A 111,007-nucleotide genomic window follows, 5' to 3' on the forward strand; every position below is an offset into this window, starting at 1 on the left:
GCAGGGCGTCAAGGTGGAGCGCGCCACTGTACGAACGACCTTGACGCCCTGGGCCGCGTCCGCTCGGCTCTGCCTGGGTCGATGGCAGACGGGATGGGAGCTCCCTACGCCCGCCCCATCCGGCCGGCACTCGCAAGCGACGCCCCCGCCATCCCAGAGTCAGAGCGCCCCCGCCGGAGGCATGTCCTTGCCCCGAACCATTGCGGTTGCGGAGCTCGCCGTATCGCCTTCGGCCCCGTCCATGCGTGGGCGGGCGTCGGCGCAGCCGGGGCGGAGCGGGCCGGAGGCAGGAGCGGCGCCCCGAGCGGAGCCGGGAGCCCGCCCGGCGGAGCGGAGCGCAGCCGGGTGCTTGATGAGGTAGAGAAACTTGTAACAGCTCAGGCGTCCAGGGACTGAGGGTTGGGCGTCTCGTCGTTGAGGCCGTGTTCGGTTTCCGAGGTGGCTCGCTGAGCTAGCCAGCCTGAGACGCGTGGGCCGCCGTTGACGGCGTTGCCTTGTAGGACGGTGCGCACATGCTCGAAGCCTTGATCCAAGTAGTAGCGCTGTAGCGGTTCGTTGGTCGTCCATGCGTCGAGACGAATCCACTTGGCGCCTGCGCGGTATCCGCGGGCGCTCGCCCAATCCAGCAGCCGACCGCCCCAGTTTTCGCCTGCGTAGTCGCGTGACACCGTCAGCTTATTGACGAACAACGATGGCTCCGCGAGCTCCTCTTCCGTCCACAACCCCTCTTCCGCTTCGGAAGTCAGGGTGATGGTCCCGGCAGTCTTCGTACCGTCCCTGAGCATGAACACGGTGCCTTGCTCGATGGTCCTCAGCAGCCGGTCAGCGGGATAGGGGCGGCGCCACTGATCGATGCCGAGACGGCTGATCCAGGCGGCGGCCTCTTGCCGGAACGCGAGAAGGTGTGGCAGGTCTTCAGGGGTGGCGCTGGTGATCTTCACTCGGATTCGTTCCCGTCCATGCCAGACAGGTCACCGATCTCGTAGTTCATGCGGTTCAGGTCCCCGCGTAGCGTCGTGACCGTGCATCGAATGGGGCGGTCGTGCGAGTAACCCGTCCGAGTCCAAAGCATCACAGGTACGCCGGCGCCGATCTCCAGAAGTCGCGCCTCTTCAGGTGTGGGCATGCGCGTAGCGATCTCGTCGCGGTAGCCGATCTGCTCGATATCCACGCTCGCGAGGTAGCGCGTCGTGCCCTCGGCGATGTCGCCTGGCTCCGCCAAGCGCGGCGCCTCGGCCAGAAGCCAGTCTGGGTAGTGCGTGGCCTGAGTGGACCAAGGAACGTTGTCCACAAACCGGTGGCAGAAGCGCAGCACCGAGCGGGACCCCGTATCGATCTTCAGACGTGTCGCCACGTACTCAGGAGTGGTGGTCAGCTCGACACGGAAGGTTTGGTGCGGGTTGCGACCCGCATTGGTCACGTCGGTGGAGTACGCATCCCCGTTCTGCGGAAACGTCAGATTCTCGAAGCGCGACGCGTTGAGTTCAAACACTTCATGCTTGCGTACCTCGTAGCCCAGACCTTGGCTGGACGTGATGAGACCTTGGCTGACCAGCATATTTAGCCCTGAGCGCACAGTGTTGCGTGAAGCCTCGAACCTTGCCGCTAGCTCCGCTTCGGAAGGCAGTCGAGAACCAGGTCCGTAGGTGCCGTTATCGATCTCCCGGCGCAGGGTGTCGGCCACCTGCTGGTACTTCGGCTGCTTACTCATGCTCCCATCATGACGCACTCGGTCAACTTGTTGGTACATGTTTGCGTGAAGTGCTTGACGTCTCACCCTCAGTGCCCCACTCTCTAGCTATCAGCTTGTACCAACAAGTTGAGCAAGAGGCCCAAGGGGTCTGAGTCTGAACTTAAGGGGAAAGCTATGCCTTCCTTCAAGATCGACCTTTCGACCGCTGTCGTGTTCGTGGCGACTGCGCCGGAGCCGAAGATGGTCAACAAGAAGACCGGTGAGCGGGCGGTGGATCGGGAGACCGGTGCGGGTCTGTCGACGGTGGGCCTGTTGGTCTCGGACGAGGGGGAGGGCAACCTCTACCAGGTGGCCGTGCCGGAGACGGGCGTCCCGCAGGACCTGGCCCCGGGTACGCCGGTGTCCGTGGTCGGCCTCAAGGCGCGTGACTGGGAGAACGAGTTCAACGGCCAGAAGCGCCACGGGATCTCGTTCCGCGCGGTCGCGATCACACCGGGGGTCTGATCATGACGACCTGGTTACTGCTGGCTGTGGTCGCGGTGGTCCCTGCCAGCCTCGGTTTCGCGAAGGTCCATGCCCCGCGCGTGTACTGGTCGCTGGTGGGTCTGCCGCTGGCCTGGGGTCGGTTCATGCTGACCTTCCGGTCCACGATGGAGGTGTGTGGACTGACGGTGCAGCCTTCGGGCCTGCGGGCGTTCATGACGCGCAATCTGGGTCGCCGGGAGGTTCGGCCGCAGCCTCCGAAGGTCCGCCGGGTGCGGCCCACCTCCACCGGGTTGCGGGTCTCCCTGCGGCTTCCCGCCGGCCTGGAACCGGCAGATGTCGCGGCGGCCTCGGAACGGTTGCGGCACGCCTGGGGGGTGCGTTCGGTGATCGTGCGGGAAACCCGACCGGGCGTCGTCGAACTGCGGATGACCGGCTATGACGTGCTGGCCACGGTCCGCATGCCCCGACGCGGAAGGGTTGATGGGCCGATGGTTGTGCCCGTCGCTCTGCGCGAGGACGGCTCCGTTTTCGCTCGCGAGTATCGCAAGGTGCCGCACGCTTTGACCTTGGGTGCCAATCAGTCGGGCAAGTCGGTGTATCAGCGCAATCTGGTGGCCGGCCTGGCGAAGCTGCCAGTGGGGTTGGTCGGTATCGACTGTAAGCGCGGGGTGGAACAGAGCGCGTACGCGCCCCGTCTGTCGGCCTTGGCGACTACCCCGGCGGAAGCTGCTTCCCTGCTCGATGCACTGGTCACGGAGATGGAAGACCGCTTCGACCTGCTGAACCTGCACGGTGTCTCGGAGCTGTGGGATCTGCCCGAAGCGTCCCGGCCGATGCCGCTGGTGGTGCTGGTGGATGAGGTGGCGGAACTGTTCCTGGTGGCCGCGAAGAGGGATGAGGAACGCCGGGACCGCATGGTCATGCAGATGGTCCGCCTTGCGCAGATGGCCCGCGCCATCGGCATCTATCTGGAGATCTGCGGGCAGCGCTTCGGCTCCGATCTGGGCAGGGGTGCCACCACGTTGCGTGCTCAGCTCACGGGCCGTGTGGTGCACCGGGTCAACGACAAGCAGACCGGTGACATGGGTTTGGGGGACATTGCTCCCGAAGCGGTCCAGGCGGTGACGGCGATCCCCCCGGATCGCCCTGGGGTGGCGGTGGCCGGCGATGCTTCCGGCGGCTGGTCCCGCATCCGCACCCCCGCCATGTCTCCCGCTGAAGCGGCTGCGATCTGCCGCGAGTTTGCCCACCTGACCCCGGATCTGGCTTTCCTGGCCCCGTTCCGGCCGCAGGTCCGCACCGCGTCGACGGTGGCCCCGGCCTCGCCGCTGGTGGCTCCGCGCCCCGTCACCGAGTAACACCCCTTTCCCATCCCGGCCGGCGTGACCGTCTTCGCGCCGCGTCCCTACCCCGCCCTTGTCAAAAAGCCGGAGGGAGATCCGCTCATGGCCGCACGCAAGCCCGCCGCCAAGCCCCGGGCGAAGAAGTGCCCGGAGTGCAAGGGGAAAGGCGAGATCGCCGAAACCGTCCGTGTCGGCGCCCGCAAGGGCCGCGCTACCGCTGATCAGCAGGCCGCTTTGTGTACGGCGTGCTGGGGCTCGGGCGAAGCACTTCAGAACTGAACACCCACCGCCAACAACAAGGAAAGGGGCCCGTGATGGCTCTGTTCGCAAAGTCGCCGCGTACCGCTGAGTCCACCCCCGAGGGCGAGTGCCCACAGTGCTGGCGCCACGCCTACGACCGGAACGCGCACCAGGGGCTCGGCCCGCGCGAGGACTGCCCGCAGTGCGTGGACCACATGATCAACGGCTGCCCCGGCGTCAACCGCCGCTGAACCCGCCCGGGGCCGGGCGGCCGGACACGACTCCCCGCCTCGCCCCCGGCCCAACATCGCAAAGGAGGTGAAGACATGTCCCGCTCGATCCGCCTGGACGCCGTACTCGTGCAAGCCGTGATCGCCGGTGCGCTGTCCTTCGCCCACCTGCACGACTTGGCCGCCGCTGCCGGACAGGACGGCTGGAAAGCCTGGGCCTACCCGATCTCGGTCGACCTGCTGCTGGTCGCCGCCTGGCGCAGGCTGCGCAGTGGTGGAGCGTCCGGGCTGGCCTGGTGCTGGTTCCTGGTCGCTCTGGTCGCCTCGCTCGGTGCCAACGTCGCCACCGCTGGCTTCCTCGACATGCAACACCCCCCGGCCTGGCTGCGATTCGGTGTCGCCGGCTGGCCCGCGCTGGCCTTCCTCGGTGGCACGCTCCTGGCCCACACGCCCACACCTGCCGGGGAACGCACCCCGGCCCCGCCGGCGCCCGCCCCTCCGGCCACCGTGCCCGAAGCGTCCGCCCCTGATCCGATCCCGGAGCGCGAGGAAATCGCCGCGCCCGCCCCGGAGCCGGCCTCGGCACCGGCACTTGTCGAAACCGCGTCGCCCGGGGTTCCGCCGGCGCTGGTGGAGCACGCCCGGAAGGTCGCCACCGAGCACCACGCACGGACCGGAGCGGCCATCGACGCGGCCACCCTGCGCACGCGGCTCGGAGTCCCCGAAGCACTCGCCACGACGCTCGCCGCCCAACTCATCTGACCCGAAAGGAGATCCACCATGGCCCGCCCGAACCGTTTTTTCGACGTGATCCGCATCGGACCCGTCCAGGTCGCCAGTTACAACGACGGACGCGGACGCACCAAGCACACGGCCGCCTGCATGGCTCCGAACTGCGGCTTCTCCACCGATCACCACGGGCGTGCGGCTGCCGAACTCGCCGCCAAAACCCATCGCTGCACGGCCTGACGAGGAGCGTCCTCCCATGCAACTGCCTGATGAGCAGTTCCGCGCCGGACACATCCCCACCGAGCTGTATCGGCAGATCCCGCCCGACGCCGACAAGGCCAAGGTCGTGATCGTGCAGGAAGCCCCTCGCTCCTACAAGGGCCCGATCCTGCTGACCCTGGCCATCACCGCCGGGACCGTGGTCGTCCTGCTGGTGATCGCCTTTGTCGTCCAGATCATCGCCGCATCGATCATCGCGGTTCTCTCGGCGAGCTGCGGACTCAGCTACACGTTCAGCCGCGCCAAGCGGGGCCGCTCTTCCGGCCGTGCGGTCAAGGGACGCACCCGCTCCCCGCGCAAGCGGCCCACGCGCTCCCGACCTGTCCGGTCACGGAGCCGCTACCGCAAGTACTAGGGCCCTCCGGGGCGGCCTCAACCGCCAAGTTTCCGCCGCCCCGGACGGCTTCAACCCCATTCCGATCTTTCGACCCGAAAGGGATGCCCTCATGATGCCCCACCACGCCGCCAACCGGCCCATCTGCTCGAACTGCGACGGCTTCCCGGTCGTGGCGATCACCACCGGAGACCGCCATCACGACGGCTCCCGCGTGATCGTCCGTGCCACCTGCCGCACCTGCAACGGCACCGGGCACATCGCCCCGGCCGCCGCGCTCGTCCGGACCGGGCGGTGACCGCCGTGATGCGGGTACTGGATCTGTTCTCCTGCTCCGGGGGCGCCGGGTGGGGGTACCACCTCGCCGGCTTCCAGGTCGACGGCTGCGACATCGCCGACCGCCCCCGCTACCCCTTCCCGTGCCACCGGGGCAACGCCCTCGAATACCTCGCCCACCTGATCACCACCGGCGAGATCAACCGCTACACGCTCGTTCACGCCTCCCCGCCCTGCCAAGCCGGCTGCGCCCTGACCGTCGGCACGAACGCCTCGCAGGGCTGGGGCGGAACTCATGAAGACCTCGTGGTTGCCACCCGTGACCTGCTGGACGCGACCGGTCTGCCGTACGTGTTGGAACAGCCCAACGGCAAGGCGAAGATCCGCAAAGACGTGTCCCTGTGCGGGGAGGCGTTCGGGCTCGGCGTGCTGCGACACCGCAACTTCGAGCTCGGCCGCTGGTCGACGCCTTCGCCGGCCCACCCCAAGCACCGTGGCTACGTGCGCGGCTATCGCCACGGTGTCCGCCGCGAAGGCCCCTATGTCGCCGCATACGGCAACGGAGGCGGCAAGGCGACGGTCCCCGAGATGCAAGCAGCCATGGGCATCACCTGGACCGACGTCCGAGAAGAACTGACGGAGGCCATCCCCCCGGCCTACACACAGTGGCTCGGCACCGCCTTCCTGACTGCACGTCAGGAGGTGCTGGTGTGAGCGACACCGCCACCATGGCGGGCCTGGACCCGGCCACCCTCACCGACATTCTGCGGGTGGCCGGGGCCCCCGGCTTCGACCGCCTCCAGGACCAGATCCGCCGTACCGGCGGCTGCTCCGACCCGATCCACCTCCAGGGCGCGACCGTCACCCGCGACCGGGCCACCGGCCAGGCACTGTTCTCCTACTCCACCGAGAACGAGCCCGGGGGCCGGCTGCGGATCGCGTGCGGCAACCGCCGTGCCTCGCGCTGCCCCTCCTGCGCCTGGACGTACGCCGGTGACACCTACCACCTGATCCGCGCCGGCCTCACCGGTGACCCGGACAAGGGCACCCCGCCCACCGTGCGCGATCACCCCCGGGTCTTTGCCACCCTCACCGCCCCGTCCTTCGGCCCCGTCCACAACCACCCCGGCAACCGACCCTGCCGCTGCGGCACCCACCACGGCGAGGATGCCCCGGAGCTCGGTACCCCGCTCGACCCGAGCACGTACGACTACGCGGGCGCAGTCCTGTGGAACAACCACGCCTCGGACCTGTGGCGCTACTTCACGATCTACCTCCGCCGTGAGATCGCGCACCGGGCCGGACTCACGCAGAAAGCCGCCCGGGAACAGTCCCGGCTCTCCTTCGGCAAGGTCGCCGAATATCAGAAGCGCGGGGCCGTTCACTTCCACGCCGTGATCCGCTTCGACGGACCCGACGGGCCCGATTCCCCGCCGCCGGCCTGGGCCACCCTCGCCCTGCTCGACGACGCGATCCGGGCCGCCGCTACTCGTGTCGCGGTGGACGTTCCCCCGGCCGGGGACCAGCCGGCCCGCGTCCTGCGGTGGGGGACTCAGCTCGATGTCCAGCCCATCGCTGCTTTCGGCAACGGTGAAGACCTCACCGAACAGGCCGTGGCCTCCTACGTCGCGAAGTACGCCACCAAGGCCGCTGAGGCCACCGGCACCGTGGATCGTCGGATCGGCAACAAGGAAGCCCTCGTCCTGCTCGACGTGCCCGATCACCCCCGGCGGCTCATCGAGGCATGCCTTGATCTGCACGCGGACTACCCGGAAAGGAGGTTGCGGGAGTGGGCTCACATGCTCGGCTTCCGTGGCCACTTCAGCTCCAAGTCCCGCCGCTACTCCACCACCCTCGGGGCCCTGCGTCAGGTCCGCGCCGACTATCGAGCCGCCCAACAACGCGCCGCGCTCGGCCTGCCCGATCCCGACGAGCACGCCGAGAGCACCACGCTCACGCTCGCCCACTGGACCTACGCCGGCCACGGCCACACCCCCGGTGAGTCCTGGCTCGCCGCCAACATCCGCCGCGACATCGAACGAAACCGAGAGCTGACCCGTGATGAGATCGCAGGAGGTGCCTCGAATGCCACAGAGCAGTGAGCGTGGGCAACGGCGTGACACTGCCCGACCCAAAGTCATGTCCCGCGAGGAGTGGATGGAGAAACACCTTCGGCGTTCACCCGCTCGGGATGAAGAGTGGGTTCGCCGGGTGCGCTTGTTGCACGGTCGGCCGTAGAACTACCGCCAGACAGGCTCGATCAGACCGGGGTCGAAGATGCGCCGCCCTCGCCCTGCTGGGTGGATGATCACGGCTGACAGGCTCTGCAATACGATCTCTTGCTGGCGCTCGACGGGGAGATCGAAGAACTCGGTCAACGACAGGTCACCTGCTGCTTCTTGGGCCTCAGCCTGCTTCTGATCTTTGTAAAAGCGCGCCCGCTCCAACTTCAGTTCGTCGCGCTCCTTCTCCTTGCTGGGAAGGAGTTGCAGCAATGTGGAGACGGTGATCTGTTTCGTCCTCTCGGCTTCAAGGAGCTGGGTGATATCGGCCTGGACGGTTTGCAACTCGGCTTCTCTGGGCCACGGTCGCTCGCCTGGCGCCGCTCGTGTCGCGGCCTTCTCGCGTTGCTCCTCAAGTACGAGGTCCGCGATCAGCTTGTCTACGAGGCCCCCAGTGCGTCCGACCTTGCCGCATCCGCCGTTGACCACGGAACACCGATACGAGAACTTCGCCGCCTTTGATCCAGGCTTCCAGCGGGGGTTCGCCTGTCCTCGGATCTTGGTCTTGCACAAGCCGCATCGCGCGATGCCGGAGAGCAGATACTTGCGGGCCAGTGATCGCCCCGGTCGCTGTTGTTTCCGCTCGGCAACGGCCGCACACACGGCTTCCCAGTCGGCGACGGTGTTGATCGGCTCCCATTCGCCCTTGATCGGCTCTCCGTCTTCTCCGGTCAGGATTTCGCCGTGGTAGGTCCGGTAGCCGACGAGCCGGGGGTTGGTCAGGATGTGCTCGACGTGGTGGTGCGCCATCCGCTTCGTGCCGGCGCGTGGGTTGCCCAAACCTTGTTCCTGCCACCTCGTACGGATGGTGCCGATCCGGACTCCAGCCAGGATCTCCTGTTGGGCTTCTCGGATCGCCTGCGCCGCGTCGGGGTCTACCTTCGTCCGGTCGTCCTTGCGCCACCCGTACGGTGCCGGGCCGCCGCTGTCCTTGCCCTGCTGGGCTAGCTCCAGGTGCTTGCGCTTGAGGCGCCGAGAGGTGTCATGCGATGACTTGTTGGCGAACGCGACCATGATGCGGGCCATCGTCCGACCGTCCGGCGTGGCAAGGTTCACGTCGTTGGTGACCGTCGCGAACTCTGCCTTCGGGCGCTCGTCGTAGATCTCGATGAGACGTTCCAGGTCGCGCGGCTGCCGGGCCAACCGGTCCAGGTCATAGGCGACGATGCCGTCCAGGAGCCCTGCGCGAAGGTCCTTCAGTAGAAGCTCGAACTCGTCGCGTACGACGTTCCGCTTGAACGCTGAAACGTCGTTGTCTTCGTAGATCTTTACGGCCTGCCAGGAACGAAGATCGGCTAGGCGCTCGCAGTCTTGCCGCTGCCGGCCCACGCCCAAGGCGTCGCCCTCGTCATCCCGAGAGATTCGAGTGTAGATCCCCACCTTGCGCGCCACGATGACCGTGCCTCCCCTGTGGTCCACAGCACAGCAAGGCTACTACCGTCATTCAAGCAAGTCAGCCTGGAGCGTCGAGCCGCCCGTCGTGAAGCGGGCGGGGCAGGTTCTCGACGCGTGAGAGGGTTGTACGTACGCGGAAGGGCCCGGCGGATCTGGAATCCGCCGGGCCCTTCCGCGCACGCGACCTCGTACTAGAACGTGCCCAGCTTGATGATCGACAGGATCGCCAGCAGCTGGATCGTCGACGCCCCGAGCGCCTTCGGCCACGGCAGGTCGTGGGACTTGGCGACCATCGTCGTCAGCAGGGCGCCCGCCGCGATCCACGTCGCCCAGCCCAGCAGCTGGACGAAGGGCTGGCCGCCGCCGAGGAACATCGCCACGATCACGCGCGGCGCGTCCGTCAGCGACATGATCAGCATCGAGAGGCCGACCGTCGGCTGCCACGCGCCGGCGCCGCCGAGCTGGCGGGCGAGCGTGTGCGTGACCACGCCGAGGATGAAGGCGCTGATGGTGATCGCGACGCCGGTGGTCAGGACGTACGGGATCGCCGACGAGAGCGTGGCGTTGATCGCGTCCTCGCGCGCGTCGTCGAAACCGAAGAGTGCGAGCGCGCCGTAGAGGAACGTGACGACGAGGGCGGGGCCCCACATCGCGTAGTCCCGCATCTGCAGGAAGGTCGGGCCGGGGCGCAGCACGATGCCGCGCAGCAGGTCCTTCCAGTGCAGGCGGGGGCCGACGGGCGGGGCCGTCGTCTGGCCCGCGCGGTAGGTGTCGCCCTGGGTGTAGGGGTCCTCGCCGATGGAGAAGGCCTGGGTGTGCCCGGGGTTGTTGGCCGCGTACGGGTCGTAGCCGCCCTGGGGGCCGTGGCCCTGGCCGTGGTCGTCGGGGCCGCCGAAGTACTCCGGCTCGCCGTGGTTGCCCGAGGGCTGCGGCCACTGCTGGCCGCCACTACCGCCGCCGTACTGGGGGCCGCCGCGCGGGGCGCCTCCGCCGTACTGCGGGGCGCCTCCGCCGTACTGCGGTCCGCCTCCGCCGTACTGCTGCGGGTTCGACGGCGCGGGTGGGTAGCCGTACGGCTGCTGCCGGCCCTGGGGGGCCTGCTGTCCGTACGGCTGCTGCCGCGGTTGTTGTTGCGGTCGCGGGGCGCGGTTGTCCCGGCCGCGTCCGATCCTGAATCCAGCCACGAATCGAACGTACCTGGTCTCAAGGGGCGGGGGCGTCCCTCCTCCGGAGGAGAAGGGCTTTGCGGCCGACCTGTGACAACCCCTAAGGGGATCCCCGAGGGGATCCCCTTAGGGGCAGGCAGGCAGGCAGGCCGTCGCCGTCAGCGCCCGAGCACCGCCCCGTACGCCACCGGGTCCGAAGACGCGGGCAGGTCGATCGAGTTCGGCGTGATCACTGGGCCGCCCGGCGCGGCCGAGGGCAGCTCCCAGACGCCGCCGGACGAGGCGTTCTCGCCGGGCGCGGCGGCCGAGACGTCCGGGCGGCCGTCGCCGTTGTGGTCGGCGGCCAGGAGGTTCGCGCCGAAGGCGTCACCCGTCTCCGCGGTGCCGGGGACGCCCGGGGTGTTCTGCTGGTACGCGACCGCGCCCGCGGCCGAGCCGTCCGCGTTCAGGATGCCGTTCGCGCCGCCCTTGAGGACGGTGAGGTCGCCCGCGCGGGCGGCGCTGCCGATGGCCTCGCCGGGGGCACCCGCGATCAGGTCGTCCCTGCCGTCGCCGTCGATGTCCGCCACGGCGAGCGCGTTGCCGAAGTCGTCACCCTTTTCGGCGACCCCCGGAACACCCGGGGTGTCCTGGTTGAGGGTCTGGCCCTCCCAGACGAGGCCGCTGCCGTCCCCGTAGTGGATGTGGATGCCGCCGCCCTTGGCGGTCTCCTCGGGGCCGCAGGGGTCGTCGATGTTCTCGTCGGCGATCTCGCGGCAGTTGCCGAGGGCGAGGTCGTCGTGGCCGTCGCCGTTGAAGTCGCCGGCGGCCAGCGCGTTGGCGGCGCTGTTGTCGCTGGACCAGGTCAGACCGAAGTCGCCCTCGAACTCGTCGTTCCGGTCGTAGCGGAAGAGCTGGACGTGGGACTGCGTGTAGGGCTGGTTCTGCGTGTAGAAGGCGACGGCGAGCTCGGGGTGGCCGTCGGAGTCGAAGTCGCCGGTCGTCATGACGGGGGCGCGGCCGCCCATGCGGCTGCCCATGAGGGGGCGGGTGTCGGCGGAGAGCGGGTTGAAGTTGGCGACGACCTTGTCCGTGCCGCCGATCGCCAGGTCGACGTCGGTGTCGCCGGTGAAGTCGGCGGCGGTCAGGGCGTTCCCGTACGCGTCGCCGGTCTTCTCGCCGCGGGCGGCCGTGTTGGCGAGGGCGAAACCGTCGCCGGTGCCGTAGAGGACGGTGACGGAGCCCGCGTCCTTCTTGCCGTCGATGTCCTCGCCGGGGGCGCCGATGACGAGGTCGGCGTACTTGTCGTCGTCGATGTACGCGGTGGTGAGCGCGGCCCCGAACCGGTCGCCGGCCTCCGGGGTGCCGGGCACCTCGACGGTGGCCTGCGTGATGCGCCGCACGTCGTGCGGGTTGGGGCCGCCCGCGCTGCCGAAGACGACGCTCACGGCGCCGGCCCTGGCCTTGCCGTCGACGGTGCCGGCGGGCACGCCGACGGCGAGGTCGGAGTATCCGTCGCCGTTGAAGTCGCTCTTCACCTGGGCCGCGGGCGACGGTTCGGCGGCGGCCGCGGTGCCGGCGGTGAGGGGGAGGGCGAGGCCGGTGGCGGCGAGGGCGGTAGCGGCGGCGAGGGCGAGCGGACGTGGTCGCACGGGAGGCTCCGACTTTTGGGTGTGGGACGGGTGGATGGGCGGATGGGCGGTCGTACGGTCGCGTGTACGCGTACGGGGACGCGTAGACGTACGCGTACACGTACGGGGACGGGGCGCGGGCGTGCCGGGCTTCATCTGTGTGACATGCAGGGCGGGGCGAGGGTTGTGCGGCACTTCTCGCGAGCGCGAGCGCGAACGCGCACGCGAGCGTGAGCGCGCACGCGAACGCGCACTCGAACGCGAACCGGCCCGCGCCCAGGGGCCTTGCCGGCCACCGGGCCACGGCGCGTCAGTCGGCGAAATTGGCGCCGAGACGGGGCGCAAGGGCTATACGGGGGTGGTGGGGGTGGTGGGAGGGGCGCGCCGTGTGGGGGCGGCGCGCCCCGATGGGTCACCGGCTCAGGACCAGCCCGTACTCACGCGCCCCCGCGAGGCCGAGCTTGCCCGGGGTCACCGACGTGACCGGCGGGTTCGGGCCGTCCTTCGGGGTCTGCGCGTACCAGACGCCGCCCTTCGACGCGTCCTCGCCGGGCGCGCCCACCGCGACGTCCGGGTAGCCGTCGCCGTTGTAGTCGCCGGCCGCGACGGAACGGCCGAAGCGGTCGTCCGCCTCCGCCGTGCCCGCGACGCCCGCGGAGTTCTGGCTCACGGCGGGGCCGGCCAGCGGCTTGCCGGTGCCGGTGGAGGCGAGGACCCAGTAGGTGCCGGCGTTCCGCGCCGTGCCGACGGCCTCCGTGTCGGCGCCGACGATCAGCTCGTCGATGCCGTCCCGGTCGAGGTTGCCGACCGCGAGGTGCGCGCCGAAGCCGTCGCCATTCTCGGCGGTGCCGCCGACCTCGGGCGAGTCCTGGGTGGTGCAGGAGGAGCCGCCGTCGCCCAGGGCGCCGCCCTGCTTGCCGTAGACGGTGAGGATGGCGCCGCCGAGGCGGTCCGTGCAGCCGGTCTCCTCGGACTCGGGGTTGGGCTGGACGTCGCCGAGGGCGAGGTCGGTGCTGCCGTCGCCGTCGAAGTCGCCGGTGGCCAGGCCGGACCGGGTGCTGTCCGCCGTCTGCCACGTCGTCTTCCACGTCCCGGAGGCCTTGCTCAGGACATCCGTACCGCTGATCTCCATGCCCTTGAACGACACCGCGAGGTCGTCGCCGCCGTCGCCGTCGAAGTCACCCGCGGCGAGCACGGAGGGCCCGGCGAAGTGCCAGCTCTCGACGGTCGAGACGGTGGACGGGGAGCCCGCGGTGAACGGTCCGGGGCGCACGACGACGGAACTGGACTCGTCGAAGTGGGAGTTGAGGGCGATGTCCTGGTGGCCGTCCTTGTCGAAGTCGCCGGTGGCGAGCAGCGCGCCGTAAGAAGCGTCGCCGTACCCGCCGTTGGCCGCGGTGAAGCCGCCCTTGAAGCCGGTGGCGGAGCCCCAGACGACGGCGACGGTGCCGGTGCTCAGGCCCTCGGCCGTGTCCTCGTCGGGCGCGCCGACGACCAGGTCGCTGTAGCCGTCGCCGTTCATGTCGGCGGATTCCACGGTGTGGCCGAACCCGTCGCCCGCCTCCACGGTGCCGGGCACGCCGGCCGTGGCCTGGCTGACGGTGGTCGAGCCGTGCTGCCCGAGGCCTCCGGATCCGCCCCAGACGACGTTGACGTAACCGGCCTTGGCCTTGCCGTCGACGGTCGCGCCCGGCACGCCGACCGCGAGGTCCACGTAGCCGTCGCCGTTGTAGTCGGCGCGGATCTTCGAGGGTGCCGCGGGAGCGGCGGGGGTGGCCGCGGCGGCGGCGCCCGCGCCGGGGCCGGTGACGCCGAGGGCGGTGGCAGCGCAGAGCGCGCCCGCCACGAGCAGCTTGTTGCGCGTGCTGTGCGGCGTGTTCCGCTGTGTGTTCTTCCGCGTGTACGTGGACATGGTGAGGTCTCCAACCGGAGGGGTGAACAGATGAATCGAGGCCGAGGCCGAAGCCGAAGCCGAGGCCAAAGTCGAAGTTGAAGTCGAAGTTGAAGTCGAAGAGGGAGAAGCGAAGTCAGGAGCCGGGGCGCCGGGTCAGCGCAGTACGTCGCCGAAGCCCGCGCCCGCGCCGCCGACCCCGAAGTCCGTGCCGTTGAAGGAGGCCGCGTGGGAGGCGGTGAGGCCGGTCGCGGTGCCGCGCAGGACCCATACGGCGCCGACGTCCGGCGTCGTGCCGATGTCCTCGCCGGCCGCGCCGGTGGCCAGGTCCGCCCTGCCGTTCCGGTTGATGTCCTTCAGGCGGACGGACGTGCCGAAGTGGTCGTCCTGCTCGGCGACGCCGGGGACGCCGGTGGTCTCCTGGTGCCAGGCGCGGCCCGAAGTGAACCTGCCGCCCCGGGAGTCGAGCACCGTCACGCTGCCCGCGCCCGGCACCGCACCGACGGTCTCACCGGGTGCGCCGACGGCGAGGTCCGCGAGCCCGTCGCCGGTCACGTCGCCCGCGGAGACGGCCGCGCCGAAGCCGTCGCCCGCCTCGGCGGCGCCGGGGACGCCCGCGCTGTCCTGGTCGTACGTCACCGGGGCGCCGAACTTGCCGTCGCCGCCGAGCCGCACGGTGATCGAGCCGCCCCTGGAGCCCGCCGTGTCGCGGGAGTTGCCGGTGATCAGGTCGGCGTAGCCGTCGCCGTTGACGTCGCCGGCGGTCGCCGCGTCGCGTGTCGCCGTGGCGGGGGCGTCCGCGCCGATGACCTCGGCCAGGTAGCCGTAGTCGCCGACGCCGCCGTTCATGTGCGCGGTGTAGACACTGCCGTCCGCGCGCTCGCCGTACAGGACGAAGCCGACGCCGTCCTTGTACGTGAAGTTGCCGGAGATCATGCCGTCGAGCCGGACGTCCTCGGGCAGGAAGTCGACCTCGAGGCCGTGGGCGCGGCCGTCCTCGCCCGCGCCGGAGTAGTACCACCAGTTGTCGCCGCTGACCACGGCGAGCTGGGGCGACCCGTCGTGGTCCAGGTCGGTCCAGACGGTGGCCTCGCCGAAGCGGCCGCGGGTGTCGGCGGGCGCGTGCAGGGCCCGGCCGCCGGAGGTGAAGCCGTTCCTGCCGCCCTCGATGACGGTGACGGAACCGGACGGCTTGCCGTCCACCTGCTCGCCCGGGGCGCCGACGACGAGGTCGGCGTAGCCGTCGCCGTTCACGTCGCCGCTGGTCACGTTCTCGCCGAACTCGTCGCCCGGCTCGCTGACCCCGGGTACGCCCGCGGTGTCCTGGGTGACGGTGACAGCGCGGCCCTTCGAGACGCCGTCGGCCGAACCGAACGTCACGGTCACGGAGTTGGAGCGGGGCGAGCCGATCGCGAGGTCGCGGTAGCCGTCCCCGTTGTAGTCGTCCTTCAGGGCGGAGGCCGCGCTCGCAGGACCGGCCAGGGGCAGCGTCAGCCCCGTGGCCGCGAGGGCCGCGACGGTGGCGGTGACGGCCAGGTTTCTTGCGCGCACGGTGACTCCTGGGAGGGGTGGGGCAGGGCGTCCGCGGGCTCTGGGTGAGCCGTTGGGGGAGAGGCGTGAGCCTTTGGGGAGGGCTTGGCTTCCGGGGGTGTGACGCGTGGGGCGTACGAAGGGTTGTGCCACCGCCCCTCAGGGACGGCCGAGTCCGTTGCCCCGGACCGTCCACGTCATCGGCGGCCCCGTCGCGCGGACCCTCGCGGGTGGCCATGGCGCCGAGGCCGGGCGGCACGGCGGCGGCCGTCAGCCGTCGCCCAGGGCCAGGAACTCCTCGGTGGAGAAGGTCAGTCGGGGCTCGCGCGCGACGAGGTCGCCCTTGAGGCCCGGGTAGACGCCGACGGTGTCCGCGCTGTCCCCCCGGTACGTGCGCAGCACCAGGTCGGCCCGCTTGTCGCCGTCGAAGTCCGCGACCTGCAGCACCTGCGTGGTGCCCTTCGCGGACGGCGTCACGGTCGCCGTCGCGTTGGCGGCGAACCCCGCCGTACGTCCCCGCAGGACCCGCACCTCGCCCGCGCCGCCGCCGTTCCCGCCGGGCCCACCGCTCAGGACCAGCTCGCTGAGCCCGTCCCCGTCCAGGTCGCCCGCGTCGAGCGCCACGCCCCGGGCCTCCAGGGAGCCGCGCAGGGTGCCCGGCACCTCGTAACGCAGCGCCACCCCCTTCGGCGAGGCGACGGCCGCGTCCATGCCCCTGCCCCTGCCGAAACGGCCGAAGGCGATGTCCTGGCCCGCCGGGAAGAGGACGCCCGTCTCGCGGGGTCCGCGCGGGCCGCCGAGGACGAGGGCGCCGACGGAGGCGCCGGACGCGTTCGCGGCCTTGCGGACGAGGACGTCGTCGTAACCGTCGCCGTCCACGTCCGTGGCGCGGCCCGGCACGAGGTTGTTGCCGGGCCCCGGCACCGGCTTGCCCGCGGCGCGCGGGGCGCCGGTCCGCTCGAACGGGCCGCGCAGGAAGGAGAGTCGGGCCCCGCTCGCGTGCAGCACGAGATCGCTCGCGCCGTCCCCGTCGAAGTCCCCGCAGACCGGCTGGTCGGGCCAGTCGTTGCCGAAACGTGCCTGCGCGGGGACGCGCAGCTTCACGGCCTTGCCGGTCAGCCCCTTGGGCGAGCCGAAGAGGATCTGCAGCGGTACGGGAGGCCGGCCCTGCCCGTCGTACGGCGGGTCGGTAGAGACCAGCAGATCGGTGAAGCCGTCCCCGTCCAGGTCGCAGGAGGCCTCGGATTCGAAGGCGGCGGGCAACTCGCCCTTCGTACGGGCGCCGTTGGCGTGCGCGCTCAGCAACTGCCGGGCGCCGGGGACCAGCCCGTCCGCGCTGCCGTAGACGATGCCGATGCCCGCGTCGTCGCCGTGGTCGCGGTGGACGAGGTCGTCGAGCACGAGGTCGCGGGCGCCGTCACCGTTGAAGTCGTCGTCGGCCTCGCTGCCCTTGCCGGGCGGCACGGGCCGCTGCGCGGGGCTCTTGCCGCGCCCCGCCATGCTGACGGGCCGCTCGCCGTCACCCTTTCCGCCGCCGCTGTCGTCGTCGCTGCCGCCGCAGCCCGCGATGAGCAGCGCACAGCTGACGGCGGCCGCCGCGCCCGCGACCGCGCGGCGCCGTATGCCGCGTCTCGCGCCCCGTATCCCGGCACTCCGCATGCCTCTCACCCACCCCGAACGCCTCGGCTCACAACAACCAGCCCATGATGCTCTCCTCACCCGCGCGGGATAAGGACGGCGGGGTCCCGTTTCCATCACACCGACGGGCCGGAGCGGGGGTATCGGCCGGTTTCAGTACGTCCGGACGTCCGGTGCGCCCGCACTGCTGCCGCCCCGGCAGAGGGGAACCGGGGCGGGGCGGAGGGGGAACCCTTGGCGCGGCGTTGTACGTGGTGACGCGGACCTCGGTGCCCGCCTGGGGGCGGGCGGGCGTGGGGCGGGGTCCTGTGCCGCGCGCCGCCCGGGGCCGCAGGTGGCCAGGGTGAACAGCGCGGAGACCAGCACCGGCAGCAGGGTCCGCGCCCAGGGCCGTATTCGCGCCGACGCCGAGGCCGACGCCGACGTCGGCTAGCGGTCACGGGCGCGGGGGCTCCTCGCTCGGTTCGGCTGGGGTCGTCCCGGTCTGTTCGTCCGGCTCGGGCTGCCCGGCCGGGCTCGGTGCCGGGCTCGTGGAGAGGATGTCGCGTGCCTGCTCCGCGGCCCGGACGATGCTCTCGGAGACGAAGTCGACGAAACGGGCGACGTTTTCGAGGCGCGCCGCGGCCGGGGTGTCGGGGCCGAGCACGCCGACGCCCTGGCGGGCCGTCTCGACCAGCTCGGCGTGGGCGCGGGCGCTGGCGATCATCGACTGGTACCAGACGTCGTTGTCCACGACATAGCGCTCGCGGCGGCGTTCGTCGCGCTCCCGCCGCAGGAGGCCCTGCGCGTCGAGGAACGCGACCGCCTTGGAGACGGACGCCGGGCTGATGCCGAGGTGCTGGACCAGTTCGGCGGCGGTGAGGCTGCCGGCGTCCGTGGTGAAGAGGGCGACCAGCACCCGGGCGGTCATCCTGGGCAGGCCCGACCGCATGAAGACGCCGGCCAGCGTCTCCTCGTACGCGCGCACCGCCTCGTCGTCGCGGCCGCCGGGCCGCCGGGCCGCCCGGTCCCCCCGGGGCGCGGTCTGCCTGCGCCGGTGAGCGCGGTGTTCCGTGGCGCGGTGGGCCAGGTCGGCGCGGTAGGCGCCGGGGCCGCCGTTGCGCATGACCTCGCGGGTGACGGTCGAGGTGGGGCGGTCGAGGCGCCGGGCGATCTCCGCGTACGCGAGGTCGTCGGCCAGGCCCAGCGCGATCTTCTGGCGTTCCTGCTGGGTGAGCCTGCCTCCCGGCATCGCGGTCTCCTCACGTTCCTCAAGCGGTCCCAGGGCGCCAGCATAGCGTTCATCTTCAACTCATTGCAACGCGCCGGGTGGCCTACGTTGCGTTAGAACCCCAACCGTTGCAACGAATTGACTGGGTTGACCTGCGCATACGCGCTCCTGGCGCAACGAACTCATTGCCGACTCAAGAAACGCAACGTAGCTTTTCCGTCATCGGAAAGCAGCGATCCCAAGGAGAACGTCATGCAGAAGTTCGACACCCCCGCCCCCGTCTCCGCCGTCCTCGACATCCCCGCGGGACGCATCCAGCTCATCGCCGCCGACCGGACCGACACCAAGGTCGAGGTCCGGCCCGCCGACGCCTCGAACGGCAAGGACGTCAAGGCGGCCGAGCGCATCGGGGTCGAGTACGCCGACGGTGTCCTGCGCGTCGTGGCCGCACCCCCGAAGAACCGGGTCCTCGGCAGCAGCTCCGGTTCGGTCGAGATAACCGTCCAGCTGCCCGCCGGCTCCCGGGTCGAGGCGAAGGCGGCCGCCGGTGAACTCCGGGGCGTGGGACGGCTCGGCGACGTCGCCTTCGAGGGCGCGCAGGGCTCGGTCAAGCTCGACGAGGCCGCGGCCGTCCGCCTCACCCTCCTCGCCGGTGACGTCGAGGTCGGCCGGCTGGGCGGCCCCGCGGAGGTCGGCGTCCAGAAGGGCGACATCCGCGTCGCCGAGGCCCGTGGCGGCGCCGTCGACCTGCGTACCGAGGCCGGCGACATCTCGGTCGGCGCCGCCCGCGGGGTCTCCGCCGTCCTGGACGCGGGCACCGCCTACGGCCGTATCCACAACGCGCTGAAGAACACCGAGGGCGCCGACGCGGGCCTGACCATCCGCGCGACCACCTTGTACGGCGACATCACCGCCCGCAGCCTCTGAGCCCTACCTCTGAGCCCAACCTCTGACCCCAGCCGTTGGCCCAGAACACCACAGGCCGGTCCCGCCCGAAGGCGGAACCGGCCTGAACGGCGTGCGGCGGTACGAATCCGCCGCGGTACGGGGACTACTTGGCGGGCTCGGGCTCCGGCTCGTCCACGGACTCGGCCTCACCGGCCGGGTCGACCGGCGTCTTCACGGAGTCGAGCAGCAGCTGCGCGACGTCCACGACCTGGAGGGACTCCTTGGCCTGGCCGTCGTTCTTCTTGCCGTTGACGGAGTCGGTGAGCATCACCAGGCAGAACGGGCAGGCGGTCGACACGATGTCGGGGTTGAGGCCGAGCGCCTCGTCGACCCGCTCCGTGTTGATGCGCTTGCCGATGCGCTCCTCCATCCACATGCGCGCGCCACCGGCGCCGCAGCAGAAGCCGCGCTCCTTGTGGCGGTGCATCTCCTGCTGGCGCAGGCCCGGCACCTTGTCCATGATCTCGCGCGGGGGCGTGTAGATCTTGTTGTGGCGGCCCAGGTAGCAGGGGTCGTGGTAGGTGATCAGACCCTCGACCGGCGTCACCGGGATCAGCTTGCCCTCGTCGATGAGGTGCTGGAGCAGCTGGGTGTGGTGGATGACCTCGTAGTCGCCGCCGAGCTGCGGGTACTCGTTGCCGAGCGTGTTGAGGCAGTGCGGGCAGGTCGCGACGATCTTCTTCGCGGTCTTGGGCTTCCGCGACTCGGGCGTGACCTTGCCGTCGTCGTCGAGCTCCTCGCCGAACGCCATGTTCAGCGCCATCACGTTCTCCTGGCCGAGCTGCTGGAAGAGCGGCTCGTTGCCCAGGCGGCGGGCGGAGTCACCGGTGCACTTCTCGTCGCCGCCCATGATCGCGAACTTGACGCCCGCCATGTGGAGCAGCTCGGCGAAGGCCTTGGTGGTCTTCTTCGCCCGGTCCTCCAGGGCGCCGGCGCAGCCGACCCAGTACAGGTACTCGACCTCGGTGAGGTCCTCGATGTCCTTGCCGACGACCGGCACCTCGAAGTCGAGCTCCTTGAGCCACTCCAGGCGCTGCTTCTTCGCCAGGCCCCAGGGGTTGCCCTTCTTCTCCAGGTTCTTGAGCATCGTGCCCGCCTCGGACGGGAACGCGCTCTCGATCATCACCTGGTAGCGGCGCATGTCGACGATGTGGTCGATGTGCTCGATGTCGACCGGGCACTGCTCGACGCAGGCGCCGCAGGTGGTGCAGGACCACAGGACGTCGGGGTCGATGACGCCGTTCTCCTCGTGCGTGCCGATGAGCGGGCGCTCGGCCTCCGCGAGGGCGGCCGCGGGCACGTCCTTCAGCTGCTCCTCGGTGGCCTTCTCCTCGCCCTCCATCGTCTTGCCGCCGCCCGCGAGCAGGTACGGGGCCTTGGCGTGCGCGTGGTCGCGCAGCGACATGATGAGGAGCTTGGGGGAGAGCGGCTTGCCGGTGTTCCAGGCGGGGCACTGCGACTGGCAGCGGCCGCACTCGGTGCAGGTGGAGAAGTCGAGGATGCCCTTCCAGCTGAACTGCTCGACCTGGGAGACGCCGAAGACGGCGTCCTCGGCCGGGTCCTCCCAGTCGATCGGCTTGCCGCCGGAGGTCATCGGCTGCAGCTCGCCCAGCGTGGTCCCGCCGTCCGCCTCGCGCTTGAACCAGATGTTCGGGAAGGCGAGGAAGCGGTGCCAGGCGACACCCATGTTGGTGTTGAGGGCGACGACGATCATCCAGATGAACGAGGTCGCGATCTTCAGCCCGGCGAAGAAGTACGTGAGGTTCTGCAGGGTGGAGAGGTCCATCCCCTCGAACCAGGAGACCACCGGGTACGAGATGAAGAACGAGGCCTCGTAGCCGTCGACGTGGTGCTGGGCACCCTCCAGGGCGTGCAGCGTGAAGATGCAGACGCCGACGATGAGGATGACGGTCTCGACGAAGTACGCCTGGCCGGTCTTGGAGCCCGCGAAGCGGGACTTGCGCCCCGGCTTGCCGGGCTTGCTCAGCTGCCGGATGACGATCAGCGCGAGGATGCCGACGACGGTCATCGTGCCGATGAACTCGACGAAGACGTTGTACGGCGCCCAGTCGCCGATGACCGGCAGGATCCAGTCGGCCTTGAAGAGCTGGCCGAAGGCGTTCACGATCGTCAGCAGCAGCGTGTAGAAGCCCACCGCCACGAACCAGTGCGCGAAGCCGACGACACCCCACTTGTTCATGCGCGTGTGGCCGAGGAACTCCTTGACCACGGTGACGGTGCGCTGGAAGGGGTTGTCGGTCCTGAGTCCGGCGGGCACGGGCTGGCCGAGGCGCACGAACTTGTAGATCTGCACGATGGCACGGCCGAACAGCGCGACGCCGACCGCGATTAGGACCAGCGACACGATGATCGCGGCGAGTTGCATTTGGGGGCTCCTCGGGCCTGCGAGGCGAACTATTACTAAGCGGTAACTTATGCAGTCCGTCTGAGACTACCCACTTACTCAGCCGCACTGTAGCCAGCACGGCGGTGATCTGCGTCGCTCAGGCAACCCTTCACGCGTACAGGTGCCGGGGGCTCATGGGGGCGCGGGGAACTGCGCGACCAGCCACGACGCGCCCGCAGCCGCACCGTCACCCCCGGGAGGGGTCCCGACCTGCGCGTAAGTGCCGGATAAGAGTTGAGTCCCCCCGACTCACATCTGTTGACGCCAGCGCAGCGCTCATGCATCCTTGAGTCAGTTCCACTCAAGAAGTCACTGGAGGCATCGAAATGGCACGTGCGGTCGGCATCGACCTGGGCACGACTAACTCCGTCGTCAGCGTTCTCGAAGGCGGCGAGCCCACCGTCATCACCAACGCCGAGGGTGCCAGGACCACGCCGTCCGTCGTCGCCTTCGCGAAGAACGGTGAAGTGCTGGTCGGCGAGGTGGCCAAGCGCCAGGCGGTCACCAACGTCGACAGGACCATCCGGTCGGTCAAGCGCCACATGGGCACCGACTGGAAGGTGGACATCGACGACAAGGGATTCAACCCCCAGCAGATCTCGGCGTTCATCCTGCAGAAGCTGAAGCGCGACGCCGAGGCGTACCTGGGCGAGAAGGTGGCCGACGCGGTCATCACCGTCCCGGCGTACTTCAATGACTCGGAGCGCCAGGCCACCAAGGAGGCCGGCGAGATCGCGGGCCTGAACGTCCTGCGCATCGTCAACGAGCCCACCGCCGCCGCCCTCGCCTACGGCCTGGACAAGGACGACCAGACCATTCTGGTCTTCGACCTCGGTGGCGGCACCTTCGACGTCTCGCTCCTCGAGATCGGCGACGGCGTCGTCGAGGTGAAGGCGACGAACGGCGACAACCACCTCGGTGGTGACGACTGGGACCAGCGCGTCGTCGACTACCTGGTCAAGCAGTTCAACAACGGCCACGGCGTGGACCTCTCCAAGGACAAGATGGCGCTCCAGCGCCTGCGCGAGGCGGCCGAGAAGGCCAAGATCGAGCTGTCCTCCTCCACGGAGACCACGATCAACCTGCCCTACATCACGGCGTCCGCCGAGGGCCCGCTGCACCTGGACGAGAAGCTCACGCGCGCCCAGTTCCAGCAGCTCACGTCCGACCTCCTGGAGCGCTGCAAGACGCCGTTCCACAACGTCATCAAGGACGCGGGCATCCAGCTCTCCGAGATCGACCACGTCGTTCTCGTCGGTGGCTCCACCCGCATGCCCGCCGTCGCCGAGCTCGTCAAGGAGCTCACCGGCGGCAAGGACGCCAACAAGGGCGTGAACCCGGACGAGGTCGTCGCCATCGGCGCCTCGCTCCAGGCCGGTGTCCTCAAGGGTGAGGTCAAGGACGTCCTGCTCCTCGACGTGACCCCGCTGTCCCTCGGCATCGAGACCAAGGGCGGCATCATGACCAAGCTCATCGAGCGGAACACCACGATTCCGACGAAGCGCTCCGAGATCTTCACGACGGCCGAGGACAACCAGCCTTCGGTCCAGATCCAGGTCTACCAGGGCGAGCGCGAGATCGCGGCGTACAACAAGAAGCTCGGCATGTTCGAGCTCACGGGCCTGCCCCCGGCCCCGCGCGGCGTCCCGCAGATCGAGGTCTCCTTCGACATCGACGCCAACGGCATCATGCACGTGACCGCGAAGGACCTGGGCACGGGCAAGGAGCAGAAGATGACCGTCACCGGTGGCTCCTCGCTGCCGAAGGACGAGGTCGACCGCATGCGCCAGGAGGCCGAGAAGTACGCGGACGAGGACCACGCCCGCCGCGAGGCCGCCGAGTCCCGCAACCAGGGCGAGCAGCTCGTCTACCAGACGGAGAAGTTCCTCAAGGACAACGAGGACAAGGTTCCGGCCGACGTGAAGACCGAGGTCGAGACCGCCGTCGGCGAGCTGAAGGAGAAGCTCAAGGGCGACGACACGGCCGAGATCCGTACGGCCACGGAGAAGGTCGCCGCCGTCTCGCAGAAGCTGGGCCAGGCCATGTACGCCGACGCCCAGGCCGCCGGCGCGGGTGCCGAGGGCGCTGCCCCCGGCCCGGACGCCGACGCCAAGGCCGACGACGACGTCGTCGACGCCGAGATCGTGGACGACGAGAAGCCCGGTGACGCGAAGGGTGGCGCTGCCTGATGACCGAGGAGACCCCGGGTTTCGGCGAGAACGCCGAGAACACCGACGTCCCCTCTGGCGCCACCCCTGATGACGCGGCGCCGAAGGCCGCCGAGCCCTCCACCGAGGAGGGCCCGGCGGCCCCGGCCGGGGACGCGGAAAGCAAGACGTCCGCCCAGGACTCGAACGTGACGGGCCTGACCGCCCAGCTGGACCAGGTGCGCACCGCGCTCGACGAGCGCACCGCGGACCTCCAGCGGCTGCAGGCCGAGTACCAGAACTACCGCCGTCGGGTGGAGCGGGACAAGGTGACGGTGAAGGAGATCGCCTCGGCGAACCTCCTCTCCGAGCTCCTCCCCACCCTCGACGACATCGGCCGCGCCCGTGACCACGGTGAGCTGGTGGGCGGCTTCAAGTCGGTGGCCGAGTCCCTCGAGACGGTCGTCGCCAAGCTGGGCCTCCAGCAGTTCGGCAAGGAGGGCGAGCCCTTCGACCCGACGATCCACGAGGCCCTGATGCACAGCTACGCACCGGACGTCACCGAGACGACGTGCGTCGCGATCCTGCAGCCGGGGTATCGCATCGGCGAGCGCACCATCCGCCCCGCGCGGGTGGCCGTCGCCGAGCCGCAGCCCGGCGCGCAGACGGTCAAGGGCGAGACGGCAGAGGCGGACGCCGGGCCGGCCGAGCCGACGGACAAGGACAGCGGTGGCCCGGACGAGGGCTGACGTTGCACTGACGAGCGACTACCGGAAGGGGGTGCGTCGGGGATGAGCACCAAGGACTTCATCGAGAAGGACTACTACAAGGTCCTCGGCGTCCCCAAGGACGCCACCGAAGCCGAGATCAAGAAGGCGTACCGGAAGCTCGCCCGCGAGAACCACCCGGACGCCAACAAGGGCAACACCAAGGCGGAGGAGCGCTTCAAGGAGATCTCCGAGGCGAACGACGTCCTCGGCGACCCCAAGAAGCGCAAGGAGTACGACGAAGCGCGTGCTCTCTTCGGCAACGGAGGATTCCGGCAAGGCCCCGGAGGCGGCGGCGGCTCGTTCAACTTCGACCTGGGCGACCTCTTCGGAGGCGGCGCCCCGGGTGGCGGTGGAGCGGCCGGCGGCGGCTTCGGGGGCGGTCTCGGTGACGTCTTCGGGGGCCTGTTCAACCGCGGCGGCGCGGGTGCCGGTTCCGGCACGCGTACGCAGCCGAGGCGCGGCCAGGACATCGAGTCCGAGGTCACGCTGAGTTTCACGGAGGCGGTGGACGGTGCCACGGTGCCGCTGCGCATGTCCTCCCAGGCCGCCTGCAAGGCGTGTTCCGGCACCGGCGACAAGAACGGCACACCGCGCGTGTGCCCGACCTGCGTCGGCACCGGGCAGGTCTCGCGGGGCGGCGGCGGAGGGTTCTCCCTCACCGACCCGTGCATGGACTGCAAGGGCCGCGGGCTGATCGCCCAGGACCCCTGCGAGGTCTGCGGCGGCAGCGGCCGCGCCAAGTCGTCCCGGACGATGCAGGTGCGGATCCCGGCCGGCGTCTCGGACGGGCAGCGCATCCGCCTGCGCGGCAAGGGCGCTCCCGGCGAGCGCGGCGGCCCGGCCGGCGACCTGTACGTGGTCGTGCACGTCGACGCCCACCCGGTCTTCGGCCGCAAGGGCGACAACCTCACGGTCACGGTGCCCGTCACGTATCCCGAGGCGGCGCTCGGCGGCGAGGTGAAGGTGCCCACCCTGGGCGGCCCTCCGGTCACCCTGAAGCTCCCCGCCGGCACCCCCAACGGCCGTACGATGCGGGCCCGCGGAAAGGGCGCGGTCCGCAAGGACGGCACCCGGGGCGACCTCCTCGTGACGGTCGAGGTCGCGGTTCCGACGTCGCTCAGCGACGGGGCGAAGGAAGCGCTGGAGTCCTACCGCAAGGCGACCGCGGACGATGACCCGCGGGCAGATCTGTTCCAGGCCGCGAAGGGAGCATGAGATGGACGGCCGTCGTCGACAGTCCGGTTTCAGTAGGGCGTACCAACTCACCGACGAGACGCCGGTGTACGTCATCTCGGTCGCCGCACAGCTGAGCGGCCTGCACCCCCAGACCCTGCGGCAGTACGACCGCCTGGGCCTGGTCTCCCCGGACCGCACCGCCGGCCGCGGCCGCCGTTACTCCGCCCGCGACATCGAACTGCTGCGCACCGTGCAGCAGTTGTCGCAGGAGGAGGGCATCAACCTCGCCGGCATCAAGCGCATCATCGAGCTGGAGAACCAGGTCGCCGCGCTCCAGTCCCGCGTCGCGGAACTCTCCGCGGCCGTGGAGGGTGCCGCCGCCGCCATGCAGCAGCGTGAGGCGGCGGTGCACGCCTCGTACCGCCGTGACCTCGTCCCCTACCAGGACGTGCAGCAGGCGAGCGCGCTGGTGGTGTGGCGTCCCAAGCGGGCGACGGAGCAGTAGTTTCCGCGGTCCGAGCGGGCTGAGTACGCTGAAGCGGGGCCGGGAGGTGGCAACCTCCCGGCCCCGCTCTGATGTGGACCGACCGCTCAAACGGGGAAGTTGATCTGACCATGGCCATGGTGGGGCTGTTCTGGATCGCCGAGGGCGATGTATACGTGGGCGCGAAACCCAGCGGGCTCGCCCCAGGGGTGCGCCTGACGCAGGAGGGCGTGGTGGCCCTCGGCGACAAACAGTCCGGCATGTGGCCGTGGGAGGACGTACGGGCGCTGACCGTCGACGACGTCCCGGTGAAGTCCCTGAAACGGCACGTGGGCGTCGCGTTCGACCTGGTCCTCACGGTCGGACTCGGCGGCGGCGACGAGGCACCGACGATGACGGTCCGCCTCACGGGCCCCGAGGACGCCGACGGCGCCGACACGGAACTGACGGCATACACGGCCGCGGCGGTCGGCTACTCCCGCACGGAGTACGACCTCTCCCGCGAACTCCTCTCCCGCCTCACACAGGGCGCGGGCACACTCCTCACCACGCTCTCCGCGATGGCGGAATGGGGCCGCCGCCACGAGGGCGGCTCCCCACGGGCGGCGGAACGGGAGGCTTTGTTGCGGGAGTGGTTGGAGGGCTGAGCCCGCCCCCTGAGAGCGCCCCGGGCACGGCTACGGGGGAGCAGCCGGCCCGGGACGCTCAGGGGAAGCGAGGGCCCGCATGGTGTCGACAGGCGGGACCGCTCGCAGACGGCGGGGAGTGCACTCGGCACGCCCATCCGTCGCCCTCCACTCTGCGCCGGGGCGGGCGGGGGCGGAAGCGTCATCTTGTTGCGGTGCAGTGAGCTGAGGAGGGCGCGGAACGGGGCGAATGCGGATGTTATGACCTATCGGGGTGGGTCATCCGGTTCGGTCGAGGATGCCGGACCGGCCGATCAGATACCCGAGTTGGGCGCGGCTGTGGCTGCCGAGGGTGGCGGCGAGTTTGGCGATGTGGACGCGGGCGGTGCGGATGTTCATGCCGAGCCGGTCGGCGATCTCGGCGTCGGTCAGCCCTTCGACGAGGAGGCCGGCGATGGCGTGTTGGCGGCTGGTGACGCCGTTCTCGGAGGGTTCGGGTGCGGCTTGCGGCCACATGGGGGTGGCGAGCCCCCACAGCCGCCAGAAGGTGGTGGCGAAGTACTCGACGAGGGCCGGATGGCGCAGTTCGAGGGCGACGCTGCGGTCCTTGCTCGCGGGGATGAAGGCGACGGTCCTGTCGAAGACGAAGAGCCGGTCGGTGACCTCGTCGAGGGTGCGGGCCTCGGTGTCTCCGTCGAGCTGCTCGAAGTAGGCGAGCACGGGCAGAGAATGGCGCGATGTGTGCTGGTAGAGGGTGCGCATACGGCATCCCCGGGTGAGGATCGCCTGGTCCCGGGGGAAGACTTCGGCCAAGGTCTCCGGCGGCCGCGTCCCACCGGGCTGTACGGCGAGGAACTCCTCCGTGACCTCGCTCATGGCCCGGTCGATCGCCGAGTTGATGCGGTCGAGGCCGTCCAGGACGGTGAGGGCGGGGCTGCCGGTGCCGGGTCCGGACGAAGCGTAGAGCGGTATCAACGCGTCGAGGACGGCACTGATCCGCAGCTCCCGCAGCCCCTGGTCGGCGACGTGCTCCTCGATGGTGCGGATCAGGCGGGGCAGGGCGACGGCGGGCGCCGTGGGACGCACCCACTGCAGGTCGTCGCGGACGAGCCGGAGCAGGCCCAGGTCCAGGAGGCAGGGCGCGGGTTCGGCCTCACTGTGATGGATCAGGCCGGCACGCAGGGCGCGGGCGTAGACGGAGAGCCCCGCCTCACAGAGCTCGTCGACGGCGTGCGGCAAGTGTTCCGTGGCCATGCGGGCCCCTCCTGCCTGGTTGAAGCGACGCGATTGTATGCAGGCGGGTGAATCGGAGGCCGGACGCGATGGTTGAACTGGCTGCTTCCGGACGTCGGTTCCAGGCCGGACGTTCCCGCTCCCCGGCCCGGCCCCGGCCCAGGGCCCCGCACTCCTCGTACCGGCGCCCTCACTGCTCCTGATCGAGGATGCCGGACTGCCCGATGAGGTAGCCGAGTTGAGCGCGGCTGTGGCTGCCGAGGGTGGCGGCGAGTCGGGCGATGTGGACGCGGGCGGTACGGATGTTCATGCCGAGCCGGGTGGCGATCTCGGCGTCGGTGAGGCCTTCCACGAGGAGTTCGGCGATGGCGTGCTGACGGGTGGTGACACCCTTCTCGGCGGGCTGCGGGGCGGTGCGGGGGTACAGGGGGGTGGCCAGGCGCCACAGGCGCCAGAAGGTGGTGGCGAGGTATTCGACGAGGGCGGGAACGCGGAGCTCCAGAGCGATGCTGCGGTCCTTGCTCGCGGGGATGAAGGCCACGGTCCGGTCGAAGACGAAGAGGCGCTCGGTGACCTCGCTCAGGGTGCGGGCCTCGATGTCGCCGTGGAGCTGCTCGTAGTGGGCGAGCACGGGCAGGGCGTGCCGCGACGTGTGCTGGTAGAGGGTGCGCATGCGGACCCCTCGGGACAGGAATTCCTGCTCACGGGCGCGGGTGCGCAGGAGGGAGTCGGGGGGCCGGGTCCCTCCGGGCTGAATGAGGAGGACTTCGCGGCAGGCGTCGTTGCCGGCCTGTTCCACCGCAGCGTCGATGCGGGGCAGGCCTTGGAGGACGCTGATGGCAGAGGTCGTGAGGTCGAGCGATTCCGCCGTGGAGGCGTCGTGGCTGAGGAACCCCTCGAAGATTTCGGTCAGTCTCTCCTCCCGGCGGCGGTGCCGGGCCACCTGGTCCTCGATGGTGCGCAGGAGCCGGGGGAGCACGATGGCCGGGGCGGTGGGACGCAGCCAGCCCATGTCGTCGACGTCGGGATGGAGAAGGCCGAAGTCGATGAGGCAGGGAGCCGGCCGGGCATCCGTGTGGGGGATCCGCCCTTCGCGCAGGGCCCGGGTGTAGACGGACAGGCCCGTCTCGCACAACTCGTCGACGGAGTGCGGCGGATGCTCCGAAGCCATGAGTGATACCTCCCTGCCCCGTTGAAGCGTCGCGATTCTAGACAGGGCGCCTCGGCACGGGGGTGGGGTGCCGGTTCACCTGTCTGCTTTCGTGCGTCTCACCGGGGGGGAACGGAGTCGAGGTCGCGTCGGCCGGCCGCAGGATGCCGGACCGCCCGATGAGGTAGCCGAGTTGGGCGCGGCTGTGGCTGCCGAGGGTGGCGGCGAGTTTGGCGATGTGGACGCGGGCGGTACGGACGTTCATGCCGAGGCGTTCGGCGATCTCGGCGTCCGTGAGGCCTTCGACGAGGAGGTCGGCGATCGCACGCTGGCGAGCGCTGATTCCCTTGCTCGCCGGAAGCGGTTGTGGCTTCGGGTACATGGGGGCGGCCAGGCCCCAGAGCCGCTCGAAGCCGGAGACCAGCTGCCGGACGATGTCCGGATGCCGTACTTCCAGGGCCGTGCCGCCGTCGGTGTCCGACGGGATGTAGACGAGCGCGCGGTCGATGGCGAAGAGGCGTGGGGGCAGTTCGTCGAGCGTACGGACTTCCGTGTCGCCTTCGAGCCGTTCGTAGTAGCCGAGGGTCGGGAGCGAGTGGCGCGTGGTGTGCTGATAGAGCGTGCGCATCCGGACACCGCGGGACAGGATCTGCTGCGTCCTCGGCAGCGCTTCGTCCAGGAGGTCGGCGGGCCGGGCGCCTCCCGGCTGAATGATCAGCAACTCCCGGCGCGCCTGGTCCAAGGCCTGGTTGAGGACTTCACGGATGCGGGTCTTGCCCACCAGTTCCTTGACAGGACGGGGCTCTTGGCCGGGTTCCCGCTCCGGGCGGAGCGCCCAGAGGGGCTGAAGGCGGGACGCCAGACCGGCGCCTGCGCGTCTTGCGTCGGCGATGTCGTCCTCGATACGGCTGAGGAGCCGGGGCAGGACCGCGGTGGGCGGAGCCGGCAGCAGCCATCGCGGGTCGCCGGGTGCCGCGTACAGAAGTCCGTGCTCGATCAGGCACGGCGCCTGGTCGGCGTCCTCGCACGGTATGCCGCTCTCCCGCAGGGCCCGGGTGTACAACGCCGTGCCGGCGTCGCAGAAGTCGTCCGGGTCGTGGGAGTGGGGCAGGGGGCTGGAGAAGGGGCGCCGAGCGATGGTCACTTCGGGCGGTCCTGGTCGAGGATCCCCGACTGGGCGATGAGATAGCCGAGCTGGGCCCGGCTGCCGCTGCCGAGGGCGGCGGCGATCTTGGCTATGTGGGCGCGGCAGGTGCGGACGTTCATGCCGAGGCGGCGGGCGATGGCTTCGTCGACGTGGCCCTCGATGAGCAGTTTGGCTATGGAGCGCTGGACGCCGGTGATGCCGTCGGTCGATGGTGCGTAGGGCGCCTCGTCGAGCAGTGGTGCCGCTCTCTGCCAGAGCTGTTCGAAGACATTCGCCAGGTACTGGACGAGTCCTGGATGACGGAGTTCCAGGGCCGTTTGACGGTCTTCGCGGGCCGGGATGAACGCGACGGTCCGATCGAAGATCATCAGCCGTTCGATGAGCTCTTCGAGGGTGCGTACTTCCACCTTGCCTTGCCGCATGTGCTCGGCGTAGGCGATGGTGGTCTGGCTGTGGCGTGCGGTGTGCTGATAGAGCGTCCGCATCCTGATGCCCCGGTCCAGGATGCTCTGGCTCTGTTTCACGGCCTCGGTGACGATTGCCTCGCTGCGGCCGCCCCCCGGCTGGACGGTGATGACCTCCGACTGGCATTCGGCTATGGCGACTTGTATGGCCGCGTTGATACGGCCCCCGCCTTCCAGAACGGTGATCGAATGGGCTGTCGGCCGGTCCTGGGCGCTGATGGCCATAAATGGCTCGAAAGTTTCGGCCAGCTCGTTGGCGAGGGTCCTCCGTTCCTGAATCTCGCGCTCGATGGGACGGAGTCGTTGAGCGAGCGCCGAAGTGGGTGGAACTGGGCGGAGCCAGTCCGCGTCGTCCGGGTCGGGCACCAAGAGGGCGAAATCCATGAGACACGGCGCGGCTTCCGCTTCCGCGCGCCGCAGGCGTCCGGTGCGCAGCGCATTGGCGTAGAGCCGCTGACCTTCATCACATAGTTCAGCCATGGCATGTGGATGTGCCCTAATTGAGCTGTTTGTGGTCATGGCTCCACCCCCCAGGGTCCTGAACGTGCAGGAACATGATGCATCGGTCCTGTGGTGTTCGCATGGCTGAATGAGCCATCGTCTTGGAAGGCCGGGGGAGAGTCGCGATGGAAGTGAGGACGAAGCCCGCTATGCGCCAGGGAAAGCTTCGCTCGGTACTTGTCTGTGCCTTCTCCGTTGGGTTGGCTGTCGGTGCCTTCAGTGCTCTTGGCACGAACCCGGTCACCGACGCCGTTGCACCGACCACGTCCGTGTCGGCCGGGCCGCCGTCGGACGTCATCTGGGACGCCGTTCCGCAAGGAGATGTGATCTGGGCGTCCGCTTCGAAGGGGGACGTCATCTGGGCGTCCACTCCGAAGGGGGGCATCGCGTAATGAGCACCCCTCCCGACGACCGTACCTTTCGCCGAGAAATGGCCACCGCCTATCGGTCCGGGTGGCACTTCATCGACCTGGTGACCGCGATCCCCCACCGCGGCGACTCGTTGATGGTGACCCTGCTCGGTGAGCCGATCGTCGTCACGCGTGACGACGAGGAGGAGATCAGGGCCTATCGGTGCCTGCGCCGGCCCCGCGGGGCGCCGCAGCCCGTGCGGTGTGCCATTCGGTACGGGATGGTCTTCGTCAATCTCGACCGGCGTGACCACCAGGTGGTCGGCGACGGCCGGGACCAGCAGGACCGGGACGCCGCGAACGCCCCGGACAACATCACAGCCACCCCCCGCAGTGCCTGACGCGATTCCCCCGTCGTTGTAAATCGCGCAGGCGCTTCCCCCAGCAGCGGCGCCACCGTGGACCTGAACACGGTGGCGCCGCTGTGGCGTGCGCGCGCCCACGCCCCGGCTCACATTCCGGTCGCGCCCCGGCCCAAGCCTCATCCCTGGGCCCGCGCCCACGCCCCGGACCACTCCCACGCCCGGGCGCGCCTCAGCCCCGGGCCCGCGCCCACGCCCCGGCTCACGTCCCACGCCCCGGCCCACACCTCACCCCCGGGCCCACACCTCACCCTCCGGCCCACACCTCACCCCCGGGCCCACACCTCACCCTCCGGCCCGCGCCTCATCCCCGGGCCCACGCCCAACGCCCCCGCCCACGCCCCACCACCCCCCGGCCCCCCGCCTCACCCCTTCCCCAGCGCCCGGGTCAATGTGATCTCGATCAGGACCCGGGCCGGGTTCGGGGTCGGTCTGCGGCCGTAGCGCTCCTCGTAGTGGTCCTCCGCCTCCGCCACCGCCTCCGGTTCCGTCCTGATCCGGGCCCGGCCCTCCAGCGTCGCCCAGCGCCGGCCCGCGAACTGGCATACCGCCACCCGTGCCCCGCCGCCGTCCGCTTCCGCCTCCGCCGCCGCGCGGATGTGGGCGACCTTCCGGCTCGTCCCGCGCGCCAGGACCCGGGCGACGCCCGCCTTCGGGTCGTACGTCACGCCGACCGGCACCACGTGCGGCGTGCCGTCGGGGCGCAGGGTCGTCAGCGTGCAGAGGTGCCGTTCGCGCCAGAAGGCCAGGTAGGCCTCCGGTGGGTCGCAGGGGTCGATCCGGGGTGCCGGCCGGGAGCCCGCCGCGGGGCTCGGGGCAGGGCTGGGGGCAGAGCTGGGGGTGGGGGCAGGGGTGGGGGTGCTCTGGGGGGTCTCGGGGTTCGTGGTCATGGGCCGGAACTTAGCCGCCCGGACTTCCGCCCTCCTCCTTGAGTGGAATAGACTCAACTTTGTGTACGTTGACCAAGTCAGTGTTACCGACAGGGCCTGGCATGGAACCCGTGAGCCCGTAGGGCCGTAGAACGAGGCCGACGCGGTGGGCCCCCCGGGACCCCGTAAGGAGGAGAAACGCACGTGGACGCCGAGCTGACCAACAGGAGCCGGGACGCCATCAACGCGGCCACCAGCCGCGCGGTGCAGGACGGTCACCCGGATCTGACCCCCGCGCACCTGCTGCTCGCGCTGCTGGAGGGGCAGGACAACGAGAACATCACCGACCTGCTCGCCGCGGTCGAGGCCGACCAGGCGGCCGTGCGCGCCGACACCGAGCGGGTGCTCGCCGCGCTGCCCAGCGTGACCGGGTCCACCGTCTCGCCGCCCCAGCCCGACCGCGAGATGCTGGCCGTCGTCGCGGACGCGGCCAAGCGGGCGAAGGAGCTGGGGGACGACTATCTCTCCACCGAGCACCTGCTCATCGGCGTCGCCGCCGAGGGCGGCAAGGCCGGGGAGGTGCTGACACGGCACGGAGCCGGCAGCAAGAAGCTGCTGGCAGCCTTCGAGAAGAGCAGGGGAGGGCGCCGGGTGACCACACCCGACCCCGAGGGCCAGTACAAGGCCCTGGAGAAGTTCGGCACCGATTTCACCGCCGCCGCCCGCGAGGGCAGGCTCGACCCGGTCATCGGGCGGGACCAGGAGATCCGGCGCGTGGTGCAGGTCCTTTCACGGCGTACGAAGAACAACCCCGTGCTCATCGGCGAGCCCGGCGTCGGCAAGACCGCCGTCGTCGAGGGGCTCGCCCAGCGCATCGTCAAGGGCGACGTACCGGAGTCCCTGAAGAACAAGAGGCTGGTCTCGCTCGACCTGGGCGCCATGGTCGCCGGCGCCAAGTACCGCGGCGAGTTCGAGGAGCGGCTCAAGACCGTCCTCTCCGAGATCAAGGAGAGCGACGGACAGATCATCACCTTCATCGACGAGCTGCACACGGTCGTGGGCGCCGGCGCGGGCGGCGACTCCGCCATGGACGCCGGCAACATGCTCAAGCCGATGCTCGCCCGCGGTGAGCTGCGGATGGTCGGCGCCACCACCCTCGACGAGTACCGCGAGCGGATCGAGAAGGACCCCGCCCTGGAGCGCCGCTTCCAGCAGGTGCTCGTCGCCGAGCCGTCCGTGGAGGACTCCATCGCGATCCTGCGCGGGCTCAAGGGCCGGTACGAGGCGCACCACAAGGTCCAGATCGCCGACAGCGCGCTCGTCGCCGCCGCCACGCTCTCCGACCGGTACATCACCTCCCGCTTCCTGCCCGACAAGGCCATCGACCTCGTCGACGAGGCCGCGTCCCGGCTCCGCATGGAGATCGACTCATCGCCCGTCGAGATCGACGAGCTCCAGCGCGCCGTCGACCGGCTGCGGATGGAGGAGCTGGCGCTCAGCAAGGAGACCGACCCGGCGAGCAAGCAGCGCCTGGAGAAGCTGCGGCGCGACCTCGCCGACAAGGAGGAGGAGCTGCGCGGCCTCACCGCCCGCTGGGAGAAGGAGAAGCAGTCCCTCAACCGCGTCGGTGAGCTGAAGGAGAAGCTGGACGAACTGCGCGGCCAGGCCGAACGCGCCCAGCGCGACGGCGACTTCGACACCGCCTCCAAACTGCTGTACGGGGAGATCCCCTCCCTGGAGCACGACCTGGAGGTCGCGTCCGAGGCCGAGGAGGAGGCCGTCCAGGCCAAGGACCTCATGGTCAAGGAGGAGGTCGGCCCGGACGACATCGCCGATGTGGTGGGCTCCTGGACCGGCATCCCCGCCGGCCGCCTCCTGGAGGGCGAGACGCAGAAGCTGCTTCGCATGGAGGACGAGCTCGGCAAGCGGCTCATCGGGCAGACCGAGGCCGTGCGGGCGGTGTCCGACGCGGTGCGGCGCACCCGCGCCGGGATCGCCGACCCCGACCGGCCCACCGGCTCGTTCCTCTTCCTCGGCCCGACCGGCGTCGGCAAGACCGAGCTGGCCAAGGCCCTCGCGGACTTCCTCTTCGACGACGAGCGGGCCATGGTCCGCATCGACATGAGCGAGTACGGCGAGAAGCACAGCGTGGCGCGGCTCGTCGGCGCCCCGCCCGGCTACGTCGGGTACGAGGAGGGCGGCCAGCTCACGGAAGCGGTGCGCCGCCGCCCGTACAGCGTCGTGCTCCTCGACGAGGTCGAGAAGGCCCACCCGGAGGTCTTCGACGTGCTGCTCCAAGTGCTCGACGACGGGCGGCTCACCGACGGGCAGGGCCGGACCGTGGACTTCCGCAACACCATCCTGGTGCTTACGTCCAACCTCGGGAGCCAGTACCTCGTGGAGCCGCTGACCAGCGAGGAGGAGAAGAAGCAGCAGGTCCTCGAGGTCGTGCGGGCCTCGTTCAAGCCGGAGTTCCTCAACCGGCTCGACGACCTCGTCGTCTTCTCGGCGCTCACCAAGGACGAGCTGGCGCACATCGCCGAGCTGCAGATCGGCCGGCTCGCCAAGCGGCTCGCCGAGCGGCGGCTCACCCTGGACGTCACGCCCGAGGCGCTGGCCTGGCTGGCGGACGAGGGCAACGACCCGGCGTACGGGGCGCGTCCGCTGCGCCGCCTCATCCAGACGTCGATCGGCGACCGGCTCGCGAAGGAGATCCTCGCGGGCGAGGTGACGGACGGCGACGTGGTCCGCGTGGACCACGCCGGGGACGGACTGATCGTGGGCCCGGCGCCGGGTTCCTCCCCGGGCAAGTCCTTGTAACGGCACCTCGTCTGCCCGGTGCGCCGTGTGCCCGACTGCGGGCAGTGGTCCGTCCTCGCGCAGTTCCCCGCGCCCCTGAGGGGCGCGCAGCGCCCTCCTGGGGGCGCGGGGAACTGCGCGACCGGCCACGGCCTGTCCGCAGTCGGCGAACGGCGGGAACCCGGCAGTCGAGGGGCCGGGCTTGCCCCGGGGGCCCCATCCTGCGAGAGGATGGGCCCATCCATACGAAGGGACAAAGTACGTGAGCATCGACCCGTCCTCCATTCCGAATTTCGGGGGCCAGCCCGAACCGCAGCAGGGCGCAGGACCGGCGGGCCCCGTCGTCCCCGACCAGGACCTGGTCAAGCAGCTCCTGGACCAGATGGAGCTCAAGCACGTCGTCGACGACGAGGGTGACCTCGCGGCGCCGTGGGAGGAGTTCCGTACGTACTTCATGTTCCGCGGGGAGGACGACCAGCAGGTCTTCTCCGTGCGGACCTTCTACGACCGGCCGCACCAGATCGAGGCGAAGCAGCAGCTCCTGGAGTCCATCGACGACTGGAACCGCCGCACGCTGTGGCCGAAGGTCTACAGCCACACGCACGACGACGGCACGGTCCGTCTCATCGGCGAGGCGCAGATGCTGATCGGCACCGGTGTCTCCCTGGAGCACTTCGTGTCGTCGACGGTCAGCTGGGTGCGCGCCGCGATCGAGTTCGACCGGTGGCTCGTCGAGCAGCTCGGCCTGGAGGCGGAGGTCGACTCCGCCGACGGCGAGGAGAAGCCCGGCGGCGACGAGGCCTGAGGGCCCCGCCCCGCACTACAGCGGCATGTGGGCGGTCGTCACCAGATACGTCCCATACGCGAACGAGAGCCCGGCCAGGGCGCCCACCACCAGGTGGGCGCCGTGCGGCCGGGCTCTCGTCATGGCCAGGGCCACCGGGATCAGCAGCGGGAACGCGGGCAGCAGGAAGCGCGGCTTGGACTCGAAGAAGGAGCCGGAGCCGCCGACCGTGATGAGGACGAGTACGCCGGTGTAGACGAGGAGCGGCAGCGGGGCGCGGTCCGCGACGAGCAGCGCGAAGAGCAGCAGGGACACGGCGACGATGACGAGCGCCATCGGGAAGACGAACCGGCCGCCGTCGCGCAGCAGGTGTGCGACGAAGGCGAGCGAGCCGACGCCGAAGTCGAACCGCGATCCCCAGCCCGCCTGCACCGCGAAGTAACCGTGCAGGGGGTCGCCGGTGCGGAAGCCCACCCGCAGGACGTAGGCGGCCCAGCCGAGCGGGGAGAGCGCCGCGCCCGCGCAGACTTTCCACAGGCTGTGGGGAACTTTCCCGCCGCGGCCCGTGAGCCGCGGGACGATCTCGTACGCCGCCGCGGCGCAGACGGCGGCGGCGACGGCGAGCCCGTTGGGCCGCGCGAGCCCCGCGAGGGCGGCGAGGCCGCCCGCCCACAGCCACCGGCCGGTCAGCACCGCGTACAGCGACCAGGCGGCGAGTGCGGTGAGCACCGGCTCGGTGTAGGCGAGGGAGAGCACCACGGAGTGCGGGAGGACGGCCCAGAGCAGCACCAGGAGGGTGCCGGCGCGCCGCCCGTGAAGCCGCTCCCCGATCGCGTACACGCCCCACGCGGCGGCGCACGAGGCGAGCCAGGAGAGCAGCAGGGCCGCCGTGCCGTGGTCGAGGGGGAGTACGGCGGCGACGGCCCGCACCAGCCAGGGGTAGAGCGGGAAGAAGGCGAGGTCGCTCTGGACCACCGGTCCGAAGTGCAGCGTGCGGCCGTAGCCGTGCGCGGCGATGTGCGTGTACCAGCGGGAGTCCCAGGAGTGCGTGAGCAGCCGGAAGGTGTCCTGGTGGGTGAGGTGCGCGCCGAGGGCGAGGCAGGCGGTACCGGTGAGACGGGCGGCGGCGAAGAGGCCGACGGCGACGGCGGGCCCCGCCACCGCCGCGGGCAGGCCTCCCGCGCGGCGCAGGACGAGGGTGCTGGACTGACTCACACCCGAACCCTGCGGCCCGCCCGCCCCACACGCGACCCGGGACGTCCGTGCGGGGTATGCCGGGCCGTCCGGAGGCGGGCCCGACGCTCCGTCAGCCGCGTCGCGCGGTCAGCCCGCCAGCGTCTTGAGGCGGGCCGCCGCCTCCTCCAGGACCGAGGTCTGCTTGCAGAAGGCGAAACGGACGAAGGGTGCTCCCGCCTCGCGGTGGTCGTAGAAGACGGCGTTCGGGACGGCGACGACGCCGGCCCGCTCGGGCAGCGCGCGGCAGAAGGCGAAGCCGTCGCTCTCGCCCAGCGGGCGGATGTCGGTGGTGATGAAGTACGTGCCCGCCGGGCGGTAGACGTCGAAGCCTGCCGCCGTCAGACCGGCGGCGAGCAGGTCCCGCTTGGCCGTCATGTCCGCGCGCACGCCCTCGAAGTAGGCGGCGGGCAGCGCGAGCGCCTCGGCGATCGCGTACTGGAAGGGGCCCGACGCGACGTACGTGAGGAACTGCTTGGCCGAGCGGACCGCCGCGACCAGCTCCGGCGAGGCCGTCACCCAGCCGACCTTCCACCCGGTGAACGAGAACGTCTTGCCCGCCGAGCCGATGGAGACGGTGCGCTCGCGCATGCCGGGGAAGGAGGCGAGCGGCAGGTGTTCGGCGTCGTCGAAGACCAGGTGTTCGTAGACCTCGTCGGTGACGACGATGAGGTCGCGCTCGACGGCGAGCCGGGCGATCTCCGTGAGTTCGGCGCGGGTGAGGACGGTGCCTGTGGGGTTGTGGGGGGTGTTGAGGAGGATCAGGCGGGTGCGGTCGGTGACGGCGTCGCGCAGTTCGTCGAGGTCCAGGACGAAGCGGCGTTCGGCGGCCGCCTCCGGGGGGTTCTCGCGGGGGCGCAGGGTGACCGGCACCCGCACCCCGCCGGCCAGCGCGATCGAGGCGGCGTAGGAGTCGTAGTAGGGCTCAAGGGCGATGACCTCGTCGCCCGGCTCGACCAGGGCGAGCAGCGACGCCGCGATGGCCTCGGTGGCGCCGGCCGTCACGAGGACCTCGCGGTCGGGGTCGTAGGTGAGGGCGTAGCGGTCGTGCTGGTGCGCGGCGACGGCCGTGCGGAGCTCGGGGACGCCGGGGCCCGGCGGGTACTGGTTGCCGCGCCCGTCGCGCAGCGCCCGCACCGCCGCCTCCCGCACGGCCTCCGGGCCGTCCGTGTCGGGGAATCCCTGGCCCAGGTTGATCGCGCCGGTCCGCGCGGCGAGCGCGGACATCTCTGCGAAGATCGTCGTGCCGAACTCGGTGAGGCGGCGGTTGAGCAGCGGGCGCCCGTTCCCGGAAGTCGAGGTCATGGCGGCCATCCTGCGCCGAACCTCTGGACTTCCTCAACTCTGCTTTGGGCCTTGATGCGCATGGGCATCCCCCTGTCACGCGAGAAGCGAGACCCACGGGGGACCCGCTTCGGGGGAACGGGAAGGGGCGTGATGACCGTGCTCGGGGTCTTCATCTTCGGGGGAGTACTCGTCTTCGTGCTGGCCGTGGTGCTCGGCCGCCGGGGCAACCGCACCGGCCGCCACCACAGCCACCACACCCACAGCCCGCGCCGTTCGGGGGCGGCGGCGGGCAGCTCGGCGGGTGGCGGCTGGTGGGCCGGCGGCGGTGATTCCGGCGGGTCCTCGTGCGGGGGCGGGTTCTCGTGCGGAGGCGGATCCTCGTGCGGGGGCGGTTCGTCCTCGTGCGGCGGAGGCGGGGGTGGATGCGGCGGAGGCAGCTGACACGGGGCAGCTGGTCCACCGATTCCAGGAGGCGCCCGGTGGGGGCGGACGATTCCCGCCGGGCGCTTCGCCGTTGTGTGACGTGGTACGACGGGGGCGCGCTCCGGAGCGTGCCGTGGTTGCCGTACTGAACAGTTGAACTGTGCGGCCCTCATGGGGATGGAAACCCCCCGAAGTTGGGTAAAAGCGCTGTGGCAGCGTCGCCGACCATGATTCCCTCTTTCACGGCAGCACCGCCCTCGGACGTCGCGGGTTTCCCGGACAGCGTTCTGGATACCCGACAGATGACGTATTCGTGGGCACGAGCCGGCATCCCGACCTCCCGGTGACCGCACCGGGTGCGCCGGCCCCACCTCCATTGAGTGTTAGCGGAGCCGACCCATGCTCACGACCCTGAAGACTGCTTACACCGACACGCGCGCCGCGGACCTCGCCTGGGCCCTGGGGCGCGAACCGCTGCCCGCGCTCGCCACCCTCGACCTGGCACTGGGCGACGCGAAGATGCAGTTGAGACTGCTCGGGGCCTCGCACCAGGTCCTCCTCGAAGAGGAACAGGGCAACTGTTCCGAGACCGTGGCCTGCATCCCGGGCAGCAGTACGCCGCTGCCCCTGGGCGTCTCCAAGCGCGTCGGCGAATGGGAGTACGAATTCGCCGCGCGCGTAGAAACGTTGTCGCACGGTCAGTTCGCGGGCCGCGCCCAGGAGTTGCTCGCCCTGGTGGCCGAACACCCGCACGGTCTGGCGGGGGTGTTCCCCGGCAGCCCGCACGCGTTCACCGCGCTCCTGGCGCAGCGGCACGAAGGGGCGGTCATGTGGCGTACGTGGCACGCGTATCCGCAGGACGGCCAACTGGTCGCGACCCGCACGCGGGTGGGCGTACGCATGCCGGTGCCGGCGGCGCTGTGACCGGCGCCGCGGCCGGCCGGGACCTCGAACACGCGCCGTGTCGCACGGGTGTGGCACACAGGAGGGGAGTTACACCCTTGTGGGGGACCCGGAGTGAGCGCACGGTGACGTAGCGTTCCTGGCGTGCTCGAGTCGTCGGTGCGGTTGCCCGTCTCACCCCGGACAGGACGGTTCTTCGTCCTGGCGGGTGTGTTCGTCTGCGCTGCCTGCGGCCTCGTCTACGAACTCGAACTGGTCGCCCTCGCCTCGTACTTGATCGGCGACTCCGTCACCCAGGCCTCCGTCGTGCTCTCCGTGATGGTCTTCGCGATGGGCATCGGCTCGCTCCTGGCCAAGCGGCTGCGGTGCCGCGCCTCCGTCTGGTTCGGCCTCGTCGAGGCGGCGCTCGCGCTGGTCGGCGGGTGCAGCGCCATGGCCCTGTACGCGGCGTTCGCGTGGAGCGGCGACCGCGGCGAGGTGTGGGAGAGCGGCTCGCGCTCCCTGCTGGTCGCCTTCTCCCTCGCCATCGGACTCCTCATCGGCGCCGAGGTGCCGCTCCTGATGGTCCTCATCCAGCGCATCAGACGCCAGGACGCCAGCGGCGCCGTCGCCGACCTCTTCGCCGCCGACTACGTGGGCGCCCTCGTCGGCGGCCTCGCCTTTCCCTTCCTGCTGCTGCCCCTCTTCGGGCAGCTGACCGGCGCCCTGTTCACCGGCGCGGTCAACGCCGTCGTGGGCGGCGTCCTCGTCTTCGGCCTCTTCCGGCGCGACCTCAGCGTCCGCGGCCGCTGGGCGCTCCTGACCGCCAACGTCCTCGTCCTCTCCCTGCTCGCCTCCGCCGCGGTCCTCGTCGACGACTTCGAGCGGGCCGCCCGCCGCGCCGTGTACGGCGGGGACGTCCGGGTCGCCGTACAGACCGACATCCAGGAAGTCGTCCTCACCGGCGGCCGGCGGCGCTCGCTCGACCTCTTCATCGACGGCCGGCTGCGCATCAGCGGCCGCGACGAGAAGCGCTACCACCAGGGCCTCGTGGCCCCGGCGATGCGCGGCCCCCACGCGCGCGTGCTCGTCCTCGGCGGCGGCGACGGCCTCGCCGCGCGCGAGGTCCTGCGCCACCGCGGGGTGCGCCGCGTCGACATCGTCGAGCTGGACGCGGGCGTCGTCGACCTGGCGCGCCACGACCCGGCCCTCAGCGAGCTCAACGGCCACGCCTACCGCGACCCCCGGGTCCGCGTGGTCGACGCCGACGCGTTCCGCTGGCTGCGCTCCGCCCACGGCGCGTACGACGTGGTCATCTCCGATCTGCCCGACCCGGGGATCACCGCGAGCACGAAGCTGTACTCCCAGGAGTTCTACGGCCTCGTCACCCGCGTCCTCGCCGACACCGGCAGGATCGCCGTGCACGCGGGACCGGTGTCGGCCAGGGCACGCACCTTCTGGACGGTGGAGGCGACGCTCCGCTCGGCGGGCCTGCGGACCGTGGCATACCGCGTGGGCGGCCGGCAGACCGGGTTCGCCGCCGGGCCCGACCGCACGGCGGAGGGTGCCAGGGCGCCCCGCGACTGGGGGTTCGTGCTCGCCTCGCGGACGGTGCCGGTGCTGCTGCGCGCGGCCGGTTCCGAAGTGGTGCGCGCCGGGGTGCGGGCGGCCGAGCGGACCAGACAGCCGGGGCTCGCCCCCTCCACCCTCGTACATCCGCGTTACGCGAACTGAAGTACAACGTGCGACGAACTGTCGTACAAGTGGCCGCCACGTGGGTAGGCTCGGCCGGTATGGAGCATGAGGTGTTCGTTCCGGTCTCGGCAGAGCGGCTCCGGCAGGTCCTGGCGGACCCCGAACGGGTCGCCGGGGCGGTCCCCGGGCTTCAGCGCGACGTGGAGGAGACGGCGGGCCCGCTCGCCGGGCGCCTCAAGGTGCGCGTCGGGGGGCACACGATCACCTACCGCGGGTCGGGCACGACCGACCGGCGCGCCGAAGGGACGTACGCCATCGAGGCCGAGGGCGCCGAGGTGCGGGGCTCCGGCTCCGTGCTGCTCACGCTGACCGTGCGGCTCGAACCGGCGGCGGAGGGGACCACCGTCAGGTTCACCGGGAGCGCGACCGCCGACGGGCGGATCACGGAAGGCAGCCCCGAGGCCGTGGAGTCCGCGATGGGGCGGCTGCTGGAACGCTTCGCCGAGGGGCTCGCCGCCGCGGCACCACCGGACACCGCGCCCGAACCCGACACCGCGCCCGCGCCCGAGGCCCCGAAGCCCCACACGGTCACCGTCTTCGAGACCGAGGTGCCGCCCCCCTCCCTCGACCCGCTCAGCGACGACCTGGACGAGGCCGACGTCCTGGACGGCCTGGACGAGACCGACGACCTCAGCGAGGCCATCGACGCCGAGGACGCCCTCGCCGCCGAGGAGGCCGAGCACATCGAGAGCGTCGACGTGCCGCCCGCCGAGGCCGCGCACGCGCGCCGCACCATGATCGGCCGCAGCGCCGAAGAGGTCGACCACGCCCCGCCCCGCGGCCGGTACGCGCCCGCGCCCGCCCCCGAGACCCTCTCCGCGGGCGCCACCCTCCGCTGGGCCGCGCCCGCCGCCGCCCTCGCGCTCGCCTCGGCCATCGTCGTCGGCAGGGCCCTGCGCCGCCGCCGCTGACCGCACACGCCGTAGGGTCGGGACCGTGAGTACCGAAGACGTGATTCTGACCGCGGGCGACGCGGAAGTGACCGTTCGGCCGGGCAACGGCTGCCGGATCGGAAGTCTGCGCATCGGCGGCACCGAACTGCTGCGGCAGGGGGACCGCTACGGCTGCTTCCCGATGGTGCCGTGGTGCGGCCGGATCGAGAACGGCCGGTTCCACGACGGCGCGACGGTCCACCAGATGCCGCTGAACTCCCCGCCGCACGCGATCCACGGCTTCGGCCGCGACGCCGAGTGGCGCACCGCCCGCGCCTCCGCGGGCGAGGCCGTCTTCACGTACGACCTGACCGACCCCTGGCCGTATCCGGGCCGCGTCACCCAGATCGTGGAGCTCACCGAGGACGCGCTGACGCTGCGCCTCGGCATCGAGACGCACGGCGGCTCCTTCCCCGCGCAGGCCGGCTGGCACCCGTGGTTCAACCGGAACATCGGCGGCCAGGACGTCGGCGTCGGCTTCACCCCCGCCTGGCAGGAGGAGCGCGGCGACGACCACCTGCCCACCGGCCGCCGTATCGACCCGAAGCCGGGCCCCTGGGACGACTGCTTCGGCATGCCCGACGGCGTCGACGTGACGCTGACCTGGCCCGGGCAGATCGAGGTCAACGTGAGCAGCCGCGAGCAGTGGGTCGTCGTCTACGACGAGCAGGAGGCCGCGGTCTGCGTGGAGCCGCAGACCGGACCGCCCAACGGGCTCAACACCGACCCGCGTCTGGTCACCCCCATCGAGCCGCTGGAGACGGCGACGACGTGGACCTGGCGGCGGCTCTGAGCCGTCCGCGGCGGGCTTTAAGCTCTTGGGCATGACTGACGTACGCGGCGAGCTGCTGCAGCAGATCAAGGACAAGGCCGTCGTGCACGGCAAGGTGACGCTCTCCTCCGGCCTGGAGGCCGACTACTACATCGACCTCCGCCGGATCACCCTCGACGGCGAGGCCGCCCCCCTGGTCGGCCAGGTCCTGCTCGACCTCACCAAGGACCTCGACTTCGACGCCGTGGGCGGCCTGACCATGGGCGCCGACCCGGTCGCCGGCGCGATGCTGCACGCGGCCGCCGCACGCGGCGAGCGCCTGGACGCCTTCGTCGTCCGCAAGGCCGCCAAGGCGCACGGCATGCAGCGCCGCGTCGAGGGCCCGGACATCAAGGGCCGCCGCGTCCTGGTCGTCGAGGACACCTCCACCACCGGCGGCTCGCCGCTGACCGCCGTCGAGGCCGTCCGCGAGGCGGGCGCCGAGGTCGTCGGCGTCGCCACGATCGTGGACCGCGCCACCGGCGCCGGCGAGAAGATCACCGAGGGCGCGGGCGTGCCCTACCTCTTCGCGTACTCCAAGGACGACCTCGGCCTGGCCGACTGAGGACTTTGGTCCCGCCGGGCCGCGACCGGCAGGAGCCGCCCGGCTCGTCTGGAAAGATGGGGGCGACGATGACGTCGCCCCCTTAGGTCAGGGCCAAGCACACACCCGCACATCACAAGGAGCGGACACATGCCCATCGCAACCCCCGAGGTCTACGCCGAGATGCTCGACCGGGCGAAGGCAGGCAAGTTCGCCTACCCGGCGATCAACGTGACCTCCTCGCAGACCCTGCACGCGGCCCTGCGCGGCTTCGCGGAGGCCGAGAGCGACGGCATCATCCAGATCTCCACCGGTGGTGCGGAGTTCCTGGGCGGCCAGCACAACAAGGACATGGTGACGGGCGCCGTGGCCCTCGCCGAGTTCGCGCACATCGTCGCCGCCAAGTACGACATCACCGTCGCGCTCCACACCGACCACTGCCCGAAGGACAAGCTGGACGGGTACGTGCGTCCGCTGCTCGACGTCTCCGCCGAGCGCGTCAAGGCCGGCCGGAACCCGCTCTTCCAGTCGCACATGTGGGACGGCTCCGCCGAGACCCTCGCCGACAACCTGGCCATCGGCCAGGAGCTGCTCGCGAAGGCCGCCGCCGCGAAGATCATCCTCGAGGTCGAGATCACCCCGACCGGCGGCGAGGAGGACGGCGTCACCCACGAGATCAACGACGAGCTGTACACGACCGTCGACGACGCGCTGCGCACCGCCGAGGCCCTGGGCCTCGGCGAGAAGGGCCGCTACCTCCTGGCCGCGTCCTTCGGCAACGTCCACGGCGTCTACAAGCCGGGCAACGTCGTCCTGCGCCCCGAGCTCCTCAAGGACCTCCAGGAGGGCGTCGGCGCCAAGTACGGCAAGCAGTCCCCCTTCGACTTCGTGTTCCACGGCGGCTCCGGCTCCACCGCCGAGGAGATCTCCACCGCCCTGGAGAACGGCGTCGTGAAGATGAACCTCGACACGGACACGCAGTACGCCTTCACGCGTCCGGTCGCCGACCACATGTTCAAGAACTACGACGGCGTCCTGAAGGTCGACGGCGAGGTCGGCTCGAAGAAGACGTACGACCCGCGCACCTGGGGCAAGGCCGCCGAGGCGGGCATGGCCGAGCGCGTCACCGAGGCCTGCGCGAACCTGCGCTCCACGGGCACGCGGCTGAAGTAACGCCTCCGGCGTCCGTACGGGCCCGGTACCCCTTCCGCGGGGTGCCGGGCCCGTCTGCGTGTCCGGTCTGCGCATGGCGCAGACTTGGGCTCATGGCCATTCACAAGGATCTGCTCGGGGGACCGCCCCCGACCCACCTGCCCGACGACCCGGAGCCGCGCGAGCTGCTCGCGAACGGCACGGCACCCGCCGACGTCGCCGCGAAGTACCCCACGTCCTCGCTCGCCTGGGCCCAGCTCGCCGACGAGGCGTACGAGCGGGGCAGCGTCGTCGAGTCGTACGCGTACGCCCGCACCGGCTACCACCGCGGCCTGGACGCGCTGCGCCGCAGCGGCTGGAAGGGCCACGGCCCGGTGCCGTGGGAGCACGAGCCGAACCGCGGCTTCCTGCGCGCCCTGCACGCCCTCGCGCGGGCCGCGCAGGCGATCGGCGAGCAGGAGGAGTACGAGCGCTGCGCGGGCTTCCTACGGGACTCCTCGGAGACCGCGGCGGTGACGCTCGGCTGACGTGAGCGGGGGTCCGGGGTGCTGTCACTCCCCGGGCCCCTGTCACGGGGGCTGTGCCCCCGGACCCCCCTTTTCGGCCTGGACGGCCTCGTCCTCAAACGCCGGACGGGCTGAATCGCTCAGCGCAGGGTGCTCAGGAGGCTCGCGTCGTACGGGGTCGCTTCGGTGAGGCGGCCCGTCAGGGCCTTGTCCGCCCACTGGGGGTCCGCGATCAGGGAGCGGCCCACCGCGATGACGTCGAACTCGTCCCGTTCCATGCGGTCCAGGAGCAGGTCGATGCCGGTGGACGTGGCCTTCGCGGCGAAGCCCTGCGGGCCCACGAACTCCTTGTCGAGGCCGACCGAGCCGACGGAGAGCGTGGCCTTTCCGGTGAGCTTCTTGACCCAGCCCGCGAGGTTGAGGTCGGCGCCGTCGAACTCGGGGAGCCAGTAGCGGCGCGTGGAGGCGTGGAAGGCGTCGACGCCCGCGGCGGCCAACGGGGCGAGCAGGGCGTCGAGTTCGGCCGGGTCCGTGGCGAGCTTGGCGTCGAAGGCGTACGCCTTCCACTGCGAGAGCCGGAAGATCACCGGGAACGACGGCGAGACCGCCGCGCGCACCGCCTCGACGATCTCCGCGGCGAAACGGGTGCGGGACGCGAGGTCGCCGCCGTAGCCGTCGGTGCGGCGGTTGGTGGTGCCCCAGAGGAACTGGTCGATCAAGTAGCCGTGCGCGCCGTGCAGTTCGACGCCGTCGAAGCCGATCCGCTCGGCGGCGGCCGCGCTGTCGGCGAAGGCGCCGATGACCGCGTCGATGTCGGCGCCCGTCATCGCCCTGCCCTTGGCGGCGCCGTCAAGACCGAGGCCGGAGGGGCCCGCCGGGGGCGCGGCGGGCACCGGGCCCTGGCCCTCGTCGCGGGTGGCGCCGACGTGCCAGAGCTGCGGGACGATCTTGCCGCCCGCCGCGTGGACCGCCTCGGCGACCCGCTGCCAGCCCGCGAGCGCCGCCTCGCCGTGGAAGCGCGGGACGCGGTGGCTGCTGCCCGCCGACGCGTGGTCGACATAGGTGCCCTCGGTGACGATCAGGCCGACGCCGCCGGCGGCGCGGCGGGCGTAGTACTCCGCCACGTCCGTGCCGGGCACGCCGTCGGGCGAGAACTCACGGGTCATGGGCGCCATGGCGATGCGGTTGCGCAGGCTGAGGCCGTTGATGTCGAACGGGCGGCCGAGGATCCGCGCGGCGCGTGAGGTGGCGGTTTCCGTGGCTTCCATGGGGGCTCCTGGAGTTCTGCGGGGTTTCCGGCGCGAACAGAGGCAGACGCCTCTGACAGCACTGTAAGCCTTTTGCTCATGTCGACGCCAGGACGGGTACCGTGGACGGCATGAACTGGCCCGCGACCGAGCGCCTCCTTCTGACCGCCGCGCCCGGCGGCCTCGCCCTCGTCCAGGAACTCCTGAACACCGCGCCCGCCGGCCTTCCCGACTCCGTCGACCTGCTCGCCGACGGGGCCCTCGACCGCGCCCAGGAGTGGGCCGACGAGGCGGTGCGGTCCTGGGCCGCCGCGACGGGCCGGGGCGAGGCCCGCCTGGAGCTGACCGCCGAGGACCTGCCGAAACTGCGCTGCCTGCGCGACCAGCTGCGCCGGGCGCTCGCCGCGGAGGACGGGGACGCGGGCGCGGTGCGCTTCACCTCCGCACCGGTGGTGGTCGAGCTCTCCGGGGACGGCGCGCTCTCCGTGGAGCCGGAGGGCGCGGGCGCGCGCTGGCTGGCCTCGGCCGTCCTCGCCGAGGGGCTGCTCGCCCAGGCCACGGGCGTCTGGCGGCGGCTGAAGATCTGCCGCAACGCGTGCTGTGCCGCCGCCTTCTACGACCGCTCCCGCAACAACAGCGGCGTCTGGCACTCGGTGCGCGGCTGCGGGAACGCCGCCCACCTGCGGGCCTGCCGGGAGCGCCGCCGACGTACCTGACAGCAGCGTCTCGCGATTGCTGCTGTACGCGGTCGGCGGGGGCCTTGCCGATCGCGGGAAAGTTGCAGAAGATTCCCGTGGGGACCGGGGCCCCCGTGCCGGTAACGGCAGGGGCGGACCGCTACCCGGAGTACGTATCGAGGAGACAGCGATGTCCCCAGAGACGCATGAAGCACCCCACGAGGAGCGCGCGGCGTCCACCGAGGTCGACGAGGCGGAGAGCCCGAACCTCGACTTCGCGGGAACCACCCCCTACGAGGACTACGTCCAGGCGGACGTCCTCACCCACCTCCAGCACCTGCGCTCGGACGACCCCGGCGAGATGGTCTTCCTGGTCACCACCCAGGTCATGGAGTTGTGGTTCACGGTGATCGTCCACGAGTGGGAGACCGCGGCGCACGCCCTGCGCCGGGACGACATCCCCGTGGCGCAGAACGCCCTCAAGCGCAGCCTGCGCGAGCTGGAGGCCCTGAACGCCTCCTGGCAGCCGCTCGCCCAGCTCACCCCCGCCCAGTTCAACTCCTACCGCGGCTCGCTCGGCGAGGGCTCCGGCTTCCAGTCCGCGATGTACCGCCGCATGGAGTTCCTGCTCGGCGAGAAGTCCGCGTCCATGCTCGTCCCGCACCGCGGCGCCCCGCGCGTCCACGCCGAGCTGGAGAAGGCGCTGCACGAGCCGAGCCTGTACGACGAGGTGCTCGGCCTCCTCGCCCGCCGCGGCTACGCGATACCCGACGCCGTCCTGCACCGCGACCTCTCCAAGAGGTACGAGCCCTCGCCCGAGGTCGAGGCGGTCTGGACCGAGCTCTACTCCGGCGACGAGAGCGGTGAACTGGCCCGCCTGGGCGAGACGTTGACGGACGTCGCCGAGCTGGTGTGGCGCTGGCGCAACGACCACCTGGTCGCCACCCGCCGCGCGATGGGCGCCAAGACCGGCACGGGCGGCTCCGCCGGGGTGGCCTGGCTGGAGAAGCGCGCGCAGAAGAACGTCTTCCCCGAGCTGTGGACTGCGAGGAGCCATGTCTGACCTGCGGGCCGAGGCAAAGGCTCTGGACGCCGGGGACCAACTCGCCGCCAAACGCAAGGAGTTCGTCCTCGACGACACCGTCTACCTGGACGGCAACTCCCTGGGCGCGCTCCCCGCCCACGTGCCCGGACGCGTCGCGGACGTCATCGGCCGCCAGTGGGGCGAGCTGCGCATCCGCTCCTGGGACGAGAGCGGCTGGTGGACCGCGCCCGAGCGCATCGGCGACCGCATCGCGCCGCTGGTCGGCGCCGCCCCGGGCCAGATCGTGGTCGGCGACTCCACCAGCGTCAACGTCTTCAAGGCGCTGGTGGCCGCCGTCCGCATCGCCCGCTCCGGCGGCCCGACCGGCCCCCCGGACGAGGGGCGCGACGAGATCGTCGTCGACGCCACGACGTTCCCCACGGACGGGTACATCGCCGGGTCGGCGGCCCGCCTCACCGGCTGCCGGCTGATCCCGGTGGCCCCCGCCGACGTCCCCGGCGTCCTCGGCGGGCGCACGGCGGCCGTCCTGCTCAACCACGCCGACTACCGCACCGGCCGCCTGCACGACCTGCCGGGGCTTACGGCGGCGGTCCACGCGGCGGGCGCCCTCGCCGTCTGGGACCTGTGCCACACGGCGGGCGCCCTGCCGGTCGGCCTGGACGAGCACGGCGTGGACCTCGCGGTGGGCTGCACGTACAAGTACCTGAACGGCGGCCCGGGTTCGCCCGCCTACCTCTACGTACGAGAGGCGCTCCAGGACCGCTTCGACTCCCCGCTGCCCGGCTGGAACTCGCACGCCGAACCCTTCGGGATGCGGCCGGAGTTCGAGGCGGCCGACGGGGCGCTGCGCGGCCGCGTCGGCACCCCGGACATCCTGTCGATGCTCGCCCTGGAGGCCGCGCTCGACGTCTGGGACGGCGTGTCCGTGGAGGAGGTGCGGGCCAAGTCGCTCGCCCTGACGGACTTCTTCCTGCGGTGCGTCGGCGCGTACGTGCCCGCGGGCCGGGTCGTCTCCCTCACGCCCGCCGCGCACGCCGAACGCGGCAGCCAGGTCGCGCTGCGCTGCGAGGGCGCCGGTGACGTGATGCGGCGCCTGATCGAGCAAGGCGTGGTCGGCGACTTCCGCGCGCCGGACGTGCTGCGGTTCGGATTCACGCCGTTGTACGTCTCGTTCGGCGATGCCGAGCGGGCCGCCCGGGTACTGGCGAAGACGCTGGACTGATAGCGTCCGGCGGATCTTGCTCCCGCTTTTCCGCGCCGGAAGAGCGGGAGCGGTCCCGCCAGCCGCCGCACTGCCGTTGAGAGGTTGCCGCATGCCGGACGACGCCGCCGTGGCCCGCGATGCCGCCGAGGCCGATGCCGCCTTCGCGCATCCCGCCGTGGAGCCGGACACCACCGCCGCGTACGGGGACCACCCCGACCAGGTCGTCGACTTCTACGCCCCCCGGGGCGACGCGGACCGTCCCGCGCCGCTCGTCGTCCTCCTGCACGGCGGCGCGTGGCGAGCCCCCTACGACCGGCGGCACGTCACCCCCTTCGCGGACTTCCTCGCCAGGAAGGGCTTCGCGGTGGCCAACGTCGAGTACCGCAGGGGCAGCCCGATCCCCGCGCAGGGCGGCACCGCCCCCGTCGCCGGACGCTGGCCGGAGACCTTCGACGACGTGGCGGCCGCCCTCGACGCCCTGCCCTCGCTCGTACGGACCGCGCTGCCCGGCGCCGACCCGCGCCGCACCGTGGTGACCGGCCACTCGGCCGGCGGCCACCTCGCGCTGTGGGCCGCCGCACGCCACCTGCTGCCCGCCGACGCGCCCTGGCACACCGAACGCCCCGTGCCCCTGCGCGGCGTCGTCGCGCTCGCCCCGATCGCGGACCTCCGGCTCGCCGAGGAACTGGCCGTCTGCGGCGGCGCGTCGGCCCAGCTCCTCGGCGGCGCCGCCCGGTTCGAGGAGCGGCTGCCGTACGCGGACCCGGCGGCGCTGCTCCCGACGGGCATCGCCACGACCGTGGTGCAGGGCCGCACCGACATCACGGTGCCGCAGGCGGTGGCCGAGGCGTACGCCGACGCGGCCGCGAAGGCGGGCGAGGTCGTGGGACTCACGCTCCTGGAGGACGTCGGCCACTTCCCGCTGATCGACCCGGCGGCGGACGCCTGCGCGGTGGTCGCGGAGGAGATCGCGCAGCTGGCGTTCTGACCGGTCCCCGGCCTACCCCTGCGGGCCCCGAGTAGTACCTGGGACGGATGCCGGGGAACCCCTCTCGCTATGGACGACCCGGCGGCGCCGCCCCCGTACCGTCGTAGAGGTGACCGAGAAGACCGAGCCGCTCGCGGCCAGAGGCCAGAGAAGCCCCGAGTACCGCCTGGTGGCGGGCGCCGTCGGCGGCCTGCGCCAGACGCTGTTCCACGACGCCTTCGCCTACCGCCCGCTGCCGCCCAGGGGCACGGACGGCCCCGTCGGCGGCCACCTGCCCCGGCGGATACGCCGGTACGCGGGCTGGGCCCCGCACGCCCTGGTGGGGGCCGCCGCCCTCATCACCCTGCTCCTCGCCTTCGGGACGGGAGGCGTCGGCAACCACCTCGCGTACGCGGTGACCGGGCTGATCCCCGCCGTCGCCATCCTGATGACGCTGGTCAGGCCGGTCGGCGCCTTCTGGATCGCGCTGCTCTCCACGCCCTTCACCGGCGCCCTCGGGAACACCTGGGACGGCTGGCCGTGGACGCCCGCCGCGTTCTTCGCGCACATCGTGGTGATGGTCGTGGTCACGGCACGCACCGGACCGCGCACCGCCGCGTGGATGTGGCTGACCACGGCGGCGTACTCCGTGGCGGTCCAGGTGTTCCTGGGCGGCCCCGACAGCGACAGCGCGGAGATGCTCTTCTTCTCGGCGCTCGCGCTCCTGGTCACCACCGTGGCGCACGTGCGCCGCGAGGCGCAGCGCGAGGTCACCGTGCAGCGCACCGTCACCGCCATCGAGCGCGACAAGCGCACCCTCCTGGAGGAGCGCACCAACATCGCCCGCGAACTGCACGACGTCGTCGCCCACCACATGTCGGTCGTCGCCATCCAGGCGGAGGCCGCCCCCTACCGCGTGGAGAACCCGCCGCCCGAGCTGGAGCAGGCCTTCGTGACCATCCGCGAGAACGCGGTGGCCGCCCTCACCGAGCTGCGCCGCGTCCTCGGCGTCGTACGGGCCGAGGACTACGAGGCGCCGGACGCCCCGCAGCCCACCCTCGCCGACCTCGACCGGCTCCTGGACAACGTCCGCGACGCGGGCCTGACCGTCGACAAGGTGGTCACCGGAGCCGTCCGCGAGCTGCCGCAGGGCGTGGAGCTCTCCGCGTACCGCATCGTGCAGGAGGCGCTCAGCAACAGCCTGCGCCACGCGCCGGGCGCCCCGGCCCGCGTCGAGGTCGGCTACGTCCTCGGCGGCCTCGGCCTGCGCATCGTGAACGGCCCGGCGACCGGCCTGCTCAAGCCGTCCCCGGGCGCCGGACACGGCATCACCGGCATGCGGGAGCGCGTCACGATGCTGAACGGCGAGATGACGGCGGAGCCGACGGCGGACGGCGGCTACGAGGTCACCGTCTTCCTGCCGGTGGCCCACGCGGACCGGCTCGGAGAGGACCTGTCATGACGATCCGCGTCCTCATCGCCGACGACCAGATGATGGTCCGCGAAGGTTTCTCCGTCCTGCTCAACGCCATGCCGGACATCGAGGTCGTCGGCGAGGCTGTCAACGGCCGCGAGGCGGTGCGCCGGGTGCGCGAACTCGCACCCGACGTCGTCCTGATGGACATCCGCATGCCCGAGCTGAACGGCATCGAGGCGACCCGCGAGATCGTCGCCTCCGCCGGCACGGACGGCTGCAAGGTCCTCGTCCTGACCACCTTCGACCTCGACGAGTACGTCTACCAGGCGCTGCGCGCGGGCGCCTCCGGCTTCCTCCTCAAGGACGCGTCGGCACGCCAGCTCGCCGACGGCGTACGGGTGGTGGCCTCCGGCGAGGCGCTGCTCGCGCCGACCGTGACGCGCCGGCTGATCACGGAGTTCTCGAAGCTGGCCCAGACGCCGAGACTGCCGGCGTCGGTCCAGGCCCAGCAGTACGGCGAACTCACCGAGCGCGAGACGGAGGTCCTCGTCCTCATCGCACAGGGCCTGTCGAACGCGGAGATCGCCGCACGACTGGTGGTCGCGGAGTCGACCATCAAAACGCACGTCAGCCGGGTCCTGGTGAAACTGGGGCTGCGCGACCGGACGCAGGCGGCGGTGTTCGCGTACGAGGCACGCCTGGTCACACCGGGCTGAGGGACTGTTCACCGAACCACGGCGGGACTAGCGTCACGCCATGGACGCACCCTTCGACGCGGCGACCGTCTTCACCCCCGCTTCCCCGGAGTTCCTGGCCGACCCCTACCCGGCGTACGAACGGCTGCGGGAGGCGGGCCGCGTCCACTACTGCGCGCCGACCGACCAGTGGCTGGTCCCGCACCACAAGGACGTCGCGGCCCTGCTGCGCGACCGGCGCCTGGGCCGCACCTACCTGCACCGCTTCACCCACGAGGAGTTCGGCCGCCCGGCCCCGCCGCCCGAGCACGAGCCGTTCCACGTCCTCAACGACAACGGCATGCTCGACCTGGAGCCACCCACGCACCCCCGCGTCCGCCGCCTGGTGTCGAAGGCGTTCACCCCGCGCACGGTCGAGGGACTCCGCCCGTACGTCGAGGGGCTCGCGGACCGCCTGGTGCGCGACCTGGTGGCGGACGGCGGCGGCGACCTGGCGGCCCGCGTCGCCGAACCGCTCCCCGTCGCCGTGATCGCCGAGATGCTGGGCATCCCTGAGGGCGACCGCCCGCTGCTCCGCCCCTGGTCGGCGGCGATCTGCGGCATGTACGAGCTGAACCCGCCCGACGAGACGGCCCGCCGCGCGGTCCAGGCGTCGCTCGAATTCAGCGCCTACCTCAGAACGCTGATCGCGGCCCGCCGGGAGAAGCCGGGCGACGACCTCATCTCAGGCCTGATCGCGGCGTACGAGGACGGACGGTCCCTCACCGAGCAGGAGATGATCTCGACCTGCGTGCTGCTGCTCAACGCCGGGCACGAGGCGACGGTGAACGCCACGGTCAACGGCTGGTACGCACTGTTCCGCAACCCGTCCCAACTGCTGGCCCTCCGCGCGGACCCGAAAACCCTGGCCCCCCGGGCAGTCGAGGAACTGCTGCGCTACGACACCCCGCTGCAACTCTTCGAGCGCTGGGTACTGGACGACATCGAGATCGACGGTGTGACCATCCCGCGCGGCGCGGAACTCGCCCTCCTCTTCGGCTCCGCCAACCACGACCCCACGGTCTTCACCGCCCCCGCCACCCTGGACCTCACCCGCCGGGACAACCCGCACATCTCCTTCAGCGCGGGCATCCACTACTGCATAGGCGCCCCTTTGGCCCGCATGGAACTGACGGCATCCCTACAGGCCCTCCTCCACCAAGCCCCCACCCTCACCCTCACAGAGCCCCCACCCCGCAAACCGAACTTCGTGATCCGCGGCCTGAAGGAACTCCTCGTACAGGTGTAGCGACCCGTACCCGCCCCCGAGACGGGAGGGGACGTGGGGGTATGTGCGAACGGAGCACCGAGCAAACACTGGCGCCTTCGTCCGCACGGCGTGGCGCAGGGATGGCGAGTACGCACATACCCCCGCGGCCCCGCACCACGGAACCCCGGCCGAAAACCACCCGCAGCCGCCGAAGCACCACACCCCCCACCCACCCTTCACGCGCCAACCACCACCCCGGGGTCACCGAGGCAAAGTCAGCCCCCAGGCCAGCGGCCGTACGGTCCACGTCCGCGTCCGCACAGGCCCCGCCACCACCGCGTCCGCCCGGTACCGGAAGTCCGCCCCCGACACCGTCACCGTCCGGGCCCGCACCCGTACCGGCGCCGCCTCCGCGCCCACCGACAGAGGCCGGACCTCCACCTGGGCCAGCCCGCCGTGGACCGAGGTCACGCGGACGCCCTCGACCGGCTGGTCCAGGTCGACGAGGACCACACCGTCCGCCTCGACCCGCAGCCGCGTGGTGCCGCGCCCCGCGCCACCGCCCGGCCGCGCGGGGCGCGCCGCGAGGGTACGGACAAAGGACTGGCAGGTACGCAGCCAAGCGTGCCCTTCAGCGGGAGCCGCCACCCGGGACGCGGCCCCGGCAACATCCAGCCCACCACCGCCACCACCCAGGGCCCCACCGCCACCGGTCACACCACCCGCAACCCCGTCGGCCCCGGCGACACCCGCCGCCACCCCGGCACTACCCCCCGCGCTCCCCGCCCCCACAGGAGGAATTCGCAGATCCCCCAACACCACCCCATCACTCTCATCCACCAACAGATCGAGCCGCCGCTCGACCCCCTCCAGAACCGCCCGCGCCGCCGCCACCGCCCCCACCGGCACCCCGAGCCCCCGCGCGAGCGTCTGCGCCGCGCCCACCGGAACGACCGAGAGCGCGCACCCGGCGAGCTCCCGCTCCCGGTGCAACGTGCCGACCGCCCGCAGCAGCGCCCGGTCGTCCCCGATCACCACCAGACGCCGCGCACCCCTCCTGGCCAGCGCTTTCGTGAAGTCCTCGGGCCCGTCCGGCAGGCAGACCCGGACCGCCGCACCCGCGCCGAGCACGTCCTTCGCGATCCGTACCGACTCACCGTCCGTGCGCCGGGCGACCGGGTCGATGACGACTAGGAGCTGGTCGCGAGCCGACAAGGTGCGCCCTTTCTTTTAGCCGTTCTTTGAGACCTCGGGTAGCATCTTTGTGCAAGAGCCCCTTGCGCTATTGCGCCAGGGGCTTCGTCTATTCCGGGGCAGCATCCGAGGCAGACTCGGGCCGTACACGCCACACCCATACGGGGGCGACGGCCCCTGACCTTGGACATGCCCCGCCCGGAAGGGGTGTACGCCTGTGCCCGCACTTGTGCTGCTCGGTGCTCAGTGGGGTGACGAAGGCAAGGGAAAGGCCACTGACCTGCTCGGTGGCTCGGTGGACTATGTGGTGCGCTACCAGGGCGGCAACAATGCCGGCCACACGGTCGTCGTAGGCGACCAGAAGTACGCGCTGCACCTCCTCCCTTCCGGGATTCTCTCCCCGGACTGCGTGCCCGTCATCGGCAACGGAGTCGTCGTCGACCCGTCGGTCCTGCTCTCCGAGCTGAGCGGTCTGAACGAGCGCGGCGTCGACACGTCGAAGCTGCTGATCAGCGGCAACGCGCACATCATCACGCCGTACAACGTCACGGTCGACAAGGTGACGGAACGCTTCCTCGGAAAGCGGAAGATCGGGACCACCGGCCGCGGCATCGGCCCGACCTACGCCGACAAGATCAACCGCACCGGCATCCGCGTGCAGGACCTCTACGACGAGTCGATCCTGCAGCAGAAGGTCGAGGCGGCGCTGGAGATCAAGAACCAGCTCCTGACCAAGCTGTACAACCGGCGCGCGATCGAGGCCGGCCAGATCGTCGAGCAGCTCCTGGAGCACGGCGAGAACATCAAGCAGTACGTCGCCGACACGACGCTGATCCTGAACAACGCGCTCGACGACGACAAGGTCGTCCTGTTCGAGGGCGGCCAGGGCACGCTCCTGGACGTGGACCACGGCACGTACCCCTTCGTCACCTCCTCGAACCCGACCGCAGGTGGTGCCTGCACGGGTACGGGCGTGGGCCCGACGAAGATCAGCCGCGTCATCGGCATCCTGAAGGCGTACACGACCCGCGTCGGCGCGGGCCCGTTCCCGACGGAGCTGTTCGACCAGGACGGCGAGGACCTGCGCCGCATCGGCGGCGAGCGCGGCGTCACCACCGGCCGTGACCGCCGCTGCGGCTGGTTCGACGCCCCGATCGCCCGCTACGCGACCCGCGTGAACGGCCTGACGGACTTCTTCCTCACCAAGCTGGACGTCCTCACCGGCTGGGAGCGGATCCCGGTCTGCGTGGCGTACGAGATCGACGGCAAGCGCGTCGAGGAGCTCCCGTACTCCCAGACCGACTTCCACCACGCGAAGCCGGTCTACGAGTACCTCCCCGGCTGGTCCGAGGACATCACCAAGGCCCAGACCTTCTCCGACCTGCCGAAGAACGCGCAGGGCTACGTGAAGGCCCTGGAGGAGATGTCCGGCGCCCCGATCTCCGCGATCGGCGTGGGCCCGGGCCGCACGGAGACGATCGAGATCAACTCGTTCGTCTGAGCCGCCCGCCCCTGGGACACGGGGCTCGCGGTGCACAGAGCTCACCCGAAGGGGTGGGTCGCGCCGAAGCGCGACCCACCCCTTGCGCTGTCGGTGGAGACCGGAATGTTCCCCCGGTACCGCGCCCCTCAGTAGCCCTTGTCGTACGTCAGCTCGCCGCTGCCGTCGGTGTTCGCGCGCCGCAGCTTGCCGTTGCCGAGGATCGTGATCACGCTCGGGTCGCCGGGCGTGCAGGACGACATGGGTTCGCCGACCGTGATCACGGTGGGGCCGATGTGCAGCCGCTCGTCGGAGGCGGACTCCAGCTTTCCCTCGAAGACGCAGTGGTACGTGCCGCCGTCGTCGGTCGGTCCGTCGGCCGTCACCGAGAGGACCGTGTCGCCCTTCTCGCCCTGCTGGAGGGTGAGTTCGCGGGTGCTGTGGCCGGACTTGGTGTCGAGCCCGCCGTTCCAGGTGCCCAGGTACTTGTCCGGGATGGTGCCCTTGTCCTCCTCCGGTGTGGACGTCGGGCCGGGGGTGGTGGGGCCCGGCGTCGGGGAGGAGGGGCCCGGGGTCTTCACCCCGCTGTTGGCGCTGTTCTTGGCGTCTTTCCCCTTGTCCCCGGAGTCGTCGCCGTTCATGACGGCGTAGACGGTGCCGCCCGCTCCTATGGCCACTATCAACGCGACGACGATCAGCGCGGCCGTCGAACGGCCGTTGCGGCGCGGCGGCTCGGGCGGCGGCACCGGACCGTACGGCGGGGTCGCGCCCGGCCCGTACGGGGGCGTGGGCCCATATCCGGGCGGGAGCTGCTGGGGGTGGTTCGGGTAGCCGTAGGCGGCGGGCCGGGGGTGCTGCTGCGGGTGCTGGGGGTAGCCGTACGCCGGCATGCCGGGCGGCGGGGCGGGCGGCGGGGCCTGTCCGGACACCATGGTCGGCAGGTGGTCGAGGGGCGGCGTGGAACCGGGCGTGCCGGGAGGCGGCGGCGTCGCGGCGGAACCATCCGCCCCGGCCTGGTCGCCCGGACCGCTCGTGTCACCCGCATCGGCCGCATCACCCGCATCAGCCGCAGCTCCCGCGGCTCCCGCATCGGCCGGAGCGGCCCCCGCGCCCGCCTGATCACCCTTGCCCGCAGCCGCAGCACCACTCGCAGCCGCGGCACCACCCGCAGCGGCCGCAGCCGGGCCGGAAGCAGCGGCACCGCCGGACGCACCACCGGGCACGGCCGCCCCCACCGACGACCGCTCCTCCGGATCCTCCGCGTCCAGCAACTGCACGGCATGCCGCCCCAGCTGGGCCACGAGCGCGCCCGGCAGCCAGGGGTCGAGGGTGCGGCCGTCGCCCAGGGCGTCCGCCGCCCCCGTCCGCTCCTGGATCTCGTCGAGCGAGGGGCGGGCCGCCGGGTCCTTCCGCAGGCAGGCGCCGATCAGTTCGGAGAGGCTCTCGGGGAGACCGGAGAGGTCCGGCTCCTCCTGCGCGATGCGGAACATCAGCGCGTGCACCCCGCTGTTGGCCGTACCGAAGGGCAGCGCCCCAGAGGCCGCGTAGGCGAGGACCGAGCCGAGGCAGAACACGTCGCACGCCGGGGTGATGCGGTCTCCGCGCACCTGCTCGGGCGCCATGAAGCCGGGCGAGCCGACCAGCGCGCCGGTGCGGGTCAGGCCGCCGTCGGTGACCGTCTCCAGGGCACGGGCGATGCCGAAGTCGATGACGCGCGGGCCGTCGATGGTGACCAGGACGTTCGACGGTTTCAGGTCGCGGTGGACGATGCCCGCCGCGTGGATGTCCTTGAGCGCGCCGGCGAGCCCGGCCGCGAGGATGTTCACGGACCGCTCGGGCAGCGGGCCGTGGTCGTGCGAGACGACGCCCTGCAGCGAGGGCCCCGCCACGTACCCCGTGGCGACCCACGGGATCACCGCCTCGGTGTCCGCGTCGAGGACCGGCGCGGTCCACGCGCCGCCCACCCGCCGCGCGGCCTGCACTTCCTGCCGGAAGCGGTTCCTGAACTCGTCCTGTTCGGCGAGCTCCTGGCGGACCAGTTTGACCGCCACGGTCCGGCCGCGGTCCGAACGCGCCAGGTACACCTGGCCCATGCCGCCGGCGCCGAGGCGCGCCAGCAGCCGGTACGCGCCGATGCGCTGCGGATCTCCGGGCACGAGCTTCTCCATCGCCGCACCGACCTCCCCCACTGGTGTGCAACAGAGTGAGGATAGTGCGGCGGTACGACAGGGTGGGGCCCCCTTGGCTCTACGGTTCCGTAACGGGTTGGTCGCACACCGCCGCCGGCCGCTTCCTTAACGTCCACGAGGGGCGCCCTTAACCCGCGGATCCCTAGCGTCCCCGGCATGGAAAGCACCCTGACCCTCAGCGCCCACCTGGGCCTCGATCTGGCCGCGGTCGCCCTGCTGACCTTCGGTGTCTTCTATCCGCGGCACCGCAGGCGCGAGCTCGTCCCCGCGTACCTCGCGCTGAACGTGGCGCTGTTCGCGGTGGTCGCCGGGCTCGGGACGGTCGGCGGCGACGGCGGACTCGCCCTCGGCTTCGGGCTCTTCGGCGTGCTCTCGATCGTGCGGCTGCGCTCCGACGCCCTGCAGCACCAGGAGGTCGCGTACTACTTCATCACCCTCGTGCTCGGCCTGCTCTGCGGTCTTCCCGCGCTGGACCTGCCGGTCGCCGCCGGGCTCGCGGGTGTGCTGCTCGTCGTCATGTACGGCGCCGACCACCCGCGCCTGTTCGCCCACGACCGGCGGGCCGTCGTCACGCTGGACGCCGTGTACCGGGAGGAGACCGCCCTCCGCGCCGAGCTGGCGCGGCGGCTCGGGGAGCCGCTGGGGTGGACCGTCCAGGAGATCGATTTCGTACGCGACCTCATGGTGCTGGAAGTCCGCTTCCGTCAGCCGGAACCTTCCGCGCGCGCCCGGGAGTTCGTACGGAAGACGGCCCGATCCATCGACCACGATCAGCAACGACGACGCACGACCCGGTCCGACACGATCGCCCCCAGGTACCCGAAGGAGACCGTGTGAACCCCGCCGTACGCGCCATCGGCCGCGCCGCGCTCGCCGCGCACCCCATCGCGCTCGACGAAGTGAACGCCAGGGCGGAGCTGCTCGCCCGCTACGACAACAGCTATCTCGTGCCCGTCGAGATATTCGAGGACCTCACCGCCCTGCTGACCGACCCCCGGCGCTCCGGCGGCCCCTTCCGGGCGCTCAGCATCGGCGGCAAGCGCTGGTTCCGCTACCACTCGACGTACTACGACACCCCGGAGCTCGGCACCTTCCACGACCACCGGCAGGGGCGGCGGCTGCGCTACCGGATCCGTGAGCGCGTCTACCGCGACAGCGGGGAGCGGCAGTTCGAGATCAAGCTGAAGAGCGGCCGGGGCGAGACCGTCAAGCACCGGCAGCGGCTCGAGGGCGACGACCACGCCCTGGACGCGGCGCGGCGCGGCTTCCTCGCCGGTGTGCTGCGCGGGTCGTACGGCATCGAGGCGCCCGAGGGCCTCACGCCCTCGCTCGTGACCGACTACCAGCGGGCCACCTTCGTCGCCGACGGGCAGCGCATCACCTGCGACGCGGGTCTGGTCGTGCGGGACACGGCGACCGGCCGCAGTGCCGTCGCCGACAGCGGCCTCGTGCTGGTGGAGACCAAGACGAAGGGCAGTCTTACGGAGGCCGACCGGCTGCTGCACCGGTTCGGGGTGCGGGCCGCGGACTTCACGAAGTACTGCGGCGGATATGCCGCGGTCCGCCCGGAGCTGGGGATCAACAAGTGGGCGCGGGCGGTGCGGACGGCGTTCCCCCGGGAGGTACGGGCGGGAAGGTGAGCGTGACGCGGGCGCCGGACCCGGAGTCGGTGTTGGCCGTCTCGAAGCGGCCGCCGGCCTCCTCGGCGGTGCGGCGGGCGATGTCCAGGCCGAGGCCGGTGGAGCCGGCTCCGCTGGTGCCGCGGTCCGGGGCCGTGCCGCCGGGGAAGCCGGGTCCCTCGTCGGCGACGGTCAGCTCCGCGCCGCCGTCGGCCGTCCGGCGGACCGTGAGGGTGAACGGCGTGGCCTGAGGCGTGTGGTCGAGGACGTTGCCGATCAACGCGTCCAGGGCGGCGGCGAGTTCGTCGCCCGGGACCGGCACGAGGACCTCGTGCGGCGGTGTCGTGGTGCGCGTGGCGCGCTCCTGGTCCTCCGCCAACGGCTCCCAGAACGCGGCGCGTTCGCGGGCCACCGCCGCCAGGTCAGCCCGCGGCGCCGCCCGCAGCGGGCGCCGCGCCTTGCGGATCACGTCGTCGACGCTGCGTTCGAGGGCCGTGACGTCCGCCGTGATGCGGCGGGCCTCGTCCGGGTCGCGGAGCGTCTCGGCGTCCAGGCGCAGCGCCGCGACGGGGGTGCGCAGGCGGTGGGCCAGGTCGGCGGCGTTCTCCCGCTCCGCGGTGAGGAGTTCGTCGATACGGGCCGCCAGGCGGTTCAGCTCGCCGGCGACCAGGCGGAGTTCGGGCGGGCCCTCCGGTTCCGCGCGGGCCGTCAGGTCGCCCGCTGCCAGCCGGTCGGCGGTACGGGCGAGGCGGCGGGTGGCGCCGACCAGGCGGGCGCCGAGCCGGTCGGCGAGGAGCAGCCCGAGCAGGACGAGGCCGACGCCGATGCCGGCCAGGACGAGCCAGGACGCGAGGGTGCCCGCGTACAGCTGTTTCTCCGTGAGGGTCACCTGGACGACGGCCGTGCCGTCCTTGGCGCCCTGGACGGGGACCAGGACCAGGCGGCTTCCTGAGCTGGTCTCGTAGGTGAAGGCGCGGCCTGTGCGGGCGAGCCGTACGGGGTCCGTGACGGCGGCGTGGCGCGGGCGCGCGCCGATGACCCGGCCGTCGGCGAGGATGAGCGAAGTGGCGGGCAGCCCCTCGCCGTTGACGCTCTCCACGGTCTGCTCGGCCGTCGCGCGCTCGTCGGCGGTGGCCAGCGCGGGGCCGAGGGCATGGGCCACCCACTGGGCGCGGGCGGTGGCCTCGGCGGTGGCGCGGTCCGCCGCATGGGTGCGGGTGAGGAGGGTGAGCGGCACGAGCAGGGCGGTGAGGACCAGGGCGGTGGTGGCCGCCGTCAGGAGCAGCAGGCTGCGGCGCATCGGTCTAGTCCGCGTCCCGGCCCTCGGGGGCCGCGAGTTTCACGCCCACCGTGCGGACCGTGTGCAGATAGCGGGGTTCCTGGGCGGTCTCGCCCAACTTCCGCCGCAGCCAGGACAGATGGACGTCGACGGTCTTGTCCGCGCCGCCCAGGGGCTGCTGCCAGACCTCGGCGAGCAGTTCGCGGCGGGAGACCACCTGGCCGGGGCGGCGGGCCAGATAGGCGAGCAGGTCGAACTCGCGGGGCGTCAGGTCGAGCGCCGCCTCGTCCAGGGTCACCTCGCGGGACGCGGGGTCGATGGAGAGCGCGCCCACCCGCAGCGGCTCCTCCGTCTCGCCGACGCCGAGGCGGCGCAGCACCGCCTTGACCCGCGCGTCCAACTGGGCGGCGCCGAACGGCTTGACGATGTAGTCGTCGGCCCCCGCCTCGAGGACCTCGACCATCTGCGGCTCGTCGTCGCGGGCCGTGGCCACGATGACGGGGACGTCGCTGACGGCGCGGAGCATGCGCAGCACCTGCGCGCCGTCGACGTCCGGCAGCCCCAGGTCGAGGACGACCAGGTCGGGCCTGCTGGTCACCGCGGCGTCCAGGCCCGCCATGCCGCTCGGCGCGGTCGCCACGGCGTGTCCCTTGTCGCGCAGGGCCCGTACGAGGGCGCCGCGGAGCTGGGGGTCGTCCTCGACGACGAGAAGATGGGCCATACAACCACCGTAGTGAGGGGCGGGGTCGGCACCCTTGTCGGGGTCTTAACCGGGCGTTAGGAAACGATGCGGCACAGTGGCGGGATGAGGAAGTGGCGGAGCGCCGTCGGCACGGCGGCCTGGGTGGCCGTGGGGACGGCGGCGGGGGCGCTGGGCGCGTGGCAGCTGGCGAGTTCGGACGGCGGGGGAGGGGCGGCGCACAGTCGTCCGCTGGACGAGGCGGCGGTTCGCAGGGCGCTGGCGTCGTCATCGGCGTCCCCTCGTCCCCCGGCGCCGTCCTCGCCCACGGCGCGCCCCTCTTCCCCCTCCTCACCCCCACCCTCGCCGGAGCGTTCCACCGTCCGGTTCACAGGGGGTGCGGCGACGGTGGAGTGCCGGGCCGACGGGACGGTGTACCTGGTCTCGTGGAGCCCGGCCGACGGCTTCCACATCGACGACGACGTGGAGCGGGGGCCGGGCGCGGCGGCCCGCCTGGAGGCGGAACCCGGCGACGACGAGGAGCAGGACGACCTCCCGTACGAGATCCGCTGCGCGGCGGACGGCCCCCGGGCGAAGGTGGTCCCCGACAGGGACGGCGACTAGGGGGGGCGGGGGGTGGTGTCTCCAGTGCGGCTGGTCGGTGGCTGGTCGCGCAGTTCCCCGCGCCCCTAAAAACCCCCCGAACCGCCACCTCCAGGGTGACCGCACCCCGGGCACCCCAGGGGCGCGGGGAACTGCGCGCCCAGCCCCCACGACCCGCAGGGAAATACCGAACCGCACCCCGGATAGCCAAGGGGCGCGGGGAACTGCGCGAGCAACCCCCACCACCCGCAGGGAAATAACGAACCGCACCCCGGGTACCCCAGGGGCGCGGGGAACTGCGCGAGCAACCCCCACGACCCGCAGCAAAAGTGAGACCCGCACGAGTCCTATCCAGGGGCGCGGGGAACTGCGCAGGCACCCCCCACCACCCGCAGCCAAAAGCCGACCGCGCCACGCGACACTCTGTCGGGTTCCGTCCGTCACGTCAGACAGGACGCCCATACCGTGTCCGCTCCGTGGACATTTACCCTCGGCCTCATGACCCCTCAGCCGAATCCCCAGGTCGGCGCCGCCGTGAAGGCCGCGGACCGCGCACACGTCTTCCACTCCTGGTCCGCACAGGAGCTCATCGATCCGCCGGCCATCGCCGGCGCCGAGGGCTCGTACTTCTGGGACTACGACGGGAACCGCTACCTCGACTTCACCAGCGGCCTCGTCTACACCAACATCGGGTACCAGCACCCGAAGGTCGTCGCCGCGATCCAGGAGCAGGCGGCGACGATGACGACGTTCGCGCCCGCCTTCGCCGTCGAGGCCCGCTCCGAGGCCGCACGCCTCATCGCCGAGCGGACCCCCGGCGACCTGGACAAGATCTTCTTCACCAACGCGGGCGCCGACGCCGTCGAGCACGCCACCCGCATGGCCCGCCTGCACACGGGCCGCCCCAAGGTGCTCTCCGCGTACCGCTCGTACCACGGCGGCACCCACCAGGCGATCAACCTCACCGGCGACCCGCGCCGCTGGGCCTCGGACACCGGCACGGCGGGCGTCGTCCGCTTCTGGGCGCCGTTCCTGTACCGCTCCCGCTTCTACGCGGAGACCGAGGCGCAGGAGTGCGAGCGCGCCCTGCAGCACCTCGAGGACACCATCGTCTACGAGGGCCCGGCGACCGTCGCCGCGATCATCCTGGAGACCGTGCCGGGCACGGCCGGCATCATGATCCCGCCCCCCGGCTACCTCGCGGGCGTGCGTGAACTCTGCGACAAGTACGGCATCGTCTTCATCCTCGACGAGGTCATGGCCGGCTTCGGGCGGACCGGCGAGTGGTTCGCCGCCGACCTGTTCGACGTCACGCCGGACCTCATGACCTTCGCCAAGGGCGTGAACTCCGGATACGTGCCGCTCGGCGGCGTCGCCATCTCCGGGAAGATCGCGGAGACCTTCGCCGAGCGCCCCTACCCGGGCGGCCTGACCTACTCCGGCCACCCGCTGGCCTGCGCCGCCGCCGTCGCCACGATCAACGTCATGGCGGAGGAGCGCATCGTCGAGCACGCCGCCGCCCTCGGCGCCCAGGTCATCGGTCCTGGCCTGCGCGCGCTCGCCGAGCGCCACCCCTCGGTCGGCGAGGTCCGCGGCACCGGCATGTTCTGGGCGCTCGAGCTGGTGAAGAACCGGGAGACCCGCGAGCCGCTCGTGCCCTACAACGCCACGGGCGAGGCGAACGCCCCCATGGCGGCCTTCGGCGCCGCCGCCAAGAAGCACGGCCTGTGGCCCTTCATCAACATGAACCGCACCCACGTCGTCCCGCCCTGCAACATCACCGAGGCGGAGGCCAAGGAGGGCCTCGCCGCGCTGGACGAGGCGCTGACGGCGGCGGACGAACACACCGTGTAGCGCACCCTCACCCCGCGGTGACGGCGGGCGGGGGCCCTGTCGCGGCCCCCGCCCCCGCAACCCCGACCACGTAGTCTGACGTGCTCGTAAGCAAGACCAGAGCAGGACCAGAGCACGACGACCACGTCGAGGCGACCACGCCAGACTCCGCGGGGGAGGCCCACCACCATGCCCGGACCCGACGGCCCCGCCGTCATCCGCAGCACGCTGCGTCAGCAGATCGCCGACGCCCTACGTGACGAGGTCCTGGCCGGCAGGCTGGAGCCGGGCCAGGAGTTCACGGTCAAGGAGATCGCGGAGCAGTACGGCGTCTCCGCGACCCCCGTCCGCGAGGCCCTGGTCAACCTCACCGCGCAGGGGCTCCTCGACGCCGACCAGCACCGCGGCTTCCGCGTCCACGAGCACACGCTCGCCGACTACCGCGCCATGCTGGAGGCCCGCGGCCTCATCGCCGACGGCATCTTCCGCGACCTGGCCGCGCACGGCGCCCGCACGGACGCCGCCGACGCGCTGCTCTCCGTACGCCGCCGCGGCGAGGAGGCGGCCCGCGCGGCCTGCGCCGGCGACCTGACCGTCCTGATCGGCTACGACCTGCGCTTCTGGCGCGAGCTGAGCGCCCTCTTCGGCAACCCCTACCTCTCCGACTTCCTGCACAGGCTGCGCGTGAAGTCCTGGGTCTGCGCCGTCACCCACCTGCGCCGCTGGAGCGAGAGCGGCGGCGGCGACCTGCGCGGCGTCCTGTGGTCCCGGCACACCGAACTCGTCGACGCGCTGGCGCGCCGGGACCCGCGGGCCGCCCACGCCATCGTCGTGGAGTACAACGCGCACTCCCTGGCCCTGATCGAGCGGCTGGCCGCCGCATGAGCGTCGATCTGACCGTCGTCGTCCCCGCGTACAACGAGGAGCGGCGCCTCGGCCCCACCCTGGACGCGCTGCGCGAGCACCTGGAGATGACGGACGCCGGCGCCTGGGAGCTGATCGTCGTCGACGACGGGTCCACCGACCGCACCGCGGAGATCGCCGCGGAAGCCGCCGCCGCCGACCCCCGCGTCCAGCTCCTGCGCGGCGAGCGCAACCGCGGCAAGGGCCACGCCCTGCGCGTCGGCGTCCTCGCCTCCTACGGCCGCCGCGTCCTGATCACCGACGCCGACCTCGCCGCGCCCATAGAGGAGCTCGGCCACCTCGACAAGGCGCTCACCGACGGCCACGCGGCCGCGATCGGCTCCCGCGCCCGGCCCGGCGCGACCATCGGCGCCCACCAGCACCGGCTGCGCGAACTCCTGGGCCGTACCGGCAACTTCCTCATACGCACGGTCGCCGTCCCCGGAATCCGCGACACCCAGTGCGGCTTCAAGCTCTTCGACGGCGACCGGGCCCGAGAGGCGTTCGCCGCGTCCCGGCTGCGGGGCTGGGGCATAGACGTCGAGATACTGCAGTACTTCCGGCGGGCCGGCTGGCCCGTCGCCGAGGTGCCCGTGCGCTGGTCCCACCAGGAGGGGTCGAAGGTCCGGCCGCTGGACTACGTCAGGGTCCTCGCCGAGCTGACCGCCCTGAAGGCCCGCGCGGTCAGCCGCGCCGACGTCGTCGTCGCGCTCCTCTTCCTGGCCCTGTCGGCGTTCCTCTTCTCCGGCCGGCTCATCTCGCCGGCCCACCGCTACTTCCCCGACTCCATGCAGGACCAGAACCAGTGGGAGTGGTTCTTCGCGGTGACCGCGGACAACGTCCGCCACCTCCACAACCCCCTGGTCACCACCCTCCAGAACGTCCCCGACGGCGTGAACCTCATGGCCAACACGGTCATGCTCGGCCTCTCCGTCCCGCTCGCCCCCGTCACCTGGCTCCTCGGCCCGGCCGCCGCCCTGAACGTGGCGATGACCGGCGGCCTCGCCGCCACCGCCGTCTCCTGGTACCGGCTGATCCGCCGCCGCCTCGTCCCGCACCGGGGCGCCGCCGCCCTCGGCGCCGGACTCGCCGCCTTCGCGCCCCCGATGGTCAGCCACGCCAACGCCCACCCGAACTTCATCGTCCTGTTCATGATCCCGCTGATCATCGAGCGGGCGCTGCGGCTCTGCGAGGGCACCCGCGTCGTACGCGACGGAGCCGTCCTCGGCCTCTACGTCACGTACCAGATCTTCCTCGGCGAGGAACCCCTCCTGCTGGCCGTGGTCGGCATGCTGCTCTTCGCCCTCGCCTACGCCGTGGCCCGCCCGGACGTGGCAAAGGCGTCCTGGCGTCCGCTCCTGCGCGGCGGCGCGGTGGCGCTCGCCGTCGCGCTGCCGCTGATCGCCTTCCCCCTGTACTGGCAGTTCTTCGGGCCGCAGAGCTACAAGAGCGTGCTGCACGGCGACCAGGCGGGCAACGGCCCGCTCGCCTTCCTCTCCTTCGCGGAACGCTCCCTCGCGGGCAGCGCGGAGAGCTCCGACCACCTCGCCCTGAACCGCACCGAGCAGAACGCCTTCTTCGGCTGGCCGCTGGTCGCGCTGGCCTTCGCGATTGTCGTACGCCTGTGGGAGCGCCCGGCGGTCAAGGCGCTCGCCTGCACCGTCCTCGGGGCGGCGCTGCTCTCGCTGGGCCAGAAGATCCGCATCCCGCTCACGGACGTCGTCCTGCCGGGCCCCTGGGCGGCGCTCTCCGGCCGTCCGCTCTTCGAGTCGGTCATCGAATCGCGCGTGGCCATGGTGTGCGCCTCCGCGCTCGGCATGCTGCTCGCGCTCGCGGTGGCCCGGCTGCTCGCCGCCCCACGGCGCACACCCCTGCGGTACGCGGGTCTCGCGGCCGTCGCCGCCGCCCTGCTGCCGGTCCTGCCCGCGCCGCTGAAGGCCGTGGACCGGGCCGACGTGCCGCCGTTCATCGCGCACGGCACCTGGCGGGCCTACCTGGGCGAGGGCGAGACCCTCGTCCCGGTACCGGTCCCGGACGCCGCCAACGCGGAGGCCCTGCACTGGCAGACCACCGCCGACCTGGGCTTCCGCATCCCCGGCGGCTACTTCAACGGCCCCTGGGGCCCGGACCGCGTCGGCATCTACGGGCCCTCGCCCCGCAACACCTCCAACCTGCTGCGCGCCGTCAGCTCCACGGGCCGCGTCCCCGACGTCACCCCGGCCTGGCGGGCGGCGGCCCGCGAGGACCTGACGTTCTGGAAGGCGGGCGTCCTGGTCCTGGCGCCGCAGCGGAACGACACACAACTGCGCAGGACCGTCGAGGCGCTCCTTGGCCGCCCCGGAAAGTGGGTAGACGGCGTATGGGTGTGGGACCTGCGTCCGGGCCGCGTACCGGTGGCGCACAAGGGCAGCTGACGGGCCCCTCGCCCGACTACGCTGCCTGCACGCCGGGCACGTACACCGCACGCACACGACCGCACGCGCACCACCGCACGCGCACCACCGCACGCACACCACCGCTACGACCCGAGGAGTCCTTCTTGGCCTGCGACCTGTGGCTGGTCCCCCTCGTCGACGTGCTGTGCCACAGCGCCGACAACCCCTTCGCGGAAGAGCTCGCCGTCTACGACAAGGCCCTGCACGAGGCCGGACTCCCGTCCGTGCCCGTCTTCGCCTACATGCCGGGCCTCTCCGGTGACGTCGCGCCGGTCGCGGGCTTCGACTACGACGCGCTGCACTTTTTGCGCCGCGCCTACCTCCTGCAGATCTGCGGCCTCGAGGTCACCCCCGTGGACGCCCTGGGCGGTGACTACGAACAGCTCCTGGAGATGTTCGACGCCACGGCCCAGCAGTCGCACCTGGTCTGGCACTACGACCACGCGGGCGCGTACGTGCCGGTGGACTTCCCCGCGCCGCTCTCCAACGACGAGCTCCTGGCCGGCGGCGGCCCGCTCGGCTCCTCGCAGGCGCTCCTGCGCGAGCTGGAGTTCGTCGCCCCCTCGATCGGCATAGACCCGGCCAACCCGCCGCTGCCCCCGGCCCCGCCGAAGGCCCCCACGTCCCTGGAGGAACCGGCCGCGGTCCCGCCGTCGGACGAGAGCCCCTTCGCGCGGGAACGGCACGTCTGGCTGGGGCTGCACGCGGCGGCGACCCGGAGCCTGGCCCAGGGCTCGATGATCGTCTACAGCTAGGACAGGCGCGGGATCCCGGGCACGGGCGGGGTCAGCGCGGCTCCGGCGGGCGCTGGCGCGGCATGTTCGGCCGGGCCCCGGGCGGCATCGGGAACCGTCCCGGGGCGGCCGGGGCCTCCCGGGGCGAGCCCCCCGGGGTCATCGCCTGCATGGCCAGCGGCACCGGGCCCGCCCGGAACTCCACCATCCAGTCCGAGGTCTCAGCCCGCACCAGCTCCGTCACGTCCTCGGAGAACTTGCGCAGCACCCCCAGGCACCGCTCGGCGGCCTCGCCCGCGGTGCCCTCGGTGGGCCCGAGCACCTCCCGCACGCTCTCCGACGCCCAGTCGAACTGGAGCACCTGCAGCCGCCGCTGCACGGCCTGCGCGGTCGCCACGTCCCGCATCCACCCGGAGGTGAGCCCGAAGAACCGGTCGCACCCCACGCACGCCACCCCGGCGAGCAGCGACACGAACCCCCAGGTGGCGACGGGCCCCACGGCCCCCGCCAGGTCGAGCAGCGGCAGCACCCCGCCGCCCACGGCGCCCAGGGCGGCCCCTGCCCGCAGCAGCCGGGCCCCGCGCCGCTTGCGGCCGCGGTCGGCGAGGTACCACTCGGCGGTGTTCAGGGCGCCCCGCTCCACCCAGCGGTACAGCTCGTCGAGCCGCTCGGCGGGCTCGCCCCAGTCGCCGAGGGGGAAGGCCCGGCCGGTCAGATCGCCGAGGCGCGCACCCTGACCCGCACCGGCGGCCCCCGAACCCTGCCCTTCGGGGGGCACCCCCTCGGGTTGCATCTCCGGCTGGCTCACCCGGCACTCCTCCATGAGATCGCGCGTATCGACGCTAAGTCCTACCGCCCAATGGGTGGCCCTGAGACCGGGTTCGCGGCTTTTCCGCCCGGAAGAGGTGCTTGATCAGGTATAGGAAGGCGGCCGATCTCACCCGAAAGAGTGTTGCCGAGAGTGCCGGGGCGGCCCGCCCGCCGACCACGTAGGCTCGGACCAGGCGGAAAACCCCGCCAGACGGACCCGTACGAAACGGAGCTGATCGTGATCCCCGGTGGTGGCCAGCCCAACATGCAGCAGCTGCTGCAGCAGGCCCAGAAGATGCAGCAGGACCTCGCGGCGGCCCAGGAGGAACTGGCGCGCACCGAGGTGGAGGGCCAGGCGGGCGGCGGCCTCGTCAAGGCCACGGTCAACGGCTCCGGCGAGCTGCGCGGCCTGGTGATCGACCCGAAGGCGGTCGACCCCGAGGACACCGAGACGCTGGCGGACCTGGTCGTCGCGGCGGTCCAGGCGGCCAACGAGAACGCGCACACGCTCCAGCAGGAGAAGCTGGGCCCGCTCGCCCAGGGCCTGGGCGGCGGCGGCATCCCGGGGCTTCCCTTCTAAGAAACCCCCCGGCCAACTACCGTACGTAGAGAGCCGGCACCCTCCAGAGGACTTCAGGAAAGGCGTTCCGTGTACGAAGGCGTGGTCCAGGACCTCATCGACGAGTTGGGCAGGCTGCCCGGCGTCGGTCCCAAGAGCGCGCAGCGGATCGCCTTCCACATCCTCCAGGCGGAGCCGACGGACGTCCGCCGTCTCGCGCACGCCCTGATCGAGGTGAAGGACAAGGTCCGCTTCTGCGCGACCTGTGGGAACGTCGCGCAGGAAGAGCTCTGCAACATCTGCCGCGACCCGCGCCGCGACCTCTCCGTCATCTGCGTGGTCGAGGAGCCGAAGGACGTCGTGGCGATCGAGCGTACGCGCGAGTTCCGGGGGAAGTACCACGTCCTGGGCGGCGCGATCAGCCCGATCGAGGGCGTCGGCCCGGACGACCTGCGCATACGGGAACTCCTTGCGCGCCTGGCCGACGGCACGGTCACCGAGCTGATCCTGGCCACGGACCCGAACCTCGAGGGCGAGGCCACGGCGACGTACCTCGCGCGCATGATCAAGCCCATGGGCCTGAAGGTCACCCGCCTGGCCAGCGGACTCCCTGTCGGGGGAGATCTGGAATACGCGGACGAGGTCACCCTGGGCCGCGCTTTCGAGGGGAGACGACTCCTAGATGTCTGACGCCACGCTGAACACCGTGATCGACAACCCTGACGACTTCGCGGTCCAGATCTCGGACCAGATCGAGAGCTTCATCGTCTCGGTCAGGGAGGTCGCCAAGGGTGACGAGCCGGACTCCGCGGTCCCCTTCCTCCTCCTTGAGGTCTCCCAGCTGCTGCTGGCCGGCGGCCGCCTCGGCGCGCACGAGGACATCGTCCCCGAGGAGCGGTACGAGCCGGATCTCGGCCCCGAGCAGGACGTCGACGACCTGCGCGAGCGCCTGGCGCTGCTCCTCGACCCGATCGACGTCTACTCCGAGGTCTTCGACCCGTACGAGCCGCGCAAGGCCCCGGTGCCCTGCCGCATCTCGGACGACCTCGCGGACGTCGTCGCCGACCTCTGCCACGGTCTGGCGCACTACCGCGCGGGCCGCACCACCGAGGCCCTGTGGTGGTGGCAGTTCTCCTACTTCTCGAACTGGGGCTCCACCGCGTCGGGTGCCCTGCGCGCCCTCCAGTCCCTGGTCGCCCACGTCCGCCTGAACCAGCCCCTGGAGGACCTGGACGGCCTGGACACGGACGAGGACCTGGCGGAGTCGGCCCTGGAGGAAGAGGCCGGCAAGGTCATGGCGGAGGAGATCGCGGGCCCGCTGGGCCTGCGCACGGTCAAGTAGGCCCCCGCGCGGCGGGCGGCCGGAACCTGTGACCCGCCCCACTTTCCGGAGTGCAGTGCTCCGAAACGGGCATGTGCCCTCGCGGAGCGGTCGGAACATGCGTCCCGAAGAGCGGGAACGCATGTCCGGTGATCACCTCGTGAGCGGGACATCTCACGATCTGATATGGCCGAGGCGAATTTCGGCCGCTCGTTAAACTGAGCCGACCGCACAACGGATTGAGCGAGGAGCGCACGTGGGCCTTGTCGTGCAGAAGTACGGAGGCTCCTCCGTAGCCGATGCCGAGGGCATCAAGCGGGTCGCCAAGAGAATCGTCGACGCCAAGAAGAACGGCCATCAGGTCGTTGTCGTGGTCTCGGCGATGGGTGACACGACGGATGAGTTGATCGATCTCGCCGGACAGGTATCCCCGATCCCTGCCGGACGCGAATTCGACATGCTGCTGACCGCTGGTGAGCGCATCTCCATGGCCCTGCTGGCCATGGCGATCAAAAACCTGGGCCACGAGGCCCAGTCGTTCACGGGCAGCCAGGCCGGCGTCATCACCGACTCCGTCCACAACAAGGCGCGGATCATCGACGTGACCCCGGGACGCATCCGGACCTCGATCGACGAGGGCAACATCGCCATCGTCGCCGGGTTCCAGGGCGTCAGCCAGGAGGGCAAGAACATCACCACGCTCGGCCGTGGTGGGTCGGACACGACCGCCGTCGCCCTCGCCGCCGCCCTCGACGCCGAGGTCTGCGAGATCTACACGGACGTGGACGGTGTCTTCACCGCCGACCCGCGTGTGGTCAAGAAGGCACGGAAGATCGACTGGATCTCGTTCGAGGACATGCTGGAGCTCGCGAGCTCCGGGTCGAAGGTGCTGCTCCACCGCTGCGTGGAGTACGCCCGCCGTTACAACATCCCGATTCACGTGCGCTCGTCCTTCAGCGGGCTCCAGGGCACGTGGGTCAGCAACGAACCGCAAGGGGACCGCAAGGTGGAGCAGGCCATCATCTCCGGTGTCGCGCACGACACCTCCGAGGCCAAGATCACGGTCGTCGGTGTGCCGGACAAGCCGGGCGAGGCCGCCTCGATCTTCCGCGCCATCGCGGACGCCGAGGTCAACATCGACATGGTCGTGCAGAACGTGTCGGCCGCCTCGACGGGCCTGACCGACATCTCCTTCACGCTTCCCAAGGCCGAGGGCCGCAAGGCCATCGACGCCCTGGAGCGGACCCGCCAGTCGGTCGGCTTCGACTCGCTGCGCTACGACGACCAGATCGCGAAGATCTCCCTCGTCGGCGCCGGCATGAAGACCAACCCGGGCGTCACCGCGACCTTCTTCGAGGCGCTCAGCGACGCCGGCGTGAACATCGAGCTCATCTCGACCTCCGAGATCCGCATCTCGGTCGTCACCCGCGCCGACGACGTGAACGAGTCGGTGCGCGCCGTGCACACGGCCTTCGGGCTCGACTCCGACACGGACGAGGCCGTGGTCTATGGAGGCACCGGGCGATGAGCCGGAAGCCGACGCTCGCGGTCGTCGGAGCGACCGGGGCCGTCGGCACCGTCATGCTCCAGATCCTGTCGCAGCACGCCGACATCTGGGGCGAGATCAGACTCGTCGCCTCGCCGCGCTCGGCCGGCCGCAAGCTGGCCGTGCGCGGCGAGGAGATCGAGGTCCTTGCCCTGTCGGAGGACGTCTTCGACGGGGTCGACGTCGCCATGTTCGACGTGCCCGACGAGGTCTCCGCGCAGTGGGCCCCCGTCGCCGCGGCCAAGGGCGTCGTCGTGGTCGACAACTCCGCCGCGTTCCGGATGGACCCGGACGTGCCGCTCGTCGTGCCGGAGGTCAATCCGCACGCCGCGCGCGTGCGGCCGCGCGGCATCGTCGCCAACCCCAACTGCACGACGCTCTCGATGATCGTCGCCGTCGGCGCGCTGCACGCCGAGTTCGGGCTGCGCGAGCTGATCGTCTCCTCGTACCAGGCGGTGAGCGGGGCCGGCCGCGAGGGCATCGACACCCTCCGCCGCCAGCTGCGGCTGGTCGCGGGGACCGAACTGGGGTGCAGCCCCGGCGACGTACGCCGCGCGGTCGGCGACGACACCGGCCCCTTCCCGGAGCCCGTGGCGCTCAACGTGGTGCCCTGGGCCGGGTCCCTGAAGGACGACGGATGGTCGTCCGAGGAGATGAAGGTCCGGGACGAGTCGCGGAAGATCCTCGGCCTGCCCGGCCTCCGCGTCGCCGCCACCTGCGTACGCGTGCCCGTCGTGACCACCCACTCCCTGACCGTCCACGCGCGGTTCGAGGACGAGGTCACTGTGGACAAGGCGCGCGAGATCCTCGCCACCGCCCCGGGCGTCGTCCTGTTCGACAATCCGGCCGCCGGGGAGTTCCCCACCCCCGCCGATGTGGTCGGCACCGATCCGACCTGGGTGGGCCGGGTGCGCCGTTCACTGGACGATCCGACCGCCCTCGAACTCTTCGTGTGCGGGGACAACCTGCGCAAGGGAGCGGCGCTGAACACGGCGCAGATCGCGGAGCTGGTGGCCGCGGAGTTCACGGCAGGCTGACTCGGCGGTACGGGTCCGTTTCCCGCCCGGCGCGCGCCCCATTTCCGGCAATTGGTATGGACCACCCCAGGATCGGGCCCCTCGTGGGATCTGTGTAAGTTCTGTGTCCAACTTGGTGGCAGTGAGCGCTTGAACTGGATCAGCTCCGCGTTCGAAGATTCGCGTCTGATCACTGCAACCGGCAGCGGGACGGGGGGCGTCTTTAGCGGTCGCCCTTCAGGGGTGGCCCGAGCGCTGTCGAATATGGGGCATAGGGGAAGAGCTGGTACGCATGGGGGCATTTGATGCATCGTCACGAGCGGTGCCTGCACAGCATGCTGCAAACGCGATTCCGGATGCGTACAACCCTGACGGGGGGAAGCGTGTCCAACAAGCGTGGCAGAGGTACTCGACTTCACAGCGGTACAGGCGAGAGGCGCGGCGGCACTGCGCCCCACTCGCCGACCCCGCGCGACCGGTGGCATGCCGGTGATCGCACCCATGCCCGCAGCGCGGCCCGCCCGCATCCCGGCGCAGCGCGAGGGCGATGAGTTGCGCGTGACCGCGGGCACCACAGTCGACCATCTCACCGAGACCTACCGCGCTCACTACAGGTCGCTCCTCGGTCTGGCCGCGCTGCTCCTGGACGACACGGCGTCCTGCGAGGACGTGGTCCAGGAGGCGTTCATCCGGGTGCACTCGGCGCGCAAGCGGGTGCGCGACCCCGAGAAGACGCTCGCGTATCTGCGCCAGACCGTCGTCAATCTCTCCCGGTCCGCACTGCGCCGGCGCATCCTCGGGCTCAAGCTGCTCTCGAAGCCGATGCCCGACATGGCGAGCGCGGAGGAGGGGGCCTACGACCAGCTGGAACGCGACGAGCTGATCAAGGCCATGCGCGGTCTCCAGCGGCGCCAGCGCGAGGTCCTCGTGCTGCGCTACTTCGCCGACATGACCGAGGCGCAGGTCGCCGAGACCCTGGGCATATCGCTGGGCTCGGTGAAGGCGTACGGTTCGCGCGGCATCGCGGCCCTGAGGGTCGCCATGGAGGCGCCGGCATGAGTGAGCGCGAGCGTGACGAGCAGGGCGGATTCAAGCGGCATGGCAGGAACGGAAACGTGAACCACGGTCCCGAAGGCGGCCCCGGCCCCGACGACCCCGGGGCCGAGAGCTTGGACGCGGGCGGTGCGGGAACGGGGGGTCCGGAAGCCGACGGCCCGGAAGCCGACGGTCCGGAAGCCAGCGGTCCGGAAGGCAACAGTCCGGAACTCGGTGATCGGGGAACGTCCGGTCCGCGGGACCCCCTGACCATCCTGAGCCTCGGCGCTCGATCCCCCGGCGGACGTGGCGACGACGAGCGAGGCGCCGACGAACTGGGCGCCGACGAGCTCGCCCTGCGGCGGATGCTGCGGCAGGCCGTGGAGGAGATCGAGCCGAGCGATCGTTCGCTCGAACACCTGCGGCAGGCGGTTCCCGCCCGCAGGGCCCGCAAGCGCCAGGCCGTGGTCGGCCTCGCCGCCGCCGCGCTCTTCATCGGGACCGCCGTCCCCGCCCTCGTCCACGTCACCAACTCCAAGGGCGACTCGGACGACCGGACCTCGGTCGCGGGCAACAGCCAGGACGTCCAGGGCGGTTCGAGCCAGGGCAAGGGCCCCGACGGCGGCGAGAAGGGCTCGGGCGAGAAGCCCGACAAGTCCAAGGGCAAGAACAAGAAGGGCGAAAAGGGCAAGAAGGGCGGCAAGGGGAAGGGCGGTACGGGCGGCGGCGGCACGGGCTCGCCGGACCCCTCCACCTCCGAGGCCGCGAGCTCACCGGTCTGCGACGCGGCCCAGCTCGCCGCGTCGGGCGGCGCGAACGCACCCGAGGCCGACAACAAGGTGTACGGCTCGTTCCGGGTCTCCAACATCTCCGACAGCAGCTGCACCATCGAGGCGGCCGGCGCCGTCGGCACGGTGGCCCAGGGCGCGGCCGACCCCGCGAAGATCACCGTGGTCGACCACACGGCGGGGGACGCGGCGACCGGACTGCCCGACCCCGCGCAGGAGGCCAGCCCGTTCGTGCTGCGGCCCGGCGCGGCGTACGAGGTGCGGTTCGCCTGGGTGCCGTCGGAGACGTGCCCCTCGGACGGCGGCGAGCCGACGCCCGACCCGACGCCCTCCGAGGGCAGCAGCGGGGCGACGGAGGGCGGCACGCCCGCCGGCACGCAGCCGCAGCTGGTCCGGACCGACGGCGGTGTCGCCGACGGCAGCGTGGTGATCTCCCTGACCGCGGAGGCGGGCTCGCCCTCGGCGGGGACGACGATCCCGAACGCGTGCGCGGGAACGGTATACCGGACCGGAGTGCTGCCGGCGTCCTAGGGCTGGGGACGCGGCCCTGGGGATACGGGACGTGGGGCGGGGCTCAGGCCTGGACGGCCCGGCTCTCCTCGCCCTTCTCACCCTTCTCGCCCTTCTCACCGTTCTCCGGGTCCCCGGCCGGGTCCGGGAGCAGGCCGAGCTGGGCGTCACGGGCGAACTCCGCCTCGCGCCGGAACAGCCGGAACCACATGAAGACGACGAAGCCCGCGAAGACGAACCACTCGCCGGTGTAGCCGAGGTTCTGGAAGGCCTTCAGGTCCAGGCCCGTGTTGCTGGGCGCCGCCGCGGGAACCGCCTTCATCCCGGAATCGGCCTTCCCCAGCGTGATCCACGCGTCGTACACGTCGTCGCGTACGAGGTTGACCAGTGACGCCGAGCTGATCGCGCCCAGCTGGCCCCGGGGCAGGCCGCCCGCCGCGCTGACCCCATTGGAACCGGGGCTCTCCGAGGCCTGCAGCGCACCGGTGACCGTGACCTCGCCCTTCGGGGCGGCCGGGGCCTTCGCGGTGCTCGCGTCGCCGGGGAGCCAGCCGCGGACTACGGGCAGGGACCTGCCGTTCTCCGTACGGAGCAGGGTCAGCACGTAGAAACCGCGCTTGTCGTCCAACTCCCGGTCCGGTACGAGCAGTTGCCTGCCGTAATGGCCGGTGGCCGTAGCTTGCTCGCCGGAGGTCTCCTTGTCGACGGGCAGCAGCGAGTCGAGGGGGCGGCCCCGGGTGTTCCGCTCCTTGCCCTGATCCGCGACCTGCTCCTTGGCGGACTCGTGGTCCTGTACGCGGTCCTCGAAGCGGCCGAGCTGCCAGGACCCCATGAAGATGCAGAAGGGGATGGCCAGCACGACGAAGAGGTTGATCCCCCACCAGCGGGGCGTCAGCAGAAACCGGTACACACTCCCACGGTACGGGTCCCCCACGGGGTACCACCCCGGGGGGTCCGCCCTCACTCCACCCCGCCCACCCGGCCCGGTGGCGGCCTGCCTACCCCGTCGCTTCGCGGCGGATGCATCCCACCCACCCACCCGTTTACCCCGCACCGTGGGGCGGGCGCCCGTGGCTGGCGTGCGTTTTTCTCTGCTGCTAGGGGTGGGGCCGCCCCTGTCCCGCCGCTCCGCGGCGGATGTTCCCCACCCACCCACCCGTTTACCCCGCACCGCAGGGTGCCCGCCCTTCGCCCACGCTGCGTCGCCGGGCAAACGGGCGGGTGGGTGGGAGAAATCCGCCGCGAAGCGGCGGGACAGGGTCCGCCCCCACCCCGCCGCAGGGTGAAGACGCCCCCACCCCACGGCGCCGCGCAAGGAACCCCCGCTCAGCCCGCCGCAGGCGCCACGTGGCGAGACACGAAATCCAGCTCCAGCGCAACCTGCTTGATGCGCTCGTCCACGACCAGTGACCCGTGGCCCGCGTCATAGCGGTAGACCTCGTGCACCGCGCCCCGCGCGGCCAGGCGGTCCACGTAATTGTCGATCTGGCGGATCGGGCAGCGCGGGTCGTTGACGCCCGCCGAGATGTAGACGGGGGCCTTCACCTCGTCCACGTACGTCAGCGGGGACGAGGCCCGGAACCGCTCGGGGACCTCCTCGGGCGTGCCGCCCAGAAGCGTGCGGTCCATCGCCTTCAGCGCCTCCATCTCGTCGTGGTACGCCGTGACGTAGTCCGCGACGGGCACCGCCGCGAGCCCCGCCGCCCAGGCGTCCGGCTGGGTGCCGAGGCCGAGCAGCGTGAGGTAGCCGCCCCAGGAGCCGCCCGCGAGGATCAAGCGGTCGGGGTCGGCGAGGCCGGATGTCACCGCCCACTCCCGTACCGCCGCGATGTCCTCCAGCTCGATGAGGCCGACGCGGTGCTTGAGGGCGTCCGTCCATGCGCGGCCGTACCCCGTCGAGCCTCGGTAGTTCACCCGGATCACCGCGTACCCGTGGTCGACCCAGGCGGCCGGGCCGGCCGCGAAGGAGTCGCTGTCGTGCCAGGTGGGCCCGCCGTGCACCTCGAAGACGGTGGGGAGCGGCCCCGTGGCGCCGGCGGGGCGCTGCACGAGTGCGTGGATGCGGCCGCCGGGCCCGTCCACCCACACGTCCTCCACAGGCACGGACTTCGGGGCCTTCATGCCGGGCGGGTCCAGGACCACGCCGCCGGTCGTCGAGCGGACCACCGGCGGCTCGGCCGCCGACGACCACATGTACTCCACGGTGCCGTCGGGGCGGGCCGTCGCGCCGGAGACGGAGCCGGCGGGCGTGTCGATGCGGACCAGCTCGCGGGTGGCGAGGTCGTAGCGGAAGAGCTCGCCGCGGGCCTCGAAGCCGTGCGCGATGAGCAGGGCGGAGCCGTCGGGATACCACTCGGCGCTCACGTCGCCCGGCAGGCCGAGCGCGAGGTCGCTCTCCTCGCCCGTCGCGACGTCCCACACCATGGGCTCCCAGCGTCCGCGCCGCTGGTGCCCGACGAGCAGCCGCGGGTCGCCGTCGACCGGTGCGAAGCCGAGGACCTCAAGGCCCAGCTCGACCGTGCCGCCCTCGGTGTCGTCGAGTTCGGCGACCGTGGAGCCGTCCGGGCGGATCACGCGGAGGGCGGAGTGCATGGCGTCGCCGTGTTCGGTGTGTTCGACGGCGATGAGCGTGCCGTCGTGCGAGAGGTCGCCGACGCCCGCCGATTCGCGGTGGCGGTACACCTCGACGGGGGCGGCGCCCTCACCTCGTACGACGTGGATCGTCGAGCCGTCCTCGTCCGTCGAGCGGCCGACGACCACCGTCCCGCCGTCCCTGCCGGGGGCGAGCCCCGCGGGATAGGAGGCCGCCAGGCCCGGCACCGCGGGCTCGTCGGGGCCGCCGCCGAAGGGCTGGCGCAGCCAGACGCCGAATTCGTCGCCGTCCGTGTCGTCGAACCACCAGATCCACTCGCCGTCGGGGGAGAGCGCGCCGTCCGTCGTGCCGTTCGGCCGGTCGGTCACCTGGCGCTGGGTGCCGGTCGTCCTGTCCCACGCGTACAGCTCGTACGTCCCTGTCGCGTTCGACACGAACAGGGAGCGGTGCGGGGCGTCCTCCGCCCACTCCGGCAGGGACACCCGGGGCGCCCTGAACCGCTTCTCCCACTCCGGCATGGCAGCCTCCCCCGCCACACCCGTGCCAAAGGCACCCGCCGCACCAGCCGCGTCCGCCGCACCCGTGTCAGCAGCCGCATTCTTTGCGCTCGTCGCGCCCGTCGAACCCGTCTCGCTCATGCCCCCCATACTGCCTGGCCCCGCCGACAATTCGCTGGCGGGATTCCCCAGCCTGTGGATAACTTTCCGATCATGTACTCCCCGACACCCGCCGACTGGCGAGAGGCCAACCGGAAGCGCTGGGACGAGCGCGTGCCCCTCCATCTCGCCGGCGACTTCTACGACCTCGCCTCCTTCCGCGCAGGCAAGGACCCCCTGCGCGACCACGAACTGGCCGAAGTGGGCGACGTACGCGGAAAGTCCCTGCTGCACCTGCAGTGCCACATCGGACTCGACACCCTCTCCTGGGCGCGGCACGGGGCGTCCCGCGTGGTCGGGCTCGACTTCTCCGAGCCGGCCGTCGAGGCGGCCCGCGACCTCGCCGCCGAGCTCGGCCTCACCCGCGAGCAGGCCACCTTCGTCGCCGCCGACGTGTACGACGCGGCCGGTGCGGTGCCCGACTCCTCGTACGACATCGTCTACATCGGAGTGGGTGCGCTCTGCTGGCTGCCCGACATCCGGCGCTGGGCGGAGACCGCCGCGTCGCTGGTGGCCCCCGGCGGCTTCCTCTACCTCTCCGAGTTCCACCCGCTCACCGACGTGCTGGACGACGCCACGGGCTCCCGTGTCGAGCACGACTACTTCGCGCGCGACGCCTGGGTCGACGAGACGCCCGGCGGTTACGCGGACGACGGCACCGCCACCGTCCACAACCGCAGCGTCGAGTGGCAGCACCCCATCGGCGACGTCGTCTCCGCCCTCGCCGCCACGGGTCTGCGCATCGACTTCCTGCACGAGCACGACGAGACCGTCTTCGCGCGCTTCGGCGCGCTCGAACGGCGCGAGGGCGTCTACCGCTTCCCCGCGGACCGGCCCCGCATCCCGCTCATGTACTCGCTGCGGGCGAGCCGGGACCGGTAGGGCGAGGGCAGGGCGAGACCCGGAGTGACTCCGGGCAGGGGTGGCTCAGGGCAGGGGCGAAGGGGGCCGCAGCCAGCCCTCCCGTTCGGGCGCGAACTCGCCGAGCTTGCGCCAGTCCCAGGCCTGCAGGGCCTCCCGCCCCTGGTCGTCGTCGCGCGTGAGGACGGCGACGACGACGTCGGAGGTGTGCCGGGTGAGGAGCAGCGTCCGCAGCCGGGACGCGACGCCCGCCCGGCGCCCGGCGGGCGTCATCATCAGTTCGCTCAGCCGGAACACCCGCCCCGAAGCGGTCTGTTCCTCGACCTCGGCCGGCAGGACCCCCCTGAACCCCTCCCACCACTCGCCGCTGCGCTCGGCGCGGTAGCCGTAGAGGCAGCCGACCAGGCCCGACGCGTCGGCCACGACCATGTCGAAGTCGGTCTGCTGCACGTCGTGTTCGAAGCGGCGCAGGAACTCCTGCCGGTCGCGGTGCCCGCCCCCGCCCGCCCCGCGAAAGGCCTCCACGTAGAGGTCGGCGACGGCCTCCCGCTGCTGCTCCGCCTGCCAGCGGCTCAGCCGCCGCAGGAACACTTCCGGCATGTGCGCCTCCCGCCCCGCCCCCGTCGGGGGCGACTCCCCCTACACTCTGGACTCCGCATGGTGACAGCACGGACCGGCGAGCGGAACGGGGCCATGAAACCCTTTGTCCGCGAGGAGCTTAACCACAGCGGTATTGGGCAGGCGGTCTGGTGATGTCCCGCCCGACCGCTCTCACGGAAGGTGAACTTGTGAGGTCGCCTACACAGTTGACTGCAGCATCGACACAAGAGGAAGCACGCACCGCGGGCCCCTGGGAAGAGATGTACAGCAGCGAACTGCCGTGGGTGGAGGACGCGGGCAGTGTCGCACCCAAGGACGCGCGGGCTCTGTCGAAGATCTTCTTCGACCGCCTCCAGTCCCTCGAAGAGGGCACGCACGAATATCAGTACGCGCGCAACACCCTGATCGAGATGAACCTGTCGCTCGTGCAGTACGCGGCCGCGCGCTTCCGCGGCGGCAGTACGGACGCCGACGACATCGTGCAGGTCGGCACGATCGGTCTGATCAAGGCCATCGACCGCTTCGAGCTCTCCCGTGACGTCGCGTTCAGCACCTTCGCCCTGCCGTACATCACCGGCGAGATCAAGAGGTTCTTCCGCGACACGACGTGGGCCGTCCACGTGCCGCGCCGCCTCCAGGAGCTCCGGGTCGACCTGGCCAAGGCCAAGGAGCGGCTCAGCGCCGAGCTGGACCGCGAGCCCACCGTGCGGGAGCTCGCCGAGCACCTCGAGATCAGCGAGAGCGAGGTCAACGACGGCCTTGTCGCCTCGAACGGCTACACCGCGGGCTCCATCGACGTCCCGGTCGGCCAGGACGACGGCACGCAGGGCCGCGACTACGCCGATGTCCTCGGCGAGGACGACCCCGCGCTCGACCTCTTCGAGGAACTGCACACCCTCGCCCCGCTCATCGAGCAACTGGACGAGCGCGAACGCCACATCATCGAGATGCGCTTCGGCCGTGAGATGACGCAGGCACAGATCGGCGAGGTGCTAGGGGTCTCCCAGATGCACGTCTCGCGGCTCCTGTCGCGCACCCTCGGCAAGCTCCGCTCCGGAATGCTCACGGAGACCTGAGCCCGACCCCGAACCCCCCCCAAGACGGCTGGTGCAGGGCCGCTCTCGTGTCCGCTCGGCACGAGAGCGGCCCTGCGCGTGTCCGGGTCCGGGTCCGGGTCCGGGGCGATTGCCCCCGGTCAGCCCCGGCCCCGGGCCTCGTCCACCACCATCTGACTCTCGTCGCTGACGGAGACGCTGGTGTGTTCCAGTACGTCGGGCACCAGCCGGACGTCGCCGACGCCAGGGAGGGAGTCGGCCGGCCCGGCCGCGTGGGCGGGGTGCGCGGCCAGCACTCCCAGGACGGTCGCGGCCAGCACCGTGACGTGACGCTTCATGAAGACTCCAGGCGTGATGTTCGACCGGCCCCGAGGCGTCTCACATGCCGACCGAGTAGGCGTGCACGTCCCCGTAGGGGAGGTGGTAGCCCGCCGGCTGCCCCTGGGGCGCGTACGAGGGGTGATAGGCGACGTGGTCCGCCTGACGCACCTCCTGCTGATGGCCCTGATGACTCTGATGGCCTTGGTGGCCCTGGGTCTGGTGTGTCTGATGGGACTGGTACGCCTGGTGGCTCATCGTCTCTTGCGCGAAAAGGCCATGAGCAGTCCCGTTGGCTCGGTGGCGCCGGTGGCGCCCGGGTTGTCGCGAGGGAGCCTGCGCGGGCTCCCAAGTGTCACCTCCCGTCCGGACATCGGTCTGCACCGAGGCGGCCTGGGCGGGTGCGGTCTCCGTGTAGGAGAGCTCCTGCACCCTGAGTGCCAGTGCCGACAGATCGCAGCCCAGCTGAGTGGCGAGCACGCTGGGGTTCACCCCCTCGTGCCAGCCCTGGACCAGCAGCTGGTCCATCGGCGCGGTCCACGCGACGGTTTCGGGTACCGCCGTGGGAGCCGCGACCTGCACGTGCGGGGCAGCGGGCGCGGCCGCGGAGGCCGCCTGGGCGGCGGCAGCCACGGCCGGCTGCGGCGCGGCCACGGGTGCGGGGGCGGGCGCGGACGAGGGTGAGGGCGCGGGTACCGCGACGGCCTCGCGGACGGGAGGGGGCGCGGCCACGGGTTCGGGTGTGGGGGCGGCCGGTTCCGGTACGTCCTGGGCCTCGGACGGTTCCGCGGGGGCGGGGGCGGGCTGCCGGTCCGTGTACAGCGGGTACGCGGGGGAGGCGGGATGCCCGGGAGCAGCGGCGGACTCGGCGGCCACCAGCTCCAGCGCGTTGGTCGCCAGGTCGAGGGCTTCCTCGCGGTTCACGGACTTGCGTGCCGTACGGACGTCGCGCTCCGGCAGGCCGAGCACGTGCGCGGCGCCGGTGTCGCTGCCGAGCGTGACGGCGAGGGCCGCCAGCACGCGATTTCTGTTCTTTCTCAGCTCCTCGAGTGTCAACTGCGCGTCCACGACACGTTCGTTGGCCTCGCAGTACATGTCTGCGAGTACGGCATGTCGCTCAAGCCGGTCCCTGAGTTCCATGACCGGCTGAACGGATCAAAGTCTTTGAAGGAAATGGCGCTTGCCGGCGAGTACTCCGGTCGGCCCCACTTCTCCGATCAGTACGCGAGTCATTCTTACCGTCTGGCTGTTGGTCGCACGGTTGCTCCGTCCGATGTCGCCAGGGGAGTGAGGAGCCCGCCGAACGGGTTCATTTTCCGGCCCAACAGCCATACTTTCAGGAAAAATTGAAGGACTCCTAATGGCGCAGAATCGTTCTTACAATGCGACCCCGCAGGGTGACGAGCGGGTCATCTCCGGGTGACGCCGTCAGCGCGCCCGCCCCGACTTGTGTGACCGCGCCGTGAGCCGTACGTGGGCGGTCAGCGTGCGGGGCGCCGCGGCCGCCCTCGCCTCGGCCACGGTGTGCCGGGCGAGATGGTCGAGTACGGCGTGCGGGGAACTGCCCGGCAGCAGCGTCAGCGTGATGCGGGCGCGCAGGTGCCGGGGGGTGCCGCGCAGGGAGACGCGGGCGTGGGCCACTCCGTCGACGGCACGCGCCCGCTCCGCGATGGCCGCGGCCAGGGCGGGGCCGGAGAGGGTGACGTCGGGGTGGCCGAGGGGCAGTTCGCGCAGCCGCCCACCGCGGAGCTGGGCCAGGGCCCAGCCGAGGAAAAGAAGTACGCAGACCAACAGCGCGGCGACGACGAGGGGCGCCCACCAGCCGTGGTCACGCCACCGCCCGAGCTGCGCCCCGTCGATCCACACCCGGTCACGGCCGAGCCGCGGCCACCCACCCGGCAGCCGTTCACGTACGGGCCCCACCACGGAGGCCAACGCGGCACCCGCCCCCAGAAGCCCCACGGCAAGCCCCCCGAGGACACCCCGATTAACAATCCCCCGCCGCCACCCCATCACCCGATCCCCCCACGCGCCAACCCGACGCCCCGGCCCCCGTCCGGCTCATCACCGGGCTCCGCCCCGCCAGCCCCTTCAGCCGCGCCCGCAGGCGCCCGCCACGTGGGTTCGGTGCGTAGGCGGATGCGGAGCCGCGGCGGCCGGGCGAGGCCCCACTCCGACATCGTTTCCCCGACCGCCCGTGTGAGCCGGTCCCGTGCGGTGGCCGGGTCGCCGAAGGCGAGCCGTGCGCGGACGCGGACCCGGCGGCGGCCCGCGGTGACCCGTACCCGGGTGATGCCCGGCAGTTCCGCGACCGCGTCCCGCAGCAGTGCCGCCGCCGCGCGCCGGTCGAGGACCGCGTGGACGTCGGGCAGCGGTTCCCGCATGGACAGATGGCCGCGCAGGCCCGGTGTGACGGCGAGGACCAGCAGCCACACGCCGAGGCCGAACACCGCGAGCGCCGCCGCGATGCCCGGCCGCGCCGCGCTCTCCGGCCCGTGCGTGGTGAGCCACTCCATCAGCTCGGTCCGCCACCGGGCAGGTGGACGCCCCGCCGCGTGCACGGCCAGCACGTCGTACAGGAGCACGCCACAGATCGCCGCGCCCGCGCCCGCCAACATCCCCACGGGAAGCCGCCGTTGGGCCCAGGGGCGGCGTACCCGGCGCCCGGCGGCGGCCGTCACCTCCTCCTCCGCCCCGTCGACCGCGACCGTCCCCGGTCGCGGACGCAGCCCCGTGACCCGCACCCGCGCCGACGGCACGGTGAGCCCGGAGAGTTGCCGGGTGCGCTCGGCGACGTGCGACCGCACGCGTTCCCCCGTCGCGTCGAGCCCGTCGGGGTAGGGCAGCGTGACCGTGACGGCGACCCGGGCCCGGTCCCCACGAACCGCCGCAGCGCCCCCCGTTGCCCGTACCTCGCCCGGCGCGAGCGCCTCCGTCGCGGCCCGCTCGGCGATCCGGCGCACCGCGCGGTCGCCGACGGTGGTGGAGCCGCGGTCCGCGGCCGGGGTGCTCATCGCCGCCCCCGGTCACGGCCGCCAGGGAGGCCCCGTATGCCCGCACGGTCGTCCACAAGACGACCCGTCACGAAGTCGGTGACGATGGTGGTGGAGCCGCGGTCCGCGGCCGGGGTGCTCATCGCCGCCCCCCGTCACGGCCGCCGAAGAAGGCCCGTGTGCCCGCGCCGCCGTCTGCCGGACGAGCCGTCGCTCGGTCGGCGACGGTGGTGGGGCCGCCGCCCGCGGCCGGGGTGCTCATCGCCGCCCGTTTGTCCGCGCCCTCATCCACAAGACGACCCGTCACCAGACCGGGGACGACGGCGGTCGAACCGCGGTCCGCCGCCGCGGCGCTCATCGCCGCCCCCCGTCCCGGCCCCCGCCGAGAAAGCCCCGTATATCCGCGCCCTCGTCCACCAGACGCCCCGCCACGAAACCGACCGCGCCGAGTGCGGCGACCAGGAGGAAGGCGCCGAAGCCGCCGAACCAGCCGGCGAATCCGAGGGCCATCCCGGCGATCAGGCCTACCAGAGCTGTGCTCACCACTCACCTCACACCCAGAAGGAGACATCCCACAGAAGGAGACATCGCTGCGGTACCCCGGGCCGGACGCGGGATGCCTACTCCACGCGCGTCTCGCCGCCGGAGTCCGCGTTCTCGTCATCGGGCAGCCGTACGTCGTTGACCGCGACGTTGACCTCCACGACCTCCAGACCGGTGATGCGCTCCACGGCGGCGATGACGTTCTCGCGGACGTCGTGGGCGACGTCGGTGATGGGCACGCCGTACTCGACGACGATGTCCAGGTCGATGGCGGTCTGCCGCTCGCCGACCTCGACCTTCACGCCCCGCCCGACGTTGGGCCGGCCGCCGGGGACGCGGTCGCGGACGGCGCCGAGGGTGCGGGAGAGGCCGCCGCCCATGTCGTACACGCCGGGGATCTCCCGGGCGGCCGTCCCGGCTATCTTCACCACCACCACGTCGGCGATGGAGGTCTTGCCGCGGGTCGCGGCCGGCTCACCGGCCCCGGTGCCGCCGGCCACGGTGGTGCTGCCCGGCACAGCGGTGCTGCTCGGCACGCTGTGCCGGGCGCCACCGGTGAGGCCCGTCTCGGTGCCGGGGCCGGCCGTGTTCGAAGTGATCTCCTGAGCAGCCATGAAGCCATCTCCTCGTCGTCGGGGACGGGTCACCGTCCACCCGCTGTCCGATCGCTCACTGAGAGCCGGGTGCCCGGCCCGTCGTACGTCTGACACCGGCGCGCGGGATTCGTTACGCGACTCGGCGCGATTTCTCCGTCCCCCGGTCCGGTCGTGCGTGTCGCGTAACGCGGGCGGACACCGCAGTGTCGTAGGGGTACGGGTCGTAGGGGTACGGACCGAGAGAGAGGAGCCGCGTGTGCCGGGCGACCGGGGCAGAGCGAGCGAGGAGGCGGACGGCTCCTCGCGGCGCGACGACGGATTGCTGGCCGTACGGGCCGCGGAGGGCGACGAAGAGGCGTTCGAGGAGCTCGTGCGCCGGCACGCACCGCAGCTGCTGCGGCTCGCGACGCGGCTGCTGGGCAGCAGGACGGAGGCCGAGGACGCGGTGCAGGAGTCCTTTGTGAGCGCCTGGCGCAAGATGCCGGAGTTCCGCGGGGAGGCACGGTTCGGCACGTGGATGCACCGCATCGTCACCAACCGCTGCCTGAACGCCCTGCGGTCCCGGCGCCCCTCCGTGGAACTCGGCGAGGTGCCCGAGCCGCAGGCGCCCGAGCACGAGGCCTCACCCGCCCGAGTGGCCGAATCCCACGCCGCCGTCGCGGAACTCGGCAGGGCGATGGAGGGACTCTCCCCCGAGCAGCGCGTGTGCTGGGTGCTGCGCGAGCTCAACGGCGTCGGCTACGAGACCATCGCGGAGACGGTCGGCATCAGCCCGGAAGCGGTGCGCGCCCGCGTCTTCCGGGCGCGGCGCCATCTCACGGAGGCGATGGCGGCATGGCGGTGAACGAGGAGTACGGGCCGGACGGAGAGATGGCGGACGAACCGAACGAACTGCTGCCCTGCGGACGTGACCTGTGGGGCGTCTGGGAGCGCGCGGAGAACGGCGGGGCCGACCCGCACGCACAGACGTGCCCCCACTGCGCCGAGGCGCTGCATACGCTGCGGAGCCTGGAGGACGTGGTCGCCGTCGCCCGCGAGAGCGACCCGCCGGAGGCGGAGCCCGACGCCTCCGCGCTGGTGGGCCGGGTCATGGACGTGGTCCGCCTCGAACTGCGGCCGGGCCGCACGCTCCCGCTGGGCGCGCCGGACGAGGACGCGTGGATCGTGGAGGCCGCGGCGGCCCGCACCGTCCGCGCCGCCGCGGAGACCCTTCCGGGGGTACGGGCGGGCAGCTGCCGCATCGAGCCGCTCGCCCGCGAGGACGGCGCCGCCCCGGCGCGGCACCGGCAGCGCGGCCCCGTCCACATCCGGCTCGAGGTGGTGGTCGCGCTCACCCACCACCTCCAGGAGATCGCGGAGCGGGTACGGGACCGGGTCCTGGAGGCGGTCGACCGCGAGCTCGGCATGCGGGTGGCGACCGTCGACGTGACGATCGCCGACCTCACCGACGACACTCCCGACGACAGCACCGACGACGAGCGCGCGGAGAGGCGGCGGCCGTGACGGTACGACCCACTGCGGAGGCGCTGACGGACGCCGTACGGGAGGCGGTGCTCGGCACGCCCGGCGTCGCCTTCCTGCGCCCGGGCCTGGCCGACCTGCTCCGCGCCGCCAACCCGCTGACGAGGGGACCGGGCCCCGCCGTCGCCCTCGGCACGTCGTCCCGCTCGGGCGTGCGGATCACCCGGAGCGGCGCCGGAGGGTGGCAGGTGGACGTCCACGTCGTGCTGCGCCGGGGCCACCGGGCGCTGGACGTCACCCGCGAGGTGCGCGCCGCGGTGACGCGGACGCTGGAGGAGCTGACCGGGGAGACGGCGCCGGTCCGTGTCCCGGTGACGGTGACGGGCCGGGTCTGACCCGGGGGCGCGGGCCCGGCTAGACGAAGGTCACGTCGCCGGAGGTGCCGGCGAGCCGGGTCACTTCGGCCGTACGGGAGTTCACGGAGGACATCGTCACGCCGACGGTCCCCTTGGTGCCCTTGGCGCCGGCCCCGGAGAAGCGGTGCTGCCACGGGTGGGCCGTGGCGCTGCCGTCGCAGGTCGCGTCGAGGGTCTGTTCCCTCAGGGAGGTGGACGTGGTCGTCTTGGGGACCGGCACGGCCGGTACGCCCAGCCACTGGAAGAGGTTCTTGACGGTCTCGGCCTCGGCCGGGGTGAGCGGCCGTGTCCCTTCCGTGCGGAGCGAGACCCTGAGCCGGACGGGGCCGCGGTACCCGTCGCACGTGTACGTGCCGGAGACGACCGCCGTCGTCCCGTCCGCGTCGAGGCGGGCCGTGTCCGCCAGGGTGACCTCGTGCCGGTCGGCGGCGTCCGCCGCGCCGGGCACGAGCACCGCCGCCGCGGCCACCGTCGTCACGAGGATTGTCTTCACGATTCGCTGCACCGCGGGGACCGGCCTTCCGAGTGGCGTGCCAGGAGACGTACGCCCTCATGGAACCCCGCGGGCGCCGGTCTCCCCGGTAGCCACACGGGGGAGCGCGGCCGCGCTGGGCCGGTGGGGTGGGGTGGCCGGGTCCCGGCTCACGCCTTCAGCGGAACGCGGGCGACGATGCGTTTGCCGCCGCCGGGCAGCCGGGTGACGCTCACGTCGTCGGAGAGCCGGCAGACGGAGGGCCAGCCGTGTCCGCCGACGATGAGGAGGTTCGGGCGGGCCCGGGTCACCGGGATCTCGTCGCTGGCGTCCTCGACGGCGATCTCGACGAAGCCGGACCGCACGCGGCACCCGAAGCCGCGCAGCCCGCCGCCGTGCCGGACGGCGTTGGTGACCAGTTCGGAGGTGACAAGGACGGAGTCGGCCAGCGCCATGTCACCCACACGCGGGTCGTCCTGGCACAGCAGGGCCCGTACGACATCCCGGGCGGCACCGGGGCTTCGGGGACAGGTGAGGAGTGCGGTGTCCGGCGTGCAGTCGGTCGTCACAGCGCATCACTTCCACCGATCTTGTGGGGGCTGTTCCCCTTCGGTTGCCCCGCGAGGGTGCTCCCACACGCGTCGTTCGGGTGTTTCGCCCGGGTAGGGCGGAAATGCACGGTGGCCGCCACGGAAAATCCGTGACGGCCACCGCGTGCGGCGAGACGTCAGAGGAGCCCCAGATCCAGGCCCAGGTCCAGCAGATCGTGGCCGTGGTGGTGCCCGTGGTGGTGCCCGTGGTGGTGGTCCCAGTCGTCGTCCCAGTCGGTGCTCGCCGTCTGCGGCGAGGCCGGAGCGGCGGTGGGGACGGATGCCGCCGAGGCGACGCCGACGGCAGGGACGGCCAGTGCCGCGGTGATGCCGGCGATGGACAGGGCGCGGGCTATGCGCTTCATGCTTCGGACCCTTCGGTGTGGGGCGTACGCACGCTTGGAAGCGGCGTGTACGGACGCTCACCACGCTGAAGGGTCACCGGGGGGCCTGCCCGCCGAGCGCGGCTGGAAGGGTGACACCGCCCGAGGGGCGGGGAAGGCACCGTCACCGATGTGCGGGCCTTCCCCGGCACTGCTCCCCGACTACCGCGGGGTGCGCCCGGTCAGTGGTTGTTGGCGCCGTTGCCCGAGAGCAGCGGGATGTCCTCCAGGATGTGCGACAGCGGCTCGTCGCCCTTGGCCTGGGTGGAGTTCTCGACACACTGCTGCATCTGCGGCGCCGAGAGGATCGGGATGTCCTGTACGCCGATGTTGACCAGGCCGACGATGTTCTGGATGTTGGCCTTGACCGGGAGGCCGACACAGAGCTTGTTCAGCGAGCCCTGGACCAGGGTCATCTGCGGGCTCATGTGGCCCTCGGTGGCGGAGTTGCCGAACGCCTGGTTGGCACCGTTGCCGCTGACGGATTCGGTGCCCGTGTCGTCGCCGACGGCCATGGCCTGCGGAGCCGCGGCGGCGGTCATGCCGGCCGCGGACAGAGCGATGGCGGCCGTTGCGAGCAGCTTCTTCATGGTGAGGGGTTCCCTTCGAGTGAGGCTCCACTCCGGAGCCGCATGGTGACAACTGAGCGACGGAGCGGGAGTTGCGGCGATTGGGCCGTCCGGTGGATAAGTGTGCTGAATGGCAATGGAGTTCGCGGGGAATCACGCGACGCTTCCGTCATGACGGGCGCTGTTTCATCGAGTACTGCGGCAGGAACGAAGACGAAAGACGCCCCGACTCTCGATGAGGAAATATGGCTGACCGCACAGGACCGTGGCAGCGGCTAGGTGTCATTCCACCGAGCAGACAGTCACCGGAGTGCCGCACCGACCCCATCTACGATTCCCTGCTCAGGAGTTGGTGCGCGCAGGGCAAGACGATTCCTGGCCGCCCCGATCCCGAGTGGCGAAGGCTGGTCGAGCGCGACCCCTGGCCCCGGAATTGAGGGGAAAGAACGGCGGGCCGCCGGGGAGGAGGCTGGCGGCCCGCCGGGAGGAGCTCGGTATCACTTGTTGTGAACGCCGTTGCCGGACAGGATCGGCAGGTCCTCGAGGATGTGCGACAGCGGCTCGTCGCCCTTCGCCTGCGTCGAGTTCTCCGTGCACTGCTGGGTCTGCGGCGCCGAGAGGATCGGGATGTCCTGGATACCGATGTTGACCAGGCCCACGATGTTCTGGAGGTTGGCCTTCGCCGGCAGGGCGATGCAGGGCTTGTTGAACGAGCCCTGGATGAGCGCCATCTGCGGGCTCATGTTGCCGTACGTGGCCGAGTTGCCGAACGACTGCATGGCGTTGTTGCCGCTCATGGTCTCGGTGCCGCCGTCGTTGCCGATGGCGAGCGCCGTGGGCGCGGCTGCGGCCGACATGCCGACGACGGAAGCCGTGACCGCAGCTGCGGTCATAACCTTCTTGATCACAGGTGTTCCTCTCTGAGTTAGCCCCGTCCTCGGAGCACCCTGAGCAACTGCCGCGGGCGTGAGGGGTTGCTGAGATTCACTCCGATGGCCCATCGACCGGCCTCCCGACAGGTATGAATCGCAGATCTGTGAATAATCAGACCGTCATTTTCGCGCCCCGGATCCGGATGCAGTTCCGTCGTCCGGCCGACCACAGACGATCCGATGGAGTGAATGCGCGGAACCAAACGTGGGGTGGGGAGTTGAGCAGGCCGCAGTAACGTGAGCGTCTGCCCCAGAAAAGGAACCACAAATGCTTAAGAAGGCAATGGCAATGGCGGCGGCCACGGTGGCCGCGGCCGGTATCGCGTCCCCCGCGATGGCCATCGGTGACGACACCGGCACCCAGTCGCTGAGCGGCAACGGTGCGCAGCAGTCGTTCGGTAACTCCGCCACCAAGGGCGACATGAGCCCCCAGCTTTCCCTGATCCAGGGCACGCTGAACAAGCCTTGCATCGGCCTGCCGGTCAAGGCCAACATCCAGAACATCGTGGGCCTGGTCAACATCGGCATCCAGGACATCCCGATCCTCTCGGCGCCGCAGACCCAGCAGTGCACGGAGAACTCGACTCAGGCGAAGGGCGACGAGCCGCTGTCGCACATCCTGAGCGACATCCCGCTGCTCTCGGGCAACGGCACGAACAACGGCTGATCCGCCGCACCGCCGAGAATGCCCGGACCACCCGATTTCCTTCCTCCTCGGGCGGTCCGGGCTTTCTCATGGGCCGGATTGCGGTTTCGGTGCACAGTCGCATTCGAGTGAACTTCCGAAGGACGTCAACTTCGCGGTTTCCTCTTTTCCCCTCATTCGTTGAGCAGGGCTCAGGTCACGGTGCGGGAACAGGATCTGCCCGCCCGGTTTCGGCCGGCGTTCAGGCGTGACCCGAAAGAAGGGAAAAGCTGTGAAGCTCAAGAAGAGCGCAACGATCATCGCCGGCGCCGTCATGGCGCTGAGCCTGGGCGCCCCGGCGTTCGCCGACGCCGGTGCCGAGGGCGCGGCGGTCGGCTCCCCGGGTGTCCTCTCGGGCAACGTCGTGCAGGTTCCCGTCCACGTCCCCGTCAACGTGTGCGGCAACACCGTCGACATCATCGCCCTCCTGAACCCGGCGTTCGGCAACAAGTGCGCCAACGACTGACGTAACGGCCCAGTTGTCACTGCTGTGCCTCGGCCCGCCCCGGCAGCCCCTCCCCGGGCGGCCGGGGCCGGCTCCCCATCGGACAGAGAAAGACCACTAGATTGCGACAGGCCCTCAGCAAAGGAATGCTCTCCGCCGCGGCCGCCACGAGCATCCTGTCCCTGTCCGGCACCCACGCGTTCGCCGCTTCGGAAGCGAACGGGCAGGCGCTGGACTCGCCCGGCTTCTTGTCGGGCAACAGCGTGCAGGCCCCGATCGAAGTACCGGTGAACGCCTGCGGCAACACGGTGAACCCCGTCGGTGTGGGCAACCCCGCCTTCGGCAACACGTGCGGCTCCGCGCACCACGCCGGTCACGCCGGGCACGGCTCCGCCGCACAGGGCCACGGAGCACCGCGAACGGGCGGGGGCGCTCCGGCGCCGAAGCCGCCGACCGGGTACGCCGACGACGAGACGCGCGACGCCCCCCGGCACCCCCACCACGAGGCGCCGCGGCACACCCACCACCACGAGGCGCCCCGGCACACCCCCCGCCACGACGCCCGTGCCGACGCCACCCATGACGTCACGAGCGGTTCCGCCGCCCAGGGCGCGGCCACCCACTCGCCCGGCGCAGTGGCCGGCAACGACGCGCAGTCCCCGGTGGACACGCCGGTGAAGGCCTGCGGCAACGCGGTGGACATCGTGGCGGCGCTCTCGGGCACCGGCGGCGACGCGTGCGGGCACGCGGCACCCCACCGGGACGCCCCGCGCACCGTCACCCCGCCGTTCACGGCGAACCCGCCCGCCACGGCGACGCCGCCGTTCGCCACCGCCCACCCGCCGGAGGCTCCCGGCCCGCGCTCCCGGGCCATGTCCTCCGTCCCCGGCCCCGCCGTCCCTGCGGACACCGCCGGCCTCGCCCCGCACGCGGCACCGCACCACGCGCCGCAGACCACCCGCGCCGACCACCCGGTCCAGGTCGCCGCGGCCCAGGTCGCCGCGGCCCGGGACCACCTGGCCGAGACGGGCGCCGACGCCGCGCTGCTCGGCACGGCGGCCGCCAGCGCCGGACTGCTGCTCGGCGGAGCCATCCTGTACCGGCGCGGAGGGGTGGGGGCCCGGCGCTAGCCGGAGCGGTCGGGGCACGTCGCCCGACGGAAGACACGGAAAGACACAGAAAGAAACCGACAGGGAAGCCCGGACGGAAGGGCTTCCCTGTCGGTGTGAAAGGAGGTGGTGACCAGTCCCGTTGAGGCTGTCGCACCCTCACGGCATGCATGCCGACGGCTGGCGGGGAGCGACCCGGGGCCTGTCCCATGAAGCGCATTCAGTGCACCACCGGAAGGCCCCTCGCCCAAGCGCGGTTCACCCGTTCGCCCGGCCTGTCACTCAGAAGAGCGGCCGGCCACCAGGGCCGGGACCCCGGCGCGGTCCTCCTGCGCAGGCACGGTGCGACGGGCACGCCGTACGTGCCGTTCGACGCCCCGCACCAGACGCTCCGCGGTGAACCCCGCCCCGTAGACGAAGCGCATGGCGGGGCCGAAGCTCGACGCGGTCGTCAGGCCAGCCAGGAAGAGTCCGGGGCACGAGCTCTCGAAGCGGTCGCCGACATACGGGGTCCCGTCGGCGAGGGAGCGCAGGCGGGAGCGGAGCTCGGGGGCGAGCACGTCGATGCGGCCGGTGGTCGCGCGAAAGCCCGTGGCGGCGATGACGTGGTCGGTGTCGAACCGCAGGCCAGGGCCGCGGAGCGCCGCGGTCCGCAGTCGTACGCGGCCGCCGACCGGTTCGGCCGCCTCGACCTCGTGGCCGGCCAGGATCTCGACGGCGGACTCGACGCGCTCCCTGATCCACCACGCGCCGGCCGGGCCGAGGGCGCCGGCGGCCACCCGGGCGCGGGTCTCTTCCGGGAGCCGCCGGAAGAGGCCGGGGGTCCGGGTGTAGAACGTGTTTCTCCAGCCGCAGCCGAGGCCGGTGTGCGGGGCGCGCAGCGACTCCCACCAGGGCCGCTGCCAGGCGGGCGGCACGGTGTTCCACGAGACGTGCGGGGACCGGGCGACGATCCGTACCCGGGTGCCCTGTTCGGCCAGGAGGGCGGCCGTCTCCAGGGCCGCCTGCCCCGCCCCGAGCACCGTCACGTCCCGGCCGCGAAAGCGCTCCAGGTCGGCGTGGTGGCTGCTGTGCGAGACGTGGTCGGCGCCCAAGTGCCGTACGGCCAGGGGGATCTCCGTGAAGGGCAGCACGCCCACCGCGAGGGCCACCGCCCGCGCGCGGCAGGGTTCGCCGTCCCGCGTGCGGGCCTCGTAGCCGCCGGGGCAGGGCCGGACGTCGGCGATCAGACGTTCGTCGACCGGCGGGACGGCCCGGCCCGCGAACCAGAGGCCGTACGACGCGAAGTGCTCGATGGGCAGCGGGCGGCCGTGCTCGGCGGGCAGGCCGCGGCGGGCGCAGTAGGCGGCGAGCCCGTACCGGCCCGCGGGGTCGGACAGGTCGGACGCCCACGGTTCCGACTTCAGGAACATGCCGCGCGGCATGTGGTCCCGCCAGGACGCCATGGGTCTGCCGAAGATCCGTACGTCCAGGCCGGCCGCCGCGGCGTGCGAGGCGATCGACAGGCCGTAGGGGCCCGCGCCGACGATCAGCAGGTCATGCATCGGTGACCGCCCGCTCTCCGGCCGGGGTGCCGGGCAGCACGGCGGGCGCGTGCCGGCGCGCGCTGCTCGACACGGTCGTCAGGGCGGTACGGGTCCGGTGGCGCAGGCCCTCGCGCAGCCGCCGCACCACATGGCGCCGCCACAGCCGGCGCATGGCCGCGCCGGGCGCCGGGTCGTCGTCCGCGTGCCAGGCGAGTTCACCCGCGGGGCCGAAGGCGTGCCGGCCAGGGCGGGGCAGGGCGAGCAGCGCGGCAAGCGGCGCGTAGTTCTCCACCACGTACCTGCGGCCCGGCAGGGGCGCCGCCGGGGGGACCGGGCGGTGGGTCAGGTCGAGGTGCAGGGTGCGGACGACGTCGGTGCCCGTGGCGTCGGTGAAGAGGCGGAACTGGGCGCCGGGGCGCGGGTTGAAGTCGATGAGGTGGAAGTCCCCGGTCGTGGCGTCCCTGCGGAAGTCCAGGTCGAAGATCCCCCGGTACTCCAGGGCCGACACCACCTGCGCGGCCGCCGACCAAAGGGCCTTGTCGACGGTCCACTCGCCGCTCACCGTCAGCCCGGCCGAGCGCGGCCAGGAGCGGTGCTTGCGGCCCGTACCGCCGCCGCGCACCACGCCGTTACGGTCCACGCACCCGTGCACGAACCAGTCGGCCCCGCGGGCGCCCGGCACGAACGCCTGGAGCAGCAGCCTGCTGCCCGCCTCGGCCCTGCGCTCGTACAGCGCGGCGGCCTCGTGGCCGGAGCCGATCACGGTGGTGCTGCGCAGACCGGCGTCGCGGGGCAGCAGCCAGGGGCGGCTCCACTTGGCCACGGCGGGGGAGCCGAGGCGGTGCACGGCGCGTGCCGCCTCCGCGGCCGACTCCGGCGCCAGCGTCGTCGGGTGGGCCACCCCGGCCCGCGCGCAGACCTGGGCGAGGCTCGCCTTGTCCGCCACGCGCTCGGCGACGTCGCCGGCCAGCCGGGGCAGCAGGAAGCGGTCGGTGAGCTCCTCGTACAGGGCGCTGACCGCGAGGGCTCCGGCGTCGTCCAGGGGGATGAGCACGGCGGGGCCCGCGAGGCGGTGCGCGACCCGGCGCAGCACGGCGGCCACCTCGGCCGGCGCGGCGCCGGGGGCGGGTGGCGCGTGCATGCGGTGCAGGTGGCGGGAGCGCCGTACGGGGCTTTCGTGGTCGTCGGCCACCAGGTGGACCTCGACGCCCGCCCGTCCCAGGGAGCGCACGGCGCCGAGCGTCCCGTGGTGGAAGGGATTCCTGTCGATCCGCAGGAGGACCGCGGGAATTCGTGTGTCCAGAGGCTGCAATGTCACCCTCGCTTATCGCTCGCCCATGCGGGCGATGTGCTGGAACTCAGGATTAGAAACCCGATTGGCGCAATAGAAATACATATGACGAGGTGTCAGTGGAGTGCGGTCGGAAAACAAGGAGCAGATATGTCCCTACAGCGTCGTCGCCGCGGTAAACGTCTCGCCTTCATCGCTGCCGGGATCGTCTCGTCGGTGGCCCTGGCCGCCGTGCCGGGATACACCGTCGGTGTCGTGCGCGAGGGCGAGCCGCCCGCGCCCGCCCCCTCGGGTCCGGCGGGTCCGGCCGCCCCGCCGCCCCCGCAGAAGCCCGCGGCGCCCGCCTTCGGCGCGTATCTCGACTACGGTCCCCGCGGGGTCGAGCGGATCGGCGAACTCAGCAAGTGGCTCGACGGCGCCGAGCTGCGGGTCGGTCACACCTACCTTCCGGGCGATCGCTGGAGCAACATCGAGGGCGCCCCGAACTTCCTGGAGAACTGGGCCGAATGGCGCAAGGCCAAGGACGACCGGCTCTTCGTCCTCAACGTGCCGATGCTCGAACGCAACGAGGAGGGCATCGGCGACGCCGAGGTGGCCCGGACGCTGAAGCGGGGCGCCACCGGCGCCTTCGACGAGCATTTCCGGGTGCTCGCCAAGCGTCTGGTGGACCTCGGGGTGCCCGACACGGTCGTCGTCCTCGGCTGGGAGATGAACGGCACGACCTACACCCATCGCTGCGGCCCGGACCCGGAGTCCTGGAAGAAGTACTGGAACAGAGTCGTCACCACGATGCGTTCGGTACCGGGACAGAAATTCCGGTTCGACTTCACGCCGAGCCGGGGGCGGGACGCCGTTCCGTGGACCGAGTGCTATCCCGGCGACGACACCGTCGACATCATCGGCATGGACTCGTACGACCAGCCGCGCGGAATGTCGTTCGACGAACAGGTCAAGGAGCCCTATGGGCTCCAGGAACACGTGGACTTCGCCAAGGCCCACGGCAAACCCATCTCGTATCCGGAATGGGGACTTTTCCGCAACGGCGACAACGAAGAATACATGCGCCGCATGCTGAAATGGATCGACGAGCAGAAGCCGCTGTACAACACCGTCACCGATTACTGCCCGCACGGCGTGTGGCAGTGCAAGGACAACCCGGGCTCCTCGAAGGTGTACCGCGACGTGCTCTCCGGCCGGGACGGGACCCCGGTCGTGCCGCCCCGCCCGACCGACCCGGTCGAGCCCCCGAAGTGGCCGGCCTGTTCGCCGGTGGAGCTCGGTGCCTGGGTCGAGCAGTGGATGGGCGGCAAGCTGTGCGTGCGCTTCGACCGGTGGAAGTACCCGCGGCTGCCCTGACGCCCGGCCCGGCCGCGGTGGCGCCGACCCTCACGAGGGGGTCCCGCCGCCGCGCCGGGCGGCGCGCTCCCGCAGCCGGACCTTGGCCCACTCCCGTCCCGCGACACCCCAGGAGACCGCGCACACCAGCGGCGCGGTGCGTTTGCGGGCGAGCAGGAACCGCCGGTTGCGGACCGGCTCCGGCCGCCAGTGGTGCTTGTACGGCTCGTCGCCGCGCAACAGGCTCAGCGCGCGCGGATGTTCACCGCCGGTGTGCCGGGTGCAGGCGTCAAGGAGCATCGTGGCGACGTCCACCTTGCGCTCCCTGAGCCGGGGGTGGGCGCCGTACAGATAGCCGCCCGCCAGCGTGCCCGAGAGCAGCGTCAGATCGGCGGCCAGCACCTCGCCGTCCAGCCGGAACTCGGTCACCACCGCCTCGCCCGCCGCGACCATCGGACGCATGGAGCGCAGCAGGTGCTCGTGGAAGCGCGGCCGGAGGTGCTCGGTGGTCACCTTGCGCCCCTGCCACTGCAACTGGTGCAGCCGCAGCAGCGTCCGCAGCGACGTCTCCACCTCCTCCACGGGCACCACCCGGCTCTCCACGCCCAGCGCCGCCAGCTTGCGCATCTTGGCCCGGGTGCGCTGGGCCCGCGGCGCCGGAAGCCGTTTGAGCAGCTCGTCCATCGGCAGCGGGGGCAACTCCAGGCAGGCGGAGTCCGCCAGCGTGCGGCGCGGCCCCGGCCACCGCTCGTAGAGGCTCTCCAGGCACGCGCCGGGCCGGACCTCACCGAAGTCGATCAGCGCGGTCCTGGCCAGCGCGTACATGCCGCAGAGCAGCGCCTCCGCGCCCGTCTCGCGGTACGCGTCGTCCAGCAGGACGTCGGTGAAGTCGGAGATCGCGCCGCCGAGCGGCTTCAGCGCGGGAAGCGGCCGGTCCACCCGCATCAGCGGCGCCGCCGCGATCAGCCGGCCGCCGTCGTGGACCAGGATCACCCGCAGCCGCCCCGGCCGCCCGTACGACCGCCACCAGGACGACAGCCAGGCGTGGCTCTGGAACGGGGTCGCCGCCGCGCACGCCCGGTGCAGCCGCCCCCACGCCTCGGCCAGCGCCTCGAACTCCTCGTCGTCCACACAGAGTTCGGCCTTCGGCCGGTTGTCCGGCCCCGCACTCACGGGGCGCTCCTCACCAGGGCCGACGCGGGCCCTGGGACGGAGGCTCCGGCCGCCGTCTCGGGGCGCGGGCGGGGGCGGACCAGCAGGGCGAGACCGCCGAGCAGGCCTCCGGCGCAGCCGCCGACCAGGGAGGTCACGCCGGTGGAGAGCGTGGAGGGGGCGTTCGGCTCCAGGGCGCGGGAGAACGCGAGGAGTTTCACCCGCGTGCTGTCCTTGGAGTGGTTGGCGCCGGTGGCCAGCGAGCGGGCCACCGCGTTGGCGGTGAGGGCCGCGGACGACGGCTTGGTGGTCGTCGCGGAGACCGCGATCATCGGGGCGTCGGGGGAGGTGACCACCTTCACGCTCTCCTGCAGCTCCGCGGGCGACATGCCCGCCGCCACCTGGGCGTCGCCCACCACCGCGAGCTGCGTGGCGACCCGGCCGTACGCCTGGGCGAACCCCAGCGCCGTCGCCGGGTCCGCCTTCTCCTGCGGGACGGCGACGACGTAACTCGTCGCCGTGTACCGCGGGGTCTGCAGCGCGCCGTACCCGGCGCCCGCCACCACCCCGAGCAGCGCGCAGGCGGGCAGGGCCCACCAGCGGGGCAGCCGTACGAGCCGGGCTCGCAGGGCGGCGACGCGCGGGCGCTCGTTGACGGAGTCGCTCATCGAGGGTTCACCTCCGGGGTCGGGCCGGGCACCAGGGACGCGTAGACGCCCATCAGCTGCTCGGCGCTTCGGGTGATGCTGTAGTGGCGCACCGCGGCGGGTGCCGACCGGTGCGGCGGTACGTCGCCGCGCAGGCCGTCGAGGGCCCGCGCGAAGGAGTCCGGGTCGCTCGGGCAGTACGCGGCACCGGCCCGCTCGCCCGCGCCGAGGCTCTCCAGGGCGGGGCAGGACGCGTACAGGACGGGCAGCCCGCAGGCGAGCCCCTCCACGAGGGCCAGGCCGAAGGCCTCCTCCGGCGAGGGGGAGGCGAGGGCGTCCATGGCGCAGAGCAGCGAGGGCAGGTCCGGCACGCCGTCCGCGCCGCCGCTCTCGTGGGCGGCCTCACCGGCGAACCGCACCCTGCCGGAGATGCCGAGCCGCTGGGCGAGGCGGCGCAGGGCGGGCTCTTCGGCGCCGCCGCCCACCAGCAGGACGACGACGTCGTCGGGCAGCAGCGCGGCGGCGTGCAGCAGGACGTCGAACCGCTTGCCCGCGGCGAGCCGGCCCACCCCGCCGACGACGAACGCCCCCTCCGGCAGGCCCAGTCGAGTGCGGGTGCGGGCCCGGGCCGCCGGGTCGAACCGGAAGCGGTCCACCTCGATGCCGTTCGGCACCACCCGGATGCGGCGGCGCGGCACACCCCACCGGTGCAGCCGGGCCCCGACGGCGGGGGAGACCGCGACCGTCATCCGGCCGAGCCGCTCCCCGGCCAGGTACAGCGCGCGCACCCCGGCCGTCAGCGGCCTGCCCTCCATCTGCGTGTCGCCCAGGGAGTGTTCGGTCGCCACCACCGCGCGCACCCCCGCGAGCCGGGCCGCGATCCGCCCGTACAGGCAGGCCCGGTAGAGGTGGGTGTGCACCACGTCGTAGCGGCCCGCCCGGATGAGCCTGACCAGGCGCGGCAGCACCGCCAGGTCGCGGTTGCCGGACATGGCGAGGTCCGTCACGCGGGTCCCGTCGGCCGCGATCCCCGCCGCCACGGCGCCCGCGTCGGTGAGCGCCACCACGTCGCAGGGCGTCGGCAAGTGGCGCAGGAGCAGCCGCAGTTGCTGCTCGGCGCCGCCCACGCCCAGGCCGGTGATGATGTGCAGGACTTTCACCGCGGCACCGCCGATGGGCCCAGCGTGCGGCGCCTGAGCCGGTTGGTGCGCAGCTTCAGGCGCATGCGCCAGGCCGTGTCGCCCTGGCCGATGTGGACGCGGGGCAGGGCGAAGGGGCCGGCGAGGGGGCCCGGCGCGATGGCGCAGGCGTAGCGGTAGCCGGCCTCGCGCACGGCGGCCGCGACGCGCTCGTCGACGTGGCCGTAGGGGTAGCAGAACCCCTGCACCTCACAGCCGGTCAGCTCGTACAGCGCGGCCCGGCTGCCGCCGACCTCGCGGCGCAGCTGCCGGTCGTCGGCCCCGGTCAGGTCGGTGTGGGTCATGCCGTGCGAGGCGATCTCCATGCCGCTCTCGGCGGCGTGCCGGATGCCCTCGGCGCCGAGGAGCGGTTTGCGGGGGCCGAGCGGGTCCCAGGCGTTGTCGCCGTCGAGCCTGCCCGGCAGCACGAACACGGTGGCGGTGCAGTCGTACTGGCGCAGCAGCGGCAGCGCGTGGTCGGCGAAGTCGCGGTAGCCGTCGTCGAAGGTGAGGCCGACGAGGTTGTGCTGCTGCCCCTGCGCGCACGCCTCAAGGAGGTACTTCATGGAGACGCCGCGCAGCCCGTTGCGCCGCATCCAGCGCAGCTGCGCGGCGAGCCGCTCGGGCGCCACGGTGATCTCGTACGGGTCGTCGGCGGGGTCGGCGACGGAGTGGTACATCGCCACCCACGCCGGGGTGCGGGGCGGCCGGGACCGCAGGAACGGCTCCGTACCGGCGGAGGCGGGGCCGGTGGGCGGGGTGGGCGGGGTGAGGTCAACGGACATGACGCAGCTTTCCGGTCACGGAGCGGAGGGCGGACGACGCCCGGGACCGCGCCCCCAGGAGCAGGCCCAGGAGCGCGAAGGAGACGGTCACCGTCGTGAAGCTCGCGAGGACGGCGAGGACGGGCCGGTCGACCCGCTGCGCGCAGAGGGCGCCGAGCACCGCGGAACCGGCGGCGGCGAGCGCGAGACGGGCGAGGCGGCCGACGACGGCACGCGTCCTGATCGCCACGGTGCGCGGGCCCATGGCGCGCAGCAGGAGCAGCGCGGTGACGCAGATGCCGGCCGCGTTGGCGCCGGCGATCCCGCGGACGCCCCACGTGCCGACGGTCAGGAAGCCGAGGCCCGCGGTGGTGACGACGCCGATGAACATCGCGCGGAACGGGATCCAGGTGGTCCGCGCGACGGAGAAGTGCGCCCGCGCGAGCGCGCCGACCAGGGTGTGCCCGAGCAGGCCGAGCGCGTAGACGCGCATGACCGACGCGGTCGCGGCGGTGTCCCTGGCGGTGAAGGCGCCGCGCTGGAAGAGCAGTTCGATGAGGGGCGGAGCGGCGGCGATGACCGCGGCCGCGCCGAGCAGCACCATGCAGCCGGCCAGGACGAGGTCGCGTTCGACGCGGTCGCGGGCGCGTTCGGTGTCGCCGTCGGCGAGGGCGCGGGCGACCACGGGGAAGGTGACGGTGCAGAGCATGAGGGAGAGGGCCATCGGCATCTGCGCGACCTTCTGCGCGTAGTTCAGGTGCGAGATGGCCCCGGCCGGCAGCGACGAGGCGAGGAACCGCTCGATGAGGACCTGCGACTGCCGGAACAGCGCGAAGAGCAGCACGGTCCAGATGATGGTCGTCGGCAGGGCCCGCTCCGGCCCCCGCGTGTTCTCGGCCCCCGCCTCCGGCGTGCGCGCCGGTCCGGGCGTCGGCGCGGCCCGCAGCCGCCGCCACAGCGAGGGCGCCTGGACGGCGACCATGAGGACGCCCCCCACCGCGACACCGGCCGCCGCGGCCCGTACCCCTAAGGGCGCCGCCAGCGCGAACAGGGCGGCGATGATCGCCGCGTTGTACGCGACGTAGACCGCGGCGGGCGCGACGAACCGCTGGTGCGCCCGCAGCGCCGCGCTGCAGTAGCCGGCCAGGCCGAAGGTCAGGGCGCAGGTGGCGGTCAGCCGCGTGCAGTCGACGGCGGGCCGCGGGTCGGGCAGGCCGGGGGCGAGCACCGCGACCAGGTAGGGCGCCGCCGCGATGAGCAGCACGCACGTCCCCGTGAACCACATCGCCATGCGCGGCAGGGAGGCCCGCACGAACTCGTGGACCGGGTCGAGGCGGGCCTCCGGGGCGTCCGGGAGGGCCGCGCGGCGCGAGAGGGCCAGGCTGAACGCGGGTACGAGGAAGAAGGCGAGGCCGTCCTCGATGAGCAGGGTCGCGGCCAGTTCGGGGATCGTCCACGCCACCAGGAACGCGTCGGTGTCGGTGCCCGCGCCGAAGAAGTGCGCGAGCGCCTGGTCGCGTACGAGCCCCAGGAGCGAACCGGCGACGGAGAGGAGGACGGTGACCAGCGCGGCCTTGGCGAGAAAGGACCCGCCGCCTCCCTTACCGGCGCCGGAGCCATCACCGGAGCCTTCGCCGTGCGGCCCGGGAGAGGTGACGGGGGCAGGCAGGCCCGGCGACGCGTCCGCGACCGGGCCCGCGTCCGGAACCTCTGGACGTACCGCCGTCATCGCGCGACCGCCCCCGCAGCCCCGGCCGACCCGACCGCCCCAGCCGCCCCGTCCCGTGAGCCCACCGCCCACCAGGCCGCGAGGCCGAGGCCGACCGCGGTCAGGACGGTGGACGGACCGCCGATGTCGGCGTACATGAAGTCGATCAACTGCCAGATCAGCAGCCCGCAGGCGACCAGCGCGCAGTCGGGCTCGGGGCCCCCGGGACCGTTCCGGCGGGGGCGCTGCCGGTTCCAGCGGCGCACCGCGCACACCACGAGCACCGCCCACCCCCCGGCCAGCGCGGTGAGGCCGAGCAGCCCCTGCTCGCTGAGGACGAGCAGGTACATGTTGTGCGGGGAGAGCAGCGGCTGGCGCACGAAGCCGCTGCCGGCGCCCGCCGTGTCGCTGCCGGAGGACAGGGCCAGCGAGGCGTGGCTGTCGCGGTGGTCGGGGAAGCCTTTCAGACCCACCCCGGTGACCGGGTGGCCGCGCCACATGTCGGCCGACGCGGCCCACATCGTGTAGCGGTCGGTGACGGACTGGTCGGGTGCCCCCGTGACCTGGGTGATGCTGCTGAGGCGTTCCTGGAGCATCGTGGAGCCGACGCCGAGCCCCGCCACCAGAACCACGGCGGCGGCGGCCCCGGCCAGCAGGACCCGGAGCGCCCTGCGCACCCCGGCGAGCAGCAGCACCGCCGCGCACGCGGCCGCCGTCGCGATCCACGCCCCGCGGCTGAAGGAGAGGGCGAGCGGCACGGTCAGCAGGCCCGCGCAGACCACCGCGGCGGCCCGCTGCCGCGGCGCGCCGGGACGGAACGCGAGTCCCAGCGCGCAGACGAGCCCGTACGAGACGACCGTGGCCATCCCCATGACGTCCGTGGAGCCGAACGTGCCGACCGCGCGGATGTCCTCGCCCATGTACGAGGCGCCGGTGCCGGTGAGGTTCTGGTGGACGCCGATGACGCCCTGCCAGAGGCCGAGGGCCACGAACGACCAGGCGAGGAGGCGGAAGTGGGCCGCGGTGCGGATCAGGCAGAGCACCGCGCCCGGCACCAGCACGAAGATCTGCAGGTAGCGGGCGGCCCCGGCGACGCCGGTCGCGGCGGACGCCGCGCCGAAGGCGGCCACGGTGACGCCGACGACCGGCATGCACAGGACCGCCGCGGCGGTGCGGGTCAGCGGCCGCTGTCGGGACCGTACGGCCCGTACGACGCAATAGCCGACGACGAGGGCGGAGACCGCGTCGGCCACGGTCCCGGTGCCGCCGCCGGACGCCGCGCCCTCGGCGGGCGCGGGCAGCACGAGCAGCGCGACCACGAGCACCACCGGGAGCACCGGCGCGTAGGTGCGCAGCGCGGCGGAGACGGCGTCGTGCGCGCGGGAGCCGCGCGCCGCCACCGGCAGGGGGCGCGTCCCGGAGAGGGCGGGGGACGGGATGTGGGTCACGGCTCAGCTCCCCGTGCGGCGTACGAGGCAGCCCAGGGTGCGCAGCAGGATGCACAGGTCCTGCCAGAACGACCAGCTGTCGATGTAGGCGTTGTCGAAGCGGCACCGGTCCTCGATCGAGGTGTCCCCGCGCAGGCCGTGGATCTGGGCCAGGCCGGTGATGCCGGTCGGCATCCGGTGCCGCTGGGCGTAGTGGGGGTAGGTCTGGCTGAATTGCGCGACGAAGAAGGGCCGTTCGGGCCGCGGGCCGACGAGGCTTATGTCGCCGCGCAGTACGTTCCACAGCTGGGGCAGCTCGTCCAGCGAGGTGCCCCGCAGGAACCGGCAGAACGGGCTGATCCGGTGCTCGTCGGCGACGCTCCACCGGGTCGCGGCCTCCTGCGGGTCGGCGGGCCGGTGGGTTCGGAACTTCAGCAGGGTGAACAACCGCCCGTCCTTGCCCACGCGTTCCTGCCGGAAGATCACGCCGGGCCCCTCGGTGGCACGCAGCACCAGGGCGCAGGCGGCCAGTACCGGCGCGGTCGCCAGCAGCAGGACGCCGGAGACCGCGATGTCGAGGAGTCTCTTGCCGACGCCGGTCCTGCGGGGCCTGGTGGGCGTCAGGGGCCGGCAGGAGAATCCGGCCACGTACTGGCGGGGGCCGCCCGGCGCGGGCGCCACGTCCGGGCAGCGCGGTTCGAGCTCCCACAGATCGCAGCCGAGGCCGCTCAGCGCGGGCAGCCAGCCGGCGAACCCGGGGCCGCGGTCGGTGAGCAGGAACACCGCGCGGACGTCGTTCTGGATCACCGCCCGGTGCAGCTCGTCCTCGCTGACCAGAACCGGCAGCTCCGGCAAGGGTCCTGACGTCCCGTCAGCGGTCCCCGCACCTCCGGTGTCCTCCTTGGGCCCGCCCGGCTCGCCCACGATGCCGACGGGCCGCAGCCCGCAGCCCGGCCGCCGCAGCAGCGCGGCGGCCACCCCGCGCGCCGGCCCGCCCGGACCGACCAGGAGCACCGGACGCGGCCTGCGCACGGTCTCGGCCCGCCGCTGCCAGTGGACCAGGGCACGTCCCGTGAAACCGCACAGCAGGTGCAGGGCGGCCGCGCCGGCGAGCGTCTCCGGCACGGGCGGCCGCCCGGACGGCAGCGCGGGGGCGAGGACCGCCGTGACCGACCAGGCGAGCGCGATCCGCCCGGCGAGCGCGGGCAGCTGCCCGAGGGTGTCGGGCAGCGCGGCGTACGCGTACAGGCGGCCCTGCGCGTTCAGCAGCAGCACGGCCGCCACCAACAGGGGCGCCAGGACGGCCTGCTGGCGCGGCTCGGTCAGGAGCACCACGCCGAGCAGGGCGGCGGCGCAGTCGACGGCCACCAGGGCGGCGGCCGAACGCCGTCGGCGGGCGGGCGTCCGCCGCGACGCCCCGGCCCGCCGGCCCATGGCGTCGCGTGGCGCGACGACGAAGGTCCCGGGCGGGGCCTGGGTGTCCTGCCGTGACTGACCCGACGAGGAGGCAACGGTCCGTTCCGCACTCACGAGGTGGTGCACTCCCTGTATCCGGTGGGCGCCGTGCCCAGAAGCTCGCCGTACACCGCGTCGATGGCGGCCGCGGTGTGCCGCGCGTCGTGGTGGTCCAGTACGTGCTGACGGCCCCGCCGCCCCAACGCCTCCCGCAGTTCCGCGTCCCGCAACAGCTCGATCAGGGCCCGGGCCAGTGCCTCGGGGTCCTCCGGCGGTACGAGGGCGTGGCCGCGGGCGGCCGGCGGCAGGCTCTCCCGCGCCCCGTCCACATCGGTGACCACGACCGGCCGCCCGCAGGCCATGGCCTCCAGCGGGGCCAGCGCCATCCCCTCCCAGCGGGAGGGCAGGACCACCACGTCGGCCGCCCGGTACCAGGGGGCCGCGTCGGCCGCCTCACCGGCGAAGGCGACCCGCGGACCGGCCCGGACGCGCAGCCGGTCGGCCTCCGGGCCGTCCCCGACGAGGATCAGGCGCGCCTCGGGCACCCGGGCGGCCACCGCGGGCCAGGCCCGCAACAGGACGTCCTGCCCTTTCTGACGGCAGAGCCTGCCGACGCACACCACCAGCGGCACCCGGGTGTCGGGCGCCCCGCCGGCGGGCGCGAACCGGCCGGTGTCGACGCCGTTGGGGATCACCGAGCAGGCACCGGTGACACCGGCCCGCCGCCCGGTGACCCGCTCGGCCTCGCTGACGCAGACGGTGCGCGCCGTCCAGCGCGCCGCGCGCCGCTCCCAGAGCCGGGCAAGCAGGGCGGTGACGCCGCCGACCGCCTCGAAGGACCAGGCGTGCGGCTGGAACACGGTGGGGACGGTGCCGCGCAGCGCGAGACGCACGGCGAGGCCCGCCTTGGCGCTGTGCGCGTGGACGAGGGTGGGGCGGACCGCGTCGACGACGCGCCGCAACTCCCTTGTCTCGGCGCCGAGTCCGGGCCCTGGGGAGCGGGTGGCCGCCCAGGGGTGGACGCGTACGCCGAGGGCGTCGAGCGCCCGGGGCAGGAAGCCGTCTTGCGGGCAGGCCACGTGGACGTCCGTGCCGGCCGCGGCCTGCGCGGTGACCAGGTCGACGACGACCCGTGCCACGCCGCCGTCCACGGGCTGGCTGACGTGCAGGACCCGCGGGGGAGTGGGTGCTGAAGGCAGAGGCATGCGCGACTCCCTTGAGTCAGTGGCAACGTGGAGCCGGGGCGGAAGCGGTGCGGGTCAGCGCCGTGCGTCGACGGCGGCGAAGACCACGCCGGCCCAGGCCGTCTCCCGCGACGAGAGGTGGACCGTCAGGTCGCCGCCCGGCCTGCCCCGGCGTCCGGGCAGCGCGAAGACGTCGGAGTCGTACCCCAGCGTGTCGGCGTACGCGGGCGTCCTGCGGATCGGCAGGCCGGGCCCGCTGATGGTCGAGTTGAGGACGTCGTCGGCCGGGTTGGCGCCGTCCCACAGCGGCACGCTCCGGCCGCGCCCGGCCGACACGCCCACCCGGTCGCCGCGCCGCCCGCGGTCGCCGTCGTAGGCCACCACGCCGACGGTGCCGCCGCCGGCCGCCGGGGCGGGCACCCCGCGCAGCCGTACCGCGTGCGGGCGTCCGCTCTTGCCGAGCGCGTCGAAGCCGTCCCAGACGGCCAGCGCGCGCAGCGGCTCCGCCGCGTTCTCGTAGGCCACCACCAGGCTCCAGCCGCCCCAGGCACCGGCCCGCGATCTCCCCTTGGCGACGTTGACCTGGGCCACCGTGTACGGGCCCGCCCCCGCCGAGCGCACCAGTCCGGTGACGTCGGCCGAGGCCTGGTAGGCGTCGGCGCCGGCGGCGACGCGGTGGCCCACCGGCGTGTCGGCGACGACCGGCTTGTAGCGGCCGCCCGGTTCGGCGATCAGCACCCGTCCGTTGTCACGGGGCGGCTTCTGCTCGCCGGCCCTGAGGTTGCCGCCCCAGTACAGGCGGGCGTAGGAGACGCGCGAGCCCGGTGGCAGACGGACCTCCGCCGTACTGGAGTTGTAGGTGTTCGGGTCGTCGTCGACGTCGGCGTAGAGCAAGGCGAAGTCCTGGTTGGCGGCTGCCCGGCCGCCCCGCCCGCCGTCGCAGGAGACCGTCGTACGGGGGCAGACGACCGCGGAGTTGGCGGCCCTGACGATCCCGCCGTGCTGCAGCGCTCTGTACCTCTGTGCGAAGTCCATCCGCGCCTTCTCGCCGGGCGGGGCGGCCGAGCCGGTCCCGTTCGCCGCGAGGCAGGCGGCGAGCGCGAGAGGGATGACGAACACGCGACGCAGGCCCGGGGAGTGACGCATGACGGCGTTGGCCTTCCGAAGTGTGGAGACGCTGACCACAGCGGAGATAGAGGATTCGCGGGATTTGAACGAATCTGAACGCGTATGAGTGGAATGCCCTGAACGGAAGGGCAACTGTAGCTCCTGAAACGGGTGGGGCCGTCAACCTCGGGGCGTGTGTCGGATTGGTGAAGGGCGTGGCAGACGGGCGACCACGCACACGTCCCACGGCGCGCCGGAGCGGACGGAGCACCCCACCAATACGGCGGAACGGGGCGCCGCCGCCGCAACGGTTCGCGCGCAGCATCACCCGTCTGGGCGCACAACTCGCCGAGCCGGTCAGCAGTTGATCCCTCCAGACGGGTATCCCTCCCGTCCCTGGCAACATCATCAAGGAGCAGCACTCCATGTCGCGTACCACCAAGGCTCTTGCCCTGTCCGCCGTCGCCGCCGCAGCCGTGGCCGGATCCGCGGGTGCCGCTGCCGCCGACAGCGGCGCGCAGGGTGCCGCCACCAACTCCCCCGGCGTCATCTCGGGCAACGCCGCGCAGGTGCCGGTCCACATCCCCGTCAACGTGTGCGGCAACAGCGTCAACGTCATCGGTCTGCTGAACCCGGCCTTCGGCAACCAGTGCGCCAACGACTGACGCACCGTCTGACCTGAACGGCCGCCCCCGTGATCGCGGGGGCGGCCGCTTCGCGTGGCGGCCCGGCCGTCACACCACGCGGGCCGTGCCCCGAATGGGGGCCGGTCCACCGACTGCCGACTGTCCGTCACCTTCGGTTCTCACCTGCGCGGATGCCCTCCCGGGGAAGGAACGGCCGGTACGTCGGGCGGGCGCTCGGTTGCGGCGGACCCGGCCCGATCCCACGGTGATCACAAGATCCGACGATCACCGAAAGGGAACCATCTATGCGCGCTCTGCCCGTACGGCGTCTCACCACCACCGCCCTGTGCGCGACGCTGCTTCTCGGCACCGCCGGTCCGGCCCTCGCCGCCCAGGACGACGCCTCCCGCGACGCGACCCGGACCGCCACCCGCGCGCCGGCCCCCGACGCGAACGCCCTGCTGGGCCAGGCCCAGCAGCTCAGCAGCCTCGGTGGGGTCCTGACGCCCGTCACGGGCCTGGTCACGGCGGTGCTCAAGGCGAAGGACAACAAGCTTTCCCCCGAAGACGTCAAGAAGCACACCGAAGAGGTGAAGAAGGCGCTGGAGGCCCTCGCCAAGCCCCCGGTCAAGGCCCCCGCCAACCCGGCCGCCGACCCCGCCGCGCCGCCGCAGCTGCCCGCCGTGCCGCAGCTGCCCGCGCCGGGCGCCCAGCGCGCCGCCGGAGCGCCGCTCGACCCCAAGGGGGACGCCGTGGCCGCGCTGCAGAAGGCGGTCGACGCCCTGCTCAAGGCCGCCACGGCCGGTGACCCCAAGGCCGTCCTCGCGGCGGTCCCGCCGGTCATCACCGGGCTGGTCAACACCGTCGTCGCCACCGTGCTGGGCGGCGGGCTGCCCGCGCCCAACCTCCCCGGCCTGCCCAAGCTGCCCGCTCCGAAGGCGCCGGACCTGCCGACCGGCTCCCTGCCCCAGGCGCCCGCGGCCTGAGCCCGCCGCGGACGACCGCAGCCATCCGCCCGCCCGGCCGGTTCGAACCGGTCCGGCGGGCTCTGTCGTCCCGACAAACTCCGCGGTGAACAGGCCAGTTGATATGAGAATGGGAATGCGCTCTTCATTCGAGTGGGGGCGGGGGAACTTTCCGGGCCAGGAGTTTCCGTACCGTC

Annotated in this window: 107 protein-coding genes; 59 read left to right on the plus strand and 48 right to left on the minus strand. The window is 72.1% G+C overall.

The features are described from left to right. Positions 1 to 377: 377 nt before the first annotated feature. Both ACZ7DY_RS24040 and ACZ7DY_RS24045 read right to left on the minus strand, forming a co-directional pair. Positions 378 to 941, minus strand: a complete 564-nt coding sequence (locus ACZ7DY_RS24040; RefSeq protein ID WP_471138257.1) for a GNAT family N-acetyltransferase — start codon at positions 939 to 941, stop codon at positions 378 to 380. After that, complete coding sequence (locus ACZ7DY_RS24045) at positions 938 to 1,711, minus strand: GntR family transcriptional regulator (RefSeq protein WP_471138259.1); 774 nt, start codon at positions 1,709 to 1,711, stop codon at positions 938 to 940. Before ACZ7DY_RS24045 ends, ACZ7DY_RS24040 begins: the two co-directional genes overlap by 4 nt. Positions 1,712 to 1,867: 156 nt before the next feature. On the opposite strand from ACZ7DY_RS24045, the gene ACZ7DY_RS24050 reads away from it, so the two are divergent. The 10 genes from ACZ7DY_RS24050 (at position 1,868) to repSA (ending at position 7,712) form a co-directional block, all read left to right on the plus strand. After that, positions 1,868 to 2,197, plus strand: a complete 330-nt coding sequence (locus ACZ7DY_RS24050; protein WP_469248374.1) for an SCO3933 family regulatory protein — start codon at positions 1,868 to 1,870, stop codon at positions 2,195 to 2,197. Between the two features lie 2 nt (positions 2,198 to 2,199). Beyond that, positions 2,200 to 3,537, plus strand: a complete 1,338-nt coding sequence (locus ACZ7DY_RS24055; protein ID WP_471138261.1) for an FtsK/SpoIIIE domain-containing protein — start codon at positions 2,200 to 2,202, stop codon at positions 3,535 to 3,537. Between the two features lie 87 nt (positions 3,538 to 3,624). Beyond that, the gene (locus tag ACZ7DY_RS24060; RefSeq protein WP_471138263.1) at positions 3,625 to 3,801 is read left to right on the plus strand and encodes a hypothetical protein; all 177 of its coding nucleotides are present in this window, start codon (positions 3,625 to 3,627) and stop codon (positions 3,799 to 3,801) included. Between the two features lie 35 nt (positions 3,802 to 3,836). Beyond that, complete coding sequence (locus ACZ7DY_RS24065) at positions 3,837 to 4,013, plus strand: pRL2-8 (RefSeq protein ID WP_471138264.1); 177 nt, start codon at positions 3,837 to 3,839, stop codon at positions 4,011 to 4,013. Positions 4,014 to 4,088: 75 nt separating this feature from the next. Next, positions 4,089 to 4,754 carry a DUF2637 domain-containing protein gene (locus ACZ7DY_RS24070; protein WP_471138265.1) on the plus strand — a complete coding sequence of 222 codons (666 nt, stop codon included), beginning with the start codon at positions 4,089 to 4,091 and terminating at the stop codon, positions 4,752 to 4,754. Between the two features lie 18 nt (positions 4,755 to 4,772). Continuing rightward, positions 4,773 to 4,961 (plus strand): mobile element transfer protein, encoded by a 189-nt coding sequence (locus tag ACZ7DY_RS24075; RefSeq protein WP_471138267.1) that lies wholly within the window; start codon positions 4,773 to 4,775, stop codon positions 4,959 to 4,961. Positions 4,962 to 4,977: 16 nt separating this feature from the next. Next, a complete protein-coding gene (locus ACZ7DY_RS24080) occupies positions 4,978 to 5,355 on the plus strand; it encodes a hypothetical protein (protein WP_471138269.1) in 378 nt (125 codons plus the stop codon). Positions 5,356 to 5,446: 91 nt separating this feature from the next. Then, positions 5,447 to 5,632 carry a hypothetical protein gene (locus tag ACZ7DY_RS24085; RefSeq protein WP_471138271.1) on the plus strand — a complete coding sequence of 62 codons (186 nt, stop codon included), beginning with the start codon at positions 5,447 to 5,449 and terminating at the stop codon, positions 5,630 to 5,632. Positions 5,633 to 5,640: 8 nt separating this feature from the next. Beyond that, positions 5,641 to 6,324 carry a DNA methylase gene (locus ACZ7DY_RS24090; RefSeq protein WP_471138272.1) on the plus strand — a complete coding sequence of 228 codons (684 nt, stop codon included), beginning with the start codon at positions 5,641 to 5,643 and terminating at the stop codon, positions 6,322 to 6,324. Continuing rightward, complete coding sequence (gene repSA, locus ACZ7DY_RS24095) at positions 6,321 to 7,712, plus strand: replication initiator protein RepSA (protein ID WP_471138274.1); 1,392 nt, start codon at positions 6,321 to 6,323, stop codon at positions 7,710 to 7,712. The genes ACZ7DY_RS24090 and repSA overlap by 4 nt, the downstream gene beginning before the upstream one ends. Positions 7,713 to 7,850: 138 nt before the next feature. Here the strand turns inward: repSA and ACZ7DY_RS24100 are convergent, their stop codons facing one another. The 7 genes from ACZ7DY_RS24100 to ACZ7DY_RS24130 all read right to left on the minus strand — a co-directional run bounded on the left by ACZ7DY_RS24100 (position 7,851) and on the right by ACZ7DY_RS24130 (position 18,353). After that, positions 7,851 to 9,284, minus strand: a complete 1,434-nt coding sequence (locus tag ACZ7DY_RS24100) for a recombinase family protein (protein WP_471138275.1) — start codon at positions 9,282 to 9,284, stop codon at positions 7,851 to 7,853. Between the two features lie 194 nt (positions 9,285 to 9,478). Further along, a complete protein-coding gene (locus ACZ7DY_RS24105) occupies positions 9,479 to 10,471 on the minus strand; it encodes a Yip1 family protein (RefSeq protein WP_471138276.1) in 993 nt (330 codons plus the stop codon). 140 nt (positions 10,472 to 10,611) lie between these two features. Next, positions 10,612 to 12,084, minus strand: coding sequence for an FG-GAP-like repeat-containing protein (locus tag ACZ7DY_RS24110; RefSeq protein ID WP_471138277.1), 1,473 nt, complete (start codon positions 12,082 to 12,084; stop codon positions 10,612 to 10,614). A gap of 391 nt (positions 12,085 to 12,475) precedes the next feature. Next, positions 12,476 to 13,975 carry a VCBS repeat-containing protein gene (locus ACZ7DY_RS24115; RefSeq protein ID WP_471138279.1) on the minus strand — a complete coding sequence of 500 codons (1,500 nt, stop codon included), beginning with the start codon at positions 13,973 to 13,975 and terminating at the stop codon, positions 12,476 to 12,478. Between the two features lie 135 nt (positions 13,976 to 14,110). Continuing rightward, positions 14,111 to 15,505, minus strand: a complete 1,395-nt coding sequence (locus ACZ7DY_RS24120) for an FG-GAP-like repeat-containing protein (RefSeq protein ID WP_471138281.1) — start codon at positions 15,503 to 15,505, stop codon at positions 14,111 to 14,113. Positions 15,506 to 15,754: 249 nt separating this feature from the next. Continuing rightward, complete coding sequence (locus tag ACZ7DY_RS24125; RefSeq protein ID WP_471138282.1) at positions 15,755 to 17,143, minus strand: FG-GAP repeat domain-containing protein; 1,389 nt, start codon at positions 17,141 to 17,143, stop codon at positions 15,755 to 15,757. Positions 17,144 to 17,558: 415 nt separating this feature from the next. Further along, a complete protein-coding gene (locus ACZ7DY_RS24130; RefSeq protein WP_471138284.1) occupies positions 17,559 to 18,353 on the minus strand; it encodes a GbsR/MarR family transcriptional regulator in 795 nt (264 codons plus the stop codon). Positions 18,354 to 18,584: 231 nt separating this feature from the next. On the opposite strand from ACZ7DY_RS24130, the gene ACZ7DY_RS24135 reads away from it, so the two are divergent. Continuing rightward, a complete protein-coding gene (locus ACZ7DY_RS24135; RefSeq protein ID WP_471138286.1) occupies positions 18,585 to 19,259 on the plus strand; it encodes a DUF4097 family beta strand repeat-containing protein in 675 nt (224 codons plus the stop codon). A gap of 124 nt (positions 19,260 to 19,383) precedes the next feature. On the opposite strand, the gene ACZ7DY_RS24140 is transcribed toward ACZ7DY_RS24135, so the two are convergent. Further along, positions 19,384 to 21,666 carry a (Fe-S)-binding protein gene (locus ACZ7DY_RS24140; protein WP_471138287.1) on the minus strand — a complete coding sequence of 761 codons (2,283 nt, stop codon included), beginning with the start codon at positions 21,664 to 21,666 and terminating at the stop codon, positions 19,384 to 19,386. 347 nt (positions 21,667 to 22,013) lie between these two features. On the opposite strand from ACZ7DY_RS24140, the gene dnaK reads away from it, so the two are divergent. The 5 genes from dnaK (at position 22,014) to ACZ7DY_RS24165 (ending at position 26,911) form a co-directional block, all read left to right on the plus strand. Further along, positions 22,014 to 23,876, plus strand: coding sequence for a molecular chaperone DnaK (dnaK, locus tag ACZ7DY_RS24145; protein ID WP_471138288.1), 1,863 nt, complete (start codon positions 22,014 to 22,016; stop codon positions 23,874 to 23,876). Next, entirely contained in the window at positions 23,876 to 24,583 is a 708-nt protein-coding gene (gene grpE / locus ACZ7DY_RS24150) for a nucleotide exchange factor GrpE (protein ID WP_471138290.1), read from the plus strand. Before dnaK ends, grpE begins: the two co-directional genes overlap by 1 nt. A gap of 42 nt (positions 24,584 to 24,625) precedes the next feature. Further along, positions 24,626 to 25,819: a molecular chaperone DnaJ gene (gene dnaJ, locus ACZ7DY_RS24155; RefSeq protein ID WP_471138291.1), complete on the plus strand. Its 1,194-nt coding sequence runs from the start codon at positions 24,626 to 24,628 to the stop codon at positions 25,817 to 25,819. 1 nt (position 25,820) lies between these two features. Beyond that, positions 25,821 to 26,285: a heat shock protein transcriptional repressor HspR gene (locus ACZ7DY_RS24160; protein WP_471138293.1), complete on the plus strand. Its 465-nt coding sequence runs from the start codon at positions 25,821 to 25,823 to the stop codon at positions 26,283 to 26,285. 110 nt (positions 26,286 to 26,395) lie between these two features. Further along, the gene (locus tag ACZ7DY_RS24165; protein ID WP_471138294.1) at positions 26,396 to 26,911 is read left to right on the plus strand and encodes a hypothetical protein; all 516 of its coding nucleotides are present in this window, start codon (positions 26,396 to 26,398) and stop codon (positions 26,909 to 26,911) included. 258 nt (positions 26,912 to 27,169) lie between these two features. Here ACZ7DY_RS24165 and ACZ7DY_RS24170 read toward each other — a convergent pair whose 3' ends face one another. The 4 genes from ACZ7DY_RS24170 to ACZ7DY_RS24185 form a co-directional block, all read right to left on the minus strand. Continuing rightward, on the minus strand, positions 27,170 to 28,144 hold the full coding sequence (locus ACZ7DY_RS24170) for a helix-turn-helix transcriptional regulator (RefSeq protein WP_471138296.1): 975 nt from the start codon (positions 28,142 to 28,144) through the stop codon (positions 27,170 to 27,172). Positions 28,145 to 28,313: 169 nt separating this feature from the next. After that, complete coding sequence (locus tag ACZ7DY_RS24175; RefSeq protein WP_471138298.1) at positions 28,314 to 29,294, minus strand: helix-turn-helix transcriptional regulator; 981 nt, start codon at positions 29,292 to 29,294, stop codon at positions 28,314 to 28,316. 37 nt (positions 29,295 to 29,331) lie between these two features. Then, on the minus strand, positions 29,332 to 30,417 hold the full coding sequence (locus ACZ7DY_RS24180) for a LuxR C-terminal-related transcriptional regulator (RefSeq protein WP_471138300.1): 1,086 nt from the start codon (positions 30,415 to 30,417) through the stop codon (positions 29,332 to 29,334). Beyond that, positions 30,414 to 31,403 carry a helix-turn-helix transcriptional regulator gene (locus ACZ7DY_RS24185; RefSeq protein ID WP_471138301.1) on the minus strand — a complete coding sequence of 330 codons (990 nt, stop codon included), beginning with the start codon at positions 31,401 to 31,403 and terminating at the stop codon, positions 30,414 to 30,416. The genes ACZ7DY_RS24180 and ACZ7DY_RS24185 overlap by 4 nt, the downstream gene beginning before the upstream one ends. Positions 31,404 to 31,776: 373 nt before the next feature. On the opposite strand from ACZ7DY_RS24185, the gene ACZ7DY_RS24190 reads away from it, so the two are divergent. Continuing rightward, positions 31,777 to 32,136, plus strand: coding sequence for a hypothetical protein (locus tag ACZ7DY_RS24190; RefSeq protein ID WP_471138302.1), 360 nt, complete (start codon positions 31,777 to 31,779; stop codon positions 32,134 to 32,136). 386 nt (positions 32,137 to 32,522) lie between these two features. Here ACZ7DY_RS24190 and ACZ7DY_RS24195 read toward each other — a convergent pair whose 3' ends face one another. Next, positions 32,523 to 33,047 (minus strand): pyridoxamine 5'-phosphate oxidase family protein, encoded by a 525-nt coding sequence (locus tag ACZ7DY_RS24195; protein ID WP_471138303.1) that lies wholly within the window; start codon positions 33,045 to 33,047, stop codon positions 32,523 to 32,525. A gap of 183 nt (positions 33,048 to 33,230) precedes the next feature. Here ACZ7DY_RS24195 and clpB point away from each other — a divergent pair, with 183 nt between their 5' ends. Next, complete coding sequence (gene clpB, locus ACZ7DY_RS24200; RefSeq protein WP_471138304.1) at positions 33,231 to 35,846, plus strand: ATP-dependent chaperone ClpB; 2,616 nt, start codon at positions 33,231 to 33,233, stop codon at positions 35,844 to 35,846. 241 nt (positions 35,847 to 36,087) lie between these two features. Then, positions 36,088 to 36,630, plus strand: coding sequence for a type III secretion system chaperone family protein (locus tag ACZ7DY_RS24205; RefSeq protein ID WP_471138306.1), 543 nt, complete (start codon positions 36,088 to 36,090; stop codon positions 36,628 to 36,630). A gap of 15 nt (positions 36,631 to 36,645) precedes the next feature. On the opposite strand, the gene ACZ7DY_RS24210 is transcribed toward ACZ7DY_RS24205, so the two are convergent. Together ACZ7DY_RS24210 and ACZ7DY_RS24215 are read right to left on the minus strand one after the other, a co-directional pair. Beyond that, entirely contained in the window at positions 36,646 to 37,824 is a 1,179-nt protein-coding gene (locus ACZ7DY_RS24210) for a glycosyltransferase family 39 protein (RefSeq protein ID WP_471138307.1), read from the minus strand. Positions 37,825 to 37,932: 108 nt separating this feature from the next. After that, positions 37,933 to 39,156 carry a pyridoxal phosphate-dependent aminotransferase gene (locus ACZ7DY_RS24215; RefSeq protein ID WP_471138308.1) on the minus strand — a complete coding sequence of 408 codons (1,224 nt, stop codon included), beginning with the start codon at positions 39,154 to 39,156 and terminating at the stop codon, positions 37,933 to 37,935. Between the two features lie 795 nt (positions 39,157 to 39,951). Here ACZ7DY_RS24215 and ACZ7DY_RS24220 point away from each other — a divergent pair. The 7 genes from ACZ7DY_RS24220 to ACZ7DY_RS24250 all read left to right on the plus strand — a co-directional run bounded on the left by ACZ7DY_RS24220 (position 39,952) and on the right by ACZ7DY_RS24250 (position 46,155). Next, the gene (locus ACZ7DY_RS24220; protein WP_471138309.1) at positions 39,952 to 40,476 is read left to right on the plus strand and encodes a DUF2617 family protein; all 525 of its coding nucleotides are present in this window, start codon (positions 39,952 to 39,954) and stop codon (positions 40,474 to 40,476) included. A gap of 123 nt (positions 40,477 to 40,599) precedes the next feature. After that, positions 40,600 to 42,168, plus strand: a complete 1,569-nt coding sequence (locus ACZ7DY_RS24225) for a polyamine aminopropyltransferase (protein ID WP_471138310.1) — start codon at positions 40,600 to 40,602, stop codon at positions 42,166 to 42,168. Between the two features lie 59 nt (positions 42,169 to 42,227). Beyond that, complete coding sequence (locus tag ACZ7DY_RS24230; RefSeq protein WP_471138312.1) at positions 42,228 to 43,100, plus strand: SRPBCC family protein; 873 nt, start codon at positions 42,228 to 42,230, stop codon at positions 43,098 to 43,100. 25 nt (positions 43,101 to 43,125) lie between these two features. Continuing rightward, complete coding sequence (locus ACZ7DY_RS24235; protein WP_471138314.1) at positions 43,126 to 43,914, plus strand: aldose epimerase family protein; 789 nt, start codon at positions 43,126 to 43,128, stop codon at positions 43,912 to 43,914. Between the two features lie 31 nt (positions 43,915 to 43,945). Beyond that, entirely contained in the window at positions 43,946 to 44,497 is a 552-nt protein-coding gene (pyrE, locus tag ACZ7DY_RS24240; RefSeq protein ID WP_471138316.1) for an orotate phosphoribosyltransferase, read from the plus strand. A gap of 129 nt (positions 44,498 to 44,626) precedes the next feature. After that, the gene (gene fbaA, locus ACZ7DY_RS24245; RefSeq protein WP_471138318.1) at positions 44,627 to 45,649 is read left to right on the plus strand and encodes a class II fructose-bisphosphate aldolase; all 1,023 of its coding nucleotides are present in this window, start codon (positions 44,627 to 44,629) and stop codon (positions 45,647 to 45,649) included. Between the two features lie 92 nt (positions 45,650 to 45,741). Then, entirely contained in the window at positions 45,742 to 46,155 is a 414-nt protein-coding gene (locus tag ACZ7DY_RS24250; RefSeq protein WP_471138319.1) for a DUF3151 domain-containing protein, read from the plus strand. A 119-nt stretch (positions 46,156 to 46,274) separates the two neighbouring features. Here ACZ7DY_RS24250 and ACZ7DY_RS24255 read toward each other — a convergent pair whose 3' ends face one another. After that, a complete protein-coding gene (locus ACZ7DY_RS24255; protein ID WP_471138321.1) occupies positions 46,275 to 47,402 on the minus strand; it encodes an NADH:flavin oxidoreductase in 1,128 nt (375 codons plus the stop codon). Positions 47,403 to 47,512: 110 nt separating this feature from the next. Here ACZ7DY_RS24255 and ACZ7DY_RS24260 point away from each other — a divergent pair, with 110 nt between their 5' ends. From ACZ7DY_RS24260 to ACZ7DY_RS24290, 7 genes are all read left to right on the plus strand, one after another. Next, positions 47,513 to 48,097, plus strand: a complete 585-nt coding sequence (locus ACZ7DY_RS24260; RefSeq protein ID WP_471138322.1) for a CGNR zinc finger domain-containing protein — start codon at positions 47,513 to 47,515, stop codon at positions 48,095 to 48,097. A 151-nt stretch (positions 48,098 to 48,248) separates the two neighbouring features. Then, the gene (locus ACZ7DY_RS24265) at positions 48,249 to 49,121 is read left to right on the plus strand and encodes a tryptophan 2,3-dioxygenase family protein (protein WP_471138324.1); all 873 of its coding nucleotides are present in this window, start codon (positions 48,249 to 48,251) and stop codon (positions 49,119 to 49,121) included. After that, positions 49,114 to 50,325, plus strand: coding sequence for a kynureninase (kynU, locus tag ACZ7DY_RS24270; RefSeq protein WP_471138326.1), 1,212 nt, complete (start codon positions 49,114 to 49,116; stop codon positions 50,323 to 50,325). Before ACZ7DY_RS24265 ends, kynU begins: the two co-directional genes overlap by 8 nt. 91 nt (positions 50,326 to 50,416) lie before the next feature. Further along, entirely contained in the window at positions 50,417 to 51,295 is an 879-nt protein-coding gene (locus ACZ7DY_RS24275; RefSeq protein ID WP_471138327.1) for an alpha/beta hydrolase, read from the plus strand. Positions 51,296 to 51,404: 109 nt separating this feature from the next. Continuing rightward, positions 51,405 to 52,736 (plus strand): sensor histidine kinase, encoded by a 1,332-nt coding sequence (locus ACZ7DY_RS24280; RefSeq protein ID WP_471138329.1) that lies wholly within the window; start codon positions 51,405 to 51,407, stop codon positions 52,734 to 52,736. Beyond that, positions 52,733 to 53,407 carry a response regulator gene (locus ACZ7DY_RS24285; RefSeq protein WP_471138330.1) on the plus strand — a complete coding sequence of 225 codons (675 nt, stop codon included), beginning with the start codon at positions 52,733 to 52,735 and terminating at the stop codon, positions 53,405 to 53,407. Before ACZ7DY_RS24280 ends, ACZ7DY_RS24285 begins: the two co-directional genes overlap by 4 nt. Before the next feature lie 40 nt (positions 53,408 to 53,447). Next, positions 53,448 to 54,674, plus strand: coding sequence for a cytochrome P450 (locus ACZ7DY_RS24290; protein ID WP_471138332.1), 1,227 nt, complete (start codon positions 53,448 to 53,450; stop codon positions 54,672 to 54,674). A 222-nt stretch (positions 54,675 to 54,896) separates the two neighbouring features. Here ACZ7DY_RS24290 and ACZ7DY_RS24295 read toward each other — a convergent pair whose 3' ends face one another. Then, complete coding sequence (locus ACZ7DY_RS24295) at positions 54,897 to 55,850, minus strand: diacylglycerol kinase family protein (RefSeq protein ID WP_471138333.1); 954 nt, start codon at positions 55,848 to 55,850, stop codon at positions 54,897 to 54,899. A gap of 196 nt (positions 55,851 to 56,046) precedes the next feature. On the opposite strand from ACZ7DY_RS24295, the gene ACZ7DY_RS24300 reads away from it, so the two are divergent. Beyond that, positions 56,047 to 57,330 carry an adenylosuccinate synthase gene (locus tag ACZ7DY_RS24300; protein WP_471138335.1) on the plus strand — a complete coding sequence of 428 codons (1,284 nt, stop codon included), beginning with the start codon at positions 56,047 to 56,049 and terminating at the stop codon, positions 57,328 to 57,330. 128 nt (positions 57,331 to 57,458) lie between these two features. Here the strand turns inward: ACZ7DY_RS24300 and ACZ7DY_RS24305 are convergent, their stop codons facing one another. Beyond that, positions 57,459 to 59,477 (minus strand): serine/threonine-protein kinase, encoded by a 2,019-nt coding sequence (locus tag ACZ7DY_RS24305; protein ID WP_471138337.1) that lies wholly within the window; start codon positions 59,475 to 59,477, stop codon positions 57,459 to 57,461. A 177-nt stretch (positions 59,478 to 59,654) separates the two neighbouring features. On the opposite strand from ACZ7DY_RS24305, the gene ACZ7DY_RS24310 reads away from it, so the two are divergent. Both ACZ7DY_RS24310 and ACZ7DY_RS24315 read left to right on the plus strand, forming a co-directional pair. Next, positions 59,655 to 60,335, plus strand: a complete 681-nt coding sequence (locus ACZ7DY_RS24310; RefSeq protein ID WP_471138339.1) for a DUF4956 domain-containing protein — start codon at positions 59,655 to 59,657, stop codon at positions 60,333 to 60,335. Next, complete coding sequence (locus tag ACZ7DY_RS24315) at positions 60,332 to 61,138, plus strand: VTC domain-containing protein (RefSeq protein WP_471138341.1); 807 nt, start codon at positions 60,332 to 60,334, stop codon at positions 61,136 to 61,138. Before ACZ7DY_RS24310 ends, ACZ7DY_RS24315 begins: the two co-directional genes overlap by 4 nt. Here ACZ7DY_RS24315 and ACZ7DY_RS24320 read toward each other — a convergent pair. Continuing rightward, positions 61,077 to 62,417, minus strand: a complete 1,341-nt coding sequence (locus ACZ7DY_RS24320; RefSeq protein ID WP_471138343.1) for a sensor histidine kinase — start codon at positions 62,415 to 62,417, stop codon at positions 61,077 to 61,079. The two genes, ACZ7DY_RS24315 and ACZ7DY_RS24320, sit on opposite strands and share 62 nt — an antisense overlap. 4 nt (positions 62,418 to 62,421) lie before the next feature. After that, the gene (locus ACZ7DY_RS24325) at positions 62,422 to 63,117 is read right to left on the minus strand and encodes a response regulator transcription factor (protein WP_471138344.1); all 696 of its coding nucleotides are present in this window, start codon (positions 63,115 to 63,117) and stop codon (positions 62,422 to 62,424) included. Positions 63,118 to 63,201: 84 nt separating this feature from the next. On the opposite strand from ACZ7DY_RS24325, the gene ACZ7DY_RS24330 reads away from it, so the two are divergent. The 5 genes from ACZ7DY_RS24330 (at position 63,202) to ACZ7DY_RS24350 (ending at position 69,604) form a co-directional block, all read left to right on the plus strand. Further along, entirely contained in the window at positions 63,202 to 63,699 is a 498-nt protein-coding gene (locus tag ACZ7DY_RS24330; protein ID WP_471138345.1) for a hypothetical protein, read from the plus strand. A 477-nt stretch (positions 63,700 to 64,176) separates the two neighbouring features. Beyond that, the gene (locus ACZ7DY_RS24335) at positions 64,177 to 65,532 is read left to right on the plus strand and encodes an aminotransferase class III-fold pyridoxal phosphate-dependent enzyme (RefSeq protein ID WP_471138347.1); all 1,356 of its coding nucleotides are present in this window, start codon (positions 64,177 to 64,179) and stop codon (positions 65,530 to 65,532) included. A gap of 168 nt (positions 65,533 to 65,700) precedes the next feature. Further along, a complete protein-coding gene (locus tag ACZ7DY_RS24340) occupies positions 65,701 to 66,396 on the plus strand; it encodes a GntR family transcriptional regulator (protein WP_471138348.1) in 696 nt (231 codons plus the stop codon). Continuing rightward, positions 66,393 to 68,828, plus strand: coding sequence for a dolichyl-phosphate beta-glucosyltransferase (locus ACZ7DY_RS24345; protein ID WP_471138349.1), 2,436 nt, complete (start codon positions 66,393 to 66,395; stop codon positions 68,826 to 68,828). Before ACZ7DY_RS24340 ends, ACZ7DY_RS24345 begins: the two co-directional genes overlap by 4 nt. A 125-nt stretch (positions 68,829 to 68,953) precedes the next feature. Next, complete coding sequence (locus ACZ7DY_RS24350; protein ID WP_471138351.1) at positions 68,954 to 69,604, plus strand: hypothetical protein; 651 nt, start codon at positions 68,954 to 68,956, stop codon at positions 69,602 to 69,604. A gap of 31 nt (positions 69,605 to 69,635) precedes the next feature. Here the strand turns inward: ACZ7DY_RS24350 and ACZ7DY_RS24355 are convergent, their stop codons facing one another. After that, the gene (locus tag ACZ7DY_RS24355; protein WP_471138353.1) at positions 69,636 to 70,391 is read right to left on the minus strand and encodes an SLATT domain-containing protein; all 756 of its coding nucleotides are present in this window, start codon (positions 70,389 to 70,391) and stop codon (positions 69,636 to 69,638) included. Positions 70,392 to 70,631: 240 nt separating this feature from the next. Between ACZ7DY_RS24355 and ACZ7DY_RS24360 the strand changes: the two genes are divergently transcribed. The 7 genes from ACZ7DY_RS24360 (at position 70,632) to ACZ7DY_RS24390 (ending at position 77,189) form a co-directional block, all read left to right on the plus strand. Beyond that, positions 70,632 to 70,973, plus strand: coding sequence for a YbaB/EbfC family nucleoid-associated protein (locus tag ACZ7DY_RS24360; protein ID WP_471138354.1), 342 nt, complete (start codon positions 70,632 to 70,634; stop codon positions 70,971 to 70,973). Between the two features lie 69 nt (positions 70,974 to 71,042). Beyond that, positions 71,043 to 71,642 carry a recombination mediator RecR gene (gene recR, locus ACZ7DY_RS24365; RefSeq protein WP_389717611.1) on the plus strand — a complete coding sequence of 200 codons (600 nt, stop codon included), beginning with the start codon at positions 71,043 to 71,045 and terminating at the stop codon, positions 71,640 to 71,642. Beyond that, on the plus strand, positions 71,635 to 72,294 hold the full coding sequence (locus ACZ7DY_RS24370; protein WP_471138355.1) for a DUF5063 domain-containing protein: 660 nt from the start codon (positions 71,635 to 71,637) through the stop codon (positions 72,292 to 72,294). Before recR ends, ACZ7DY_RS24370 begins: the two co-directional genes overlap by 8 nt. 235 nt (positions 72,295 to 72,529) lie before the next feature. Next, positions 72,530 to 73,801 carry an aspartate kinase gene (locus ACZ7DY_RS24375; protein ID WP_471138357.1) on the plus strand — a complete coding sequence of 424 codons (1,272 nt, stop codon included), beginning with the start codon at positions 72,530 to 72,532 and terminating at the stop codon, positions 73,799 to 73,801. After that, positions 73,798 to 74,856 carry an aspartate-semialdehyde dehydrogenase gene (locus tag ACZ7DY_RS24380; protein WP_471138359.1) on the plus strand — a complete coding sequence of 353 codons (1,059 nt, stop codon included), beginning with the start codon at positions 73,798 to 73,800 and terminating at the stop codon, positions 74,854 to 74,856. Before ACZ7DY_RS24375 ends, ACZ7DY_RS24380 begins: the two co-directional genes overlap by 4 nt. Before the next feature lie 462 nt (positions 74,857 to 75,318). Next, the gene (locus ACZ7DY_RS24385) at positions 75,319 to 75,894 is read left to right on the plus strand and encodes a SigE family RNA polymerase sigma factor (RefSeq protein WP_471138360.1); all 576 of its coding nucleotides are present in this window, start codon (positions 75,319 to 75,321) and stop codon (positions 75,892 to 75,894) included. Continuing rightward, positions 75,891 to 77,189: a hypothetical protein gene (locus ACZ7DY_RS24390; RefSeq protein ID WP_471138362.1), complete on the plus strand. Its 1,299-nt coding sequence runs from the start codon at positions 75,891 to 75,893 to the stop codon at positions 77,187 to 77,189. Before ACZ7DY_RS24385 ends, ACZ7DY_RS24390 begins: the two co-directional genes overlap by 4 nt. 43 nt (positions 77,190 to 77,232) lie before the next feature. Here the strand turns inward: ACZ7DY_RS24390 and ACZ7DY_RS24395 are convergent, their stop codons facing one another. Both ACZ7DY_RS24395 and ACZ7DY_RS24400 read right to left on the minus strand, forming a co-directional pair. Beyond that, complete coding sequence (locus ACZ7DY_RS24395) at positions 77,233 to 78,078, minus strand: SURF1 family protein (protein WP_471138364.1); 846 nt, start codon at positions 78,076 to 78,078, stop codon at positions 77,233 to 77,235. Between the two features lie 416 nt (positions 78,079 to 78,494). Further along, on the minus strand, positions 78,495 to 80,279 hold the full coding sequence (locus tag ACZ7DY_RS24400; protein WP_471138366.1) for a S9 family peptidase: 1,785 nt from the start codon (positions 80,277 to 80,279) through the stop codon (positions 78,495 to 78,497). 192 nt (positions 80,280 to 80,471) lie between these two features. On the opposite strand from ACZ7DY_RS24400, the gene ACZ7DY_RS24405 reads away from it, so the two are divergent. Beyond that, the gene (locus ACZ7DY_RS24405; protein WP_471138368.1) at positions 80,472 to 81,299 is read left to right on the plus strand and encodes a class I SAM-dependent methyltransferase; all 828 of its coding nucleotides are present in this window, start codon (positions 80,472 to 80,474) and stop codon (positions 81,297 to 81,299) included. Positions 81,300 to 81,344: 45 nt separating this feature from the next. On the opposite strand, the gene ACZ7DY_RS24410 is transcribed toward ACZ7DY_RS24405, so the two are convergent. After that, a complete protein-coding gene (locus ACZ7DY_RS24410; protein ID WP_471138370.1) occupies positions 81,345 to 81,878 on the minus strand; it encodes a GNAT family N-acetyltransferase in 534 nt (177 codons plus the stop codon). Positions 81,879 to 82,138: 260 nt separating this feature from the next. Here ACZ7DY_RS24410 and ACZ7DY_RS24415 point away from each other — a divergent pair, with 260 nt between their 5' ends. Beyond that, positions 82,139 to 82,954, plus strand: a complete 816-nt coding sequence (locus tag ACZ7DY_RS24415; RefSeq protein ID WP_471138372.1) for an RNA polymerase sigma factor SigF — start codon at positions 82,139 to 82,141, stop codon at positions 82,952 to 82,954. Between the two features lie 119 nt (positions 82,955 to 83,073). On the opposite strand, the gene ACZ7DY_RS24420 is transcribed toward ACZ7DY_RS24415, so the two are convergent. The 6 genes from ACZ7DY_RS24420 to ACZ7DY_RS24445 form a co-directional block, all read right to left on the minus strand. Further along, on the minus strand, positions 83,074 to 83,271 hold the full coding sequence (locus ACZ7DY_RS24420) for a hypothetical protein (protein WP_471138373.1): 198 nt from the start codon (positions 83,269 to 83,271) through the stop codon (positions 83,074 to 83,076). A gap of 40 nt (positions 83,272 to 83,311) precedes the next feature. Then, positions 83,312 to 84,346: a hypothetical protein gene (locus ACZ7DY_RS24425; protein ID WP_471138375.1), complete on the minus strand. Its 1,035-nt coding sequence runs from the start codon at positions 84,344 to 84,346 to the stop codon at positions 83,312 to 83,314. 333 nt (positions 84,347 to 84,679) lie between these two features. Continuing rightward, on the minus strand, positions 84,680 to 85,213 hold the full coding sequence (locus ACZ7DY_RS24430) for an alkaline shock response membrane anchor protein AmaP (RefSeq protein WP_471138377.1): 534 nt from the start codon (positions 85,211 to 85,213) through the stop codon (positions 84,680 to 84,682). A gap of 50 nt (positions 85,214 to 85,263) precedes the next feature. Continuing rightward, complete coding sequence (locus ACZ7DY_RS24435) at positions 85,264 to 86,265, minus strand: DUF6286 domain-containing Asp23/Gls24 family envelope stress response protein (RefSeq protein ID WP_471138378.1); 1,002 nt, start codon at positions 86,263 to 86,265, stop codon at positions 85,264 to 85,266. Positions 86,266 to 86,598: 333 nt separating this feature from the next. Then, a complete protein-coding gene (locus ACZ7DY_RS24440; RefSeq protein ID WP_471138379.1) occupies positions 86,599 to 86,787 on the minus strand; it encodes a hypothetical protein in 189 nt (62 codons plus the stop codon). 77 nt (positions 86,788 to 86,864) lie between these two features. After that, positions 86,865 to 87,401: an Asp23/Gls24 family envelope stress response protein gene (locus ACZ7DY_RS24445; RefSeq protein WP_471138381.1), complete on the minus strand. Its 537-nt coding sequence runs from the start codon at positions 87,399 to 87,401 to the stop codon at positions 86,865 to 86,867. Between the two features lie 238 nt (positions 87,402 to 87,639). On the opposite strand from ACZ7DY_RS24445, the gene ACZ7DY_RS24450 reads away from it, so the two are divergent. The 3 genes from ACZ7DY_RS24450 to ACZ7DY_RS24460 are packed head-to-tail and all read left to right on the plus strand — an operon-like array spanning position 87,640 to position 89,239. Continuing rightward, the gene (locus ACZ7DY_RS24450) at positions 87,640 to 88,227 is read left to right on the plus strand and encodes an RNA polymerase sigma factor (protein WP_471138383.1); all 588 of its coding nucleotides are present in this window, start codon (positions 87,640 to 87,642) and stop codon (positions 88,225 to 88,227) included. Further along, the gene (locus ACZ7DY_RS24455) at positions 88,218 to 88,886 is read left to right on the plus strand and encodes an Asp23/Gls24 family envelope stress response protein (protein WP_471138385.1); all 669 of its coding nucleotides are present in this window, start codon (positions 88,218 to 88,220) and stop codon (positions 88,884 to 88,886) included. Before ACZ7DY_RS24450 ends, ACZ7DY_RS24455 begins: the two co-directional genes overlap by 10 nt. Beyond that, the gene (locus tag ACZ7DY_RS24460) at positions 88,883 to 89,239 is read left to right on the plus strand and encodes an Asp23/Gls24 family envelope stress response protein (protein ID WP_471138387.1); all 357 of its coding nucleotides are present in this window, start codon (positions 88,883 to 88,885) and stop codon (positions 89,237 to 89,239) included. The genes ACZ7DY_RS24455 and ACZ7DY_RS24460 overlap by 4 nt, the downstream gene beginning before the upstream one ends. A gap of 19 nt (positions 89,240 to 89,258) precedes the next feature. On the opposite strand, the gene ACZ7DY_RS24465 is transcribed toward ACZ7DY_RS24460, so the two are convergent. From ACZ7DY_RS24465 to ACZ7DY_RS24485, 5 genes are all read right to left on the minus strand, one after another. Beyond that, complete coding sequence (locus tag ACZ7DY_RS24465) at positions 89,259 to 89,753, minus strand: hypothetical protein (RefSeq protein ID WP_471138388.1); 495 nt, start codon at positions 89,751 to 89,753, stop codon at positions 89,259 to 89,261. 149 nt (positions 89,754 to 89,902) lie between these two features. Next, complete coding sequence (locus ACZ7DY_RS24470; protein ID WP_471138390.1) at positions 89,903 to 90,301, minus strand: ATP-binding protein; 399 nt, start codon at positions 90,299 to 90,301, stop codon at positions 89,903 to 89,905. A 158-nt stretch (positions 90,302 to 90,459) separates the two neighbouring features. Continuing rightward, positions 90,460 to 90,687 carry a hypothetical protein gene (locus tag ACZ7DY_RS24475; RefSeq protein ID WP_471138391.1) on the minus strand — a complete coding sequence of 76 codons (228 nt, stop codon included), beginning with the start codon at positions 90,685 to 90,687 and terminating at the stop codon, positions 90,460 to 90,462. A 200-nt stretch (positions 90,688 to 90,887) separates the two neighbouring features. Next, positions 90,888 to 91,295 (minus strand): rodlin, encoded by a 408-nt coding sequence (locus ACZ7DY_RS24480; protein WP_471138392.1) that lies wholly within the window; start codon positions 91,293 to 91,295, stop codon positions 90,888 to 90,890. A 476-nt stretch (positions 91,296 to 91,771) separates the two neighbouring features. Continuing rightward, positions 91,772 to 92,182: a rodlin gene (locus tag ACZ7DY_RS24485; protein ID WP_471138394.1), complete on the minus strand. Its 411-nt coding sequence runs from the start codon at positions 92,180 to 92,182 to the stop codon at positions 91,772 to 91,774. A 292-nt stretch (positions 92,183 to 92,474) separates the two neighbouring features. Here ACZ7DY_RS24485 and ACZ7DY_RS24490 point away from each other — a divergent pair, with 292 nt between their 5' ends. The 3 genes from ACZ7DY_RS24490 to ACZ7DY_RS24500 all read left to right on the plus strand — a co-directional run bounded on the left by ACZ7DY_RS24490 (position 92,475) and on the right by ACZ7DY_RS24500 (position 94,466). Then, positions 92,475 to 92,873 carry a rodlin gene (locus ACZ7DY_RS24490; RefSeq protein ID WP_471138395.1) on the plus strand — a complete coding sequence of 133 codons (399 nt, stop codon included), beginning with the start codon at positions 92,475 to 92,477 and terminating at the stop codon, positions 92,871 to 92,873. Between the two features lie 292 nt (positions 92,874 to 93,165). Then, complete coding sequence (locus ACZ7DY_RS24495; protein WP_471138698.1) at positions 93,166 to 93,357, plus strand: chaplin; 192 nt, start codon at positions 93,166 to 93,168, stop codon at positions 93,355 to 93,357. 101 nt (positions 93,358 to 93,458) lie between these two features. Then, the gene (locus tag ACZ7DY_RS24500; protein WP_471138397.1) at positions 93,459 to 94,466 is read left to right on the plus strand and encodes a chaplin; all 1,008 of its coding nucleotides are present in this window, start codon (positions 93,459 to 93,461) and stop codon (positions 94,464 to 94,466) included. Positions 94,467 to 94,723: 257 nt separating this feature from the next. Here ACZ7DY_RS24500 and ACZ7DY_RS24505 read toward each other — a convergent pair whose 3' ends face one another. After that, on the minus strand, positions 94,724 to 95,989 hold the full coding sequence (locus ACZ7DY_RS24505) for an NAD(P)-binding domain-containing protein (RefSeq protein WP_471138399.1): 1,266 nt from the start codon (positions 95,987 to 95,989) through the stop codon (positions 94,724 to 94,726). Continuing rightward, positions 95,982 to 97,283: a carboxylate--amine ligase gene (locus tag ACZ7DY_RS24510; RefSeq protein ID WP_471138700.1), complete on the minus strand. Its 1,302-nt coding sequence runs from the start codon at positions 97,281 to 97,283 to the stop codon at positions 95,982 to 95,984. The genes ACZ7DY_RS24505 and ACZ7DY_RS24510 overlap by 8 nt, the downstream gene beginning before the upstream one ends. A 129-nt stretch (positions 97,284 to 97,412) precedes the next feature. Between ACZ7DY_RS24510 and ACZ7DY_RS24515 the strand changes: the two genes are divergently transcribed. Then, positions 97,413 to 98,618 (plus strand): glycoside hydrolase family 26 protein, encoded by a 1,206-nt coding sequence (locus tag ACZ7DY_RS24515; RefSeq protein ID WP_471138401.1) that lies wholly within the window; start codon positions 97,413 to 97,415, stop codon positions 98,616 to 98,618. Between the two features lie 30 nt (positions 98,619 to 98,648). Here ACZ7DY_RS24515 and ACZ7DY_RS24520 read toward each other — a convergent pair whose 3' ends face one another. The 9 genes from ACZ7DY_RS24520 to ACZ7DY_RS24560 are packed head-to-tail and all read right to left on the minus strand — an operon-like array spanning position 98,649 to position 109,258. Continuing rightward, a complete protein-coding gene (locus ACZ7DY_RS24520; RefSeq protein ID WP_471138403.1) occupies positions 98,649 to 99,770 on the minus strand; it encodes a GNAT family N-acetyltransferase in 1,122 nt (373 codons plus the stop codon). Continuing rightward, entirely contained in the window at positions 99,767 to 100,417 is a 651-nt protein-coding gene (locus ACZ7DY_RS24525; RefSeq protein WP_471138404.1) for a YveK family protein, read from the minus strand. The genes ACZ7DY_RS24520 and ACZ7DY_RS24525 overlap by 4 nt, the downstream gene beginning before the upstream one ends. Next, on the minus strand, positions 100,414 to 101,556 hold the full coding sequence (locus ACZ7DY_RS24530; protein WP_471138405.1) for a glycosyltransferase: 1,143 nt from the start codon (positions 101,554 to 101,556) through the stop codon (positions 100,414 to 100,416). Before ACZ7DY_RS24530 ends, ACZ7DY_RS24525 begins: the two co-directional genes overlap by 4 nt. After that, the gene (locus tag ACZ7DY_RS24535; RefSeq protein ID WP_471138407.1) at positions 101,553 to 102,359 is read right to left on the minus strand and encodes a polysaccharide deacetylase family protein; all 807 of its coding nucleotides are present in this window, start codon (positions 102,357 to 102,359) and stop codon (positions 101,553 to 101,555) included. The genes ACZ7DY_RS24530 and ACZ7DY_RS24535 overlap by 4 nt, the downstream gene beginning before the upstream one ends. After that, positions 102,349 to 104,067, minus strand: a complete 1,719-nt coding sequence (locus ACZ7DY_RS24540; RefSeq protein WP_471138408.1) for a lipid II flippase MurJ — start codon at positions 104,065 to 104,067, stop codon at positions 102,349 to 102,351. The genes ACZ7DY_RS24535 and ACZ7DY_RS24540 overlap by 11 nt, the downstream gene beginning before the upstream one ends. Next, a complete protein-coding gene (locus tag ACZ7DY_RS24545) occupies positions 104,064 to 105,494 on the minus strand; it encodes an O-antigen ligase family protein (protein WP_471138409.1) in 1,431 nt (476 codons plus the stop codon). Before ACZ7DY_RS24545 ends, ACZ7DY_RS24540 begins: the two co-directional genes overlap by 4 nt. 3 nt (positions 105,495 to 105,497) lie before the next feature. After that, a complete protein-coding gene (locus tag ACZ7DY_RS24550) occupies positions 105,498 to 107,003 on the minus strand; it encodes a sugar transferase (RefSeq protein WP_471138411.1) in 1,506 nt (501 codons plus the stop codon). Beyond that, positions 107,000 to 108,133, minus strand: a complete 1,134-nt coding sequence (locus ACZ7DY_RS24555; RefSeq protein ID WP_471138412.1) for a glycosyltransferase — start codon at positions 108,131 to 108,133, stop codon at positions 107,000 to 107,002. The genes ACZ7DY_RS24550 and ACZ7DY_RS24555 overlap by 4 nt, the downstream gene beginning before the upstream one ends. A gap of 54 nt (positions 108,134 to 108,187) precedes the next feature. Further along, a complete protein-coding gene (locus tag ACZ7DY_RS24560) occupies positions 108,188 to 109,258 on the minus strand; it encodes a DUF3344 domain-containing protein (protein WP_471138414.1) in 1,071 nt (356 codons plus the stop codon). A 386-nt stretch (positions 109,259 to 109,644) separates the two neighbouring features. On the opposite strand from ACZ7DY_RS24560, the gene ACZ7DY_RS24565 reads away from it, so the two are divergent. After that, the gene (locus ACZ7DY_RS24565) at positions 109,645 to 109,884 is read left to right on the plus strand and encodes a chaplin (protein ID WP_471138416.1); all 240 of its coding nucleotides are present in this window, start codon (positions 109,645 to 109,647) and stop codon (positions 109,882 to 109,884) included. Between the two features lie 266 nt (positions 109,885 to 110,150). Then, positions 110,151 to 110,831 (plus strand): hypothetical protein, encoded by a 681-nt coding sequence (locus ACZ7DY_RS24570; RefSeq protein ID WP_471138418.1) that lies wholly within the window; start codon positions 110,151 to 110,153, stop codon positions 110,829 to 110,831. Positions 110,832 to 111,007 lie beyond the last annotated feature (176 nt).

It is taken from the genome of Streptomyces sp. NPDC037013, from assembly GCF_055607265.1.

Excerpts from the sequence above, each read along its gene's own strand:
- ACZ7DY_RS24045 (WP_471138259.1), bottom strand. The coding sequence starts at position 1,711 with ATGAGTAAGCAGCCGAAGTACCAGCAGGTGGCCGACACCCTGCGCCGG.
- ACZ7DY_RS24050 (WP_469248374.1), top strand. The coding sequence starts at position 1,868 with ATGCCTTCCTTCAAGATCGACCTTTCGACCGCTGTCGTGTTCGTGGCG.
- ACZ7DY_RS24055 (WP_471138261.1), top strand. The coding sequence starts at position 2,200 with ATGACGACCTGGTTACTGCTGGCTGTGGTCGCGGTGGTCCCTGCCAGC.
- ACZ7DY_RS24060 (WP_471138263.1), top strand. The coding sequence starts at position 3,625 with ATGGCCGCACGCAAGCCCGCCGCCAAGCCCCGGGCGAAGAAGTGCCCG.
- ACZ7DY_RS24065 (WP_471138264.1), top strand. The coding sequence starts at position 3,837 with ATGGCTCTGTTCGCAAAGTCGCCGCGTACCGCTGAGTCCACCCCCGAG.
- ACZ7DY_RS24070 (WP_471138265.1), top strand. The coding sequence starts at position 4,089 with ATGTCCCGCTCGATCCGCCTGGACGCCGTACTCGTGCAAGCCGTGATC.
- ACZ7DY_RS24075 (WP_471138267.1), top strand. The coding sequence starts at position 4,773 with ATGGCCCGCCCGAACCGTTTTTTCGACGTGATCCGCATCGGACCCGTC.
- ACZ7DY_RS24080 (WP_471138269.1), top strand. The coding sequence starts at position 4,978 with ATGCAACTGCCTGATGAGCAGTTCCGCGCCGGACACATCCCCACCGAG.
- ACZ7DY_RS24085 (WP_471138271.1), top strand. The coding sequence starts at position 5,447 with ATGATGCCCCACCACGCCGCCAACCGGCCCATCTGCTCGAACTGCGAC.
- ACZ7DY_RS24090 (WP_471138272.1), top strand. The coding sequence starts at position 5,641 with ATGCGGGTACTGGATCTGTTCTCCTGCTCCGGGGGCGCCGGGTGGGGG.
- ACZ7DY_RS24115 (WP_471138279.1), bottom strand. The coding sequence starts at position 13,975 with ATGTCCACGTACACGCGGAAGAACACACAGCGGAACACGCCGCACAGC.
- ACZ7DY_RS24125 (WP_471138282.1), bottom strand. The coding sequence starts at position 17,143 with ATGCGGAGTGCCGGGATACGGGGCGCGAGACGCGGCATACGGCGCCGC.
- ACZ7DY_RS24130 (WP_471138284.1), bottom strand. The coding sequence starts at position 18,353 with ATGCCGGGAGGCAGGCTCACCCAGCAGGAACGCCAGAAGATCGCGCTG.
- ACZ7DY_RS24135 (WP_471138286.1), top strand. The coding sequence starts at position 18,585 with ATGCAGAAGTTCGACACCCCCGCCCCCGTCTCCGCCGTCCTCGACATC.
- ACZ7DY_RS24140 (WP_471138287.1), bottom strand. The coding sequence starts at position 21,666 with ATGCAACTCGCCGCGATCATCGTGTCGCTGGTCCTAATCGCGGTCGGC.
- dnaK (WP_471138288.1), top strand. The coding sequence starts at position 22,014 with ATGGCACGTGCGGTCGGCATCGACCTGGGCACGACTAACTCCGTCGTC.
- grpE (WP_471138290.1), top strand. The coding sequence starts at position 23,876 with ATGACCGAGGAGACCCCGGGTTTCGGCGAGAACGCCGAGAACACCGAC.
- dnaJ (WP_471138291.1), top strand. The coding sequence starts at position 24,626 with ATGAGCACCAAGGACTTCATCGAGAAGGACTACTACAAGGTCCTCGGC.
- ACZ7DY_RS24160 (WP_471138293.1), top strand. The coding sequence starts at position 25,821 with ATGGACGGCCGTCGTCGACAGTCCGGTTTCAGTAGGGCGTACCAACTC.
- ACZ7DY_RS24165 (WP_471138294.1), top strand. The coding sequence starts at position 26,396 with ATGGCCATGGTGGGGCTGTTCTGGATCGCCGAGGGCGATGTATACGTG.
- ACZ7DY_RS24170 (WP_471138296.1), bottom strand. The coding sequence starts at position 28,144 with ATGGCCACGGAACACTTGCCGCACGCCGTCGACGAGCTCTGTGAGGCG.
- ACZ7DY_RS24175 (WP_471138298.1), bottom strand. The coding sequence starts at position 29,294 with ATGGCTTCGGAGCATCCGCCGCACTCCGTCGACGAGTTGTGCGAGACG.
- ACZ7DY_RS24185 (WP_471138301.1), bottom strand. The coding sequence starts at position 31,403 with ATGACCACAAACAGCTCAATTAGGGCACATCCACATGCCATGGCTGAA.
- ACZ7DY_RS24190 (WP_471138302.1), top strand. The coding sequence starts at position 31,777 with ATGAGCACCCCTCCCGACGACCGTACCTTTCGCCGAGAAATGGCCACC.
- ACZ7DY_RS24195 (WP_471138303.1), bottom strand. The coding sequence starts at position 33,047 with ATGACCACGAACCCCGAGACCCCCCAGAGCACCCCCACCCCTGCCCCC.
- ACZ7DY_RS24215 (WP_471138308.1), bottom strand. The coding sequence starts at position 39,156 with ATGGCCGCCATGACCTCGACTTCCGGGAACGGGCGCCCGCTGCTCAAC.
- ACZ7DY_RS24220 (WP_471138309.1), top strand. The coding sequence starts at position 39,952 with ATGCTCACGACCCTGAAGACTGCTTACACCGACACGCGCGCCGCGGAC.
- ACZ7DY_RS24230 (WP_471138312.1), top strand. The coding sequence starts at position 42,228 with ATGGAGCATGAGGTGTTCGTTCCGGTCTCGGCAGAGCGGCTCCGGCAG.
- pyrE (WP_471138316.1), top strand. The coding sequence starts at position 43,946 with ATGACTGACGTACGCGGCGAGCTGCTGCAGCAGATCAAGGACAAGGCC.
- fbaA (WP_471138318.1), top strand. The coding sequence starts at position 44,627 with ATGCCCATCGCAACCCCCGAGGTCTACGCCGAGATGCTCGACCGGGCG.
- ACZ7DY_RS24250 (WP_471138319.1), top strand. The coding sequence starts at position 45,742 with ATGGCCATTCACAAGGATCTGCTCGGGGGACCGCCCCCGACCCACCTG.
- ACZ7DY_RS24255 (WP_471138321.1), bottom strand. The coding sequence starts at position 47,402 with ATGGAAGCCACGGAAACCGCCACCTCACGCGCCGCGCGGATCCTCGGC.
- ACZ7DY_RS24260 (WP_471138322.1), top strand. The coding sequence starts at position 47,513 with ATGAACTGGCCCGCGACCGAGCGCCTCCTTCTGACCGCCGCGCCCGGC.
- ACZ7DY_RS24265 (WP_471138324.1), top strand. The coding sequence starts at position 48,249 with ATGTCCCCAGAGACGCATGAAGCACCCCACGAGGAGCGCGCGGCGTCC.
- kynU (WP_471138326.1), top strand. The coding sequence starts at position 49,114 with ATGTCTGACCTGCGGGCCGAGGCAAAGGCTCTGGACGCCGGGGACCAA.
- ACZ7DY_RS24275 (WP_471138327.1), top strand. The coding sequence starts at position 50,417 with ATGCCGGACGACGCCGCCGTGGCCCGCGATGCCGCCGAGGCCGATGCC.
- ACZ7DY_RS24285 (WP_471138330.1), top strand. The coding sequence starts at position 52,733 with ATGACGATCCGCGTCCTCATCGCCGACGACCAGATGATGGTCCGCGAA.
- ACZ7DY_RS24290 (WP_471138332.1), top strand. The coding sequence starts at position 53,448 with ATGGACGCACCCTTCGACGCGGCGACCGTCTTCACCCCCGCTTCCCCG.
- ACZ7DY_RS24305 (WP_471138337.1), bottom strand. The coding sequence starts at position 59,477 with ATGGAGAAGCTCGTGCCCGGAGATCCGCAGCGCATCGGCGCGTACCGG.
- ACZ7DY_RS24310 (WP_471138339.1), top strand. The coding sequence starts at position 59,655 with ATGGAAAGCACCCTGACCCTCAGCGCCCACCTGGGCCTCGATCTGGCC.
- ACZ7DY_RS24320 (WP_471138343.1), bottom strand. The coding sequence starts at position 62,417 with ATGCGCCGCAGCCTGCTGCTCCTGACGGCGGCCACCACCGCCCTGGTC.
- ACZ7DY_RS24325 (WP_471138344.1), bottom strand. The coding sequence starts at position 63,117 with ATGGCCCATCTTCTCGTCGTCGAGGACGACCCCCAGCTCCGCGGCGCC.
- ACZ7DY_RS24330 (WP_471138345.1), top strand. The coding sequence starts at position 63,202 with ATGAGGAAGTGGCGGAGCGCCGTCGGCACGGCGGCCTGGGTGGCCGTG.
- ACZ7DY_RS24335 (WP_471138347.1), top strand. The coding sequence starts at position 64,177 with ATGACCCCTCAGCCGAATCCCCAGGTCGGCGCCGCCGTGAAGGCCGCG.
- ACZ7DY_RS24340 (WP_471138348.1), top strand. The coding sequence starts at position 65,701 with ATGCCCGGACCCGACGGCCCCGCCGTCATCCGCAGCACGCTGCGTCAG.
- ACZ7DY_RS24345 (WP_471138349.1), top strand. The coding sequence starts at position 66,393 with ATGAGCGTCGATCTGACCGTCGTCGTCCCCGCGTACAACGAGGAGCGG.
- ACZ7DY_RS24370 (WP_471138355.1), top strand. The coding sequence starts at position 71,635 with ATGTCTGACGCCACGCTGAACACCGTGATCGACAACCCTGACGACTTC.
- ACZ7DY_RS24380 (WP_471138359.1), top strand. The coding sequence starts at position 73,798 with ATGAGCCGGAAGCCGACGCTCGCGGTCGTCGGAGCGACCGGGGCCGTC.
- ACZ7DY_RS24385 (WP_471138360.1), top strand. The coding sequence starts at position 75,319 with ATGCCGGTGATCGCACCCATGCCCGCAGCGCGGCCCGCCCGCATCCCG.
- ACZ7DY_RS24390 (WP_471138362.1), top strand. The coding sequence starts at position 75,891 with ATGAGTGAGCGCGAGCGTGACGAGCAGGGCGGATTCAAGCGGCATGGC.
- ACZ7DY_RS24400 (WP_471138366.1), bottom strand. The coding sequence starts at position 80,279 with ATGCCGGAGTGGGAGAAGCGGTTCAGGGCGCCCCGGGTGTCCCTGCCG.
- ACZ7DY_RS24405 (WP_471138368.1), top strand. The coding sequence starts at position 80,472 with ATGTACTCCCCGACACCCGCCGACTGGCGAGAGGCCAACCGGAAGCGC.
- ACZ7DY_RS24410 (WP_471138370.1), bottom strand. The coding sequence starts at position 81,878 with ATGCCGGAAGTGTTCCTGCGGCGGCTGAGCCGCTGGCAGGCGGAGCAG.
- ACZ7DY_RS24415 (WP_471138372.1), top strand. The coding sequence starts at position 82,139 with ATGTACAGCAGCGAACTGCCGTGGGTGGAGGACGCGGGCAGTGTCGCA.
- ACZ7DY_RS24420 (WP_471138373.1), bottom strand. The coding sequence starts at position 83,271 with ATGAAGCGTCACGTCACGGTGCTGGCCGCGACCGTCCTGGGAGTGCTG.
- ACZ7DY_RS24425 (WP_471138375.1), bottom strand. The coding sequence starts at position 84,346 with ATGTACTGCGAGGCCAACGAACGTGTCGTGGACGCGCAGTTGACACTC.
- ACZ7DY_RS24435 (WP_471138378.1), bottom strand. The coding sequence starts at position 86,265 with ATGAGCACCCCGGCCGCGGACCGCGGCTCCACCACCGTCGGCGACCGC.
- ACZ7DY_RS24445 (WP_471138381.1), bottom strand. The coding sequence starts at position 87,401 with ATGGCTGCTCAGGAGATCACTTCGAACACGGCCGGCCCCGGCACCGAG.
- ACZ7DY_RS24455 (WP_471138385.1), top strand. The coding sequence starts at position 88,218 with ATGGCGGTGAACGAGGAGTACGGGCCGGACGGAGAGATGGCGGACGAA.
- ACZ7DY_RS24475 (WP_471138391.1), bottom strand. The coding sequence starts at position 90,687 with ATGAAGCGCATAGCCCGCGCCCTGTCCATCGCCGGCATCACCGCGGCA.
- ACZ7DY_RS24480 (WP_471138392.1), bottom strand. The coding sequence starts at position 91,295 with ATGAAGAAGCTGCTCGCAACGGCCGCCATCGCTCTGTCCGCGGCCGGC.
- ACZ7DY_RS24490 (WP_471138395.1), top strand. The coding sequence starts at position 92,475 with ATGCTTAAGAAGGCAATGGCAATGGCGGCGGCCACGGTGGCCGCGGCC.
- ACZ7DY_RS24495 (WP_471138698.1), top strand. The coding sequence starts at position 93,166 with ATGGCGCTGAGCCTGGGCGCCCCGGCGTTCGCCGACGCCGGTGCCGAG.
- ACZ7DY_RS24505 (WP_471138399.1), bottom strand. The coding sequence starts at position 95,989 with ATGCATGACCTGCTGATCGTCGGCGCGGGCCCCTACGGCCTGTCGATC.
- ACZ7DY_RS24515 (WP_471138401.1), top strand. The coding sequence starts at position 97,413 with ATGTCCCTACAGCGTCGTCGCCGCGGTAAACGTCTCGCCTTCATCGCT.
- ACZ7DY_RS24525 (WP_471138404.1), bottom strand. The coding sequence starts at position 100,417 with ATGAGCGACTCCGTCAACGAGCGCCCGCGCGTCGCCGCCCTGCGAGCC.
- ACZ7DY_RS24535 (WP_471138407.1), bottom strand. The coding sequence starts at position 102,359 with ATGTCCGTTGACCTCACCCCGCCCACCCCGCCCACCGGCCCCGCCTCC.
- ACZ7DY_RS24540 (WP_471138408.1), bottom strand. The coding sequence starts at position 104,067 with ATGACGGCGGTACGTCCAGAGGTTCCGGACGCGGGCCCGGTCGCGGAC.
- ACZ7DY_RS24555 (WP_471138412.1), bottom strand. The coding sequence starts at position 108,133 with ATGCCTCTGCCTTCAGCACCCACTCCCCCGCGGGTCCTGCACGTCAGC.
- ACZ7DY_RS24560 (WP_471138414.1), bottom strand. The coding sequence starts at position 109,258 with ATGCGTCACTCCCCGGGCCTGCGTCGCGTGTTCGTCATCCCTCTCGCG.
- ACZ7DY_RS24565 (WP_471138416.1), top strand. The coding sequence starts at position 109,645 with ATGTCGCGTACCACCAAGGCTCTTGCCCTGTCCGCCGTCGCCGCCGCA.
- ACZ7DY_RS24570 (WP_471138418.1), top strand. The coding sequence starts at position 110,151 with ATGCGCGCTCTGCCCGTACGGCGTCTCACCACCACCGCCCTGTGCGCG.